This window comes from Micromonospora sp. NPDC049049 (genome assembly GCF_040649115.1).
Classification (GTDB): Bacteria; Actinomycetota; Actinomycetes; order Mycobacteriales; family Micromonosporaceae; genus Micromonospora.
Genome location: NZ_JBEZEX010000001.1, coordinates 1 through 115,343, shown reverse-complemented (window position 1 = coordinate 115,343; position 115,343 = coordinate 1). Strand labels below are relative to the sequence as shown.

Below are 115,343 nucleotides of genomic sequence, written 5' to 3'. Positions count from 1 at the left end.
GAGCCCGGAGTCGACGATGTCCTCGACGACGATCACGTGCCGACCGGCGATGTCCCGGTCCAGATCCTTGAGGATGCGGACCACCCCGGAGGAGGTGGTGCCCTGGCCGTAGGACGAGATGGCCATGAAGTCGAGCTCCGCCGGCGGGCCGTTGCGGCCCAGCGCCCGGGCGAAGTCCGCCATGAACATCACCGCGCCCTTGAGTACGCACACCAGCAGCAGCCCGTCGCCCACGTGGGAGTAGTCGGCGGAGACCTGCTTGGCCAGCTCCGCCGTCTTCTCGCGGATCTGCGCCTCGGAGATGATCACGTGGTCGATGTCGGCGTCGTACCAGGAGCCGTCAGCCATGACTCCTAGCCTGCCGTACGTCGGATGGCCTCCGTCGGCGGGGCCGCACCTTTTGGCGCGGTCCCGCCGAGGATTTTCTGCGCAAACAACGCTAATCACATCAGTTGGTGCGTGACCGCCAGCGGCGGCCATCGTCGCTCGGCTTCCAGTCGGCCGAATCGTGGCTGTCGACGGTGAGGCCGGCCGCCGAGGCGGTGGCGAGGAGGACGAGGAACAGGAGGATGAACAGGAACTCCATGGCGGCGCTCGCTTTCGCATGATTGCTGTCGGTTTCGCCGCCGGTGCGCACCGGACTGAGACAAGTCTGCGACCTCGCGAAGCGATCGGACAGTGGCAGGAATGCCAGTGGTCATCGATTTACTGCCACCTGTCGGGTTACCCTCGTCACATGCTGCGGTCCGTTGCCGTCCTCGCCCTCGACCAGGTCGCTCCCTTCGAGCTCGGCGTGCTCGCCGAGGTGTTCGGCACCGACCGGACAGCCGACGGTTTCCCCGCCTACCGCTTCCAGGTGTGCAGCCCGGACGGCGCTGCCGTGCGTACCTCGTCCGGCTTCCACCTCACCCCACACGCCGACCTCGGCCCGGTCGATGAGGCCGACCTGGTGGCCATCCCCGCGCACAGCCAGGGCACCACGGTCCCCGGCCCGGTGCTCGACGCGCTCCGCCGGGCCGATGCCCGCGGAGCGCACCTGTTCAGCGTCTGCTCCGGAGCCTTCCTGCTCGGCGAGGCCGGGCTGCTCGACGACCGCGAGTGCACCACCCACTGGGGGTACGTCGACGAGCTGCAACGCCGGCACCCGCGCGCCCGGGTGCGGTGCAACTCGCTCTACGTCCAGGACGGTCGGTTGCTCACCAGCGCAGGCACGGCGGCCGGAATCGACGCCTGCCTGCACCTGATCCGCCAGGAGCACGGCTCGGCCACCGCGACCCGGCTGGCCCGGCGGATGGTGGTCCCGCCGCACCGCGACGGCGGCCAGTCCCAGTACGTCGAGGCGCCCATCCCGAAGGCGCCCGAAGCACCCACCCTCGAACCGGTGCTGGAGTGGCTGATGGGCCACCTGGACCGGACGATCACAGTGGAGGAGTTGGCCGCCCGCGCCGGCATGGCACCCCGCACGTTCGCCCGCCGGTTCCGCGCCGAGACCGGCACCACCCCGCACGACTGGCTCACCAACCAGCGCGTGCTGCTCGCCCGGCGGCTGCTGGAGGAGACCCCGTTGAGCGTGGAGGCGGTCGCCGACCAGTCCGGCTTCGGCGACGCGGCCGCGTTGCGCCACCACTTCAGTCGCCGGGTCGGTGCCACCCCACACAGTTACCGGACCACCTTCCGGGACCGGGCACACAGCGGCTGAGACCGGCCGGTCAGGTCAGGCGGGGCGCACCGATGCCAGCCGGCCGTCGCGGCGGACCACCCGTACACCGCCGGGCAGGTCGGTCGGGCCCTGACCGTGCCAATCGGTCACCAGGGCGTCCAGAGCGGCCACGTGCCGCTGCGACAGGGCGCCGGGCAGCGCGCCCAACTCGCGGGCCCAGGAGTGCAGCACCCGGCCGCGTACGGCGGGAACCAGGCCGAGCAGCGCCGGTACGGACAGCCCTCCGTCGGGGCACCGGGCCGCCGCCAGAGCCGTCCCCGCCAACTCGTCGAGCGCGGCGTTGTCGGCGGCCACCAGCCGGGCGGTACGCGCCAGGTTGTCCACCACACCTGGCCCGAGCGCCCGCACCAGCGCCGGCAGCAGGTCGCCCCGCACCCTCGACCGGGCGTACGACGGGTCGCTGTTGTGCGGGTCCTGCCACGGGCTCAGCCCGAGGACGGCGCAGGCGGCGCGGGTCTGGTCCCGACCGATCTCCAGCAGCGGACGCAGCAGTGGCACCCCGCCCAGGTCGCGGCGGGCGGGCATTCCGGCCAGCCCGCGTGGGCCGGCGCCCCGGGCGAGCGCGAGGAGCACCGTCTCCGCCTGGTCGTCACGGGTGTGCCCGGTGAGCACCGCGACGGCGTTCTGTTGCCGGGCCGCCTCGGTCAGCGCCTGGTAGCGGGCCTCGCGGGCGGCCGCCTCCGGCCCGCCGGGACGCCCGGCCACCTCCACCCGGGCCACAGTCGTCGACACGAACCCGACCCCTCGCCCCCAGATGGCCACCGCCTCGGCACGCTCCGCGGAGCCGTCCTGCAAGCCGTGGTCGACGGTGACGAGCCCCGCGGCGCGGCCCAGCCGTGGCGCCACGAAGGCGGTGGCCGCCGCGAGCGCGAGCGAGTCGGCACCACCGGAGCAGGCGACCAGCACCGGCCCGCCGGACGGCAGACCCGTCAGTGCGCGGCGGACCGCCACCCGGATCGCGGCCACCGGCGGAGCGAGCGCGGCCACCGGCGGGTGGTCAGCCAGCGGCCGGGATGGTGCCGGCCGGGCCGTGCACCCGGGCAACCCAGGCGTCCGGGTCACCCAACTCCGACAGCCGAGGCAGAGTCAGCGGCGAGTTGAAGATCGAGTTGAAGCCGTCCATGCCGACGCGTTCCACCACCCCGTGCACAAACTTGCGCCCCTCGGCGTACTGGCGCATCTTGACGTCCACGCCGAGCAGCCGGCGGATCGCCTTCTCCAGCGGGTTGCCCGCCTCCCGGCGTCGGTTGAACGACGCCCGGATCCGCTCCACGCTCGGGATCACCTGCGGGCCGACGCCGTCCATCACGAACTCGGCGTGCCCCTCCAGCAGGGTCATCAACGCGGTGAGCCGGTCCAGTACGGCCCGCTGCGCCGGGGTCTGCACGATGTCCAGCACGCTGGTGCGGCTCTCCGGATTACGGACCGCGTCGGACAACGTGGCCACCCCGCGCCGCAACCGCTCGACCAGGTGCTCGCTTCCGCTGGACGAGGCGTCGACGAACGCCTGCACCTCGCTGAGGAAATAGGCCCGCATCCACGGCACGGCCGTGAACTGGGTGCGGTGGGTGACCTCGTGCAGACACACCCAGAGCCGGAAGTCCCGAGGGTCGGCGCCGAGCTTGCGCTCCACCTCGACGATGTTCGGCGCGACCAGCAGCAGCTGGCCCGGGTCGGCCGAGAAGACCTCGTACTGGCCGAGCACCCGGCCGGAGAGGTAGGCCAGCACCGTCCCGGCCTGTACCCCGGTGAGCCGGGAACCGATCGCCTCGGTCAACGCGCCCGGTTGCTTGTCGCCGGAGAGCCGACTCACCAGCGGTGTGATCACCTCGCGGAGACCGGCGATGTTGGTCGCGGCCCAGTCGCGGCGGTCGACCACCCGGACCGGCGGATGCGACACCTGCGCCCGCAACCCCGTGTAGTCGGCCACGTGCCCGGCCGCCTCGTCGGTCAGCCGACGCAGGTCGCCGACCACGTCGGTGGCTTCCGCGTACGACACGCGGGGGCCAGACTTGCTCAACGCCCCCGCGGTGGCGGCGGCCAGATCCCAGTCCACGAACTGCGCCATGAACCCACCGTACCCGCGCCGCGACACCCCGGCCCGGGCTCGCGCCCTCGATCGACGCCGATGGCGACCGCGTCGCCCCCGAACCGGCGACGGTCAGCCGCAGCCGCAACCGGCCAACGCGGCGGCGATCCGGTCCAGTGCCGGCTGGGCGGTGTCCCGGTCCCCCGGCACCTTGTCGGTGAGCACCGCGAAGGTCAACAGCCGACCGTCGGCGGTGGTGACCAGGCCCGCGACGGAGTGCACGCCGGTCAGGGTGCCGGTCTTGGCCCGGACGCTGCCCGCGCCCGCAGCGGTGCCGGCGGCGGTGCGGTAGCGCTCGTTCAGGGTCCCGGACCAGCCGCCAACCGGCAGACCACCGAAGACGCCGGCCAGCTCCGGATGGTCCGGACTGGCGGCCAGGCGGATCAGATCGGTCAGCAGCGACGGGCTGATCCGGTTGAGCCGGGACAGGCCGCTGCCGTCGGAGACGCTGATCTCGTCAGCGGGCAGGCCAAGCTCCGCCACCTCGGCGTCCATGGCGGCGGCGCCGCCGTCGAACGAGGCGGGTTGACCGCGGGCCAACGCGACCTGCCGGGCGAGAGCCTCGGCCACCAGGTTGTCACTCTCGCTGATCATGACGTCGACCAGCCTGATCAGCGGCGGGGACTGCACCACGCCCAGTTCGGTGCCCGGTGCCGGGCTGGCACCGGCCGCCGCCTGGGGCGGGGCCGCGCCCCGCTTCACGGAGTCGGTCGGCACCCCGAGCAACCGGGCGAACGCCCTGCCGGCGGCCAGGTCCGGCTCGGCGAACCGCGGGGCGGACCCGTGCTCGACGCCCGGGTCGGTACGCGCACCGTCGGTCATCAGCGCGGTCACCGCACCCCCCGAACCGCCGGTGGGGATGTCGTCGTCCCAGCCGGGGCCGTAGACCGGGCCGGAGTAGACCGAACCGTCGACCGTGACACTGGTCGGGGGCGTGCCGCCGAGCGCGGTACGCACCTGGGCGGCCAGATCGTCGAGGCGGGCCGCGCCCGGGTAGTAACCCTTCTTGTTGATCGCGAGGGTCGGGTCACCACCCCCGATGATCACCACCTCGCCGGCCTTCGCGCCGGCCACGGCACGGGTAGGAATCCGGTAGCCGGGCCCCCGGGCCGCCAGCACCGTCACCGCGGTCGCCAGCTTCGTCACCGAGGCGGGCACTGTGCCGTCGTCCGCCCCCTTGGCGAACAACGTCTGACCGGTGATCACGTCGGCGACCGAGACGTTCACCCGGTCGCCCAGGGCGGCGACGCCGACCAGTGGATCGAGCACGGCCCGAACCCCGTCCGGGGTGGGCACCGGGGCGTTCGAATCCGGGCCGCTCAGCACGTCCGACGGGGCGGGTTCCGGAGTCACGCCGACCGCGTTCGGCCCGGACCCGGCATCGTCGCCCAGCCACCCGGCGACCGGGCCGGGACGGGTGATCACGACTCCGACGCTGGCGAGCACCAGCAGGAGCACGGCGGCCAGCACCACCGGCAGCCGTCTCCGGCGGCGCGGCGCGGCGGGTGCGGGCGCTGGCGCTGGCGCGGCGTCGGCGGGTGCCGGCAACGCGGAGATCGGCGGCCCCACCGGGGGGACCTCACCTGGGTCGGGGGCGGTCGGCCCGGGACCGAACGACGGGCTGACCGGCGCAGGGCTCACCGGGACCGTGGCACTGCCGCGTGGCGGGCCGCTCACCGGTTGGTCTCCGCCGGCTACCGGGAAGCGACCCGCGTTCGGAGCGGGCGATGCCGGCCCCACCGGTGGGCTCCAGGGCAGCGGCGGGGGCCGCTCAGGCACCGTCTCCGGTGCCGGGGTCGTTACTTCGGGAGCCCGTGGGAGGTGCGCCTCCGGCACCGGGACCCGCCCCTTGGCACTGCCGGAGCCGGATCGTCCGGTACCGTGCGCGGAGCCCCCATCCGGGCGGTAGTGTGAATCTTCCCTCCCCACGACCCCCTCCTCCCCCAGCGAAAATCGGCTTGGGTGACACTACTTCGGTCCGAAGACTATGCGGCGGCCGGAGTCGGCGGGTGGGCATTCACCTGTCCGGAGGGCCGCCAGTGGTTCCGTTAGCCAGCGTGGGCAGACGAGGGAGCGTGCAGATGGATTTCGACGTGACGGTTGAGATCCCCAAAGGTCACCGGAACAAGTACGAGGTGGACCACAAGACCGGCCGGATCCGGTTGGACCGCACCCTCTTCACCTCCACCCAGTACCCGGCCGACTACGGGTTCATCGAGGGCACCCTGGGTGAGGACGGCGACCCGCTGGACGCCCTCGTGCTGGTCCCCGAGCCGACCTTCCCGGGCTGCCTGATCCGCTGCCGCACCATCGGCATGTTCCGGATGACCGACGAGAAGGGCGGGGACGACAAGGTCCTCTGCGTGCCCTACGAGGACCCTCGCCAGGAGCACCTGCGCGACATCCACCACCTGGGCGAGTTCGACCGCCTGGAGATCCAGCACTTCTTCGAGGTTTACAAGGACCTGGAGCCCGGCAAGTCGGTGGAGGGCGCGACCTGGGTCGGCCGTACCGAGGCCGAGGCCGAGATCCACGCCTCCTACAAGCGGGCCCGCGACGCCGAGGCGCGCGGCGAATCCATGCACTGACGAACGCTGACGCACAGGGCCCGAGGGTCGCTCAACCGAGCAACCCTCGGGCCCTGTCGTACAGGTCGAGCACCGCGCAGGCGATCGGCACCACGGCGACCACCAGGGCCGTGTCGGTGAGGTCCGCGACCCTCCCGAGGTACGGCGAGACCGGCCGGCGGGCGTACCCGGTGCCGCTGGCGACCGCCACCAGGGCCAGCGCCGCCCCGCCCAGAACCAACACCAGTCGCCCGGTCTCGTCGGCCCGACCGACCAGCACGGCACCCAGCGCCGCGTAGCCGGCCAGCCCGGCGAGCACCGTCGGCACCCGGTGTCGCAGCGCCACGAACAGCCGCGACCGCAGCAGCAGCACAGCCGAGGTGACCGCCACCAGCACCCGGCCCGCCGTGCCACCGGCGACCACGAGGACGACCGCTGTGGCCACCACCAGCAGCGCGTGGCCGATGAGCATCCCGGTGAGCATCTCCTCGGTGCGGATCACCGCCGCGAGCACCCGGCCCCGGTCCGGCAGATCCCGGACCCGCTCCGGCTCCTCGGCGGGGGTGGCGGCCGGCAGGGTGATCGGCGGCAGCGGCAGCTTGCCCAGCCGGATGGCCAGCAGCGGGATGACGCCGACGGCGAAGACCAGTGCGCTGAGCAGCACCGCCGCCGTACCGGCAGTGGTCGTCAGCAGCCCACCGAGCGCGGCCCCCGCGCCGATCAGGCCGACAGTGACGCCGGCCACGAAGACCCGTAGCCGACTGGCCACTCCGAGGAGACCGATCAACGCCACCAGCAGCAGCGCGACCGAGCCGGCCAGCAGTTCGGGAGCGCCCACCCAGCGGGCCGGCCCGATCGGCCCGACCGGATCACCGGAGCCGACGGCCAGGGCACCGGCCGTGAACGCGTAGGGCAGCGCGTAGCCGCCGAGCGTCGCCCCGGCGGTGCCGTCGCCGTTGGCGCGGGAGGCCACAGTGCCGGCCACGGTGAGCACCAGCGCCACCGCGGCGGCCGCCAGCCAGCCGGCCCGGTGCGTCGGACCGCCGGCGAGCAGCGCGAGCAGTCCGACCGCGAGCGGTACGGCGGCACCCGCCAGACCGGCTGCCCGGGTGGCGGTCGGCGACCAGGCGCCGCCGCGGCGGCGAGCACCGTCGGCGATGGCCTCGATGACGTCGTCGTACTCCAACTCGGGCCAGTGCGCGCGGGCCGGCACGAGGTGCAGCACCTCACCGTCGCGGACCCCCTGCGGCAGCAGCGCCTGTGCGGTCACCAGCAGCGCCCCGTCGGTGCGGCGGAGGACCCAACCGCCGTGCTGCTCGCCGTCGTCGGCGAGCCCGACACCGGCGTGCCGGAGCACGTCGGGCAGCAGCTCAGCCAGGGGCACCTGCTCCGGCAGGGCGACGTCCACCCGTCGTTGCGGCGCGCTGATGGTGACGCGTGCCAGCCCGGTAGTCATCGACTGGTCTCCATATCGACTGGGATCGGAGGCTGCGCGGACGACAGGACTTTACCTACCATGAGCCAGGCTCGGGTTACCCAGCGCTGTCAGGAGGCCGAGTGTCCACCGTCGTCATCAAGCGCCCACCGCGCCGACCAGCGCCGGAGATTCCCGCCGGTGAGCTGTCGGTCGACGCGCCACCGGAGATCCCCGTGGTGACCGGCGGGCGGTGGCAGCAGATGCTCATGCTGCTGCCCATGCTCGGCGGCACCGTGGCGATGGCGATGATGTTCGGCCGGGGCGGCGGGGCCTACTCGTACGTGGTGGGCGGCATGTTCGGGCTCTCCTCGTTGGCGATGCTGGTGACGTCCTGGGGCAGCGCCTCCGGCACCCCGAAGAAGTCCGAGATGATGGCCGCCCGCAGGGAGTACCTGCGCCACCTGGCCACACTGCGGCGACGGGTACGGCGCACCGCGGGCCAGCAACGGGCCGGGCTCTACTACCGGCACCCGGATCCGGGCCGGCTGTGGTCGACGGTGGACAGCCACCGGGTCTGGGAACGTCGCCCCGCCGACCCCGATTTCGCTGTGGTGCGGGTCGCTGTCGGGCCGCAGACCCTGGCCACCCCACTGGTCCCACCGGTCACCCGGCCGCTGGAGGAGCTCGAGCCGATGACCGCCGGCGCGCTGCGCCGCTTCCTGGACGCGTACTCAGTGGTGCCTGACCTGCCGGTGGCGCTGTCGCTGCGCAGCTTCGCCCGGGTGCACGTGCGTTCCGCCGCCCGTGGCCGGACCGCGACCGCCCCGACCACCGGCGGGCCACCCACCGGCGACCCGGCGGCGCAGGCGCTGGTCCGGGCCGTGCTGACCCAGCTGGCCGTCTTCCACGCCCCCGACGAGCTGCTCGTCGCGGTCTGTGCCGGGCCGGAGCGCCGCGCCTGCTGGGAGTGGGTGAAGTGGCTTCCGCACGCCCACCATCCCGGCCGCGCCGACGCGCTCGGCCCGGTACGCCTGGTCACCAGCTCGGCCGCCGAGTTGGAGTCGCTGCTGGCAGACGTCCTGGCCACCCGGTCCCGGTTCAGCCCGGCCGGCCCGGCCACCGACGGCCAGCACGTGGTGGTGGTCCTCGACGGCGGCGACCTGACCGGTGCCAGTGACCTGACCGGCGACGGCGGCATCGACGCGGTCACCGTGCTGGACCTGGACACCCCGCCGCCCCGACTGCTGGACCGGTACGCGCTGCTGCTGGAGTTGCACGGCCGGCGGCTGCACTCGCGGTCGTCCGACGGGCACGCCGAGGTGGGCACCGCCGACCAGCTGGACCTGGCCGACGCCGAGGCGGTCGCCCGACGGTTGGCACCGCTGCGGCTCGCCGGCGCGGCCCGCGGGCCGGACTCCCCACTCCAGGCCGACCTGGGCCTCCCCGAGCTGCTCGGCCTCGGTGACCCGGAGAGCTTCAGCGCGGAACAGGGCTGGTTGCCGCGCTCGGCACGGGACCGGTTGCGGGTGCCGATCGGTGTGGGCGCGGACGGCGGCGCCATCGAGCTGGACCTCAAGGAGTCCGCCCAGGACGGCATGGGCCCGCACGGCCTGCTCATCGGGGCGACCGGCTCCGGCAAGTCCGAGCTGCTCCGCACGCTGGTGCTGGGGCTCGCCGCCACGCACAGCTCCGAGCAGCTCAACTTCGTGCTCGTCGACTTCAAGGGTGGCGCCACCTTCACCTCGTTCGACCGGCTGCCGCACACCGCGGCCGTGATCACCAACCTGGCCGACGCGTTGCCCCTTGTCGATCGCATGGTGGACGCGATCAACGGGGAGTTGGTCCGCCGCCAGGAGCTGCTGCGGAGGGCGGGCAACTTCGCCAGCGTGCGCGACTACGAGCGGGCCCGGGCGGCCGGCAGTCCCCTCGCCCCGCTGCCGTCGTTGCTGCTGATCTGCGACGAATTCTCGGAGCTGCTCTCCGCCAAGCCCGACTTCATCGACCTCTTCGTGCAGATCGGACGGCTGGGTCGGTCGCTCGGCGTGCACCTGCTGCTCGCCAGCCAGCGCCTGGAGGAGGGCCGGCTCCGTGGGTTGGACACCCACCTCTCGTACCGGATCGGGTTGCGCACCTTCTCGGCGCTGGAGTCCCGGACGGTGCTCGGCGTGGCGGACGCGCACGAGCTGCCCCGCTCACCGGGCCACGGCTACCTGCGTGCCGGCACCGACCCGCTGGCCCGCTTCAAGGCCGCGTACGTCTCCGGTGCCGTCCGCCGTCGGGCCGCGCCGGGCGGCGTCGCCACCGAGGGAGGCGCGCGGCTGCTCACCTTCACCACCCACGTCGTACCGGTACCCGAGCCGGCGACCCCGGCCCTGCCCGTCGTGGCGGAGGAGGAGGGCACCAGGACGCTGCTCGACCTGCTGGTGGACCGGCTCGTCGGGCAGGGCCCGCCGGCGCACCAGGTCTGGCTTCCGCCGCTCGGCCAGCCGCCCGCCCTGGACGAGCTGCTCGGTCCGGTGGAGGTGCACCCGAAACGCGGGCTGACAGTGGGCAACCCTGAGCTGCACGGGGCACTCGGTGTGCCGATGGCGGTGGTGGACAAACCATTGGAGCAGCGCCGGGACCTGCTCTGGCTGGCGCTGGACGGCGCTGCAGGCCACGTCGCGGTGGTCGGCGCGCCGCAGAGCGGCAAGTCCACCGCCCTGCGCACGCTGATCTGCGCGCTGGCGCTCACCCACACACCGGCCGAGGTGCAGGTCTACTGTCTCGACTTCGGCGGCGGCGGGTTGGCCGCGCTGCGCGACCTTCCGCACGTCGGCGGGGTGACCGGCCGCGCCGACCCGACCGCCGTACGACGCACCGTCGGCGAGATGACCACCCTGCTGGTCGACCGGGAACGCCGCTTCGCCGAGCTGGGCGTGGAGTCGATGGCCGCGTACCGGCAGCGTCGAGCGGCAGCGGGGACCGGGGGCCAGCCGGGCACCGACCCGTACGGCGACGTGTTCCTGGTGATCGACGGGTGGACCACCATCCGCGGCGAGTACGACGACCTGGAGCCACTCGTCACCGACCTGGCCACCCGGGGCCTGTCGTACGGGCTGCACGTGGTCGCCACCGGGCTGCGCTGGCTGGATTTCCGCCCGGCGATCCGGGACCTGTTCGGCTCCCGGCTGGAGCTGCGCCTCGGTGACCCGGCCGACTCGTTGGTGGCCCGGCGTGCGGCCGCCAACGTGCCGGAGCGCTCCGGCCGAGGGGTGACCGCTGAGGGCCTGCACTTCCTCACCGCGCTGCCGCAGCTCGGCACCGACGGCGGAGACACCGCCGACCTGGTCAAGAGGGCCGCCGACGGGTGGGCGGGTGCTCGGGCGCCCCGGGTGCGGCTGCTCCCGCCGGTGCTGCCGTACGCCGATCTGGGCCTCACCTCGACGACCGGGCTGCGGTTGCCGATCGGGATCGCGGAGGCGGACCTGCGCCCGGTGTCGATCGACTTCGCCACCGAGCCGCACTTCGTGGTCTTCGGGGACTCGGAGTGCGGCAAGTCGTCGTTCCTGCGCGCGCTGGCCACGTCGATCATCACCCGGTTCACTCCCGAGCAGGCCCGGGTGATCCTCGTCGACTACCGGCGCAGCCTGCTCGGTGCCATCGAGACGCCACACCTGATCGGGTACGGCACCGCGGCGGCTCACACCGCCGACCTGGTCGAGTCGGCCGCCGGGTACCTGGAGCGGCGGGCTCCCGGGCCGGAGGTCACCCCGCAGCAGTTGCGGGACCGGTCCTGGTGGTCCGGGCCGGAGCTGTTCGTGCTGGTGGACGACTACGACCTGGTGGCGGCGGGGCCGGCGAACCCGTTACGCGCACTGGAGGAGCATCTGCCGCACGCCCGGGACATCGGGCTGCACCTGGTGCTGGCCCGCCGGTCCGGTGGGGCGAGCCGGGCCCAGTACGAGCCGATCGTGCAGCGCCTGCGGGAGCTGTCCACGGCCGGCCTGGTGATGGCGGGCAGCCCCGAGGAGGGCGCACTCGTCGGGTCGGTGCGACCCGGACCGCTGCCGCCGGGGCGTGGTCGGCTGGTCACCCGACGGGAGGGCGTACGCCTTGTTCAGCTGGCACAACTGCCGCCGCAATGACCTGACTCGCCGGTTCTTCCCGTGACGGGTGGGGAAACCGGTAATCTCCGATCGTCATGGTTCCGTCGGGATGAATGGCTGGGTATGTGACTGGGGTGCGGCACAGCGGTCCGTCGGCGGCCCGACGAGCGACCAGCAGGGCGCTGCTCGGCGTGGCCGCGGCGCTTGCCGTCGTGGCTCCGACCGCGGCAGTCGTGCCGGTCGCCGCGCCCACGAACGGTGGACAGCTCGCCGGCGCGCCGATGGCGTTCGCCCCCGGTGACGCCGTCGCCCGCACCGATCAGGTCCGCGACGAGCAGTGGCAGCTCGACGAGTTGCAGGCCGAAACGGCGTGGCGCAGCTCGACCGGCCGGGGCGTGACAGTGGCGGTGGTCGACTCCGGAGTGGACGGCAACCACCCCGACCTGGTTGGTCAGGTGCTTCCTGGCAAGGACCTGGTCGGCCCCGGTGGTGCGCCAGGCCCGGATCCGGTGGGTCACGGCACCACCGTCGCCGGCCTGATCGCCGGGCGCAACGACGACAAGCGGGGCGTGGTCGGCCTCGCACCTGACGCCCGGATCCTGCCGGTCCGCGTGCTGGATGAGGAGAACCGTTACGACGACGCGCTGATCGTCGCCCAGGGGGTCCGCTGGGCGGTCGACAACGGCGCCCGTGTGATCAACCTGTCGCTGGGCGGCAGCGGTGACAGCCCGGCCCTGGCCGCCGCTCTGGACTACGCGTTCGTCCGGGACGTGGTCGTGATCGCCTGCACCGGCAACCTGGCCACCTCCACCAGCACCAAGGTCTGGTACCCGGCCCGGGAGCCGGGTGTGATCGCCGTGTCCGGTCTCGAACGCAGCAGCGACAACCTGTGGTCCGGCTCGATCACCGGCCGGGCGACGGTGCTCACTGCTCCCGCCAGCGGCCTGGTCGGTGCCAAGCCTCCGGGCGGGTACTGGCGGGTGCAGGGCACCAGCTTCGCCGCGCCACTGGTGGCGGCGACCGCCGCGCTGGTCCGGTCCCGCTATCCGCAGATGCCCGCCGGTGAGGTGGTCAACCGGTTGTTGGCCACCGCCCGGGACCTGGGCCCGACCGGGCGGGACGACCGCTTCGGGTACGGGGTGGTCGACCCGGTCGCCGCGTTGACCGCTCAGGTGCCGCCGGTGACCGCCAACCCGTTGGACGACCAGACGTCGCCGGGCGTGACCGGTTTCGGTCCGGCGCCCGGCTCGGTCGATGACGATCCGGTGGCCGGCGCGGGCGCCGATCCACTCGGTCTCGCCGCATCCGGTCAGCAGAGCCGGTGGACGGCTCGGGCGGCGGGCGGTCAGGACACGTCAGCGCCGGAGCAGATGTGGGTCGTTGTCGTGCTCCTCGTCGCTCTGGTCGGCGGTGCGGCCCTGATGGTGCGCCGGTTGCGTCAGCGGACCCGTTGATCGCGACCGGCCGGCAGGCCTGAGCGGCTGCCCGGCCGGGTAGAACGGACCCATGAGTACGCACCGGCCGCCCACCCTCGCTCCCACCGGCCAGCCGTCCTGGCGGCGCCGCCGATTCGACCCGGACCATGCGCTGGGTCTGCGGCTCACTCTCGCCGCGACCGCGGCGTTCCTGGTGCTGGTGCCGTTCGCGCTGCTCACCCTGCTGGTGCTCGGTGCCTGGGCGCCGCTGCACCGGCTGGACGCGGCGGTCACCGACGCGCTGCACGGCTACGCCCAGGATCACCCGGCCTGGGTCGCGCTGATGCGAGGCTGGACCGAGGTGTTCGCACCGATGCCACTGCGCGCCGTGGTCCTGCTCCTGGTGATCTGGTTGCTGCGCCGGGGAGCCCGCCGGCTGGCCCTCTGGGCGGCCACCACAATGGTCGTCGGCGGGTTGGTCGGTCCGCTGCTCAAGTTGCTGGTCGGCCGGGACCGGCCGGAGTTGCTGGACCCGGTGGCCCGGGCCGCCGGCTACTCGTTCCCCTCCGGGCACGCGCTGAACGCCACCCTGGCCGCCGGGGTGCTGCTGCTGGTGCTCCTGCCCTACGCCCGGCGCGGGGTGGCGCGGGCCGCGCTCTGGGTGGCGGCGGTCCTGCTCACAGTGGTGACCGGGCTGAGCAGGGTGACGTTGGGCGTGCACTTCACCAGTGACGTGGTGGGTGGATGGTTGCTCGGTGTGGCGGTGGTCGCTGCCACCACCGCCGCGTTCACCAGTTGGCGGGCACACACCGGTCTTCGGCCGGTCCGGCCGACCCGCGACGGCGTTGCTCCCGAGGTCGAGCGGCACCCGGGAGCGGCCTGAGGAGTGACGACGAGCTCGGCCGGGTACTGGGCGACCCATGTCCGAGACCGTGGTCCAGATCCTCCGGCGGGTGCTGCTGCCGGTGTCCCTCCTGCTGGGGCTCATGGTGCTGCTCGGGGTGCTGGTCACCCGGGTGTTCGCCCGTACCTGGCCGTTCACCGTCGAGGACGCGGTGAACCGAGAGTTGGCCGCCGACCGCACCGGCGAATGGAACAACGTCTCGCTGGTGTTCAGCACGCTGGCCAGCACCCAGATGATCGTCGTGGTCACGGTGCTGGTGGCGTTGGCGCTGCGGCTCTGGCTGAAGCGCTGGCGCGAGCCGCTGTTCCTGTGCGCGGCGGTGACCGCCCAGGCACTGGTGTTCCTTCTGACCACGCTGGCGATCGACCGACGGCGGCCGGCGGTGGAGCACATGGACGTCTCGCCACCCACGTCGAGCTTCCCGTCCGGGCACACCTCGGCGGCGGTGGCGCTCTACGTCGGAATCGCCGTGCTGCTGGCGCTGCGGGCACGGAGCACCGGCGCGAAGGTCGCCTGGTGGACGCTGCTGCTGATGGTGCCGCTGGGCGTGGCGCTGACCCGGATGTACCGGGGCATGCACCACCCGAGCGACGTGGTGGCATCCTTCCTCAACGGCGGCACGTGCGTCGCGATCATGGCCCGTGCCGTGCTGGACCGGGGGCTGCGGTGGGGCCGGGCGAAGCTACCGACCGTCAGGCGTCCCGCCCCGGCTCAAGGCTGAGCCGACCTCGCGGCGACGCTCAGGTGCACTCGCCGGTGCCGACCTGCCTGTTGCGTTCGGCACCGGCCAACGCCACCGGGCGGGCCTCGGCCGCCGTCACGGCGAAGCCGGTGTTCGGGTCGTCGGACGCCGCCGCGAAGATCACACCGAGCACCAGGCCGTTGGCGGAGAGCAGCGGGCCCCCCGAGTTGCCGCTGCGGACCAGCGCCCGGATCGTGTAGATCTCCCGGGTCACCTCGTTGGACGAGTAGATGTCCGGCCCCTTGATCCGGTCGACGTCCCGGACCCGCGCCGACTGCGCGTTGTACGGGCCGTCGAGCGGGAAGCCGAGCACTATCGCGTCGGAGCCACTGCCCGCGTTGCCGGCGGCGAACCGCAGGGACGGCCCGGGCAGCCCAGGCACGAGCAGCACCGCCAGATCCCGGCTCGGGTCGTAGACCACAACCTTGCCGTCGTACCGCTCGCCGCCCAGCTCCACGGCGACCGAACGGGTGCCGGCCACCACGTGCGCGTTGGTCATCACCCGGTCGTCCGCGTACACGAAGCCGGAACCCTCGATCCGGCGTGAGCAGCTGGGCGCGGAGCCGAGCACCTTGACGACCGACTGCCGACCGCTGACCACCACCTGCGAGCCGGCCAGTGCCGGGTCCGGTGGGTCGACCTGCCGGGCCCGGGTGGGCGCGAGGTCACCGAAGACGTCCGGGAACCCGTCGGTGTCGACGGTGTCCTCCAGCGCCGTGGACAGCTGGTGGGCCTGCTCCGGCAGGACCTGGTTGACCACCGTGATCAACGCGCTGTTGCGGACCGAGGCGGCGAGCCAGGGCACCGAGGACGACCCGAGCGGCACGGCGACCAGCCAGGCGAGCAGGAGCACCGCGAACAGCGAGACGAGCGCCCCACCGACGTCGTCGGCCCGTTTGCCCACGTCGCTGGTGATCGTCTTGCGCAGGTGCGAGCCGAGCCAACCGGCGAGTGCCTGCCCGACCACTGCCAGCCCGAAGATGGCCACCAGCGAGATCAGCACACGGGTGCCGGCGTCCACGAACTGTCTGGCGAACAGCGGGCCGAGCTGGAGACCCAGCAGCAGGCCCAGGAAGAAGCCGGACAACGACGTGACGCCGATGACGAAACCCTGGCGGTATCCGCTGATCGCGAACACGAGCATGAGCAGCAGCAGGACGAGATCCACGACGGACACGGGTCAAGCGTACGGGCAGTGTGCCCGCCGGATGACCATCGCTCGCGGATGGTGACCGCGCGGTCAGCGCAGGGCGTTCTCGTCGGCCTCGTCGGTGCCGGCGGACGGGGCCGGTGTCGCCCGGGTCGGTGGAAGCTCCACCACCCGGTCGAGCGACCACGGGCGGGCCCAGCCGCCCATCTCGAGCAGGGTGGCGAGCACTCCGGCGGTGAAGCCCCAGACGAGCATTCCGCGGGCCGAGAACGCCGGCCCGATCCAGCCGCTCGGGTGCCGGACCCGCAGTCGGTTGGCCGGGTCGACCAGTTCGCTGACCGGCAGGCGGGCGACGTGTGCCACCTCGGCCGGCTCCCGTGGGTGCACCGGGTGCGGGTCGTGCCACCAGGCCAGCACCGGCGTGACCACGAAGTCGCTGACCGGGATCCACAGTTTCGGCAGCTCGGCCAGCACTGTCACGCTGGCCGGGTCGAGGCCGACCTCCTCGTTCGCCTCGCGCAGGGCGGTGGCGCGGACGTCGGCGTCCTCCGGGTCGGCCGCACCCCCGGGAAAGGCGGGCTGGCCGGCGTGGTTGCGCAGGGTGGCGGCGCGTTGCAGGACCAGCACGTCGGGACCCGCGCCGGGCTGCTCGCCGAGCAGCACCAGCACGGCGCTCTCCCGACCGCCCTCGGTCGGCGTGGTCAGCCGGGTGAAGTCCTCGGCGCGGGCGGTGCCCAGCCGGGTCAGCAACGGATCGATCCATCCGGGTGGCCGACGGGTCACGCCGGCACCGCCAGGCCGAGGTGCTGGCGGACCAGCTCGGCGAGCTTGGTGTCGTCGAGAGCGCCGCTGGCGTCGATGTGCCGGACCTGACCGTCGCGGTCGACGAAGAGGGTCAGCGGAATGGCGTTGCGCTTCAGCTCGCGCTGTAGCGCCTCGCCCTGGTCCACCAGGATCGGGAACCGGACGCCGAAGTCCTCACCGATGGACTGGGCGCCGCCCCGGCTGTCCCGACTGTTGACCCCGATCACCTGGAGCTGACCGGTGGCCCGCTCGCTGAGGCGTTGGAAGGCGGGCAGCTCCTTGCGGCACGGCGGGCACCAGGAGGCCCACACGTTGATCACCGCCGGCCCGGCCACCTCCCGCAGCACGACGGGGGCACCGCCGGTGAAGCAGGAGAGCGTCAGCTCCGGCAACGCCGACCCTCCAGCGGCGGGGGCCGTCGTGCCAGGCGTACCGGAGGCCGTCGCACCCGCGCCGGGCGACGGCGGATTCGCCGTTGCCGGGGCCGCCGTGCCGGAGCCGGGCGACGGCGCCGTGGGCGCCGTGCTCAGCGTCGAACAGTCCCGGAACGGCGATGGTCGCTCAGCGGCGGCCGGGCGGGGAGCTGGCTCGTCGTCGGCAGTGCCGCTGGTGCAACCGGTGACCGCCAGCAGCAGCGGCAGGACGGCGAGGGCGAGGCGGCGGTTCACGGCACCTCCGCAGCAACCGCCTGCGCGGGCACCAGATCCGGGTCGACCCCGGCAGCCACCGCGAGGTCGCGCGCCCGAGGGCCCTTGAGCAGCTTCGCGGCGGCGGCCGGCTCGGTCGGGCCGGTGCCGTACGAAGGGCAGAGCTTCGCGAGCGTGCAGGCGCCGCAGGCCGGCTTGCGGGCGTGGCAGACCCGTCGCCCGTGGAAGATGATCCGGTGCGAGAGCATGGTCCAGTCGCGCTTGTCGTACAGCGCGCCGATCGCGTGCTCGATCTTGACCGGGTCGGTCTCGGTGGTCAGCCGCCACCGGTGGACCAGCCGCTGAAAGTGCGTGTCGACGGTGATGCCCGGGACGTCGAAGGCGTTGCCCAGGATCACGTTGGCGGTCTTGCGGCCGATGCCGGGGAGCGTCACCAGGTCGACGAGCCGCCCCGGGACCCTGCCGTCGTACCGGTCGAGAAGGGCCTGACCGAGCTTGAGCAGTGAGTCGGTCTTGTTGCGGTAGAAGCCGGTGGGCCGGATCAACTCCTCCATCTCGCCCCGGTCGGCGCCGGCGTACGCGGCAGCGCTCGGGTAGCGGGCGAAGAGCTTCGGGGTGACCTCGTTGACCTTCTTGTCCGTGCACTGGGCGGACAGGATCGTAGCGACGGCCAACTCCAGGGCGTTGGAGTGGTCCAGCTCACAATGCGCGTCGGGATGCGTCTCGGCCAGCACCCGGCCGATCTTGCGAGCACGGCGTTTGCGCCCGAGATCGGTCTCGCTGGCACCGGGAGGGCTACTGGTCACGACGGTCAGCCTACGTCGCACCCCGGACGTTCCCCGTCGGGTCAGCCGGCGGTCGGCGCCGTGATCTTCCCCTGCCCGTCGAGGCGAGCGCCGCCCTTCGGGAAGTCGGCGCGACTCAACTCGGTGACCAGGCCCAGGCCCCGGTCGTCCGGGTCCAGGGTCGGCTTGCCGGCGGAGTTCATGTACGTGGAGGTGAACGAGCCGCCGGCCCAGCTGCCGTCCGGCTTGAGCGACACCTTCAGCACACCGCCCCAGCCGAGGCGACCGTCGTTGCTCAGCGAGTTGCCGCCGCCGGCGAAGTTGCCCAGGCTGTACGCGATCAGGCGCCCCTTGTAGAACTCCATCCCGCGCAACACGTGCGGGCCGTGCCCGACGATCAGGTCGGCGCCAGCGTCGATCATCGCGTGCGAGAACTTCACCGGGTCGCCCCGGTTCTCGCCCAGGAACATCTCGGTGCCCGGCTTCACCCGGGTCTTGTCGACACCCTCGCCACCCATGTGCACCTGCACCACGACCAGGTCGGCCATGGTGGCGGCCTTGGCGACCACCGCCTTGGCCTTGTCGATGTCGACGAGGCTGTTGGACCAGACGTACGACGAGAAGCCGGCGACGGCGACCTTGACGCCCTTGACGTCGACCACGGTGATCTCGTTCGGCGCGCCGGTGTGCTCCAGGTCGTACTTCTTCAGCGCCTTCTGGGTGTTCTCGTAGCCCTTGGGCCCGTAGTCGTAGCCATGGTTGTTGGCCTGGTTGAGCACGTCGAAGCCGGCGTCACGCAGGTGGGCGGCGTACTCCGGCGGAGCGCGGAACTGGAAGCAGCGGGTGGAGTTCGCCCCGCACTTGCCGGTGCCCGTGTCGACGGTCAGCGGCTCCTCCAGGTTGCCCATCACCAGGTCGGCCTTCAGCGCGTCGGTGACCGAGTTGAAGAAGCCCTTACCGCCGGCGGCGGGCAGCCGACTGGGGGCGTTGCCCATGATGATGTCGCCGGTGGCGGAGAGCGAGATCGCGCCACCCTGACCGGACGATGCGGGCCCGGTGGCCTTCGGGCCGGTCGTGGAGACCGGCGCGCCGGTCCCACCACCTCCCGCTCCGGGCTGCCAGACGGGTGCCTCACCACCGGGGTCGGCACAGCCGGCCACGAGGAGGGCGGCCAGCAGCGCGGCGAGGCCGAGGGCGACGCGGCGGCGCGGGCGGGACGCGAGGGGGGCGGGAGCATACATCGCCCGCGACCCTACCGGTCGTTAAACGCGCCAACGACAGCCAATCGGTTGGACTTTGCGCCCCTGAGCTGGTCGGACCACGGCACGACCGGCCGGGAACCACCGGCGAGCACCGCCGCGTGCACCGCTCGGGCGAGCGGGGCGCCCCAGGTGGAGCGCGGCCCGCCGTACGCGGCCTCCGACCCGTCCACCGGGCAGAGCACCGTGACCGCGTCGGTGGGCGTGCCGGTCCCCGGCAACCCCAGCTCGGCGATCGCCTGGGTCTTCGCCTCGGTCGCTGTGGACACCGCGTTGACCAGCGCGGAGTCGGCGAGCCGCGCCGGTACGTACACCACGATGTTGACAGTGCCTACGCGTGGGCCGAGCGCGGCCGGCGTCGGCGCGGCAGCGGGCACCGGTGTGCCGAGCCCGACCGTCGCCCAGGCCCGCACCCCGGCGTCGCTACGCGCCACCACCTCGGCCACATCGACGCCGGTCAGCAGACCGATCCCGGGCCCGTCGAGGGCCAGCTCGGCGGCGAGCGAGGCCAGGTGCGCCGCTGGGTCCTCCCGGTCGTACGACATCGGGACCGTCGCGTTCAACACCCACCGCCGGACCCCGATGCCACCGCCCAGCGGGGCACTGCTGGCAGCCCGCAGGGGCACGTCCGCACGCCAGACAAGCAGTGGTACGTGCCGCCCGTCCTCGGCGCGGCTGGTCAGAGTCGGCTCGCTCAGCACGTCCGGCAGGTTACGCCCACCGATCAAGATTCCAGGGGCGACCTCTGATTCGTGCTCACGTGCGCCTAGACTTGGCGGCGCGCGAGGGGATCAGCGGACGGCGGCCCCGGCCGACGGACGGCACGCGCAACCGGAGGTGCGCAATGGACGAGGTACTGGCCCGCAGCGGGATCTTCCAGGGTGTTGACCCGGAAGCTGCCGAGGCGCTTGCCAAGGAGATGGAGACGATCGAGGTCCGCAAGGGCGAGATCGTCTTCAATGAGGGCGAGCCCGGTGACAGCCTCTACATCCTGCTGTCCGGGAAGATCAAGGTTGGTCGCCGCGCAGCGGACGGCCGGCAGAACCTCATCGCGGTGATGGGGCCGTCGGACATGGTCGGTGAGCTGTCGCTCTTCGACCCGGGTCCGCGTACGGCGACCGCCACCGCGGTGACCGACACCCGGCTGGTGCGGCTGCGTAAGCAGGCGCTGCGGCCGTGGCTCAACAACCGCCCGGAGATCGCCGAGCAGTTGCTGCGGGTGCTCGCCCGGCGGCTGCGTCGGACCAACGACTCGCTCGCCGACCTGATCTTCACGGACGTGCCGGGTCGGGTCGCCAAGAACCTGCTCCAGATGGCGGGCCGCTTCGGCACCCGCGACGGCGGCGTTCTGCGGGTGACCCACGACCTCACCCAGGAGGAGATCGCCCAGCTCGTCGGCGCCTCCCGGGAGACCGTCAACAAGGCGCTGGCCGACTTCGCCTCGCGCGGCTGGCTGCGGTTGGACGGCAAGAGCATCATCATCCTGGACCCGGAGCGCCTGGCCCGCCGCGCCCGCGTCTGAGCAGTACAACGCGTCCCCGCCTGCCGTCACCGGCCGCAGGCGGGGACGTCTGCCGTCTGCCTGGCGCAGAATCGCTGGCCTCGATGGATGTCAGCGGTGAGGGTGGGGCCATGGTGAATCGTGTTGCGGTGCTCTCCGACATCCACGGCGCCCTGCCGGCGCTGGAGGCCGTCCTGGCCGAGCCGGACGTGGCCGCCGCCGATCTGATAGTGCTCACCGGTGACATCGCCACCGGGCCGCAACCGGTCGAGGTGCTGGACGTGCTCGCCGGGCTGGGCGAGCGGGTGTGCTGGGTCGGCGGCAACTGCGAGCGCGAACTGGTCGAGGCCCGGGCCGGTCGCCCGTCGTCGATCGAGGTGTCGAACTGGGCCGCCGAGCAGCTACGCGACGACCAGGTGGCCCGGCTCGCCGCACTGCCGACGACGGCGACGCTGGACATCGACGGCCTCGGGCGGACGCTGTTCTGCCACGCGACGCCCCGCGACGACGAGGAGGTCGTGCTCGTCGACTCCCGGATGGCGCGCTGGGCGGAGGTGTTCGACGGTCTTCCCGCCGAGGTTTCCACGGTGGTCTGCGGCCACACGCACATGCCCTTCACCCGGCTGGTCGATCGGCGCCTGGTGGTCAATCCGGGCAGCATCGGCATGCCGTACGGGGGCGCGGGCGCGTGGTGGGCGCTGCTCGGGCCGGGCGTCCAGCTGCGCCGCACCGCCTTCGACGTGGACGCGGCCTGCGCCCGGGTGGCGGCCGAGTCGGCCTTCCCCGACGCTGCCGCCTGGGCCGACGAGTACCTGCGCTCCCAGCACAGCGACGCGGACGCGCTGACCGTCTTCGGCCCCCGCGACGGCCGCTGAGCCGACAACCCCGGGTGGCAGGCGGGGCGGCAGCCCGGGGGGGTGGCAGCCCGGGGGGTGGCAAGCGAGGGTGGCAGGCGGGGACCGTGGGTCAGGGTCCCTTTGGAGCTGAATCGTTTGCGACATCAGCAGGACCCGATCGACTGATCAGGTCGACGGGTGATTCGTTTACAGCATCAGCTCCATAGCGAGCCTTCAACGCGTGCCGCGGGTGCCGCGTGCCGCGCGCACCGCGAATGCCGCCCGCACCGCGAATCCACCGGGCGACGCGAATCCACCGGGCGACGCGGGTCTGGGGCGCGTGTCGGGGTCAGCGAGCGGGGGCCGGGTTCAGGCGAGGGCGCGCACGGACCTCGACGGGATCACAAAAAAGTCAGGCTTGACTGTTTGTTTCGGAGGCAGCAGGCTGTTCCCGTGCCCACCGCATCGACGCGTGTCCCCCAGCAGGAACGCAGCCGCGCCACCCAGGCCCGGCTGCTGGAGGCGACCGTCGACTGCCTCATCGAGCACGGCTGGTCCGGCACCACGACCACAGTCGTCGCGGCGCGGGCCGGTGTTTCGCGTGGGGCGCAGCTGCACCACTACCCGACGAAGGCGGCGCTGGTGACGGCCGCTGTGGCCCATCTGGCCGAGCGCCGGGCCGACGAGTTGCGCACCGAGGCCGAGGCGCTGCCGGCTGGCCCGCAGCGGTTGGACCGGGTCGTCGACCTGCTCGCCGTGGCGTTCACCGGGCCGCTGTTCGTGGCCGCGCTTGAGCTCTGGGTCGCCGCCCGCACCGATCGGGAGCTGCGGGACGCCCTGGTGCCGCTGGAAGCGAGGGTGGGGCGGGAAATGCACCGGCTCACCGTCGCCCTGCTCGGTGTCGACGAGCGTCGACCGGGTGTCCGCGAAGCGGTGCAGGCCACGCTCGACCTGCTCCGTGGGCTCGGGGTGGCCAACCTGCTCAGCGACGATTCCGCCCGCCGGGCCGCCCTGCTGACCACCTGGAAGCGCCAGCTCGCCACCCTGCTCACGCCCTGACCGCCGGCCGCACCGGCCACCACCGACCGGAGGCACCATGGTCGACCTCAGTGACCTGCTAACGGACCTGGCCGACGAGTCCGCCCAACTGGACGCCCTGGTGGCACCCCTACCCGTGGCCGACTGGGCGAGGCCGACCCCCGCGCCGGGCTGGAGCATCGGGCATCAGATCGCCCACCTCGCCTGGACCGACCACGTCGCGCTGTTGGCCGCGACCGATCCCGAGGCGTTCTACGCGACGGTCACCACCGCGCCGGACGTGACCCGACTCGTCGACGTCGGCGCCGAGGAATTCCTCGCCCCGCCGGCCGAACTGCTGGCCCGTTGGCGGGCCGGGCGGGCCGCGCTCGTCGACGCACTGGCCGCCGTCCCGGCCGGTGGCAAACTGCCCTGGTACGGCACCCGGATGTCGGCCACCTCGATGGCTACCGCCCGGATCATGGAGACCTGGGCGCACGGCGCGGACGTGGCCGACGCGCTCGGCGTGGTCCGCCCCGACAGCGACCGACTCCGGCACGTGGCGCACCTGGGCGTGCGTACCCTCGGGCACGGTTTCGCCGCGCACGGCCGGGAGGCACCGGCGGCGCCGGTCCGGGTCGAGCTGGTCGGGCCCGGCGGCGACACCTGGAGCTGGGGTCCGGCGGACGCCGCCGACCGGGTCACCGGCCCGGCTCGGGACTTCTGCCTGCTGGTCACCCAACGCCGGCACCGCGCGGACCTCGCTCTGGTCGCCACCGGGCCGGTCGCCGACGAATGGCTCGACGTGGCTCAGGCCTTCGCCGGGCCGCCGGGTGACGGCCGGCAGCCGGCCGGCGGGATCGGGGTACGGGCATGATCCGCATCGGCAACGCCTCCGGCTTCTACGGTGACCGGTTCACCGCCTGGCGGGAGATGCTCGACGGCGGTGACCTGGACGTGCTGACCGGCGACTACCTCGCTGAGTTGACGATGCTGATCCTGGCCCGGGACCGTATGCGCGACCCCGACCTGGGCTACGCGAAGACGTTCCTGCGGCAACTGGAGACCTGCCTCGGCACCGCCCTCGACCGTGGGGTGCGGATCGTGACGAACGCCGGCGGGCTGAACCCGGCCGGCCTGGCCGCCGCCATCGGGAAGCTCGCCGACCGGCTCGGGCTACCGACCCAGGTCGGGTACGTCGAGGGCGACACGATCCAGCGACCGGACGCGTTGAGCGCGAACGCCTACCTCGGCGCGTTCGGGATCGCCGCGTGTCTCGACGCGGGCGCGGACGTGGTGGTCACCGGCCGGGTCACCGACGCGTCGCTGGTGGTCGGCCCGGCCATCGCCCGGTACGGGTGGGGCCGCGACGACCTCGACGAGCTGGCCGGGGCAACCGTCGCGGGGCACCTCGTCGAGTGCGGCGCGCAGGTCACCGGCGGCAACTTCAGCTTCTTCACCGAGCTGCCCGACGGCGGCCACCGGCCCGGGTTCCCGATCGCCGAGGTGCACCCCGACGGCTCGTCGGTGCTCACCAAGCATCCGGGCACCGGCGGCGCGGTCACTGTGGAAACTGTCACCGCCCAACTGCTCTACGAGATCGGCGGGCCGTCGTACCTCGGGCCGGACGTGGTCACCCGACTGGACACTGTGACGCTGCACCCCGACGGGGCGGACCGGGTCCGGGTCTCCGGGGTGCGGGGCACCCCGCCCCCGCCCACGCTGAAGGTGGGCGTCAACAACCTCGGCGGGTTCCGCAACTCGATGACGTTCGTCCTGTGCGGTCTGCAGATCGAGGAGAAGGCGGCACTGGTCCGGGGGCAGGTCGAGGAGGCGGTGGGCAAGGACGGGCTGGAGTTCACCCTCGCTCGGACCGACCATCCGGACGCCGTCGACACCGAGGCGGCCAGCGCTCTGCTGCACGTACACCTGCGCGACGGCGACAAGGCGCGGGCCGGGCGGGCGTTCTCGGCCGCCGCCGTGGAGTTGGCCCTGGCCTCGTACCCGGGCTGCACGCTGACCACACTGCCCGGCGACGCGACACCGTACGGCGTCTTCACCGCCGACGCGGTGCCGCAGGACGCGGTGGCGCACGTCGCTGTGCTGCCCGGTGGCGAGCGGGTGCCGATCGCCCCACCGACCCGCACTTCCCCCACCTCGCCGGACGGATCGGCCCCGGGTGGCGAGGCGGCCATCGACGGCCCGACCCGACGCGGGGCGCTCGGCGAGGTGGTGGGCGCACGCTCCGGGGACAAGGCTGGAGACGCCAACCTCGGTGTCTGGGCGCGTTCCGACGCCGGGTACGCCTGGTTGCGGACCTGGTTGACAGTCGACCGGCTGGCCGAACTGGTGCCGGAGACCGCCCCGCTGTCGGTGCGGCGCTACGAGCTGTCGAACCTGCGGGCTGTCAACTTCGTGATCGAGGGCCTGCTCGGTGCCGGGGTGGCCGCGTCCACCCGGTTCGACCCGCAGGCCAAGGCGCTCGGCGAGCTGCTGCGCGCCCGGCTTGTCGACCTGCCGGCCGACCTTCCGACGGGGGCATCCCGATGAGCATCGTGGACACGCCGGAGCGCCGGCAACTACGCGAGCTGACCCGGGCGTTCGTGACCCGGGAGGTGTTGCCGCACCTGGACGACTGGGAGCGGGCCGGTGAGGTGCCTAGGGCGCTGCACGCAACCGCAGCGAAGCTCGGCCTGCTCGGCATCGGCTTTCCGGAGTCGGTGGGTGGCAGCGGCGGGGACCTGCTCGACTCGATCATCGTGACCGAGGAGCTGATCCGCTCCGGTGGCTCGTCGGGGCTGGTGGCGGCCCTGTTCACGCACGGGATCGCGTTGCCGCACATGGTCGCGGCGGCCGGTGCCCGCACCGGTGGCTCGCTCGGCGGTCGGCTCGGTGGCGTCTCGTCCCCGGGCGACGACAGTCTGATCGAGCGGTACGTGCGGCCCACCCTGGCCGGCACGATGATCGGCGCGCTGGCCATCACCGAGCCGGACGGCGGTTCGGACGTGGCCGGCATCCGCACGACCGCCCGCCGCGACGGCGACCACTACGTGGTGAACGGGTCGAAGACGTACATCACCAGCGGGCACCGGGCCGACTTCGTGACCACCGCGGTGTGTACCGACTTCCCCGGCAGCGGCTCGCTCACCCTGCTGGTCATCGACAAGGGGTCGCCCGGGTTCACAGTGGGACGCCGGTTGGAGAAGCTGGGCTGGCACTGCTCGGACACTGCCGAGCTGTCCTTCGCTGACGTGCGGGTGCCGGTCGCCAACCGGATCGGCGCGGAGGACACCGGCTTCCTGGCGATCATGCAGAACTTCGCGGCGGAACGGCTGTCGCTGGCGACCCAGGCGTACGCGACAGCGCAGCGCTGCGTCGAGTTGGCGGTGCGCTGGTGCCGGGACCGGGAGACCTTCGGGCGTCCGCTGGCAAGCCGGCAGCTGATCCGGCACCGGTTGGCCGAGATGCACACCCGGGCCGAGGCCGCCCGGTCGTACGTGCACTGGGTCGCGGGTCGGGTCGCGGCCGGCGAGCCGGTGGTGACCGAGGTGGCGATGGCGAAGAACGTGGCGGTGGCCGCCTGCGACCACGTCGTCGACCAGGCGTTGCAGCTGCACGGCGGGTTCGGCTACCTGCGCGACGCCGAGGTGGAGCGGCACTACCGCGACGCGCGGATCCTCGGCATCGGCGGCGGCACCACCGAGATCATGAACGAGATCATCGCGAAAGGCATGGGCCTATGACCACATTGGACAGCACGGTCGACCCGTCCGCGCCCTCGTACCTGGCGAACCGGGCGGCGTTGCTGGAGCGGTTGACCGAGTTGGACGCCGCGCTGGACCAGGCGCGAGCGGGTGGCGGCGAGAAGTACGTGACCCGGCACCACGCCCGCGGCAAACTGCTCCCTCGGGAGCGGATCGAGCTGCTGGTGGACGCCGACAGCCCGTTCCTGGAGTTGTCGCCGGTCGCCGCGTACGGCTCGGACTTCCCGGTCGGGGCCAGCGTGGTCACCGGCATCGGGGTCGTCGAGGGCGTGGAGTGCCTGATCGTCGCCAACGACCCGACGGTACGCGGCGGCGCTGTCAACCCGTGGTCGCTGGCGAAGACCCGGCGGGCCGGTGAGATCGCCCTGGCCAACCGGCTGCCCATGGTCAATCTGGTGGAGTCGGCCGGGGCGGACCTGCCCACCCAGGCAGAGATCTTCATTCCCGGCGGTCGGGTGTTCCGTGACCTCACCCGGCTCTCGGCGGCCGGCATCCCCACTGTCAGCGTGGTCTTCGGCAACGCCACGGCCGGTGGAGCGTACGTGCCGGGGATGTCCGACCACGTGATCATGATTCGGGAGCGGTCACAGGTCTACCTGGCCGGTCCGCCGCTGGTGAAGATGGCGACCGGCGAGGTCACCGATGACGAGTCGCTGGGTGGCGCGGCGATGCACGCGGGTACGTCCGGGCTCGCCGACTACCTGGCCGTCGACGAGCGGGACGGCATCCGGCTGGCCCGGCAGTGCGTCCGCCGGTTGAACTGGTGCAAGCGGGGCCCGTCGCCGCGGACGGCGGTGCCACAGCCGCCGAAGTACGACCCGGAGGAGCTGCTCGGCATCACCAGCGCCGACCTGAAGGTGCCGTTCGACCCCCGCGAGGTGCTGGCCCGGATCCTGGACGGCAGCGACTTCGACGAGTTCAAGCCGGCGTACGGGGACGCGCTGGTCACCGGTTGGGGCGAGCTGCACGGATATCCGGTGGGGGTGCTGGCGAACGCCCGGGGGGTGCTGTTCAGCGCGGAGGCGCAGAAGGCGGCCCAGTTCATCCAGCTCGCGAACGCCTCGGACACCCCGTTGATCTTCTTGCAGAACACCACCGGCTACATGGTCGGCACCGAGTACGAGCAGCGCGGCATCATCAAGCACGGCGCGTTGATGGTCAACGCGGTGTCGAACTCGACGGTGCCGCACCTGACGGTGAACATGGGCGCCTCCTACGGCGCCGGCAACTACGGCATGTGCGGCCGCGCGTACGAGCCGAGGTTCCTGTTCACCTGGCCGAACGCGAAGTCGGCGGTGATGGGCCCGGCGCAGCTCGCGGGGGTGCTGTCGATCGTGGCCCGGCAGGCGGCTGCCGCACGAGGGCGCGACTACGACGAGGACTCCGACGCCGCGATGCGAATGATGGTCGAGCAGCAGATCGAGTCGCAGTCCGGCGCGCTCTTCCTCTCCGGCCGGCTCTACGACGACGGGGTGATCGACCCCCGGGACACCCGGACCGTCCTCGGGCTCTGCCTCTCGGCGATCCACAACGGACCGGTGAAGGGCGCCGACGGTTTCGGCGTCTTCCGGATGTAGGCCGTGAGCGCGAGGAACGCAGCGAAGCGGAGTCCCGCAGTCGCGAATAAAAGGCAGGCACCGTGAGCGCGAGGAACGCAGCGAAGCGGAGTCCCGCAGTCGCGAACGAAAGGCAGGCTCAGGCCATCATGATCAACAGACTGCTCGTGGCCAACCGGGGCGAGATCGCCCGTCGGGTCTTCGCCACCTGCCGCGCAGTGGGCGTGCAGACCGTTGCCGTGCACTCGGACGCGGACGCCGACGCGCCGTTCGTGGCCGAGGCCGACCAGGCCGTACGCCTGCCAGGGAGAACGCCTGCCGAGACGTACCTGCGGGTCGATCTGATCCTGGACGCGGCCCGGCGCAGCGGCGCGGACGCCGTCCACCCCGGTTACGGGTTCCTCGCCGAGAACGCCGAGTTCGCGGCGGCGGTGACCGACGCCGGTCTGACCTGGGTCGGCCCGCCGGCCAAGGTGATCGCTGCGATGGGCGACAAGCTGGCGGCGAAGGCGCTGCTCGCCGAGGCGGGCGTGCCGATGCTGCCGAGCTGGACCGATACCGACCGGATCACCGACTTTCCGGTGCTGGTGAAGGCCTCCGCCGGCGGTGGTGGCCGGGGCATGCGGATCGTCCGGACCGCCGACGAACTGGCCGAGGCCGTGGCCTCCGCGCGCCGCGAGGCGGCTGCCGCATTCGGCGACGGCACTGTCTTCATCGAGCGGTACGTCGAGCGCGGCCGGCACGTCGAGGTGCAGATCTTCGGTGACGCCCACGGTCGGGTGGTGGCGCTCGGCGACCGGGAGTGCTCGATCCAGCGGCGACACCAGAAGATCGTCGAGGAGGCGCCGGCGGTGGTGCCGGACCGGGTGCGGACGGCGTTGCACGAGGCGGCGGTGGCCGCCGGGCGTGCTGTCGACTACCTGGGCGCGGGCACTGTGGAGTTCCTGCTCGCCCCGGGCGGTGAGTTCTTCTTCCTGGAGATGAACACCCGCCTTCAGGTCGAGCACCCGGTCACCGAGTTGTGCACCGGTCTGGACTTGGTGGGTCTGCAACTGCTCGTCGCCGAGGGTGAGCCGTTGCCGGCGGCCCTGCCGGCGAGCGCCGGGCACGCGATCGAGGTGCGCCTCTGCGCCGAGGACGCGGCGGCGGGTTGGCGGCCGGCCACCGGGACCCTGCACCGGTTCAGCGTCGGCGATGTGGCGACCGAGTTCGGTGGGCTGGCCGGGCCGGGCCTGCGGCTCGACTCGGGTGTGCTGGCCGGCTCGGTGGTCGGGGTGCACTACGACTCGATGCTTGCGAAGTTGGTCGCCTGGGGTCGTACCCGCGCGGAGGCGACCCGGCTGCTGGCCAGCGCGTTGGCCCGGGCCGAGCTGCATGGGGTGACCACCAACCGGGATCTGCTGGTCCGGGTGCTGCGCAGCCCCGCGTTCGCCGCCGTGGAGATCGACACGGGTTTCCTGGACCGGCACCCGGAGGTCTTCACTCCGCTGCTGCCCGCCGACCGGCTGCCGGTCACCGCCCTCGCCGCGGCGCTGGCCACGGCCGCCCAGCGCCGGGCGACCGCACCGGTGCTCTCCGGGCTCCCCTCCGGCTGGCGCAACGTGCCCGCCGTTCCCCAGACCACCCGCTTTCTCGGGCCGGACGGCGACGAGATCGAGATCCGCTACCGGCTGGACCGGGTCGGCCGGCTCGCCGACTGGTCCAGCACGTCGGCGGCGCAGGAGTCGGCCGAGCGACCGACGGTGGCGCTGGTCGAGGCCACAGCCGACCGGGCGGTGCTCGACGTCGACGGGGTCCGCCGCGCGTACCGCGTACACCGGGTGGGGTCGGCTGTCTTCGTGGACGGCCCGGACGGGGCGGCGAGCCTGGCCGAGCTACCGCGTCTCCCGCTGCCCACCACGGCGGTGGCGGCCGGGTCGCTGCTCGCGCCGCTGCCCGGCGTGGTGACCCGGGTGCACGTCGAGGTCGGCCAGCGGGTCTCGGCCGGCGATCCGCTGCTCACGCTGGAAGCGATGAAGCTGGAACATCCCGTGCTCGCCCCGATCGACGGGGTGGTCGCCGAGTTGCCGGTGCCAACCGGCGGTCAGGTGAAGACGGGCGCCGTGTTGGCCGTTGTCGACGAAAAGGACCCCCGATGACCTTCGACCTCACCCCCGAGCAGGACCAGTTGCGCGACGCCGTGCGGGCGCTCGGCCGTCGGTACGGCCACTCCTACTTCGTCGAGAAGGCGAGGGCCGGCGAACACACCACCGAACTCTGGGCGGAGGCCGGACGGCTCGGCTACCTGGGGGTAAACATCCCCACCGAGTACGGCGGTGGAGGCGGCGGCATCACCGAGCTGGCCATCGTCTGCGAGGAGTTGGCGGCTGCGGGTTGCCCGCTGCTACTGCTGGTCGTCTCCCCCGCCATCGCGGCGACGGTGCTCAGTCGGCACGGCACCGAGGAGCAGCGCAAGCGGCACCTGCCGGGCCTCGCCGACGGCTCCCAGAAGATCGTCTTCGCGATCACCGAGCCGGAGGCCGGTTCCAACTTCCACCGGCTCGGCACCGTGGCTCGCCGCGACGGCGACGGTTGGCTGCTCAACGGCCGCAAGTGCTACATCTCCGGAGTCGACGAGGCCGGTCACGTGCTGGTGGTGGCCCGCACCGAGGATTCCTCCACCGGCAAGTTGAAGCCGGCGCTGTTCCTGGTGCCGACCGACGCGGCTGGGCTGACACGGTCCAAGTTGGACATGGAGATCGTGTCTCCGGAGAACCAGTTCCTGCTCTACCTGGACGACGTGCGGGTGCCCGCCGACGCGCTGCTGGGTGAGTCGTTGGACGCCGGGCTGCCGGCGCTCTTCGCCGGGCTCAACCCGGAGCGGATCACGGTGGCCGCGATGGGTGCCGGCACCGGTCGGTACGCCATCGAGCGGGCCAGTGAGTACACCGCCACCCGCAAGGTCTGGGGTGGCCGGAGCATCGGCTCGCACCAGGGGGTGTCGCATCCGCTGGCCCACGCGGCTGTGCAGGTGGAGCTGGCCCGCCTCATGATCCAGAAGGCGGCCACCCTGTACGACGCCGGCCGCGACCTGGAGGCCGGGGTGTCCGGCAACATGGCCAAGTACGCGGCCGGGGAGGCCGCCGCGCTGGCCGTGGACACCGCCGTACAGGTGCTCGGCGGGGCCGGAATGACCACCGAGTACGGGGTGGCGACCCTGCTCGGCGCGGTCCGGGCCGGCCGGATCGCCCCGGTCAGCCGCGAGATGATCCTCAACTTCGTGGCCCAACACGTCCTCGGCCAGGACAAGTCCTACTGACGGCGCGCTGGGCGGGCGGGGCGGGGTTCAGGCCGGGGTACGGCAGGCGGCGTCGATGCGGTGGACCGGGCGAACCCGCCGACCCATGCCCTCCAACAGCGAATCCTCGACGTGGAAGTCGTGGATGCGCAGTTGGTGGCGAGGCAACTCCTCCTCGCTCGGGCAGAGCACCTGGGCGCGGACCAGACCGACCGGAACGTACCGGACCCCGCCCCGTTCCTGAAGGATCACCATGTTGACGTCGTCGGTGGTGACCACGTGCCCGCGAACGTCCTCGGTGGGTCCACTCTCCGCGCCCACCGTGGTGACGGTCAGCGGCAGCACCGGTGTGGTGATCACCGGCACCGCAGCCCAGACCAGGGTGGCGAGCACCGCCACCTCGGTCACCGACGCCAGCGGCCGGATCACCAGGCCCGGCAGCGGCCCCGCGACGAAGAGCGCGAGCAGCGGGGGCACCACGATGAGCGCCAGCACCAGCCACTCGTCGCCCTGCCGCATCGCGTCGCGCATCGTGGGCAGCATCAGCCAGCCGTACCCGGCGAGCAGCGCGCCGATCAGCAGCAACCGGGGCGCGACCCGCTCGTGCAGCCGCGCCGGGCTCAGTTGGAACGCGGCCACGAACGCCGGCAGCAGCAACGGCAGATAGAGCAACGGCCAGGTGATCAGGGCGAGCAGGAAGCTGGCCAGCACGACCCAGGCCGGGGTGATGTCGGCCCAGCGGGCGAAGAGCGGGCGGCGACGGGTGCCGGGCGGAAGCCGGTCCGCGCTGACGGCCAGTACCGCGCCGAGCGCGAAGACGGCGACCAACCCGGTGGAGAGCAGCCGCGCCGCCGTGGTCAGGAAACCGGCGAGCAGGTTCACCGGCCCGACGTTGGCCACCAGCAGCAGCGTGGTCTGGAGCTCCCCGCCGGCCTCCACGCCGAGGCGGAGCACCGAGAAGATCGCCGGCACGCCCACCACCGCCGTCCAGAACGACTGGCTGGCGCGGGCACGCCGCTCGGCTGGATCCCAGCGGACCCGCCCAGGCTCAACCGCGGCGACGACCGGTTCGGCCGGTTCGGCGACCGGCACCGCGGCCGGCCAGGCAACGTCACCTTCCGCGCCGACCGGACGATCGACGGCCGGCGGCGCTGCGGCCGTACCGTCGATCGGCGACGCGTCGCCGCCGGGCACTGACGTGCGGGGCGGCGGGACCGGCCCGTCGCCGCCGGTGGCGGTCGGCGCCGCGCTCACTTCGCGGGCGCCTTGTCGTCGAAGTCGACCAGCTTCGGCACCTCCAGCGGCTGCGGCTGGCGCTTCTCGGCCTTCAGCCAGGGGCCCAGGGTCCGGTTGTACGCGGTCTGCCAGGGGCTGGCATCTCCGTCGCGGCCCTGTACGTAGCTCTTCTGTAGGAAGAACGCGACCAGGTCGCGCAGTGCGGGATCACCGATCGGCACGCCGATGCCCAGCAACTCGCTGGTGCCGAACGGCATGTCCACGAGCTCGAACTCCTTCGGGAAGCTGGCCAGGAAACCGGCGAGGATCGACTCGTCGGAGCTGACCGCGTCGTACCGCCCCTTCCGGATGCCGTCGACGCAGTCGCCGACGTCCTTGACTACGAATGTCCTGACCTGGTGCTTCTCCAACTCGGCCTCGGTGGTGGAGCCGCCGCTCGTGCAGACCTTGTACGCCGGGTCGCGCAGATCCTCGATGGTGCGGATCCTGTCCTTGAGTCGGATCGGCACCATCACCTCCTGCGTGGTGACGAAGTACGGTCCGGCGAAGCTGACCAGCTGCTTACGGTCCTCCGTCATGGAGAAGCTGGACACCACCAGGTCGACGGTGCCACCTTGCAGCGACGGGATACGGTCCTCGGTCGCGACCGAGACGAACTCCAGCCGCTGGTCCCCCTCGTAGCCGAGGGAGGCCGCGATGTACCGGGCGATCTCGACGTCGAACCCGACGTGCTGGCCGTTTCGCAACTCACCCATCAGCGGCTCGTTGGTGGCGACACCGATCCGCAGCTTCGACTGACCGTAGATGTGCGTCTCGCGCATCTTCTCCTGCACGGAGGGCAGGTCCGGCTCCTTGCGGCTGTCGCAACCGGCCGCGGCGGCGAGCACGAGGGTGAGAGCGACCGCCAGCGTCGACGCGATCGAGCGGAGCCGGGACTGCGAACTGCCTGAGTTCATGGGCGACCTCGCTACCGGAAGGGCCTGCGGAACACCGAGAGTAGCGGTTCTTGTCCAATCCGTGTGCACGCGGTGGACCCTGTCGAATGGACGGCTCGGATCGACGTCGATCGGCGCGGCGGTCGGCTCTGCGGTTGACAGCCGGCCAGGTCGCGACATGCTGGACACGTGAGCCGATTGTCCAGACCCGATGCGCGCACGGTGGCGGTGCTCGCGGCGCTGGGAGCCCTTGCGCCGCTGGTCATGCTGGTCGTGTGGCGCCGACAGGACCTCCTCGGCGTGGTTCTCGCGCTGCTCTGCGTGCTAATGACCATGGTCGCCGGGGTCGCGGTCTCGGCCGCCCGTCAGGTCGACGATCCGGAGCCGGCGGACCGGTCGGCAGCTTTCGGGCCGCCCGAGCTGATGCCGTACGGGATCGACGCGGACACCCTCGATGCCCTCGACCCCAGGGACGCGTTGCGTGCGGTGCGTGACCGCCGACGCGGGTCGGACGGGCTCAGCGGCCGGTGAGCGTGGGCGCGGTGAGCGCGTCCACGCCGCGCCCCGCCAGACACCGGTAGGTCCGGTCAATGCTGCCGTCGATCGGCGGTAGCACCTCCAGGTGCCAGCCGGTCGCCTCACCGATCCCGGTGGTCAACCGGAACGTCGTGGCGCTGCACACCTGCCGCACCGGCTCGGCGGCGGTCACCTCGTCGTAGTCGGCGCCGACCAGCGACACCGGCAGGATGCCCTCGGCGTACGTCTCCCAGGTGTGTCGGCCGGCGCAGGACAGCCGAGCCGCCTCGGCGCGGCTGCCGCGGATCCGCATCGGGCCGAAACACTCCAGCTCGGGCAGGCACCGGGCCCCCTCGGGCAGGGCGGTGGGCGCACCGGTGCCGGTGGAGCAGCCGGGCAGCGGCCCGGTCGCCGGTGCGGCGATCTGGGTGGCCGACGGGTACGGGGTGGTTGGCGGTGCCCGGTCGGCGACCCAGGCACCGGCGGTCGCGGAGGCGGCGAGCGCGAGCACCCCGGCACCGCCGAAGAGCCAGCGCCGCCAACGCCGACCGGTGGGGTCCGCCCGCTGAGTGTCCTCGATGGGCGATCGGGGCACCGGCTGGCTGGCCGCGTACGGGCCGGAGAGCGTCGCGGCACCGCTGACCGGAGCGCCGCTGACGGGTGCCGCCGGCGAGCCGAGTGGCAGGTTGTTGAGCAGGTCGTGCAACTCCAGGGCAGAGGGACGCTCGCCCGGATCGTTGGCCATGCCGACACGCAGCACGTCGATCAGCTCGTCCGGCACCCCGGGCAGCGAGGGGAGCGGCTGGTTGAACATCTCCAGCACGGTGACCAGGCTCGGGTTGCGCTCGGACTGCCAGCGCGGCGGCCGGCCGTGCATCACCGCGTAGAGGGTGGCGCAGAGCGCGTACACGTCGACGGCCGGGGACGGCGGGCTGTGGCTGAACATCTCCGGCGGCGCGTACGCCGGGGTGAGCACCTCCAGGGTGACCGAGGCGTCCCGGTGCTCGGCGAGGACGGCGAGCCCGAAGTCGGCGAGCACCGCCGAGTTGAAGTGCGAGTGGAGGATGTTCGCCGGTTTCACGTCCCGATGCAGCACCCCGGCGGCGTGCGAGTGGGCCAGCGCGTCCGCGATCTTGATGCCGAGGTCGCGGGCCTCCACCGGGCCGAGCGGTGAGGTGCGCATCCGTTCGGCGTACGAGCCGTCGCAGAGCTCCATGATCAGGTAGGGGTGCTGATCGACTGTGACCCCGACGTCGAAGAGGTCCACCACGTGCGGGTGGGACGACATCCGACCGGCCGCCCGCGCCTCGCGCAGGAAGCGGGCCTGATCGCGCTCGCTGTCCAGCGTCCGGTTCTCCACTTTGACGGCGACCTCGCGACCCACGGAGATCTGGGTGGCCCGGTAGACGGTCGCGTACCCGCCCCGGGCAAAGACCCGCAAATCAGTCAGGCCGGGCACGATCGGCACTGGCACGCCGCCGGTCGGGGTGTCGGTCACCGCTCGAAAATACCCAACCCGACCGATGGCTCAGCGCACCGCGTCCGCCGGAGCCGCACCGGCGGGACCGGTACCCTCCTCGGCGACCGCAGTCGTCCCGGCACCCTCGGACGATCCGACCCCGCCGGCCGGGGTTCCCCGCCGGGCGTCCAGACGCAGGCCGACGGCGGTGGCCACGGCGCCCAGCCCTTCCCACGCCGCCACCCCGAAGAACCGGTCGGGAGCTATGTCGGCCAGCACCGCGATGGTGAACACGGTGAACGTGACCAGCCGGAAGACCACCGTGAACCGGTAGAACGCCCGCCACTCGGTCACCGTGGCGAGCAGGTAGTAGACGCCCATGTTGAAGGCCGCCATCGAGGACGCCAGCAGGAACGTCCCGGTGTGATCACCGACGGCCCGCGTCGCCGGCACCTCGAACCCGAGCATGCGCAGCTGCGCCTCCGGCCAGAGCAGCCCGACCGCGCCCATCACCAGCGCCAACACGCCGAAGACCGCGATGGTCCAGCCCGCGATGGATCGCGGCAGCTTCATGAAGGGCCTCCCCAGGCACGGCGAGGGTCACCACTGTGGACCCGTACGCGGTGGTGACACGCTAGCCGCTCCCCCCGACCACCACATCCCCAGAACCGGCAGAACCGGCACCCCCCGGGGTCGCGTTGATCAAGAGCTTTCGGTCACCGGCGGGCCGGAATCTGACCGAAACCTCTTGATCAACAGCAGTGGGCGGAGGTCAGACCAGGGCGGACAGGCGGGTTTGCAGGGCGTCGGCTGCCGCTCGTTCGCTGCGCTGCTCGGTGGCGTACGCCAGGCGAACGGCCTCCTGCGCGCAGGACAGCGCCTCCGCCGGACGACCGCAGGCAGCCAACGCCTCGGCCAGCACACTCGCCGCGATCACCTGGCTGCGCACGTCCTCGGCCGGCGCGGTGACCGCCCGACGAGCCCAGTCCAACGCCTGCTCCCGCTGACCGTGAGCGAGCAGCGCCGCAGCGTACTGAGCCATCGTCTGACGACGGGAGAACAACAGCGAGGGTGCGTTCGCGGCGGCAGTGGCCACCGGGGCGAGCAGCCCGACCGCTGTCGCCGAGTCGCCGGCGGCGAGACGGGCCGTCGCCAGCAACACCCGGGGCGCCACCTGCGCCGGGGCCTGCGGGTTGTGCGGCTCCACGGCGGTCAGCACCGCGCGGGCCACCCGCTCGGCCGTCTCGCAGTCGCCCATGTCCAACGCGACGAAGCCGCGCAGCGTGCCGGCCATTCCGGTGAGCAGCGGGTGCGAGGTGCGCTCCGCGTACGCCAGGGCGTCGGTGAGCAGGTCCGCAGCGTGCTCCGGCTCGCCCAGGCCGCGCGCCACCACCGCCCGGACCACCAGGGCGAACCCGCGCCCCCAGTCGTCGGACGCGGCGGCGAACTCCCGGTACGCCCGCCGGGCCTCCCGGTCCGCCTCGGCCAGGTCCCCCAGCTCGGCAGTGGCGAACGCCGCCACCGCCCGCAGCGTGCCCACGGCCCACGCCTCACCGACCCGCTCGCCGAACGGCAGGAACACCTGCGCCATCCGACACGCCTCGCGCAGCCGGCCGGCGAGCAGCCGGGCGAACGCCGTGGTGCCGCGCAGCCAGGCCCGCCCGTACGGGTCCTTCAATTCGGCGAAGAGTCGGGCGGCCCGGCCGAGCACCGCGTCGGTCCCGGCGAAGTCACCCCGGGTGGTGGTCACCCAGGCCAGGTTCTGCAGGGACCACGCCTGCCCGCGTCGATCCTGCGCACCGAGGCTGACCTGGTACGCGGCCGCCAACCGGCTGCTCGCCTGACTCAGCCGCCCCGCCACGAAGTCGGCCATGCCGAGCCGGCGCATCGCCGTGGCACGCTGCGTGGGCAGTCGGCCTTCGGTGGCCACCTGCAACGCCTCCTGCCAGGCGGTCACCGCCCGGCCCTGATCGCCGAGGGTCTCCTGGGCCTGCCCCGCCAGCAGGAGAGCACTGACCCGGGTGACCTCGTCCCCCGCGTTCGCGGCGATCTTCTCGGCGTACGCCAACGCGTCGGCGACCCGGCCGACCTGGAGCAACGCCCGCGCGTGCACCACCCGGTCGGCTGCCGGCACCCCGTCGCGGGCCAGTTCGGTGGCGCGCTCGGCGTACTCGACGGCCATGGCCGGCTCACCGGCGGAGAGCGACCGGCGGGCGGCCCGTCCGAGCGCGGCCACGCCGAGCGGAACCACCGCACGGGCCGGCGCGTCCGGGCGCAGCTTCACCGCGTCGGCGAGCGTGGCGGCCCGCTCGACGTGCATCGCCACGAAGTCGTCCCGGGCCTCGTCGGTGAACCCGCCGACAGTGCTGACGGTGGCCTCGTCGGCCGGCGCCGCCCACCGGGCCAGCGCGGCGTGCCGCTCGGCCAACTCGGCCTTGCTCACCCCGGCGTACGCGGCCTCCCGCATGAGCGGCGTCGCGAACGAGTAGCCGGTACGAGAACGGTGCAGCATGCGGCGTTGCAGCAACTCCTCGACCGCCCGGTCGAGCTCGACGGCGACCACTGCCGACGGCCTGCCGTCGCGGCCACCGCGCAGCTCCCGCATCGCCTCCAGCGCGCCGGTCGGCACCGTGTCACCGGTGACCGCCGCGTCGCGCAGCACCGACCGGGCGTCCGGCGGCAACGCGTCGATTCGGGCCGCGAGCACGGCGGCGAGGTCCCGGGAGAGCAGCCGGCTGCCCAGCGACCCCGGCACCAACCGCCAGCCGTTCGCCCCACTCTGGTCCCGATCGCCGGAGCCTGGCCGGTCAGCGGCGGCACGGACAGATTCCGTGGTCAGCGCGCCCCGTTCGATAAGCAGGGTGACCAGCTCAGCCAGGTAGAACGGATTGCCCTGCGCGGTGGCGAGCAACCGGTCGGTGTCGGCCTGCGGCAGCTTGCCGCCGCCGAGGTAAGTCGTGAGCAGCCGGGCCGCGTCGGCACCGCGCAGCGGCGGCAGCGAGTGCACCTCGGCGTCCGCGACCCGGGTCAGCGCCCCAGCGGTACGCACCAACTCGGGGCGGCCGAGCAGCAGCACCAGCACCGGGCCGGTGAGCTTGGACAGGGTCAACCCGAGGACCTTGATCGTCTCGGCGGTGGCATCGTGCAGGTCGTCCACCACGATCACCAGCGGCGCCTCCGAGGCGAGCCCACTGAGCAGATCGGCGACCGCGTTCGGCACCACCTCGGCGTCTGCGGCCGGAGTGCCCGAGCCGCCCCACTCGCCGCTGTCGCCGCCGGTGTGCGCCGGGAGTTCGGCGTAGCCGAGCAGGGCCAGCAGCTGCTCCGTGGCGATCGGCGGTGTCTCCGCACCGGAGCGGGCGAGCCGCTGCCCGAGCCGGCGCAGCCGCTCCTCGACCGCCGGGCGGGTCAACGCGGTGGACGCGTCGCTGGGCAGACCGACGGCGGCCCGCACCAGATCGGCCAGGGGCGCGAGCCGTCGCCGCTCCCCGAACGCGGCACAGCGCACCGAGAGCACCCGGGCCCCGGTGTGCGCCGCGTACCGGCCGGCACCGACGTCGTAACCGGCGGCGAGGCGTTCCACCTCGGCGGCGAACCGGGACTTGCCGATGCCCGCCTCGGCGGTCATCAACAGCACCCGCGGGTCGCCCTGGTCGATCACCTCGGCGAGCCGGCCGGCGACCCGGCCGATCTCCGTCTCCCGGCCGACGTACGGCGCCTCGTCGCCGAGCCCCGAGCGGGTGCCCGGCGCGTCCAGCAGACCCAGCAGCTCGTACGCCTCGACCGGCTCACGCTTGCCCTTGAGCCGCAGCGGGCGCAGCGCCCGCCAGGAGGAGACGTGCCTGGTGGCCGCAGCGGTGCGTCCACCGGCGTAGACGGCCCCGACGGCGGCGGCGTCGGCGAGCCGGGCCGCTGTGTTCACAGTGTCGCCGATGACCGTGTATTCGATTGCGGCCTGGATGCCCGCGATGACGTCGCCGGTGTTCAGCCCGACCCGCAGCCCGAGCGGCGCGCCGCCGCCCCGCTCGTCGTCGAGCACCCGGCGGACGGCCCGTTGCATGGACAGAGCGGCCCGGACGGCGCGTTCGGCGTCGTCCTCGTGCGCCACCGGGGCACCGAAGACCGCCATGATGCCGTCACCGGTCAGCTTGTCGACGTGCCCGCCGAACGTCTTCACGGCACCGGCGAGGGCGGCGAGCACCCGGTCGGTGACGGCGCCGACGCGCTCCGGGTCGAGATCCTCCGACCAGGAGGTGAACTCGGAGAGGTCGCCGAAGAGCACCGTCACCACCCGGCGCTCGGCTGCCGGCAACGTGGCGGCGGCCGGCAGCGCGGCGCCACAGTTGTGGCAGAACCGCGCACCGGGAACGGCAACGGTTCCACACACGGGGCAGGTCACATGTGCTCCAACCCACTGACCCCGGGCGCGGATTCCCCGGTGTCGACGCCCAGATACTCCAACTGGGCCCGGACCGACCATTCGGCCGCCCACCAGAGTGAGCGGTCGACGTCCGCGTAGACCGTCGCCACCACGTCGGCGGGGGTGTGGGCGCCGGCGGCGACCGCCGCCCGGACCTGGTCGAGCCGGGCCCGGCGGTGGGCGAGGTAGAAGTCGGCGGCGGCGGCGCAGTCGGCCAGCGCCGGGCCGTGTCCCGGCAGCGCCGGGATTCCCCGGTACGCGGACAGCAGCTCCAGGCTGCTCAGATAGTCACCGAGGTGACCGTCGGGATGGGCGACCACGGTGGTGCCCCGGCCGAGGATGGTGTCACCGGTGAGCACCACCCGCTCGTCGCCGTGCTCGACCAGGAAGCAGACCGAGTCGGCGGTGTGCCCTGGCGTCTGCAACAGCCTGATGTGCAGACCGAAGCCGCCGAAGTGCTCGCCCGGCTCGGTCAGCGGCTCACCACCGATGGTGTGCGCCGGGTCGGCGGCGAGCACGTGCACGCCGCCGAGCAGCTCACTCAGCCGGGCCGCGCCCTCGGTGTGGTCGGGGTGGCCGTGGGTGATCAGGATCAGCCCGACCGGGCCGTGCTCGGCGATCCGGGTCAGGTGCCCCTCGTCCGCCGGCCCCGGGTCGACAACGATGCCGGACTCGGCCGCCGGGGCGCGCAGCACCCAGGTGTTGGTGCCGTCGAGGGTCATCGGCCCCGGGTTCGGCGCACGCAGCAGTGAAACCCAGCGGGGCAACTCGTCGGCAAGCGCCGCCACCGCCCCCGTCACGTGCCCGCTCATGGCTGCGATCGTACGACCCCGCTCGCCACACCCCACGATCTTGCACTTGCGGCCCCTGATTCATCCCCGTTCAGGGCTTTCGTCCGGGCAGAAAGTGCAAGATCGGGGGGCGATGGGGACGCGTCAGGCGACCTCGACGATCAGCTCGATCTCCACCGGGGCGTCCAGGGGCAACTCGGCCACGCCCACCGCGCTGCGCGCGTGCCGGCCGGCCTCCCCGAAGACGGTGCCGAACAGATCCGAGGCACCGTTGATCACGGCGGGCTGACCGGTGAAGCCGGGCGCGGAGGCCACGAACCCGGTCACCTTGACCACCTTGACCACGTTCTCCAGGCCGACCAGCGAGTCGACAGCGGCCAGCGCGTTGAGCCCGCACCGCTGGGCCAGATCCTTCGCCTGCTCGGCGGAGATCCCGGCGCCGACCTTGCCGGTCGCCAGCAACTTGCCCTCGGCCATCGGCAACTGGCCGGAAACGTACACGTGCTGCCCGGACTGCACGGCCGGGACGTAACTGGCTACCGGCGGCACGACCTCGGGCAGTTCGAGACCCAGCTCGGCGAGCTTCGCGTGCGGACCGTTGCTCACGCCTTGGGCCGCTTCAGGTAGGCGACCAGCTGGTCCGGGTTCGGGCCGGGGACCACGGCGACGAGCTCCCACCCGTCCTCGCCCCAGTTGTCGAGGATCTGCTTGGTCGCGTGGACCAGCAGCGGGACCGTGGAGTATTCCCACTTCTGCATCGCTGAAGGGCTCCCTCTCGGTGCGGAATTGTTCGAGGGACAGCCTACGGTCCGCTGGCCGGACGAGGTACGGGACGCTGCTCCGGCGCGGCCGGCAGCTCCCCGCAGCACCCTTCGTGCTCGTACCCCTGGGGGCAGCGGGACCGATCGGGCAGCAGCAGGTCACAGAAGACCCGGTGCCGGTTGTTCTGATCGTCGGCGTTGGAGACGGTGGTCTCGCCGGCGTCCAACTCGGGCAGGAAGCCAAGGGACACCGCGACCCGGCCAGCCAGCACTGTCGCCGCCGCCAGATTCGGCACCCGGATCGGCAGGTGGATGACGAAGCCCGGCTCGTCGTCCTCGCGGGTCCGCTCGGCGGACTGGCTCGGCACCCGGGCCGTCTCCGCCTGCTCCGGCATCCGGCGGTACGACCGTTCGTTGATCGGCTGGTTGGTGACCTGCCCGCCGGCCTCGACCACGGACCCGAGCCGGCGGGGCCGCTCGTTCGTCGGGAACTGGGTGCGAGGGATGTTGTCCGCGTCGCGCATGCACTGCCTCCGGTCGTACCTCTCGGACCATGCTTCCGGCCCGGACCCATTCGTCCGTTCCGGCCCCCGCACGGGGACGAAGGTAGGTCTGTGGCCGCGGTCCCGCCAACAGGACGCGCACAAGAGGTCATCAACAGTCACATATGCGACACACCGCAGGTCGGAGGCCCGACACCGAAACCGGCGCGGGTACCGCTCACCGGATCGCCGGCCCGCTCGACAGGCAGGGGCGACACCGATCCGGTCATCGACCGCTACCCTTCCGGTCGGACGGTCGCGCAGCGCCCGGCCGCCCGCTCGATCACGCTCGGCGCCAGGGGTGGCGGCGGGCGCCGCACCCCTGGGGGAACGACATGACCCACCCGCCCAGCGGCGACCAGGCCGGCACACCCGCCCACCCGCCGGCCCACCCGGATCCCGCCGGTCAGCCCGGCGCACCGACCATCCCCAGCCAGCCGACCCCCGCGCCGCCGCCCGGGCAGGTCGCTCTCCCCGCCTCGCCCGCTCAGCCGGCACTCCCCGCCGCCCCCACCTCACCGGCCTTCCCCGGGCAGCCGGCCCTCCCCGGGCAGATCGGCGGCCCCAGCCAGCCGGTCTTCCCCGGGCAACTGGGCGGCGCCGGGCAGCCGGAAGGGCCTGGCGGCCCCTCCTCGGCGGCCGCACCGACGCAGCCGGGTGCCCCGAACTCCTCGTCGATCCCTCCGGCCCCGCCGGCCTATCCGCCCTACCAGGGCACGCCCGCGCCGAAGAAGAAGCGCGGTCTGCTGATCGCGGCGATCGCCCTGGTCGTGATCATGGTGCTCTGCGTCGGGGGTGGCGTGGTGGCCTTCCTGACCCTGCGCGATGCCGAGACCGGCGAGGGTGCCAAGGAGCCGGCGGTCGCCGTCGACGAGTTCCTCACCGCGGTCTACAAGGATCGCGACGCGACCAAGGCGGCCGGTCACGTCTGCGCCGCTTCCCGCGACGACGACAAGATCGCCGCGAAGGTGGCCGAGGTGGAGAAGTACGCCTCCACCTATCAGAACCCGCGTTTCCGGTGGACCACCCCGAAGGTGGACAACCAGACCGGGGAACGGGCCACCGTCTCCACCCGGCTCACCATGACCACCGCCGACGAGAAGGTGGCCGACCAGGAGTTGCGCTTCACTGTGGTGCAGAAGACGGGTTGGTGGGTCTGCGAGGTCGCCTGACCGCCCAGCCTGGATAGGCTCGACGGGTGTGTGCAGCTGAGCGTCCGATCGACCCGGCCGGTACCGGGTGGCCCGCCCGTCTCCATGTGGTGACCGGCAAGGGCGGCACCGGTAAGACCAGCGTGGCGGCGGCGCTGGCCATGGCGCTCGCCGCCGGCGGCCGGCGCACCCTGCTGGTCGAGGTCGAGGGGCGGCAGGGCATCGCCCAACTGTTCGGCATCGAGCCGCTGCCCTACGAGGAACGTCACCTCGCCGACGCGCCGGACGGCGGTGAGGTGCGCGCGCTCGCCGTGGACGCCGAGGAGGCGTTGCTCGAGTACCTGGACATGTTCTACAAACTGGGCGCGGCGGGCCGGGCACTGCGCAAGCTCGGCGCCATCGACTTCGCCACCACCATCGCGCCCGGCCTGCGGGACGTCCTGCTCACCGGCAAGGTGAAGGAGGCCACCACCCGCAAGACCGGGCAGCGGCGCGCGTACGACGCGGTGGTGCTGGACGCCCCGCCGACCGGGCGGATCGGCCGGTTCCTCAACGTGACGGCGGAGACGGCCCGGCTGGCCAAGGTGGGCCCGATCAAGACCCAGAGCGAGGGGGTCGCCGCGCTGCTGCGGTCCCCGATGACAGCGGTGCACGTGGTCACGCTGCTGGAGGAGATGCCGATCCAGGAGACGGTCGACGCGATCGCCGACCTGACCGCCCTCGGCTTCGGCGTCGGAAAGGTACTCGTCAACGGAGTCCGACCGCCGCTGCCCGTCGGAGCGGCGGTCACCGCCGCCGAGTTGAAGCGCGGGCTGGTCGCCGCCGGGCTGCCGGCCGATCGGGACACCGTGGCCGGGTTGCACGATGAGGCGCGCGACCAGCTCATCCGGCGCGAACTGGAAGATTCGCTCCGCGCCGACCTGGTGGAGTTGGGGCTGCCGATGATCGAGCTGCCGTTGCTGCCCGACGGGGTGGATCGGGCGGGGCTCGCAACGCTGGCCCAGGCCCTCATCCGCGCCGAATGACTCACACCTGAGCGCAGCACGGGCGCGCGGACCCACCGGCCCGATACGCTCGATTGGTGCCTTCCGAAGACGCGGCGCCGCAGCTGGACGTCGACCAGATCCTCGCCGACCCAGGCGTGCGGATCGTCGTGTGCTGCGGTGCCGGCGGAGTGGGAAAGACGACCACGGCCGCGGCGCTGGCGCTGCGGGCCGCCGAGCACCACGGCCGACGCACTGTGGTGCTCACCATCGACCCGGCCCGCCGGCTGGCCCAGTCGCTGGGCCTGACCGAGCTGGACAACACCCCTCGCCAGGTCAAGGGGATCGACGTCGAGAGCAGCGGCGGCGAGTTGCACGCCATGATGCTGGACATGAAGCGCACCTTCGACGACGTGGTGTTGCAGCACACCGACCCGACGAAGGCCGCGGAGATCTTCGCGAACCCGTTCTACCAGGCGATGAGCTCGACCTTCGCCGGCACGCAGGAATACATGGCGATGGAGAAGCTGGGTCAGTTGCACGCCCGGGGCGAGTGGGACCTGATCGTGGTGGACACCCCACCGTCCCGCTCGGCACTGGACTTCCTGGATGCGCCGGCTCGGCTCTCCCGTTTCCTCGACGGCCGGATGCTGCGACTGCTGCTGGCTCCGGCGCGCAGCGGCGGGCGGAGCATGTTCAGCCTGGTCACGGCCTCGTTCGGGATGTTCTCGAAGGTGGTGCAGAAGGTGCTCGGCGCGCAGCTGCTCACCGACCTGTCCGGCTTCGTGGCGGCACTTGATTCGATGTTCGGTGGTTTCCGGCAGCGCGCCGAGCAGACGTACCGCATCCTCCAGGCTGGGGAGACGGCCTTTCTGCTGGTCGCGACGCCGGAGCCGGACGCGGTCCGGGAGGCCGCCTACTTCGCGGGCCGGCTGCGCGACGAGCGGATGCCGCTGGCCGGCCTGGTGCTCAACCGGGTGCACCGCCCGGCGGTCCCGGCGCTGGACGCCGAGCAGAGCCAGGTCGCCGCCGAGCGGCTGACCCAGCTGGGTGGGCATGAGGCCACCGCCGAGGTGTTGCGGGCGCACGCGGCGTTGGCTCGTCAGGCGGTACGCGAGCAGCAGGTCGCCGCGCGCTTCACGGAGGCCTTCCCGACTGTGCCGGCGGTTTCGGTCACGGCGCAGCCCGCCGACGTGCACGACGTCGACGGGCTACGGACGATCGGCGCGGCGATCAGCCGGTCGTGACCGGCGTCAGTTGGCCGCGCTGACGAGAATCTTGTCCTTGCCGGCCTTGTCCTTGCTGTTCTTCTTCATCGCGGCCTCGAACATCTTGCGCCAGCTCGTCACCTGGGGGTGACGACGCAGCAGCGCCCGCCGTTCGCGTTCGGTCATGCCGCCCCACACACCGAACTCGATCCGGTTGTCCAACGCGTCGGCCAGGCACTCGTACCGAACAGGGCAGCTCCGGCAGATCCGCTTCGCCACGTTCTGTTCGGCGCCCTGTACGAACAACGCGTCCGGGTCCCCGTTCTGACATGCCGCCAGTGACGGCCAGTCAGTGATCATGCCCATGTGTACACGTCCCCCCTTGCAGTACCTACCGACCTCGTCGATGCACGTCAGCCGGCAATTCCCCCCGATCGCCCGGCCTGCCTTCCCCAAGGCGGCGCGGACGACATCTGGCGCTGTCGCCGCCCCCATCATGCTCTGTAGTCGACTGATTACGCAACGTTGTCGGCGAAATCCATCATTTCGGACAGTCCCGGCTTCCCGGGCCTTCGACCGCCGGTTACCCCGCCGAGGTCAGCGATAACGCTGCGCCGCCTCACTGAATCGGAGGAGACTCACGCCAGGTCACACGCAACCAAGTAGCGGGGGTCGTGCGTTTAGCACAACGAGGGCAGCGCGCGCAGGAAATGGGGAAAGAACGCCCCAGCGCCCCTCGTTCCCTACTCGCGTACCCTGTCGAGGTGACCTGGATGCGGAAACGTGACCACAATGTGCTGACCAACGCCGCATCGCTACTCGTGTGTGGCCTGCTGGCCGGCGTGGTGGTCGCTGCGGCGGCCTTCCCCGCGGTAGCGATGTCCGGCCTGGCCGCGAAGGCCGGCGCCGAGACGTTCGGTGCCCTGCCCACGGAGCTGACGGTGGCCCGCGCGCCACAGATCAGCTACCTGATGGCATCGGACGGCAAGACCCCGCTCGCGACGATGTACGACGAGAACCGGCGGGACGTCAAGCTCGCCGACATCTCGCCGTTCATGCAGAAGGCCATCATCGCGGCCGAAGACCATGACTTCTACAAGCACAACGGCGTCGACATCAACGGTGTCGCCCGTGCGTTCGTCAACAACCAGAGCGAAGGCTCCGGCCGACAGGGCGCCTCGACGCTGACCATGCAGTACGTCCGGCTGGCCATCGCGTACTCGGCCACCCACCCGGCGGACGTCGTCGCGGCAACCGAGGACACCAGCGCCCGCAAGCTGCGCGAGATGCGGTTGGCCCTCCAGGTCGACAAGGAATTCTCCAAGGACGAGATCCTCACCCGCTACCTCAACCTCGCCTCGTTCGGCAACGGCGCGTACGGCATCTACGCCGCCAGCCAGGTCTACTTCGGTAAGCCGCCGAGCAAGCTGAAGATCGAGGAAGCGGCGTTGCTGGCCGGCATGGTCAAGGCGCCCACGACGAACGACCCGACCACCGAACTCGGCTACCCGCTCGCGCTGGATCGCCGCGACTACGTCATCCAGAACATGGTCGACATCAAGGCCATCACCCAGCAGGAGGCGGACGCCGCCAAGGCGACCAAGCTGGTGGTGAAGGACAAGCGCACCCCGAACGGCTGCGTCGCCGCCAACGTCAACAGCTGGGGCTTCTTCTGCGACTACTTCTACCGCTGGTGGATGGATCAGGAGACGTTCGGTTCGTCCAGGTACGACCGGGAGCGCCGGCTCAAGAGCGGTGGCTACACCGTCGTGACCTCGATCGACGTCCAGGCGCAGCGCGCCGCGGACAAGGCGGTCCGTAAGGCCAAGAGCGAGAACAGCAAGGAAGCCGCGATGGTCGCGGTCGTCGAGCCGGGCACCGGCCGGGTGCGGGCGCTCGCGGTCAACCGGCAGTTCAAGCTCGACGACCCGAAGAACCCGAAGAACAAGATCTCCAGCGATCCGGCGAAGAGCAAGAAGAAGATTCGGGGCAACTACCCGGCGACTGTCAACCCGCTGCTCACCGGTGGTGACGGCATCACCGGCTACCAGGCCGGGTCGACGTTCAAGATGTTCACCATCGTCGCGGCGCTGGAAAAGGGCATCCCGCTCAGCTACTCGATGAACGCGCCGAAGCAGTTCAAGTCGGAATACATCATCCGCCCTGGTCCGGCAGCCTGCCCGGGGACCAGTTTCTACTGCCCCACCAACTCGACCGAGAGCATGGCCGGCCCACACAACATGTGGACCGCGTTCGGTCGGTCGGTGAACACCTACTTCGTGCCGCTCCAACAGCAGGTTGGCGCCGAGAACGTGGTCAAGGCCGCCAAGCGGCTGGGCATCAACTTCCGGTCCGAGGAAGATCTGACTCTGGAGAAGGGCGCGCACCAGTGGGGCGCGTTCACCCTGGGCGTCTCGCAGACCACCCCGCTGGACCTGGCCAACGCCTACGCCACCCTGGCCGCGGACGGCAAGTACTGCGAACCGATCCCGGTGCAGGAGATCCGCGACCCGGAGGGCAACAAGCTGGACATCGCCAACCCGCGCTGCGAGAAGCGGTTCAGCACCGAGGTGGCCCGCGCCGCCGTGGACGCGGCCCGGTGCCCGGTCGGTGACAAGTCGTCGTCGTCCCGGTGCGCGGGAGCGACCGCCGGAAACGTGCGCGGCGACGTCGGTTACCCGGTGGCCGGCAAGTCCGGAACCACCGACTCGGAGAAGACCGCCGCGCTGGTCGCGATGACCAAGCAGTACGCGGTCGCCGGCATCATGGCCGACCCGGACTGGCCGCAGACCAACGTGCAGATGAAGCACGCGGAGAAGGACGGCATCAACCCGCCGGTCTGGGAGACGCTGCGGGACGCGATGAAGGGCAAGCCGAAGGTTGACTTCGACGCGCCGGGTCAGAAGATCTCCCAGGGTGACCAGCGCAGCATCCCCGACGTCAAGTGCGTTTCAGTGGACACCGCGAAGTCCCGGCTGAAGGGCGCCGGCTTCGAACCGGTCGTCTCCAGCGCCAAGGTGCCGTCCTCCTGCAAGGCGGGCGAAGCGGCCGGCACCAGCCCGGACGGACGCACGATCAAGGGTGGCGTGGTCACCATCGAGGTCAGCAGCGGTGGCGGCACGCCGGGCAACACCGGCGGCACTCCGGGCGGTCAGCCCGGCGGTCAGCCCGGGGGCCGACCCGGTGGTCGCCCCGGCGGCTGAACCGACGGGTAGGACACAACGGGCGGGCACCCTTCAGGGGTGCCCGCCCGTTTCGTCTGTCCGGACCGGCGGGCGGCTACGAAACGTCCTGCCGCCCGCTGACCCTGCCGGAAGTCAGAGACCGAGCTGTCGGCGTACCTCGGCGGCCACCCGACCACCCTCGGCCTGGCCGGCCACCGCGGCCTGGGCCGCCTTCATCGCCGGGCCCATCTGGGACTTGCCGGTGAAGCCGCCCGCGGCGAGCGCCCCCGACACCAGCTCGGTCAGCTCGGCGTCCGAGAGCTGCTTGGGCAGGTAGCGGTCCAACACCTCGCCCTCGGCGCTCTCCTTCGCGGCCTGCTCGGCGCGCCCGGCGTCGGCGAAGGCGGTGGCCGCCTCCCGACGCTTCTTGGCTTCCTTGGTCAACACCGCGAGCACCTCGTCATCGGTGAGCTCGCGCTTGGCCTTACCGGCGACCTCGGCGGTGCCGACGGCGGCCAGGGCCATCCGCAGCGTGGAGGTGGTCAGCTCGTCGCGCGCCTTGAGCGCGGTACGCATGTCGGCAGTGAGGCGGTCCTTCAGCGTGCTCATGGACGGTCAAACTACCCTGAACGCCATGCGAAAGCGCACACTATTCCGGCTCGCCGCCGGAACCGCCACGATCGGCGCGGCCACCCTCGCGTACGCGTCGCTCGTCGAGCGCAACATGTTCACCCTGCGGCGGTACGACGTGCCGGTGCTCCCGGCCGACGCGGAGCCGCTGCGCGTGCTGCACCTGTCGGACCTGCACATGATGCCCGACCAGGCGCGCAAGCAGCGCTGGGTGGCATCGCTGGCCGCCCTCGACCCCGACCTGGTGGTGGTCACCGGCGACAACATGGCGCACCCTGGCGCGGTGCCCGGGGTGCTGCGGGCCCTGCAACCACTGCTGGACTACCCGGGCGCGTTCGTGTTCGGCTCCAACGACTACACCGGGCCGGTGCTGAAGAACCCCTTCACCTACTTCCTGCCCAACCGGGAGTACACCGAGGGCGTCGAGCTGCCGTACGAGGAGTTGCGTCAGGTCTTCACCGGCGCCGGCTGGGCGGACCTCAACAACGCCCGGACCATGCTGAAGGCCGGCGGTCGACAGCTCGACCTGGTCGGCGTCGACGACCCGCACATCGACCGGGACGACTACCCCTCCGTTGCCGGCGCGGTGTCGTCCTCGGCGGACCTCTCCATCGCGGTGACGCACTCACCCGAGCCACGGGTGCTCGACCAGATGGCGGCGGACGGCTTCGGGCTGCTGCTGGCCGGGCACACCCACGGCGGTCAGGTCTGCGTACCGGGCTACGGGGCGCTCGTGACCAACTGCGGCCTGCCCCGCTCGATGGCGCGCGGCCTGCACCGGTGGCCGGGCTCGGACTCCTGGCTGCACGTCTCCGCCGGCCTCGGCACCCACCCGACCGCCCCGATCCGCTTCGCCTGCCCCCCGGAGGCCAGCATCCTGACCCTCATCCCCCGCTAACCGCCGCGCCGCGCTGCCGCCGCGCCGCGCTGCCGCCCGGCCGCGCTGCCGCCGCGCCGCGCTGCCGCCGCGCCGCGCTGCCGCCCGGCCGCGCTGCCGCCCGGCGGCTCGGCCGCTTCGCCTCTTCGCGGCTTCAAGATTCGCGCACCATCAGGGATGTTGCTGGCTCGGCGCGTCGTGAGGCAGCAACATCCCGGAAGTTGTGCGGATCTTGGCCTCTCCGGGCAGGGTCAGGGCGGCGGGGGTACCGAGTTTGACCATCGGGGCGGGTGGGCTACTATTTGTCGGCACGCCTCGGGGTGTGGCGCAGCTTGGTAGCGCGCTTCGTTCGGGACGAAGAGGTCGTCGGTTCGAATCCGGCCACCCCGACCAGAGGTAAAAGGCCAGGTGAGATCTTCTCTCACCTGGCCTTTTTGTGTGCCCCGGCAAGCCCTCTCGACCGATTCCCGCGCTACGGCCGCTTGGCTAGCGTCCGCGTATGACCCACCCTCAGACGCCTGCGCCGTGGATCCAGCCCGACGGCACGGCAGGGGCGGCCCTGGCGGCCGGTGTGGTCGCGGTCACCGGGGTCGTCGCGACGATCGTGTTCCTGGTCTGGGTTTCAACGACCGGGAGTACCAACCCGTAGCGACAGGTAACCGGGCTCTCGCCTTCAACCTTTCGACCCTCGTCGGAGTCGTGAGAGGTAACCAATCAAGGCGGGGGCTCATGGCAGTTGACGACGAGCATTTTCGAGAGTTCGTCGAGACGCGCTACGTGGATCTCTTGCGCATGGCGTACCACCTCACCGGCTCGGCCCAGGATGCCGAGGACCTGGTGCAGGCTGCGCTGGTGAAGGTGATGCGTCGGTGGCGGCGGATCGACGATCCGATGGCCTACCTGCGGCGAGTCATGATCAACCAGCACATCAGCGTCTGGCGCCGCCACCGGATGCACGAGGTGGTGACGGCCTTCTTTCCCGAGCGGCCCACCCGGGACATGACCGAGACGGTTGCCGAACGGCGCGCTCTCTACCAGGCGATGCGGGAGCTGACACCTCGTACCCGTGCGGTGATCGTGCTTCGGTACGTGGTCGACCTGCCGGAGGCGGAGGTCGCGGCCGCTCTCGGCTGCTCTGTCGGGTCGGTCAAGAGTCGCGCATCACGAGGCTTGGCTCGCCTGCGTCTGACGCTGGCAGCGGATCCAGCACCGACCGGGACGACGAAGATGACGGGGGTGGCACCATGACTGTCGACGATGAGCTGAGCCGGGCCCTCGCCGAGTTGAGCAGGACGCTGACCCCGCAGCCGGACCCGTACGGCCGAGCGAGAGCGCGATTCCGACGGAGCCGGCAGCGACGCCTCGGCGGGCTGGGTCTGGCCCTCGTGGTCTCCGTGGGGAGCACGGCCTTCGCCATCGCCAGCCCGGGCCGGACCACGCAGCCACCACCGGCGCACCCGTCCGAGTCCATCGCACCCGTCCTTGCGTGGTCGGACCGACTCCTCCAGTCGCCGCCGCGCGGTGCCGTCGCCGGGGACGACAGCTACGTCCGTCAGCTCTCTGAACAGTTGATGGCCGCCCAACGCCGGGGCGAATTCTCCCGCTTGAAGGTGCCGGTGAGCGGGGTGAGGGTCCTCTTCGCCGACGACGTGGACGACCACCGGATCGCGCTCGCCGCCTTCGTCCGGAACCAACCCGATCCGGTCACCGGCTGGCCGAGCGCCGCTGTGTGGCTGGTCGCCGACAAAGGTGCCAGCGCCCGGGAACTGGCCGGCACCGCCGCCATCCGGTCGGTCAGCGACGCCCTGGAACCCTACGAGAGCCTGGCCGTGGACGGTCCGGAGGCGGCACACGTGGCGATCGCCCCGGCCGGATGTGTCTTCCTCAGCTCACCGTTGCCCGACGGCGACACCTTCCGGTGGGCCCTGGAGCCGACCGGGTCCTACCTGGTCCGTACGGCGAAGACCCACCGGCCCGAGTGGTGGCGGGTCGACTGCGGCGCGGTGACCCGCCAGATTGCGCCCGGACCAGGTTCGTTGGCCCCCAAGCCGATCACCGACGCTCAGCTCTCAACGGCGATGTCCCGCGTACGCGGCAGTGTGGAGCAGCAACGCGCCCGGGAGTTGACGTACCAGTGGGCCCAGTCAGAGGGTTACCGCCTGACCGCCCTTCCGAGCGTGGTGTGGGGCGGGCACGTTGCTGGCCTCCCTACCGGTCCGGCCGACACGTCGCCGGCCGCCGGAGAGCCGTCGGTGCAGGACGGCCAGGTGACGGTCCTGGCTGCGCCCAATGTGGGCGGCGGCTGGGTCGGTGAGGTGTCGATCGCCCCCGATCAGCCACGGGCCGACGGCGTGCTCAGCACTGGCACCTCGTTCACCGCTACGGCCGACCCGACCGATCCCGACAGCGTGCTGGCCGTGTCCATCGACGATGACGACGGCGGTGGCGAGGGTCAGCAGTTCCTGCTCGTGGTGACGCCGGCAGCCGCCACCACGGTGCGCGTCCTGCGCGACGGGCAGGAGGTGGCGAGGAGCGCCGTCAGCGGCTCCGGGACGGCCATGCAGGTGCCCCGCCCCACCGCGGGCCTTGTCGTGGAGGCGCTCGACGCGTCCGGCGGGACGATTGCCAGCGGTCAGGTGTCCAAGCAGGGCACCCGGCGGACAGCCGAGACCGACACCTGGAACCAGGAGTGACGCGTCCGAGTCGACCGCCGGCACGGTGACGCCTACCGGACACCTCGCCAACAGCCTCCATCGGTGCGCTCAGTCCTGCCGTGCGGTGCGCCTAGTCCTGCCGTTCGGTGCGCTCGATCTCTGCGAACGCGGCGGCCAGGTAGTCGTCCAACGGCACGCTGGTCGCCGTCAACAAGTCGGCCACCAGCAGCGGAGCGTGTCGGGCCAGCGCCGCCGCGTCCGGCGGTGACTCGTCGCTGTCGGGGTCGTACACGCCCAACGCGCCGGCCAGCAGGACGAGCACCACGTGCGGGTCGACGTCCGTTCGCCACCGCGTCGACTCCTGCACGCAGCGGGTCAACACCTGGCGGATGTCGTCGCCGGTCAACCCGTCCGGATGGCTCTCCTCCAGCAGCAAACGGACCACGGCACCGAGCACCAGGCCGGAACGCTCGTCCGCGGCGAGACCGCCGACCGCTTCGTCGTACGCCTGACCGTCGCGTGCCTGGACGGCGGCGACGGCCGTCGACGCGGTCAACGCGATGGCGCGGGCGGTAGCGGGCAGATGTCGCCAGGTGCCGGTCATCGCGCCAGCATCGCAGACCCGACGGACACCGACCGACCGCGATCACAGCGAGTGGATCAACGTGGGATTGGTCACCGAGTGGTCCCGGTGACCACGAGTCGTGGCCAAAACGGTTCGCGCGGCGTCAGACCCACCGAACAGAATGCCGGCATGCTGCGTCGTGCCCTGCCCCGCCGTTCGGAAGCTCGCCGGATCCTCCTCGGCACACTGCTGTCGGCGATCGGGCGGGGTCTGACCCTGCCGTTCCTGTTCATCTACCTGACCGACGTACGCGGGCTCACCGACACCCGCGCCGGGCTCGTCATCGGCTGGTACGGCGTGGTCACCCTGGCCCTGTCGCCGCTGGGCGGGACGCTGATCGACCGGATCGGCGCCCGCCGGGTGGTGGTGCCCTGCCTGGTGATCGAGGCAATCGGCACCGGCTCGTTGGCGCTGGTCCACTCGACCGGCTCGGCCCTGCTGGTGATGACGGTGGTCGCCATCGGCAGCTCGGCGATCTGGTCCGGGCAGAACACCATCCTCGCGTCGCTGACCGACGACGATGAACGGCAACGCGTCTTCGGGTTGAACTTCGCCCTGCTCAACCTCGGCATCGGCATCGGGGGCATGACCTCCGGCGCGATCGTCGACACCGCCCGGCCCGGCACCTTCCAGGCGCTCTACCTGCTGGACGCGGTGACGTACCTGATGCCGGCGCTGATCCTGCTCACCCTGCCCGGTGTGGGCCACCGACTCGGCAAACGTCGAGGCGTCGACGAACCGTCGCCCGGCGGCTACCTGACGGTGCTCCGCGACCGCCCGTTCCGACGGCTGGTGATCTTCGGGCTGATCCTCACCACCTGCGGCTACGCGCAGGTGGAGGTGGGCTTCGCCGCGTACGCGGTGCGCGTGGCGGAGGTGAACCCCCGGGTCGTGGCCTGGGCACTCGCGGCCAACACGGTGATGATCGTGCTCGCGCAGCTGGTGGTCATCCGCCGGATCGAGGGGCGCAGCCGCACCCGGGCGTTGGCCGTGGTGGGTGCGGTGTTCGCCGCCGCCTGGTTGGCCCTCGGCGTGGCCGGCCTGGTCAGTGCCGAGAACGCCGTGCTGGCCGCCCTGTGCGTGGTGCTCTGCTCGGCGATCTTCGGCTTCGGCGAGACGATGCTGTCCCCGGTGATGCCCGCACTGACCAACGCGCTGGCCACCGACGAGCTGCGCGGCCGGTACAACGCCATGAGTTCGATGATCTTCGGAATCAGCGGTGTGATCGGCCCAGTGACCGCCGGACCACTCATCGGCGCCGCCAACGGCATGGTCTGGGTGGCGACGGTGGTCGGCGGCTGCCTGGTCGCCTCGCTGGTCGCGCTCTCCCTGCGCCGGCTGCTCACCGCGGAGCAGGACGGTCTGGCGACGACCACCCCGGTAACCCCCACCCCCACGCCCGCCTCCGCCTGACCCCCAACGCCCCCTCCTCCGACGCCGTCGCGCCGCCCGCGACAAACCCCGCTCTGACCTCACCAAGCACGCCGCTCCGCCCCGCCGTGCGCTGAGCACCCCGCACCCTGCTCCGCCCCGCCGAGCGCCGCCCCGCCGTGCACCAAGATCCGCACAACTTCCCGGAAGTTGGCGCCTCGGGCGCGCCGGAGACAGCAACTTCGGAGAAGTTGCGCGGATCTACCTGATTGAACCCGCCAAATGATCTTGTCGCAGACCAAGATCGCGCTCAATCCTGGATGTGGTGGTATCCCGCCGCACCGATGCCACTACATCCATGTTCGAGCGCGATCTTGCCTCAAAGGGCGTGCGCGAGCAGCGCGGCGAAGGCAGCCCGGGGGCAGCCCGGGGGCGGCGCGGGGGCGGCGCGGGCAGCGCGGGCGGGCAGACGGGCGGGCAGACGGGCGGGCAACCACAAGCGCGGCCTCGCGGGGGCTGGGACGGGTCGGGCCCCGGAGCTGGTGCTCCGGGGCCCGATGTCGCGGAAGTCGGCCGTCAGGCGGCGGGGACCTCGGCGGTGGTGCGGATGCGGTCCAGCGTCGGCGCGGAGACCGGCGACTGGGCGGTCAAATAGTCGACGAAGGCGTCCAGGTCGATCTGGCCGGTGACCAGGTTCGTGCCGCCGGTGAGGGCGCTGAAGCCGTCGCCTCCGCCGGCCAGGAAGTTGTTCACCGTCACCCGGTAGGTGGCGGCGGTGTCGACGGCGGTGCCGCCGAGGGTGAGGCTGCCCCGGACCACACGGGTGCCGGCGCACGGGTCGGCGACCGTGCCGGTGGTGCCGTTCGGGTCGACCACGTAGCCCACTGTGGCCGACGGGTACAGGGTCCGACCGGTGACGAACTGCTGCTCCAGTACGCAGTAGAGCTGCTGACCGGTGAGGTCCAGTGTCACCAGGTTGTTGGCGAACGGCTGCACCGTGAACGCCTCCTCGTAGGTGACCGGGCCGGCGTCGAGGTCGGCTCGGACCCCGCCCGGGTTCATGAAGGCGGCGACGGCGTTCTGTTCGTCGTCGGTGGCGGCGAGCTGCGCGTCGGCGATCAGGTTGCCCAGTGGCGATTCGCCTAGACTCGTACCGAAGAGGGTTTCCTGGCTCCGGGTGATCGCCTGGCTGGTCACGCCGACCTGGCGTCCGGCGACCGGGCCGAGCACTGTCTTGTACCGGTTGATCAGCGCGGTCTGCCTCGGGTCCTTGGCGACGTCGCGGGTGACCACGACGTTGTTCGCGGCGGCGGAGACCACGTCTCCGCTCCGGCGATCGATCTTCAGGTCGATGTCGGTGACCAGGCGACCGAACGAGCTGGCGCTGGTGACCAGCTTGCCGTTGATGTCGCAGTTGTACGCCTGGTGGGTGTGCCCGCTGACCACTACGTCGATCGACGGGTCCATCCGGTTGGTGATGTCCACGATGGGGCCGGTCATGCCGACGCAGTCGTTGATCCCGCCGGTCGCGGCCTGAGTGCCGCCCTCGTGCAGCAGGACGACGATCGCCTGTACGCCCTTGCGGCGCAGCTCGCGTGCGTACCGGTTGGCGGTGTCCGCCTCGTCGGCGAAGCTGAGGCCGGCGACGCCCTGCTGGCTGACGATCTGCGGGGTGCCTTCCAGGGTCATCCCGATGAAGCCGACCTTGACGCCCTGCACCTTGTGGATCGCGTACGGCGCCATCAGCGGCTTGCCGGTGGCGGTCTTGAAGGCGTTCGCGGACAGGTACTGGAAGCCGGCTCCCCGGTAGGGGGTGCCGTCGATGCAGCCGTCCACCGGGTGGCAGCCGCCGTTCTGGATCCGCAGGAGCTCGGCGGCTCCCTCGTCGAACTCGTGGTTGCCGACGCTGGCGTAGTCCAGCCCGGCCATGCTCAGCGCCTCGATGGTCGGCTCGTCGTGGAACGCGGCCGAGAGCAGCGGGGACGCACCGATCAGGTCGCCGGCGGCGACGGTGATGGTGTTCTTCTTCTTGGCTGCGGCGCGCAGCTCGGCAAGGTGGGTGGCCAGGAACTCGACGCCACCAGCGGTCTGCCCGGCGATGGTGCCGCTGGACCCGCTCGGCGGTTCGAGGTTGCCGTGGAAGTCGTTGAGGGCTAGCAGGGTGACGTCGACCGGCTTCGGCCGCGCGTCGGCTTGTTCAGGGCTGGTGGCGACCGCGCCGAAAGCGGCCACCGCGAGCGCGGTCAGGCCGACAGCGGCCCGACGCATCCCGGGTATGAACATGGGTCTCCTCGTGAGAATCGGCGCGTACGGTGCCTGGCCTCTGGGTCGACCGGGGCCGCCGACGGACGCCGTCGAAGGGGTCGCGGATGACGGTGGTTGAGCATGGCCCCCGCCCCGACAGCCTCTCATCCGGACGCCCACCGGTCGACCCGGGCAGCGCATCGGAGCAGCGCGTACGCGGAGGCCGTTATCGATCATCGTTTAACGCGGTCTGCCGGACAACGTCAGACCCAGGGTCTAGAAAGGACAGGGCAGCCTACGAGGAATGGGGACGGCATCGTGAGCGGAACGACACCCGTGGCGGAGCAGGTGCGATCGGTCGACGGCACGCCCATCGCGTTCGAGCGGTCCGGTGCCGGGCCGGCGGTCGTCCTCGTCGGGGGCGCGTTCAGCGATCGCGGCGCGACCCGCGACCTGGGTGCCGCGTTGGCACCGGATTTCACCGTCTTCAGCTATGACCGTCGCGGTCGGGGCTACAGCGGTGACACCGCGCCGTACGAGGTCGGCCGCGAGATCGACGACCTGGCCGCCCTGATCGCGGCGGCGGGTGGTTCCGCCGCCGTCTACGGCATCTCCTCCGGAGCCGTCCTGGCCGCCCTCGCCACCGCACAGGGTCTACCGGTGACCAGGTTGGTCATGTTCGAGCCACCGTTCCGGGTCGGTCCGCACGTGGGCGTCGGCAAGGACATCACACCGCAGCTCATCGAGCTGATCGCCGCCGACGACCGGGACGGCGCGGTGGAGATCTTCCTCAGCGCCTCGGTGGGGCTGCCGGCCGAGCAGATCAGCGGGATGCGGTCGCAACCGATGTGGGGTGGGCTGACGGCGATCGCGCACACCCTGGTGTACGACGCGATCGTCACGGCTGGCGGGCGACTCCCCGCCGACCGGCTGGCGACCATCACCGCGCCGACCCTCGCAGTGGACAGCACCGGCAGTCCACAGTGGTTGCGGGACGCGAGTCGGGCGGCGGCCGAGGCCGTGCCGGGCGGCCGGTCAGTGAGCCTCGACGGCGGTTACCACGACGTGCCCCCGACGACGCTGGCACCCGCGCTGCGCGAGTTCCTGCTTGGTTGACCGGCGCCCGCGGAGGCGCGAGCCGACGGGTCAGCCGTCGGCCAGCGCCTTGTCGACCACTGAAGTGACGGCGTCCGCTGGCCAGGCGCCCGCCACGCCCGGCCGGGCGGCCAGGTAGGTGGCGATCCGCTCGGGGGGCCAGCCGTGCGACTCGCGCAGCCCTCGGGCGATCATGCCGAGGTAGATCGGCGCGGGAGGTCGGCACGGCACGGCTGACGCCCCCTCGGGGGCGGTGAAGGTGAGCATCGGAACACCGTCGCGGCTGCCCGGGCAGATCAGCGTCTCGTACCGCCCCGGGCCGAGCGTGGCCCGTCCGTTGGCGACGGCGGCGTCGATGGCCGCGCCGGTCGCCGGGATCAGCTCGGTCGTGTCGCCCGGCGGGCGGTACATCTCCTGGGCCGCGATGTCGGTGAACTGCTCCAGGGTGACCAGGTAGGCGCGGGCCGCGGCCTCGCCCGGCAGGTGCGGGTCGTAGAAGGCCATGCCGCCGGTCCAGGCACCGGACTCGCCGGCGAAGTAGATGCCGCCGGGCAGCGACACGGGCGTCGACCGGCTGGGTGGGCGCCGGTCGCGGCAGCCCGGGTACGTCCGCTTTCCGCCGGGCGGGCAGCCGCCACCGATGTACCAGGCCAGCCGGGCGGCGTGCATGTTCGAGCCGTACGAGACGTACCAGGCCAGCACGACGTAGCCCCTTCAGAAGCCGCAGGTCTGCCCGGTGGAGTGGCTGACCTGCACGGTGTGGGTCACGCAGCCGCCAGACTCGACCGAGTGCAGCAGGAAGGCGGTGGGCTCGTGGACCCAACCGATCTGCTCGTCGGCGCTCATGGTGAGCGTGCTCTGCTTCCAGGTGCTGGGGGCCACGGTGAGGACCGTGCCCGCGTACGCCGTGGTGACCGGGCGGTGCAGGTGGCCGGCGGCGACCCGGACGACGTGCCGGTGCCGGCCGATGACCTCGGCGAGGGCATCACCGTCGGCGAGCCGGATGGTGTCCGCCACCGGGATGCCGACCGCGACCGGTGGATGGTGCAGGAAGAGCACGGCGGGCACCTCGGGCCGCCCGGCCAGCACCCCGTCGAGCCAGCTGAGCTGCTCCTCGCCGAGTTGGCCGCCGTCGCTGCCGGGGACGAGCGAGTCGAGCACCACGACCGACACCGCTTCGTGGTCGACGTGGTAGTAGGCCGAGAAGCCGCCGCCGAGCCACGGCGTGCCCCCGAACGCGTCGAGCAGCGACTCCCGGTCGTCATGGTTACCGGTGGCCAGGTGCACCGGCAGCGGGAATGCGCCGATCACCTCGCGCAGCGCCGCGTACTCCTCGGGTTTCCCGTGGTCGGCCAGGTCGCCGGTGATCACCACGCATTCCGGGCGGGGTCGCAACGCCAGCACCCGACCGAGCGCCCGGTGCAGCCCGGCGGCGGGTTCCGCGGCGAGCAGGCCGGTGGTCAGGTGCGGGTCACTGAGCTGGGCGATGAGCACGGGCTCGCCTCCTCGACGCCGGGGTGCTTCAGGCTATCGCCGGGCGCGGCATCCCGGGGGCAGCCGTCCACAGGCCGCGTCCACAGCCTGTGGATAGCACGTGTGTACGAAGGTCGCTGGCCCGCCACCGTGAGTACGCTTGATCGAGCGGTTCGGCGTCAGCCGGACCCCTCCCCTACCTGGAACGACGTGCGAGTGGATCATCAGCGAGTCATCCGTGACGTCACCGTCCGCCTGCCGATGGCGTCGAGCACACCGGAGGCGTGTCGGTGGACGGTCACCGCACTGTCCCGCCACACCCCGGCGACCATCTCCGTACTCCTCGCGGCCCACGACCGTCTGCGCTGCGTAGCGGCGACCGGGGCCTGGCAGGTCTTCGCCACGGTTCCGGCACGGACCGGCATCGTCGGCCGGGTGTACGCGACCGGCGTCCCCGCCGTCGTCCCGGACGTCACAGTCGACCCGGACTACCTCCCGGTCCGCCCGGACGTGATCGCCGAGCTGTGCGTACCGGTGCTGGACCCGACGGGCCGGGCGATCGGCGTACTCGACCTTCAGTGGAGCGAACCGACGGACCTGGAGCCGTGGCGGGAGACCGCGCAGCGGCTGGCCGACGGGCTCGGTGCGCGGATCGCCGCCCTCGGTGGCCCACCGGTGGAGAGCCGCAGCGAGAAGCTGCTCCGGCACGCGTCCGCGCTCTCCTCCGCGCCGACCGAGGGAGAGGTGATGGGGGCGGCGGCCCGCGCCGCCCGGGAGGTCTCCACGCTCTCCACCGCACTGCTGTTGATCGGCGGCCAGCTCGGCCCGTCCCCGGCGACGCCGAGCGACCTGGAGACCCGGATCCGCGCCGAACTGGCCGCGGCGGGTCCTGCCGCCCTGGACCGGATGGTCGAGCGGGCGCACCGGTACGGCGCCGGCTACACGCTGGGCGAGGCCGGGCATCCGCCGACCGAGGACTACCGCCCGCTGACCCGGGCGGGGGTACGCACACTGGTCGCCGTGCCGGTCGGGCCCACGGACGCCGGTGGGGTGCTGCTGGTCGCCGACGAACGCGCACTGCGCCCGGACCCGACCACGGTCAGCCTGATGGAGTTGCTCGCCGGGCAGGCCTGGACGAGCGTGGACCGGCTGCGCACGCTGTCCCAGCTGCGGGAGCAGGCAAGCTCCGACCCGCTGACCGGGTTGCAGCACACCGGCCCGTTCGGGCAGCGGATCGCTGCGGCCACCCCCGGGCGCACGGCCCTGCTGGCGATCGACGTGGACGGCTTCAAGACCGTGAACGACACGTACGGCCACCAGGCCGGTGACCGGGTGCTGGTCGGGTTGGCCCGGGCGCTGGAGGGGGCGCTGCGGCACGGCGACGAGTTGTACCGGATCGGCGGCGACGAGTTCGTCGCGGTGATCGAGGTGAGCCGCCCGGAGGAGGCGGTCCGGATCGCCGAACGGCTCACCGAGGCGGCCCGCCGCATCGGCCGCACGATCAGCGTGGGCGTCGCACTACCCCGCCCCGGCGAAACCCCCGACCGCACCTTGAAGCGAGCCGACCAGGCCCTCTACGCGGTCAAACGCCAAGGCCGAGACGGCGTCCTCCTCTCCGCCGCCTAACCCCAAGCCCACGCCCACGCGCCGGCGATCTTGCACTTTTGGTTGTCGTTTTGTCGCTCTAGTCTGATATGCCGCCACAGAAACTGCAAGATCGCCGCAGCGGAGGACACCCCGAGCCTCAAGACCAGATCGATCATGGACTTGGGGTGGGCGCTTTAGCCCCAGAAGGGGTGAACGCCCCCACCACAAGTCCATGATCGACGCGGGTCAGAGGGCAGGGCCGCGGGAGGGGGCAACCGCGCTGCGGTGCAGGACCGGCGCAGGGAGCCAGCGGGGCGGGGCAGGGAGGCAGCGGGGGTTAGAGGGTGCGGAGTTCTTTGGCCAGGAGTTCGGCGATCTGGGCCGTGTTGAGGGCCGCACCCTTGCGGAGGTTGTCGCCGGTGACGAAGAAGTCGAGGGCGCGGGGGTCGTCCAGGGCGCGGCGGATCCGGCCGACCCAGGACGGGTCGGTGCCGACGGCGTCGATCGGCATCGGGAACTCCCCGGCCGCGGGGTCGTCGACCAGGATCACCCCGGGTGCGTTGCGCAGTGCCTCGCGGGCACCCTCGGCGTCGACCTCGGTGGCGAAGACCGCGTGCACCGCTACCGAGTGGGCGGTGACCACCGGCACCCGGACGCAGGTGGCGGAGACCTTGAGGTCGGGGAGGCCGAGGATCTTCCGCGACTCGTTGCGGATCTTCATCTCTTCCGATGACCAGCCGCTGTCCGCCGGGGAGCCGGCCCACGGGACCACGTTGAGCGCCATGGGTGCCGGGAATGGGCCCAGGTCGTCGCCGACCGCCTGGCGTACGTCGCCGGTGCGCGAGCCGAGCGCCCGGTCGCCGGCGACCTTGGTGAGTTGGTCGTGCAGGATGTCGACGCCGGACTGACCGGCTCCGGAGACCGCCTGGTAGGAGGCGAGCACCAGCTCGCGGAGGCCGTACTCGCGGTGCAGCGGCGCGACGGCGACGATCATCGCGAGGGTGGTGCAGTTGGCGTTGGCGATGATGCCCCGGGGCCGGTTGCGGACCTGCTCGGGGTTGATCTCCGGAACGACCAGCGGGACGTCGCGGTCCATCCGGAACGCGCCGGAGTTGTCGACAGCGATCGCGCCGCGGGCGACGGCGATCGGTGCCCACTCGGCGGAGACCTCGTCGGGCACGTCGAACATGGCCACCTGGACCCCGTCGAACGCTTCGGGGGTCAGCGCCTGGACGACGAGTTCCTCGCCCCGGCAGCGCACCCGGCGGCCGACGGAGCGCTCGGAGGCGAGCAGCCGGATCTCGCCCCAGACGTTGCGTCGCCCGGTGAGCAGCTCACACATCACCGTGCCGACGGCACCTGTCGCTCCGACCACGGCGAGGGTGGGCAGCGCCGTCATCGGCGCTACCTACCCGTCCCCGCGTAGACCACGGCTTCGGTGTCGCCGCCCAGCTCGAACGCGTCGTGGATGGCGCGGACGGCGGCGTCGAGGTCGGTGTCCCGGCAGACCACGGAGACCCGGATCTCGGAGGTGGAGATCATCTCGATGTTGACCCCGGCCGCGCCGAGGGCGGCGAAGAAGCCGGCGGCCACCCCGGGGTGCGAGCGCATGCCCGCGCCGATCAGCGAGACCTTGCCGACGTGGTCGTCGTAGAGCAGGCCCTTGAACTTGACCGGCTCCTGGATCTTGCTGAGCGCGGCCATCGCGGTGGGGCCGTCGGCCTTGGGCAGGGTGAACGAGATGTCCGTCCGGCCGGTGCCCTCGGTGGAGACGTTCTGCACGATCATGTCGATGTTGATCTCGGCGCCGGCGACGGTGTCGAAGATCCGCGCGGCGGCACCCGGCTCGTCGGGCACCCCGACGATCGTGATCTTGGCCTCGCTGCGGTCGTGCGCGACCCCGGTGATCAGTGCCTGCTCCACGGAAAGGTCCTCCATCGATCCGGTGACCATCGTGCCGGTGTTGGTCGAGTATGACGAACGGACGTGGATCGGCAACCCCGCCCGCCGGGCGTACTCCACGCTACGCAGGTGCAGCACCTTCGCGCCGCACGCGGCCAGCTCCAACATCTCCTCGTAGGTGATGTGCTGGATGTGTCGGGCGTTGGGCACGATCCGAGGGTCGGCGGTGAAGATGCCGTCCACGTCGGTGTAGATCTCGCAGACGTCGGCGTGCAGGGCGGCGGCGAGCGCCACGGCGGTGGTGTCCGAACCACCGCGACCCAGCGTGGTGACGTCCTTGGTGTCCTGCGAGACGCCCTGGAAGCCGGCCACGATGACCACCGAACCCTCGTCGAGGGCTCCCTTGAGCCGCCCGGGGGTGACGTCGATGATCCGGGCGCGGCCGTGCACCGAGGTGGTGATCACGCCGGCCTGCGAACCGGTGAACGAGCGGGCTTCGTACCCCAGGTTGTGGATGGCCATGGCCAGCAGGGCCATGGAGATCCGCTCCCCGGCGGTGAGCAGCATGTCCAGCTCGCGGCCCGGCGGCAGCGGGCTGACCTGGTTGGCCAGGTCGAGCAGCTCGTCGGTGGTGTCACCCATCGCGGAGACCACCACCACCACGTCGTCGCCGGCCTTGCGGGCGGCGACGATGCGCTCGGCCACCCGCTTGATCCGCTCGGCGTTGGCGACGGAGGACCCGCCGTACTTCTGCACCACGAGTGCCACGACGGTGCACTCCCTCCCAGCGACCCTGAGCGTGCCGACGCCGCCGGAACCGGGGCCGGCGGCGCGTGTCAGACCTCATGAGGGTATCCGGCGGATAACGAAGCCGGGTCAGGTGATCCCACCATCCGGCCCGGCCGGGACCGGCCGGGGCGGTCCCACCAGGTCGGATGGGTACGCCGGGCCGCCCCGCCCGACACGCCGGGACGGGCCAGGTACGCGCCGGCACCCGCCAACCGCCCGCACCCACCAGAATGGGCCGGTGCCCGTCCTCATCCGCTCGGCCGGCCGCGTGATCGGGCCGCTCGTCCTCGCCCTGCCAGCCCTCCTGGTCGCCTGCACCAGCGAGCAGCCTCCGCCTCCGCCGCCAGCCGACCCGGGGCCGGTCGAGGTGGACGCAGCACGGGACGAGCTGGCCGCGCTGGCCGCGGCGGCTCAGGACCGTCACCTGGTGGCCCAGTACGTCTACAGCCAGACGGGTCAATCGGATCGCACCATCGTGTTCACCAGCGCGAACGACGGCAGCTGGCGGGTGGACGTGCCGGGTGGCGCCCTGGGCGGCACCGCCGACGTCTCGATGGCCAGCACGGCCGACGGGCTGTTCCAGTGCGCCCTGCCGTCGGCCGGTCGGGCCGAGTCGGCGAGTTGCGTACGCCTGGGTGATCGCGACGACGCGGTTCCACGCCGGTCGGACCCCCGGGTCCAGCACCTGCTCACCGACTGGCTGGACGTGCTCACCGACCGACGCGCGCCCCTGGCCGTTGCCCCAGCCAGGACGCCCGACGGCCTCACCGGCACCTGCTACTCGGTGGATTCCACCTCGGCGTCGCTGAACGCCCCGCTGGATGTGGGCATCTACTGCTACGACCAGGACGGCACACCCACCGGCGTCCAGACCGGGGCCGGGACGCTGAGGCTGGCCGCCGCACCCGGCCCGGCACCGGCCACCGTGCAGCTGGCCGGCCCGGTGGTGATCGACCGGGAGCCGCTCGACACCGCCGCGCCGCCGACCCCGGACCCGCCGGAGAGCCCGGGCCCGGGAACGCCTTGATCTTCGTCCCGTTACGGGTGCTCTTGCCCACATTCAGCCACCCCATCCTGATGGGCGAATCACCCATAAGGGACGATCCGGTGTATGGCCGATCTCACCCCGCTGCTCGCCTACCGCTGGAGTCCACGAGCCTTCGACCCGAGCGCCGAGCTGACCCCGGAGGAGTCCGCCTCGCTGCTTGAGGCCGCGCGCTGGGCCCCGTCGGCGGAGAACGGGCAGCCCTGGCGGTTCGCCCTCGGCCACCGCGACGACGAGACCTGGAAACGGATCCTGATCAGCCTCCCGGTCGACGACCAGATCTGGATCCGGCACGCCGCGACCCTGGTGGTCGGCGCCCACACCGGCCTGAACACCGAGCAGGCGGCGTACGACCTGGGGCAGGCGATCGCCCACCTGACAGTGCAGGCCACAGCGCTCGGCCTGCACGTACACCAGCTCACCCGGTTCGACCGGGCCGGCCTCGCCACCGAACTCGACCTGCCCGGCGATGTCCGCCCGTTGGTGGTCGCCGCCGTCGGACGACTCGGCAACCCGTTCGACCTCCCGGCCGACCTGCACGCCCGGGAGACCGGCCTGCGGCACCGCCACCCGGTCGCCGAGCTGCTGCTGCGTTGATCGGGCGCTGGGCTCACTCGCCCCGGCTGGCCCGGAGCAGGACCGCCGCGGCATCGGTGTTGCGATAGCGCACGTGCCGGCCCTCGCGGAACCGGGACACCAGGCCGGCGCCGTGCAACGCGGCCAGGTGCTGGGAGACGTTTCCGGCGGACATCCCGGTGAGTCGGGCCAGGTCGGTGGTGGTCAGCGCCGTCTCGAGCAGGCACAGCAGCGTGGTCCGGCCCGGCCCGATCACCCGTGCCAGCGGGTCGCCGGGCGGCGACGCGGTCGCCTCCCAGAGCGTCCCGACGGCACGGACCGGGTACGCGCCGGCCGGCAGCGAATCCTCGAGCAGGTTCCACAGCACGTGCTGCTCGGTGAACACCGTCGGGTTCAGCGCCAGCCCACGACCGCGGAGGTCGAAGTCCCGCTCGAACGTGTCGTCGCTGATCACCCGGTCGCCGTGCCAGCGCAGGCTCGGGTGGAGGTGCTCGAAGAACTGGCCGGCGCCGCTCTCGGCGAGCTGGGCGGCCCGATACGCCACGTCGGCGTCGAGCAGCGCCCGCATCCGCGGCCAGTCCGGGGCGATCGCCTCGTCGTACCAGACCCGCACCGCGTCGACGACCTGCGGCAGCAGCCCGCCGGGGTCGGCGAGCAGCGCCCGCCCGAACGGGCTCAGCGGCTTCTGCCAGGTGGTCGCCAGCAGGTCCTGGACCACCACGGCCGGCGGCGTCGCGGCGATCTGGTCGAGCTGCTCGGCCATCTCCACGTTCGGTCGGGCCGCCGGGGTGAGGAAGTCGGGCAGCCAGCGACCCGGCACGACCAACCCCACCAGAGGCCGGACCCGGTCGGCCACTTCGGGACGATGCAACGTCACCCGGGCCCGGTCGATCCAGGGCAGGTGCACCGCGTAGCGGACCGGGTTGGCCAGCGCCCACATGCTCATGACCGTCTCGTTGACCGGTGACACGGCGAGCCGCACTCCCGCCACGTCGGCCAGGCTGAACCGCAACTCGGACACACGCCCCCCAGGAGCAGGATTCGGTCCAGCCTAAAAGATTCGACCGAGGTCATGGGACCCGCTTCACTCCCCGGACATGGGGACCAGAGAAACCATCCGTACCGCCGTTCGAGACGTCGTACCGCCAGCCGGGCTGACCCGCGCCCTGGCCGTGCAGGCCATGGTCTACGCCGTCGGGAGCGGCCTGTTCCACGCCGGCAGCGCCGTCTTCTTCACCCGGGCGCTCGGGCTCAGCGCCGCCCAGGTGGGGTTGGGGCTCTCCATCGCCGCGGGGGTGACGCTGCTGGGCACGGTGTCGCTGGGTGGGCTCACCGACCGGTACGGACCGCAGCGGGTCTGGGTGGTGGGGCTGGTGCTGAACGCGGCGCTGTTCGCGACCTACCCCTTCGTGGGTGGCTTCGCGGGGTTTCTCGCCGTGGTGGTGGCGCTGGCAGCCGTGGACGGCGCTGTCGGCGTGGCCCGGCAGGTCTACTCGATCAACGCGCTCGCGCCGGCCGAACGGGTCACGGCGATGGCGTACCAGCGCTCGTCGCTGAACGTCGGCTTCGGGCTCGGCGCGGTGATCAGCGGCCTGGTGCTGGCGGTGGACACGATCGAGGCGTACCGCGGGATGGTCTGGTTCATCTCGACGGTCTTCCTGGTGACGGCTCTCTTCGTGCGCCGACTGCCTCGACTGCCGCAGGTGCGGAGGTCGGTGGAGCCGACGAGTCGGCTCGCCGTGCTGCGGGACCGCCCGTTCATGACGGTGTCCCTGCTCTCCGGGCTGCTCACCGCACACCAGGCGCTCTACCTCACGGTCATGCCGCTCTGGATCCTCACCCACACCGACGCCCCGAAGACGGTCATCGCCGCTCTGGTGCTGCTCAATACGGTCCTGGTCGTGCTGCTCCAGGTACGTGTGAGCCGGGGCGCGGACACTGCGGCGGGCGCGGCCCGGGCCTCCCGTCGGGGTGGACTGCTGATCGCCCTGTTCTGTCTGGTCCTGCCGATTTCCGGGTTCACCCGGGGCTGGCTCACCATCGTGGTGCTGGTGACCGCGGCGACGGTACTCATCCTGGCCGAGCTGATCGAGTCGGCCGGCACCTGGGGGCTCACCGCCACCCTGCCACCGGCCAACCAGCGCGGCGCGTACGTGGGGGCGCTCGAACTCGGCGTGCAGGTGCAGTACCTGATCGCGCCGGCCGGACTGACCGCGCTCGGCGTGACCACCGGCGGGTGGGGTTGGTTACCGACGGCAGCGATCTTCGTGCTGGTCGGGCTGGTGATCGTGCCTGCGGTGGCCTGGGCCGGACGCACGCCGCGGCTGGGCGCCGAGGCCGCAGCGCCGGCCATGACCCCGGTCCCATAGTCCGGACCTGTCTTTCCACCCACCGTTCCATCACGTAGGGTGACTTGGTCATGTGGCAGGCGCTGCTCCTCCTTAGCCGCCGCGACGAGGCCTGACCGGCCGGCACCTCGTCGCGGAGTTGCATCGCGCCGTCCAGCACATCCGATTTTCTTCTCGGCACCGCCGCGCACCGTCGCCCGGCATCTCGCCGACACCTTCCGATCTGCTGACGCCACATGTTCCAGGGAGCACTCCGAGATGGCTCAACCTGTCACCGACGCTGAAACCGATCCGATCGCCCGGCAACGCCCGAGCCGGATGCCGTACCACCGCTACCAGCCGTACGGGGAGCAGTTCCGGGTCGAACTCCCGGACCGCACCTGGCCCACCCGCACCGTCGAGGCCGCCCCCCGCTGGTGCGCCGTGGATCTCCGCGACGGCAACCAGGCACTGATCGACCCGATGTCGCCCGAGCGCAAGCGCCGGATGTTCCAGCTGCTGGTGCAGATGGGCTACAAGGAGATCGAAGTCGGTTTCCCGTCGGCCAGCCAGACCGACTTCGACTTCGTCCGGCAGCTCATCGAAGACGACATGATCCCGGACGACGTCACCATCCAGGTGCTCACGCAGTGCCGGGAGCACCTGATCGACCGGACGTTCGAGTCGCTGCGCGGCGCGAAGCGGGCCATCGTGCACTTCTACAACTCGACCTCCACCCTCCAGCGGCGGGTGGTCTTCGGCCTGGACAGGGACGGCATCGCCGACATCGCCACCACCGGGGCGCGGCTCTGCCAGAAGTACGCCGAGATCCACACCCCGGACACGGAGATCTTCTACGAGTACTCGCCGGAGTCGTACACGGGCACCGAGCTGGAGTACGCGCTGGAAGTCTGCTCCCGGGTGATCGACGTGATCGACCCGACCCCGGACCGACCGCTGATCATCAACCTGCCGGCCACCGTCGAGATGGCCACCCCCAACGTGTACGCCGACTCGATCGAGTGGATGCACAGGCACCTGCCGCGCCGGGACAGCGTGGTGTTGAGCCTGCACCCGCACAACGACCGGGGCACCGGTGTGGCCGCCGCCGAGCTGGGCCTGCTCGCCGGCGCGGACCGCATCGAGGGCTGCCTGTTCGGCAACGGTGAGCGCACCGGCAACGTCGACCTGGTGACCCTGGGGCTCAACATCTTCTCCCAGGGCATCGACCCGATGATCGACTTCTCGAACATCGACGAGGTGCGGCGAGCGGTTGAATACTGCAACCAACTGCCGGTGCACGAGCGCCACCCGTACGCGGGCGACCTGGTCTACACCGCCTTCTCCGGTTCCCACCAGGACGCGATCAAGAAGGGCTTCGACGCCCTCGCCGCCGACGCGAAGGCGGCCGGTGTGCCGGTGGACGAGCACACCTGGGCGGTGCCGTACCTGCCGATCGACCCGAAGGACCTGGGCCGCACCTACGAGGCGGTCATCCGGGTCAACTCGCAGTCCGGCAAGGGCGGCGTCGCGTACATCATGAAGAGCGAGCACCAACTGGACCTGCCGCGCCGGCTCCAGATCGAGTTCTCCGGGGTGGTGCAGCAGGTCACCGACCACGACGGCGGCGAGGTCGACCCGGCCGCCATGTGGGAGATCTTCGCGACGCACTACCTGCTCGACCACCAGCCCGACCCGGCGGTTCGGCTGGCCGGCTACACGATCGGCACGGTGGACGGCAAGGTCGAGATCGAGGCCCAGGTCGGTGTGGGCGGCGAGCAGCGCTCGCTCGCCGCGGTCGGCAACGGCCCGATCGACGCGTACGTCAACGCGCTCCAGTCGGTCGGGGTGGGCGTACGGGTGCTCGACTACCACGAGCACGCGCTCTCCTCCGGTGGTGACGCGCAGGCCGCCGCGTACGTGGAGTGTGAGGTGGACGGCACGACGGTCTGGGGTGTCGGCACCGACGCCAACATCGTCACCGCGTCGATCAAGGCGGTCACCAGCGCCGTCAACCGCGCCCGCCGCTGACCTAGGCGCGCGACACCCCCGAAGTGGCTTCCTACTTCGGGGGTGTCGCGGCGGGCATTGAGTGGCAGGGCTGGGACGGCGGGGCTTTCCGGGGCGGTCGGTGGACCAGCACGAGGGCCAGCAGCGCGCCGGCCACGAGCAGCCCCGCACACCACTCCATCGCGCCCCGGAACGCGTCGGTCAGCTCGGCCTTCTGCTCGTACCCGCCGCCGGAGAGCCCGACCAGCAGCGGTAGCGCCGCCACCGCGAGCAGGCCGCCGGCGCGGGATGCGGCGTTGTTGAACCCGCTGGCCACCCCGGAGAACCGGTCCTGCACGGCGGCCAGCACCGACGCGGTGAGCGGTGCCACCACCAGGGTCAGCCCGATGCCGAAGAGCAGCACCCCGGGCAGCACGTCCCGCCAGTACGACGCGCCCGGTCCGACGCCGCGCAGCAGCAGCAGGCCGACCGCGGCGACCACCGGTCCGATGGCCAGCGGCAGTCGTGGGCCGATCCGGGCGGACAGCGCACCGGCGCGCGCGGAGCCGACCAGCAGCAGCAGGGTCATCGGCAGCAACGCGATGCCGGTGCGGAAGGCCGACCAGCCGACCACGTTCTGAAGGTAGACGGCGAAGAAGAAGGTGAAGCCGCCGAGCGCCGCGTAGACGATGACGGTGAAGATGTTCAGCACCGAGAAGAGTCGGCTGCTGAACAGGCCGGTGGGCAGCATCGCGGTGTCGCCACGCCGCCGTTCCAGCAGGACGAAGGCCACTGCGGAGAGCACCCCGACCAGGGCGGCGATCAGCACCTCGGCGGAGTCGAACCCGCGGGCCGGCGCGTCGATCAGGGCGTAGGTGACGCCGGCGAGCGCGAGCGCTCCGAGAAGGGCTCCGGCGACGTCGAACCGTCGTCGGGTCCGACCCCGCTCCTCGGTGCGGGAGGCACTCTCGTCCCGGCTCTCCGGCACCCAGCGCAGGGCGGCCAGCAGCACGAGCACGGCGATCGGCAGGTTGAGGAAGAAGATCCAGCGCCAGGAGAGCGCGTCGATCAGCCAGCCCCCGATGAACGGCCCCAGCGCGGTGGAGACCCCGGACAGCCCGGCCCAGGCACCGATCGCCCGACCCCGGTCGTCGGGATGGAAGCTCGCCTGGAGCACCGACAGCGACCCGGGCGTGAGCAGCGCGCCACCGGCGCCCTGGAGGAACCGGGCGGCGATCAGCATGCCGGTGTCCTGGGCCAGCCCACAGAGCACGGAGGCGGCGGTGAACCAGACCACGCCGATGAGGAATATGCGTCGCCGGCCGAAGCGGTCGCCCAGCGCGCCGCCGAGCAGCACGAACGCCGCCAGCATCAGCAGGTAGCCGTTGATGGTCCACTGGAGATCGGCCACGTTCGCGCCGAGGTCCTGCCCAAGTTTCGGCAGTGCCACGTTGACGACGGTGCTGTCGAGGAAGACCATTCCAGAGGCGAGTACGGCGGCGAGCAGCGTGCCCCGGCCGGCGGTGGTGCCCATCCGGAGGGCGGTCGCCGGTACGGGTGCGGTCATCCCACCAATCTGCCTTGCATCATGTGGGAGACGCCACGAAACGCCGAAACCGTGCCCGGGTACTGTGCGCAATCGCCGGGAGCCCCCAAGCTGGAGAGGTGTCGTCTGTGCGTACCAGATCAGGACCGCGAGCGGCGGTGGCCGTGCTCACCGCGGCGCTGGCGCTCGGCGTGGCCGGTTGCGTCCCGCAGGATGAACCGACCACACCGCCGTCGAGCGACGGCGGCAACGCCGCTGAGCAGCTGAGTCAGCTGACCGTCGCTACCGCCGGCTCGATGAAGGGCTACAGCCGGGAGCGTTTCCCGCATTGGCGGGACACCGGCAAGAACTGCGATATCCGGGACAGCATCCTCCAGCGCGACGGCAAGGATGTGAAGCTCTCGGGCTGCAACGTGGTCGGTGGGCGCTGGGAGAGCGTGTACGACGGTCGCAGCTTCTCGGATCCCTCCGACGTGGACATCGACCACATGGTGCCGTTGGCCAACGCGTGGCGCTCGGGCGCTGACGAGTGGGACAACGCGAAGCGCGGCGATTTCGCCAACGACACCACCCGTCCGCAGCTTTTCGCGGTTTCCGCCTCGTCCAACCGGGCAAAGGGTGACCAGGACCCGTCGCAGTGGAAACCGGCAGACCGGTCTTACTGGTGCAAATACGCCCAGGACTGGGTGACGGTCAAGCACTACTGGAAGCTGACGGTGACCAGCGCCGAGAAGGCCGCCCTGACCGACATGTTGGAGGGCTGTTGAGTGGGGAGCGATTCGTGACCGCCGCCGAGGAGAGCGGCCCGTCCGCCGCCGGCATGACCGCGGACGGCGCCGCCGAGACTCCCGCTGCCGTGCCGGGTGCCGGCATGGTCGCGGATTCGAGCGGGGTGGCCGGCCCGCAGAGCCGCACCACCGACATCGTGCCCGGCCCCGGCGGCGTGATGACCGACGAGGTCGGCGTCGTCACCGGGGACCTGACGCTGCGCACCGAGTACGCGGACGGCAAGGTGACCCTGCGGGTGCAGTACAAGGACGCGGACGAGTGGTATGCGGTGACCGGCACGTCGGTCACGCTTGCCGACCCGGCTGGGCTGGACGCGGTGCACGGCGTCGCGGTGGGGCTGCTGAACCGCCCCGAGGGCTGACGACCGCCGGCACCGCGTCCAGTCTCAGACGTACGAGCCGGGCTCGGTGGGCGCGGAGACCACGCTCGGCGCGTCCCCCTCGCCCTCGGGTCGGACGATCTGCGCGCTGACCCCGTGCGGGCGCAGTTCGCCGCTGGCGATCTGCTCCGCGAAGTGGCAGGCCACCCGGCTGGCGCCGATGTCCCGCAGCACCGGTCGCTCGTCGGCGCAGCGGGTGGGCTGCGCCCACGGGCAGCGGGTGTGGAAGCGGCAGCCGGTCGGCGGGTTGGCCGGCGACGGCAGGTCACCGGCGAGCAGGATCCGCTCCCGGCGGTCCTCCACGTCCGGGTCCGGCACCGGCACCGCCGACATCAGCGCCCGGGTGTACGGGTGCAGCGGCTCGGTGTAGAGCCGGTCGCTCGGCGCCTCCTCCACCAGCGCGCCCAGATACATCACGCCGACAGTGTCGGAGATGTGCCGGACCACAGCGAGGTCGTGCGCGATCACCAGGTAGGTCAGCCCCAGGCTGTCCTGGAGCTCGTCCAGCAGGTTGACCACCTGGGCCTGGATCGACACGTCGAGCGCCGAGACCGGCTCGTCGGCGACGATCAGCTCCGGCCCGAGCACCAGCGCGCGGGCGATGCCGATGCGCTGCCGCTGCCCGCCAGAGAACTCGTGCGGGTAGCGGGAGAGCGCCCAGCGCGGCAGCCCGACCGCGTCAAGGGTCTCGCCGATGATCCGTCGACGGTCGGTGCGGTCGGTGCCGATCCCGTGGGTCTGGAGGCCCTCGGTCAGGATCGACTCGACGTTCTGTCGGGGGTCGAGGCTGGACATCGGATCCTGGAAGATCATCTGCATCCGGCGACGCATGCTGCGCAGCTTGCCGGACGGTAGCGTCGTCAACTCGACGCCGTCGAAGCTGACCTCACCGGCGGTCGGCGGGGTGAGCTGGAGCAGCGCCCTGCCCAACGTGGACTTGCCGCAGCCGGACTCACCCACCAGGCCGTACGTCTTGCCGCGCGCGATGCTCAGGTCGACCCCGTCGACGGCCTTCACCTGGCCGACCACCCGGTCGAAGAGCACCCCCCGCTTGATCGGGAAGTGCACCTTCAGGTCGCGCACCTCGACGAGGATGTCGTTGTCACTCACGCCAGCACTCCGCTTCGCTCCGCGCCGGCGTGAGACGCCACGCTGCTGTGCCTGATGGTTCGCTCGCTACGCTCGCTCACGCTTCCTCCTCGCGCGGGGCGGGCACCAGGCCCGGCAGCGGCTCCGGGTTGACGCACCGGTAGCTCCGTCCGTCGTGCGCGTGCACCAGCTCCGGCGGCTCACCCACACACTCGTCGATCCGGCGGGCGCAGCGCGGGGCGAAGGCGCATCCGTCCGGCCACGGCAGCAGGTCGCGGACCGAACCGGGAATCGGGTTGAGCTTCTCGCCCCGCCCGGCATCCAGGCGCGGCACCGAGCCGAGCAGACCCACTGTGTACGGGTGACGCGGCTGGCGGAACAGCGGACGACGGCGGGCCGTCTCCACCACCCGGCCCCCGTAGAGCACGTTGACGGTGTCGACCATGCCGGCCACCACGCCGAGATCGTGCGTGATCATCAGCAGTGCGGTGCCGGAGTCGCGGACCAGTTCCTTGAGCAGCTCCAGGATCTGGGCCTGGATGGTGACGTCCAGCGCGGTGGTCGGCTCGTCGGCGATCAGCAGCCGAGGCTGGCACGCCACCGCCATCGCGATGAGCGCCCGCTGGCGCATCCCACCGGAGAGCTGGTGCGGGTACTCCTTGAGCCGCCGCTTCGGGTCGGGGATGCCGACCCGGTCCAGCAGTGCCGCCGCTTCCTTCGCCGCAGCCTCGCCCTTCATCCCCCGGTGCCGGGTGAGCACCTCGGTCACCTGCAACCCGATCGGGATCACCGGGTTCAGGGAGGAGAGCGGGTCCTGGAAGATCATCGCGATGTCCCGACCCCGGATGTCCCGCCGCGACCGGTCGTCGAGCTGGAGCAGGTCGGTGCCGTCAAAGACGGCCTTGCCGCCGACCCGGAGGCCGGGCTGCTTGGGCAGCAGACCCATGATCGCGAGCGAGGTGACGCTCTTGCCACAGCCGGACTCGCCGACCAGGCCGACCACCTCACCGGCGTCGACCGAGAAGGACACCCCGTCGACCGCGTGCACGGCCCGCTGGCCGCGCCGGGCGAACGTGACGGAGAGATCTTCAACTTCGAGCAGTGCCATTGCGGGCCTACTTCCGCAGCTTCGGGTCGAGGGCCTCGCGCATCGCCTCACCCAGCAGGGTGAAGCCGAGCGCGGTGATGATGATCGCGACGGCCGGGTAGATCGCCAGTGACGGCCGGATGCCGAGGTACTGCTGCGCGTCGGCGAGCATGACCCCCCACTCCGGTACGGCGGTGTCCGGGTTGCCGAGGCCGAGGAAGGAGAGCGCTGCGGCCTCGATGATCGCGGTGGCCAGGGTCAGCGTTGCCTGCACGATCACCGGGGCGAGCGAGTTCGGCACCACGTGGGTCAGGGCGATCTTCGACTTCTTGACGCCGAGCGAGGTCGCCGCCAGCACGTAGTCGCTGTTGGCCTGGGAGATCATCGAGCCGCGCAGCAGCCGGGCGAACACCGGCACCGAGACCACGCCGACCGCGATCATGACAGTGGTCAGGCTGGCCCCGAGCAGGGCGGCGATGCTCACCGCCAGCAGCAGGCTCGGCATCGCCAGCAGCATGTCGATGAAGCGCATGAGGGTGGTGTCGATCCACCGCCCCCATCGGCCACCGAGGCCGGCCGCGGCACCGGAGATGCCACCGATCAGCGCGCCGATCGCCAGACCGATCAGGGTGGAGACCACGCCGACCAGCAGGGTCTGACGGGCGCCCACGATCATCCGACTGAACTCGTCCCGGCCCTGGTGGTCGTAGCCGAACCAGTGGTCGCCGTTCGGGCCAGGGATGACACCCGGCTTGATCAGCCCCTCCCGGATGCCGATCGTGTCCGTCGCCGCATACGGCACGAGGAACGGGCCGACCACCGCGACCAGCACGAAGAGCGCCAGGATGACGGCGCCGACGATCGCGGCCGGGTTGCCGCGCAGCCGACGGAACGCCTCCTGCCAGAGGCTGACGCCCCGCTCGTCGTCACGGGCGGCCAGTTCGGAGAGCCGGTCGATCTTTTCGCGCTTCTTGCCTGGGCTGAGTGTCATCGCACCCTCACCCTCGGGTCGATGAAGCTGTAGGAGAGATCGACCAGGAGGTTCACCAGCACGTACACCACCGCGATGATCAGGATGAAGCCCATCAGCACCGGATAGTCGCGTTGGCCGATGGCCTCGGCGACGAACGCTCCGATGCCACTGAAGGCGAAGACGGTCTCGGTCAGCACGGCGCCGGAGAGCAGGCCGCCAGCGAGCAGACCGATCGAGGTGGCCACCGGCAGCATCGCGTTGCGCAGGACGTGCCGGCGACGGACCGTCTGCTCGGTCAGGCCCTTCGCCTCGGCGGTGCGCACGAAGTCCTCGTTGAGCACCTCCAGCACGCTCGCCCGGGTGATTCGGACGATGATCGCCAGCGGGATGCTCGCCAGCGCAATGGCGGGCAGCACGAGATGCCAGAGCGCGTCGGCGGCGGCGTCCCACTCGCGGGTCATCAACCCGTCGAGGACGAAGAAGTTGGTGACCCGGGTCGCCTCGAGCGTCGGGTCCTGTCGGCCGCTGGACGGGAACCAGTGCAGGTTCTCCGAGAAGATCGCCTTGAGCATGTAGCCCAGGAAGAACACCGGGATGCAGATGCCGATCAGTGAACCGCCCACTGACGCGTGGTCCAGGAAACGGCCGCGACGGCGGGCGGCCAGGTAGCCCAGCGGGATACCGATGCCGATCGCGATGATCATCGCGGTGATGGTCAGCTCGACAGTGCCGGGGAAGCGCTCGATGAACTCCGTGGTGACCGCCCGCTTGGTGGAGGTCGAGGTGCCCAGGTCGAGCTTGATCATCCGCCGGACGAAACGGCCGTACTGCACCAGGATGGGCTCGTCGAGCCCCATGTTGCGGCGGATCGCGGCCCGCATCTCGGGGGTGCCGCGCTCGCCGAGGATGGCGGTCTCGGGGCCGCCGGGAAGTCGGCGGAGCCAGATGAAGAGCAGGAGGGAGAGCCCGAACAGCGTGGGTATCAGCTGAAGCAGGCGCCTGACGATGAACCGGAACACGGCGGCCTCGAAGGGGTGCGGAGGGTTGCGGGCGGGCGCTGTGCGACAGCGCCCGCCCGCGTTCCTTGCTGCGTCAGATCAGGACTTACTTGAACTCGGCGGTGGAGAACCGCTCGTCGGTGAGCGGGCTCGCCTTGACGCCGGTCACGTCCTTGCCGAACACGATCGCCGGCGGCGAGTGCGAGATCGGCACACCCGGCAGGAAGTCCATCACGGACTTGTTCAGGGCCTTGTACTTCTCGGTCCGGGCCGCGATGTCGGCGGTGGTGTCCGCGTCCTTGAACTGGTCGAACAGGGCCTTGTTGTTGAAGCCCCACTCGTCCTTCGGCCGGTCGAAGAAGGTGCCGATGAAGTTGTAGGCGTCGCCGTAGTCGCCGGTCCAGCCCAGGAAGTGGATGTCGTGCTTGCTACCCGAGGTGGTGGCGTTCAGGTAGTCCGGGCTCCACTTCAGCGGGATCCCCTCGACGGTGATGCCAACGGCCTTCAGGTCCGCCGAGAGCAACTCGAAGATGTCCTTCGGGTTCGGCATGTACGGCCGGGTGACCTCGGTCGGGTAGTGGAACTTCAGCGTCAGGTTCGACGCGCCGGCCTCGGCCAGCAGCGCCTTCGCCTTGGCCGGGTCGTAGGTGTACTTCGTGACGTCACCGTTCCAGCCCTCGACGGTGTCCGGCATGAAGTTGTCGGCGACCTTGGCACCCGGCGGCAGCTTGGAGGTGACCAGCTGCTGACGGTTCAGGGCGTACGCGATGGCCTGCCGGACACGGATGTCGGCGAGCTTCGGGTTGCCCTTCTGGTTCATCGCCAGGTAGAGCACGTTGAACGCCGGGCGCGTGAGCATGTTGAAGCCCTCGCTCTTCAGCGGCTCGACGTCGGCCGGGCCAACCAGGTCGTAGCCCTGGATGTCGCCGGAGCGCAGCGCCTGCTTGCGGGCGTTCTCGTCCGAGATCGTCTTGAAGATCAGGGTCTTCAGCTTGGCCTTGGCGCCGGAGTAGTCCTCGTTGCGCTCCAGGGTCAGCGTCTTGTTGGCGACGTCCCAGGCCTTGAACTTGAACGGGCCGGTGCCGGTCGGGTGCGCCGTGGCGTACGCCGGGTACTTGATGTCCTCGGCGGTGCCCGCAACGTTGCTCGCGTCGAACTCCTGCAGCGCCTTCGGGCTGTGGATGGAGAACGAGGGGAGCATCAGCGCGGCTGGGATCTTGCTGGAGACCCGGGTGAAGGCCAGGTCCACAGTGGTGGCGTCCTTGGCGGCGCAGGACTTGAAGAGGCTCGGCGGAAGCTCCGCGTCCTCGTTCTTGGCGAAGCCGCCCATGACGTCCTGCCAGTACGCGGTCACGTCGGGGCTCTGCATGAGGCCCTTGGCGTTGTACCAGCGGTTGAAGTTGACGCAGACGGCCTCGGCGTTGAAGTCGGTGCCGTCGTGGAACTTCACGCCCGAGCGGAGCTTGAAGGTCCAGGTGGTGCCGGCGGCGTCCGGGGTCCAGGACTCGGCCAGGCCGGGGGTGACCTTGGTGCCACCCTCCTCCGGTCGGACCAGGGTCTCGAAGACCTGACGCGCCACACGCAGCGACTCACCGTCGCTGGCGAAGCTCGGGTCGAGCACCTTCGGGTCTCCGGCGACGCCGAAGACGAGGGTGTCCTTCTTGCTACCACCGGATTTGTCGTCGTCGCGGTTGCTCTCGGCGCAGCCTGCTACCGCGAGGGCCGCGACCGCGATGGCCGCGATCGCGACCTTCGGCCTGGGTGCACGCATGTGTGCTTCACCTCGTCCTTGGGGGTACGGACAACGTGGTGACAGGGGTCACCGATGGCGGTGACCATAGCTCCCGATGCGTCCACCCGGAAACCGCTGAGTGGACGGTTGGTATCGGATCGTGCCTCAACCGCCGCTTGACATTCGATTCTTAGGTAAACAGCGGCAAAAACCGATCAATCTGCACCCGCGATGCCAAACTGTTACGTCGAACAGCCCCGATGAGGGCACAGGTGTCAGATCATTTCCGGGCAGAGACGCAGCGGTGGCCGGCACCCGCACGGGTGCCGGCCACCGGCCGTACGTCAGGCGATCAGACCGCGCGCCGCCCTTCGAAGGCCCGACCGAGGGTGATCTCGTCGGCGTACTCCAGATCGCCGCCGACCGGCAGCCCACTGGCAAGTCGGCTCACCGCGATGCCCATCGGCTTCACCATCAACGCCAGGTAGGTGGCTGTCGCCTCGCCCTCGGTGTTCGGGTCCGTGGCCAGGATCAACTCCCGCACCCCGCCACCACCGAGCCGGATCAGCAGCTCCCGGATGCGCAGGTTGTCCGGCCCGATCCCCTCCAGCGGATTGATCGCGCCGCCCAGCACGTGATAGCGACCGCGGAACTCACCCGTCCGCTCGACGGCCACCACGTCCTTGGGCTCCTCCACCACGCACAGCACCTCGTCGGTGCGGCGCGGGTCGCGGCAGATCCGGCACTGCTCGGACTCGGCCACGTTGTAGCAGGTGGTGCAGAACCGCACCAGCTCCTTGACCTTGCGCAGCGCGCCGGCCAGCCGGTTGACGTCGGCCGGATCCGCCGAGAGGACGTAAAACGCGATCCGCTGAGCGCTCTTCGGACCCACGCCCGGCAGCCGACCCAGCTCGTCGATCAGATCCTGGATGGCACCTTCGTACATCTGCCGGCTCAGAAACCGGGCAGGCCGAGGCCGCCCATGCCGCCGGCGACCGGGCCCATCTTGCGCTCGGTCAGCTCCCGGGCCGCCTCGGCGGCGTTGTGCACGGCCGCGACGACCAGATCCTCCAGCGTCTCCACGTCGTCCGGGTCGACGGCCTTCGGGTCGATCTTGATGGCCTTGAGCTCACCGGAGCCGGAGACCGTCGCGGTGACCAGCCCGCCGCCGGCGGTGCCGGTCAGCTCGGCCTCGGCCAGCTCGGCCTGGGCGGCGGCGATCTGCTGCTGCATCTTCTGCGCCTGCTTCAGCATCTGCTGCATGTTCGGCTGTCCACCTGGGCGCACGGGATGGCTCCTTCTCGCACTCGTCTGCTCGACCGCCGCTCAGCCTATCCGCTGGGACCGACCTCGCCCCGCCCGGTGCGTCCGCCCACGCCGAGGCTTCGGGTACGGCTACCCCTACCCCGAACCGGCCATCTGCTGGTAGTGCGCCCATACCCGTCGCACTGGTCTGCTCAAGGCATGAACCTCAACCGCACCGGCCGGGTCGGCGCACTGTGCTGGCTCGCGGCCTCGCCCGTCTTCCTCGTCGCCAGCCTGATCACCGGTCTGCGGTGGCGCGAGCCCACCTACAGCTGGGCCACCCACAACATCAGCGACCTCGGCAACGCCCACTGCGGCGTCTGGGACACCACCCGCCCCCGCTACGTCTGCTCACCGTGGCACCCGTTGATGAACACCGCGACACTGGCCACCGCCGTCCTGCTCGCCGGCGGGCTCCTGCTGACCTGGCGGGTTCTCGGCCGCGGCCCGGTGGTGCGCACTGCCCAGACACTCCTGCTGCTGGCCACCGGCGGATACGCCCTCGTGGCCCTCTACCCGGCCGACATTGACGAGAACCTGCACGTCCTCGGCGCAGTCCTGATCATGGGGATGGGCAACGTCGGCCTCCTCCTCGCCGGCTTCGCGCCACGCCGCACGACGCTCGGCAGGTGGCGCCGACTCACCCTCACCGCCGGGCTCATCGCGCTGGCCGGAACGACACTGTTCGCCGCCCAACAGGGCCTGGGGCTCGGGGTTGGCGGCATGGAACGAGTAGCGGTGCTCCCGTTCCCCCTCTGGGCCTGCGCCCTGGGAGTCCTGCTAGCCGAAACCCCCCAACCGCGCACCCCCGTCGGCGTCGATCATGGAGTTGTGGTGCCCAAGAAGAGCACTGGTGGGCGATTTGCCACCCACCACAACTCCATGATCGACGGCGTTAGCGGGCGTCGATCTCGTTGATCTTTTCGGCGCCGAAGGTCTCTCTGAGGAGGCGCACCGCCTGCTCCTCGCTGGACTCCCGGGCGGTCTTCTCGTCGATGATCTCGTCCAACGGCTCGTCGCCCGGGTCGAACCCCTCGAAGGCCGGGGTCGCCGCCGGTGCCGCGCCGCCAGGCCGGCCGCCGGCCCTCGTCGGGCCGTCGAAGTCCGGGTCGTAGGGGGGCTCGCCGGCCCATTCGGCGTCCGCGACGGGCCGGGCTGCCGCTCCGGTACGCGCACCGCGCCCCGCCGCCGCCGCGCGAGCCGCGGCGATGGCGCTGCTCACCGGCGCACCACCGGCTGTCGCCGGCTGCCGGGCCGCCGGTGTCGGGTTACCCCGCCCACCCGGCTTACCGCCACCGGCCGCCGCCCCGGGCCCACCCGAACCACCGGGTCCGCTGCCGTTCGCGCCACCGCCGTTCGCGCCACCGCCGTTCGGGCCGCTGCCGTTGGTGCCGCTGCCATTCCCGGCGTTCCCGTACCCGGTGCTGCCGTTCGCGCCGGTCGACGCCGGTGCGGAGTGAGGGCTCGACTCGTTTCCAGCGGACGCGCCGCCAGGTCGGGCGGCCTCCGGCCAGTCCTCGTCATCAGTAGCCTCGGCGGCGAGGCCACCACCACCTGGGCGGGCCGCCTCCGGCCAGTCGCCGTCGTCGTCCGCCGCCGGGGCGGACGACGCTGCGCCCCGCCCACCAGCACCGTGACCACCAGCACCGTGACCAGTGGAACCCGCACCGACACCGGCACGCGAGGCCGAGCCGGCAGCGCCGCTCGGGTTCGCGGCGGTCGGCGAGTCGTTCGTCGGCCCGGCGGTCGGGGCGTTGGGTGGCCCACTTCCAGGCCCGGCGGGATTCGCACCTGGCGCTGCGTTCGAGCCTGACCCAGCGGTCGAGCCAGGCGCGTCATTCGAGCCGGGCGCGGCGCTGAAGCCATGCGCCGCGCTCGAACTTGGCGCAGCGGTCGAGCCAGATGTGTTCGACCCTGACGCTGCATTCGAGCCGAGCGCGGCATTCGAGCCAGGCGCAGTGTTCGAGCCGGGGTTCGAGCCGGGCGCGGGGTTCGAGCCAGGCGGGGGGTTCGAGCCATACGCGGGGTTCGAACCAGGCGCGGCGTTCACGCCAGGGGCAGCAGGCGAGCCAGGCGCGGCGCTCGAACCAGGCGCGGCATTCGAGCCGGGTGCGTCATTCAAGCCAGGCGCGCTCGTCGGGCCTGCGGCAGTCGGGTTCGCGGCGGCGGGCGCGTCGGACGGGGTTGGCGGCGCGGCGGGTCGGGGCGGTGCGGTCTGCGGTGCGCGCGACGAGCCGGACAGCGACACGCCACCGCGCTCGCCGGCCACCTCGCACCGGATCTGCCAGCGCCCGCCCAACTCCTCGTAGAGCGCGTCGGTGAGCACCGCCGCGTGGTCGGCCATCATCTTGGCCAGCACTGTGGACTTCACCGTCAGCACCAGCGTGTCGCCGTCGAGTTCGCGGACCACCGCGTCGCGCATCAGGGCGGCGATCCGCTTGTTGGTCCGGTTGACCTTGCCGACCACGTCGGGCCAGACGCGGCGGACCGCTACCGCGTCCAGCGCGGCGGCCGGTGCTCCGGGTCGGGGCGGCGCGGGCGTGGCCGGGTCGGGAAGCACCGCCGACGGTGGCACCACGCGACGCGGGGCCGGGCCGGCGGGCGAGACGGGTACGGCCTGGTCAGCGGTTGCCGGACCGGTCGACGCGCCGGGCGAGGCCGGGATCGGCGAGTCGGCCGGCGAGACGTACGAGGCCGGTGTGCCGGAGGTCGGAGCGGGTGCCTCGGTGACCGGAGCAGCCGGGGCGGGAGCGCTCTGGGCCGGGGACGCCGCCGGGTCGACGTCCCACGGCGGTGCCGAGGTGGGGGCGTTCGCGGGTGCCGGGGCGGCGGCAGCCGGGACCGGGGTGGCTGGCTGTGGGCGTACCCCTGGGTGGTTGGTTGGCGCGGAGCCGGCGGCGGCCGACGGCGCGTCGCCGCCGCCCACTGTGAGCCGGCGTTCCATCCGTTCCAGGCGCTGGAGCAGGCCGCCGGTGGAGTCGTCCGCGCCGGGCAGCAACATCCGGGCGCAGATCAGCTCCAGCAGCAGGCGGGGCGCTGTGGTGCCGCGCATCTCGACCAGGCCGTTGTGCACGATGTCGGCGCAGCGGGAGAGCGTTGCCGAGCCGAGCTGCGAGGCCTGGGCTGCCATCCGCTCGATCTGGTCGGCCGGGCCGTCGATCAGACCCTTCGCGGCGGCGTCCGGCACCTGCTGGATCACGATCAGGTCGCGCAGCCGTTCCAGCAGGTCGGAGGCGAACCGGCGCATGTCGTGCCCGGCCTCGGCGACCCGGTCGACGGTGGCGTACGCGGCCGCGCCGTCACCGGCGGCCAGCGCGTCGCACATCTCGTCGATCAGCGCCGAGTCGGTGACGCCGAGCAGCGCGACGGCCCGGGCGTAGCTGACTCCCTCCGCGCCGGCGCCGGCGATGAGCTGGTCGAGTACGGAGAGGCTGTCCCGCATGCTGCCGCCACCGGCGCGGACCACCAGCGGAAAGACCGCCGGCTCGACGGCGACGCCCTCGGCCTGGGTGAGCTGTTCCAGGTACGGGCGGACCACCTTCGGCGGAAACAGCCGGAACGGGTAGTGGTGGGTACGCGACCGGATCGTGCCGAGGACCTTCTCCGGCTCGGTGGTGGCGAAGATGAACTTGACGTACTCCGGGGGCTCCTCGACCAGCTTGAGCAGGGCGTTGAAGCCCTGGGTCGAGACCATGTGCGCCTCGTCGATGATGTAGATCTTGAAGCGGCTGCTGGCCGGCGCGAAGAAGGCGCGCTCGCGCAGCTCGCGGGCGTCGTCGACACCGCCGTGGCTGGCCGCGTCGATCTCGATCACGTCGATCGAGCCGGCGCCGTCGGCGGCCAACGAGCGGCAGGAGTCACACTTGCCGCACGGCTCGGGCGTGGGGCCCTGCTCACAGTTGAGCGAGCGGGCCATGATCCGGGCGCTGGTGGTCTTGCCGCAGCCTCGGGGGCCGGAGAAGAGGTAGGCGTGGTTGAGCCGTCCGCTGCGCAGCGCCTGCGACAGCGGCTCGGTCACGTGCTCCTGACCGATGACCTCAGCGAAGGTACGCGGCCGGTACTTGCGGTAGAGCGCCAGCGTCACTCGTCCCGCCTCCTCTCGACCGAGCCATTCTGCGCCGGTCGGGCGCGGGTGACCACCCACCACCCCGGGCGCCTGGGGCTTCAGCCTTGATCGACCGGGCCACCAGGGCTTGATCGACTCGGCTTCCTGGAAACCGCGGTGTCCGCATGGCCGGGACACCGCGACATCAGGGATGCCGAGTGGATCAACCGGCCCACAGACAAAAAGGCCTCCCGTGCACCCGGCAGAGCTCGCTTATCCTTGCTGCCTTCCGGCCCTGGGGAGGTTCACGAGATACCGCCGCACGGGAGGTGACGCCCAGCCTACCCGACCGCCTGTCGATCTTCAGGGGGTGGTGGGGTGGCCCGGCCGACACGGGCCTGTATCCTGGCTCGCGGAGGATTCGCCTAGAGGCCTAGGGCGCACGCTTGGAAAGCGTGTTGGGTTTACACCCTCACGAGTTCGAATCTCGTATCCTCCGCTCGCGTGAGCAGCACCAACGACAGGGCCGGCCCTAACGGGACCGGCCCTGAATCGTCAGGAGCCGTCGCGGAGATCCCCCAGACGATCTGCCCGGAACGTGATCTCGTCGAAGGTCACGCTGCACCCCTGACCGGTCGGAGACTGGCCCGCGAAGCCGATCCGGTCGCGAGACGCGTCGGGGTCGAGGAGGAAGACGCGGATCAGCTGCCAGGTCTCACCGTCGACCGAGGCGTGGTACGCGTAGACCCCGTCGACCCGGGAGACCCGCAGCCACACCGACCGGTCGGGTACGACGAAGGCGTTCGCGTCGTCGGCGACGCCTCGGCAGATGACCGACACGATCATCGGGTCGCCCGCCGGGGAGAACTCGAAGCACAGCTTGGCCCAGCGCCGCTCGTCGAGCCACAGCAGGAGCACACCGGCATCGAAGGTGGCGGCGAAGTCCACGCTGACCCGGGCGCTGAACTGGAAGTCCCCCGTCGGCAGGTCCCCGAGCAGCGTCGCGGCGTTGAGCGTCGACTCGGCGCTGACCGTGGTGGTTCCGGCCGCGTCGGCGGCACCGGTGCTGGGGTCGATGAAGATGTCCGTGAGCGGCTGCGCCTCGACCGCCACGGTGCCGGCCGCCTCGTCGACCCGCCACAGCTCGGCCGACGAGGGCACGAGCGGGAACGGCACACCGGGAACGCTCAGTTGACTGACCATGGCCAGGACCGTACAACGGTCGCCCTGCTCGCCGATGCCCACTGATCGAGCAGGGCCCGGCACGTCCACCCTCCGGCCGGTACCGTCCCAGGCACCGACGGCGGGGAGCCCCGTCGTACACATGTTCTATCCACAGGCTGTGGACGACCGGAGGTTCCATGGCTTACCAGCTCAGCGCGGTGGTCGCGGACGTTGAGCTGCTCCGCGAGCAGACCGCCGAGCTGGATCACGCGGTCCTCGGCGGGCTGCGCCAGGACTTCGCGTTGCTGCCGGTCACCCCGCAGTTGGTGATCGAGCTGACCGGGTCGTTGCCGGATTTCGCCACTGACGACCGGAGCGCCGCGCGTCCGTTCGGCCTGGTGTTGTCGACGGCGCTGGTCGAGGTGCTGACCCGCTGGTCACAGTCGGGGCCGGTGGCCTATCTGGAGGCGGAGTTCGGTGGTGGGGTCGGCTACCAGTCGGCAGCGGTGTGGTTGGGCGGGGCACTGTCCTGGGGCCCGTGCTTCGACGACGAGTTGAGCGCGCCGCGCGAGCAGTGGCCGATCAACGGCGCGCTCAGCCAGCTCGGCGTGGAGCCCGGCACCTGGATCGACAGGTTCGCCGAACTGGGGTTGCACCTGGAGCGGAGCACCGAGGGCTGGCTGGCGCACGGGCGGCGTCGACTCAGCGCCGACTACTGGGACGAGCTGGTCGAACAGTGGGAAAACCAGTAATCCGGCGTTCGGCAGCAACCTGAACGCTCCCGTTCCGTTGGGGGACTGGGGGATTCCATGAAATTGCGACAATTTGCGTTTATCGCCGCACTGATGACGGCTGCCTCGATCGCGGGCAGCGGCGTACCGCCTACCAAGTCGATTCCGAACGGCCGGCCCGCCGGCAACGTGGAGATCATCGACCTGAACGGCCTCAGCAACATCGAGTTCGGTGCCACCGAGGACGAGCTGACCCGACGCGGCATCCTGCGTACCAGCCTGGACGCCTGCGGGCCGATGCTCGCTGGCCACGACACGGTCAGCCCGGTCTTCGTGGAAGACAAACTCGTGCTGCTCTGGGTCGGCGACCCGATGCGGACACCGGAGGGCATAACGGCGGGCTCGCCCGTCGACGAGGTCTGGGACCGCTACCCGGAGGTCAGCCGGCTACGCGCTCCACAGGGGACACACCGACTCGACGGGTTACTCGCCCGCAGCGGCGACCGCGCGTACCTGTTCCTGCACGACGGGCGCACTGTCCGAAAAACCATAGCCGGGTACGCGGACTGGGCCCGCCGCCTCTTCAACGAGGGGGCCGGCCCGTGCTGAACAGCTCATCTCCCCTTCTTGGCACATCCTACCGGCGATAAAAGACCGATCGGTACAGAAATTTGTGGACCCCGTCGGCGGTTGCTACGGTCGGATACGTACCGCTCGGTACAGAACCACAGGAGGCCCGGCCGGCCGCACAACACCACACCCCGACAGAGGAGATCCATCGTGGGACAGCTCGACGGCAAGACCGCCCTCGTCACCGGGGGCACCACGGGCATCGGCCTGGCCGCCGCCCGCCGCTTCGCCGCCGAAGGCGCGTACGTCTTCGTCACCGGCCGCCGCAAGGGCCCGGTGGACGAGGCCGTCGCCAGCATCGGCGCGAACGTCACCGGCATCGCCAGCGATGTCAGCAAGCTCGACGACCTGGACCGGGTGATGCGGGCGATCGAGGAACGGGGCGCCGGGCTGGACGTGGTGTTCGCCAACGCCGGCGGCGGAGAGTTCCGGTCGCTCGAATCGATCACGGTCGAGCACGTGGCCAGCACCTTCGACACCAACATCTACGGCACCATCTTCACCGTGCAGAAGGCCCTGCCCCTGCTCAACGAGGGCGCGTCGATCGTGCTCACCGGCTCGACAGCCGCGAGCAACGGCACGCCCGCGTTCAGCGTCTACGCGGCGTCCAAGGCGGCCATCCGCTCGTTCGGCCGCACCTGGGCCGCCGAGCTGATCGGCCGGAAGATCCGGGTCAACACCCTGGTGCCCGGCTCGACCGAGACCCCCGGGCTCGCCGGCCTCGCATCCAGCCCCGCCGAGGCCCCCGGGCTGCTGAAGACCATCGCCTCGGGCGTACCCATGCAGCGCATGGCACACCCGGACGAGATCGCCAACGCCGCGCTCTTCCTCGCCTCCGACCAGAGCAGCTTCATGACCGGCGGCGAGTTGTTCGTCGACGGCGGCGAGCAGCAGCTCTGACGCGAGAACGCCCGGTCGATCCTCGCGGATCAACCGGGCGTTCCTGCACTACAGAGCGGTGGCGGAGGGATTTGAACCCTCGGAGGGCGTTAACCCTCACACGCTTTCGAGGCGTGCTCCTTAGGCCGCTCGGACACGCCACCGCCGACGAGGGTACAGGACCGCCGGTTCCGACGCCGAACCGGTATCGCCCGGGCCGGCCTGGCAGGATCTTTGCCATGAGTACGCACATCGGCGCGAAGCCGGGCGAGATCGCCGAGCGGGTCCTGATGCCGGGTGACCCCCTGCGGGCCAAGTGGATCGCGGAGACCTACCTCGAGGGCGCTACCTGCTACTCGACGGTTCGGGGCATGCTGGGTTTCACCGGCCGCTGGAACGGCGTCGAGGTTTCCGTCCAGGGCTCCGGCATGGGCATGCCGTCAGCCTCCATCTACGCCCACGAGCTGATCAACGAGTACGGCGTGAAGACGCTGATCCGGGTCGGCTCCTGTGGTGCCCTCAGCACCGACCTGCAACTGCGGGACGTGGTGGCCGCGATCGGGTCGTCCACCGACTCGAACATGAACCGGATGCGCTTCGACGGGCTGATCGACTACGCCCCGGTGGCCGACTTCGGGCTGCTGCGTACGTCGGTCGAGGTGGCCGAGCGGCGTGGCATCACCATGCACGTGGGGCCGATCCTGGCGGCGGACGCCTTCTACACCGACCGGCCGGACCTGTACGACACCCTCGCCGACTACGGCGTGCTGGCGGTGGAGATGGAGTCGGCGGCGCTCTACACGATCGCCGCCCGGTTCAAGGCCCGCGCGCTGACCGTGTTGACCGTCAGCGACCACATCAAGACCGGTGAGAAGACCACCTCGGAAGAGCGCGAGCAGACCTTCAGCCAGATGGTCGAGATCGCCCTCGACACGATCATCGCCTGACCTGTTCGGGCGGCAATGCCGCGAAGAGCGTGATGACTGTGAGGCATCAAGATGACTCACAGTCATCACGCTCTTTCGCATCAGACCGCCGGGGCGCAGAACGTCAGACGGCGGCCAGTGCCTTCAGACGGCTGCCAGCGCCTCTCAGCGGAAGAACGCGCGCAGGACGCTGGCGGTCTCGGCCTCCAGCACCCCGCCGTAGACCTCGGGTCTGTGGTTGAGCCGGCGGTCCCGCAGCACGTCCCAGAGCGATCCGGCCGCGCCGGTCTTGGGCTCCCAGGCACCGAACACGACTGTGGAGACCCGGGCCAGTACCAGCGCCCCGGCGCACATGGTGCACGGTTCGAGGGTGACCACCAGGGTGCAGCCGTCCAGCCGCCACCGACCGGTGCGCTCGGCGCCCCGGCGCAGGGCCAGCACCTCGGCGTGGGCGGTGGGGTCACCGGTCAGCTCGCGCTCGTTGCGTCCGGTGGCCAATTCGGCGCCGTCCGGCCCGTAGAGCACCGCCCCCACCGGCACGTCGTCGACGTCGGTGCTGACCGTGTCGTCGACGGGTGGACCGGCGACGGCCACCTCCAGGGCACGGCGCATCCACAGCTCGTGCCGCTGTCGTCGGCCGACCTCGCCCAGGTCGGCCAGGCCCTCGTGCGCGCCGGGCCCGGCGCGGCGCACCGCGCCGGGGGTCGGCTGGCCCGGTCGGATCGACTCCAGCGACGGATCGGTGGCGTCGGCCGGCTCAGACCTCACGCAGCTCCTCGACCTCGTCGGCGCAGCCGAGCACCTGGCAGATCTCGACTGTGACGTCCGCCGGCATCATCCCCTCGTGGGTGCAGAGGGTCAGCAGCTTCTGCGCGGAGATGCCCAGGTTGGCCAGCAGGTCGGCGTCGCCGACCGGATCGGCCTCCGGGTCGACGACGGGCTGCTCGGTCTCCTCGTCACCGGTGCTCACCGGGCGTGGCTCGTCGTCGCCGTCGAGCCCCGTGACCGAGGTCTTCAGGTCACCGACCAGCAGCGACCCGAGCTGCGACTCCTCCGCGTACGCGGAGTCCGAACCGAAGACCCGCAGGTCCTCGCCCTCGTCGAGGCGCAGGATCACCAGGTAGGCGTCGTCGGCCTCGACGAAGAGCAGCGACACGTCGGCCTCCAGGTCGACGTCACGCAGCCGGTCGGCAACCTCGTCGATGTCGGTGGCGCCACGCAGGCTGACCTCGGCGGCGGTCCAGCCACTGTCGTCGCGCACCACGGCCGCAGCGAAGTACGACACGGTCCCCCCAATAGCCTCGACACAGCGTCGACTCGTTACGCGTGCACGTTAGCCGGTCGGGTCGGCGGGCGACCCGTCAACGCCCCGAAGGGCGGGTCATTCCTGACAAAGTCGGATCAGCCGACGACTCGACGGCGGGTGGCGATGAGCTGGCGCAGACGCTCGGTGCGCTGCCGCTGCGGTCGGCTGCGCTGGCGGACCGCCCGGGCGCCCGCCAACTCGGCCAGCAACTGCAGTCGACGGCGATTGCGATCGGGATCCTGCCGGGGAGTGGTCCAGGCCATAGTTGCGAGCGTGCCGAGTCTCGGCGGCCACGTCAAGACGGCGTTCGCTACGCAGCCAACCGGGCACACGGTGCAGTCACCGAGCACCGTTTCGGGGCCCGTCCGCGCCGGTCACCACAGCGGCCAGTCACCACTGGTGGCCCAGCGGACCGCCACCACCGCGGCGGCGATGCTCCACCCACCCGCCGTGACGATGGCGACCCCGGTGGCCACCCCTCGGTCGCCAAAGCGCACCAGCACCAGGGCGGTGGCCCAGGCCAGCAGGCCGGCGAACACCGTCCACCACGCGTAGCTGGCCACGTCGGTACCGAGCAGGCCGAACAGCAGCAGCCAACCGGCCGCCACGCCGCCTCCGGCGGCGACACCAGCGCCGGTGACCGGGTGCGGCTCGCGGTAGGTGGGCCGTGGCGGTGGCCCGGAGGGGAAGAGACCCGACGGGGTACGCGGAACCGGGCGGGCGGCGCCGAAATCCGGGCCAGGTTCGGGTCGGGCAATGGTCACCGTCGCTGCCCTCCCTCACGCGTGCCGCTCGTGCCCACGGTACCGGCTCTGCCAGGATGACCGGATGTCCTCGCCGACGATCAGCCGCCGCGCTCGTCCGGCGTACCCGATCCTGCTGTTGCTCGCCCCGGTGCTGGCTGCCGGCTGCGCGACCACCCGGCCGGGGGTGCCCGACGGTGCCGCGCCGACGCCACAGTCGGTCTGGGCGACCGCCGACCAGCCGGCGTCGCAGCCGCCCACGCCGGCGGCGACCGACCCGGGCTCCCCGGCGCCGTCGGCGGCCAGGCCGTCGGCGGCGGCACCCCGCGCAGGGCTGAAGCATGTCTTTCCGGTACGCGCCGACAACGTCGACTACCACCCGACGCACGGGGCGTACCCGGCGACGGACCTCTTCGCCGACTGCGGCGAGCCGTTCGTGGCGGTGACCGACGGGACGGTGCTGGAGGTGAGCCGAGTGGACCGGTACCGCAAGCGTGGGCCGCAGGGCCCGGACAACGGCGGCCTGTCGGTCGCCCTGCTCGGGGACGACGGGGTGCGCTACTACGGCTCGCACCTGAGCGTCGTGACCGGCGGCATCGACGCCGGGGTGCGGGTCCGCGCCGGGCAGCAGCTCGGCAAGGTGGGCCGCACGGGCAACGCGAACAACGTGTGTCATGTGCACTTCGGCATCTCGCCGGCGTGCGCGGGCAAGGACGGCTGGTGGATCCGGCGCGGGGTGATCTGGCCGGCGCGTTACCTGGACTCCTGGCGGCGCGGCGGCAACCGGGAGCCGGCCACCGAGGTCACCGCGTGGCAACGCAAGCGCGGTTGCCCGAAGGCGCCCTGACATGGCTCGCGCGAGAGATCCCATCGCCGACCTGCGCCGGATCGCCTTCCTGTTGGAACGGGCGAACGAGGCCACCTACCGGGTGCGCGCGTTCCGATCGGCGGCGAAGGCGCTGGCCGGCATGCCTGCGGCCGAGCTGACCGAACGGGCCGGCAACGGCACGCTCACCGAACTGGCCGGGGTCGGTGACGTCACGGCCCGTTGCGTGGCGGAGTCCCTCGCCGGTGAGGAACCGGTCTACCTCCGCCGTCTGGTGGCGACCGAGGGCAGCGACCTGGACGCCGAGGCCACGGCGCTCCGCGCCGCCCTGCGCGGCGACTGTCACACCCACTCGGACTGGTCCGACGGCGGCTCACCCATCGAGGAGATGGCGTTGGCCGCTGTGGAGTTGGGCCACGAGTACCTGGTGCTGACCGACCACTCGCCCCGGCTGACGGTGGCCCGGGGGCTGACCGCGGAGCGGCTGCGCCGGCAGCTCGACCATGTGGCGCAGGTGAACGCGGCGCTGCCCGAGGGATTCCGGATCCTCACCGGGATCGAGGTGGACATCCTCGCCGACGGTTCCCTGGACCAGGACGACGACCTGTTGGCGCGGCTCGACGTGGTGGTCGGGTCGGTGCACAGCGGCCTGAAGGACGAGCGGTCGAAGATGACCCGGCGCATGCTGAAGGCGGTCGCCAATCCGCACCTGGACATCCTCGGGCACGTCACCGGCCGGATGGTGTCGTCCCGCCCGGCCGGCGTGACCGGTCCGGGCGATCGGGGGCACCGCGCGCGGACCAGAGCGGAGAGCGACTTCGACGCGGACGCCGTCTTCGCCGCCTGCGCCGAGCACGACACCGCCGTCGAGATCAACTCTCGGCCGGAGCGGCAGGACCCGCCGAAGCGCCTGATCCGTCGGGCCCTGGAGGCCGGCTGCCGGTTCGCCATCAACACCGACGCGCACGCGCCCGGTCAACTCGACTGGCAACGGTTCGGCTGTGAACGCGCCGCCCTCTGCGGCGTCCCCGCCGACCGCGTGATCAACACCTGGTCGGCGGAGCAACTGGTGGCCTGGACGCACACCCGCACCTGACCCCCGGCGCTGATCGAAACTGTGGTCAGTCAGCTGCGGACGGGTTCGGCGGCGGGTGTGGCGGGAGCGCCGACGCCGACGACCGGGCTGCTCCGGCGACGACTGAACATCCCCTGCGAGACCGCGACCCCGAGCAGCACGATCAGCGCGCCGACCGGCTGGTGCCAGTTGAGTCGTTCGTCGAGCGCCAGCGCACCGATCAGCACCGCGAAGATCGGGACCAGGTACGTGACAGTGGACGCGGTGCTCGCGCCGGCCAGCCGGATGTTACGCATGTTGATCACGAACGCGAGCCCGGTGCCGAGCGCGCCGAGGGTCAGCACACTTGCCACCACCCCCGCGGACAGCTCCGTGGGCAGCGGCGGCAGGCCGGCGACGAAGGGGGCGACGATGGCCAGCTGCGCGGCCGCGAGCAGCAGTTGCGCGGTGGAGAGCGACAAGCCTGAGTACGCGCTGTCGGCGACGAACCGCTTCTGGTACGGGATGGCCACGCCGTAGCAGGCCGCCGCACCGAAGCACATCAGCTGCCCCGTGAAGTGCGCCCCGCCGATGCCCTCCCAGACCCCGAGCACCACCAGCACCCCGACGAAGCCCAACCCGAGCCCGACCGCACGGCGCACTGTGAGCCGCTCGGTGCGGAAGACCAGCACCGCCAGCGGCAGCACGATCAGCGGCGTGGTGGCGTTCCAGATGCCGGCCAGCATCGACTCGACCCGCTGCTCGCCGTAGCCGAAGAGGGTGAACGGCACGGCCACGCCAAAGGCGGCGACGACGGTCAGGTGCGCCCAGACCCGAGGCTCGTGGGGCAGCCGGTCGCGCAGCACTGCGAGGACCACCAGCAGGGTCAACGCGCCGGCGACGACCCGGTAGAGGGTGAGTTGGACCGGGTGCAGCTCGGCCACCCCGACCTTGATGAAAAGAAAGCTGGAACCCCAGATCGCGGCGAGGGCGACAAAGCCGGGCAGCCAGGCGCGGGCCGGCGCTTTGTCAGGAGTGGTATCGGTGTTCACCCCTGACACTCTGCCGCAACCGTACGACAAAGTCGCGCGCCTTTCGGCAGTCACGCCGTGCCTGAACCCGCAGCTCCAACACGACAAACGTCAGCGACACGGGGGTGGGGTGGTCACGTAGGGTCGCAGCGTGGGACGAATTGATGAACTCGCCAACCGCTACGTGGCCGAGTGGGCGCCGTTGAGCCCCACCGGCGCGACCTTCGTCGGCATCGCCGGCCATGACGACCAGCTCGACGACCTCTCGCCCGACGGCTACGGTGCGCGCGCGGACCTCACCCGCCGGACCCTGGCCGAGCTGGAGGTGACCGAGCCGGAAAACGAATCGGAACGGACCGCCAAGGAGGCCATGCAGGAGCGGCTCGGCCTGGACCTTGCCCGGTACGACGCCGGTGAGGTGACCAGCGAGGTCAGCGTGATCACCAGCGGGCTGCACGAGATCCGCATGGTGTTCGACCTGATGCCCACCGCGACCAGCGACGAGAAGGCCAACATCGCCGCCCGGCTCAACGGCTTCGGTGCCGCGCTGGAGGGCTACAAGACCACGCTGCGCGAGGCGCTCGCCGCCGGTGAGGTCAGCTCGAAGGTGCAGTTGGTCGAGGTGGCCAAGCAGTGCGACATCTGGGTCGACCCGACCGGTGACAACTTCTTCCACGGGCTGGTCGAGCGGCTCGGGGCGGAGGGCACGCTCGGGGCGGAACTGCGCCGGGGTGCGGCGGCGGCGACCGCCGCGACCGCCGAGTTCGGCCAGTTCCTGCGTACCGAGATGGCCCCGCACGGGCGGGACAAGCAGGCCGCCGGTCGGGAGCGCTACGAGCTCGCCTCGCAGTACTTTCTCGGCGCCAAGGTCGACCTGGACGAGACGTACGCCTGGGGCTTCGCCGAGCTGGCCCGCCTGGAGGCGGAGATGCGGGTCGTGGCGGGGCGCATCGCCGGCTCCGGTGCCACCGTCGACGAGGCCGTGACCACGTTGGACGCCGACCCGGCCCGGACCATCCAGGGCAAGGAGGCATTCCGGGACTGGATGCAGGCGCTGGCCGACAAGGCGATCAGCGAACTGCACGGCACCCACTTCGACATCCCCGAGCAGGTCCGCCGCATCGAGTGCTGCCTCGCCCCGACCAGCGACGGTGCCATCTACTACACCGGCCCGAGCGAGGACTTCTCCCGCCCGGGTCGGATGTGGTGGGCGGTGCCGCAGGGCATCAGCGACTTCTCCACCTGGCGAGAGGTGACGACGGTCTACCACGAGGGCGTGCCGGGTCACCACCTCCAGGTGGCGCAGACCGCCGTCCGGGCCGACCTGCTCAACCGCTGGCAGCGGCTGCTCTGCTGGGTCTCCGGGCACGGTGAGGGCTGGGCGCTCTACTCGGAGCGGCTGATGGACGAGTTGGGCTACCTGGAGGATCCGGGCGACAAGCTGGGCATGCTCGACGGCCAGGCGATGCGCGCGGCACGGGTCATCGTGGACATCGGCATGCACCTGGAGCTGGAGATCCCGAAGGACAATCCGTTCGGTTTCCACCCGGGCGAGCGGTGGACGCCCGAGCTGGGCTGGGAGTTCATGCGGGCGCACTGCCGGGTTCCGGACGAGAACCTGCGCTTCGAGCTGAACCGCTACCTGGGTTGGCCGGGGCAGGCGCCGTCGTACAAGGTGGGTGAGCGGATCTGGCTCCAGGCCCGCGAGGACGCCAAGGCCCGCAAGGGCGCCGATTTCGACCTGCGGGAGTTCCACCGGCAGGCGTTGGACCTGGGCGCCCTGGGTCTCGACCCGCTGCGCCGGGCGCTGGCCCGACTCTGAGTCGCTGATGGCTCCCGGTGCTGGCGGCTCGTCCTACCGCCACACCGGGAGCCATCGGAGCGGGTGTCGTTCAACCGAGGGCCAGTGCCAACGACGGCCGGGCGGTCAGCGTGTCGCTGGTGACGTACGCCAGATCCATCACCGGGTCGGTGAACGTGATCGAGATCGGCAGGGTGACCGGGATTCCGTCCGGCAACGGCAGGTCCGGGGTCAAGGTGAGCTTGATGCCGAGCAGCTTGCCGACGAACCGGGTGGAGTAGAAGGCCACGTCACCGCGGACGGTCAGCCGGTCGGTCTTGTATCGCTGGGTGCGCCCGTCGGGGCCGTCGGCGACCAGCAGGAAGTCGTCGGTCACCGCCTCCCGCATGCTGAACTTCAGCACCTTGAGGCTGCCCTTCTCGGTCCGCAGTTCGGTGGTCCCGTCGAACCGCAGCCCGGTCATGGTGACCTTGGAGCCGGTGAGCTTGGACGGCATCTGGCCCACCATTGGCAGATTCGGGTCGGCCGCGATGCGGGGCAGCAGCTTGCCCGGCTCCGCTTTGTCTGGCTTGTCGGGTGTCGTGGCCCCGGGCTTTTCTGACCCGCCCGGGTTCGGTGACGGGCAGGCCGTGGACCCGGGACGGTCCGTCGGCCTGACTGTCGGCTTCGCCGACGGGCTGGCGGTCGGGGTAGCCGACGGCGTCGCGGTCTTCTCGTTGCGTCCACCGGTGAGCAGGTCCCCGATCTCGTCCAGGATGTCGGTGATGATGTTGCCGTCCCGCTCCGGGCTGGCGCTCGGTGTCGGGGTCGGCGTCCTGGTGATGGGAGTGGTGGCGCTGGGCGACGGCGCGCCGGACCGGGACGGGGTCGGGCAGGCGGTCGCGGCGGGTCGGGTCGGTGCGGCCTGCACCGCTCTGGGCTGGGTGGCCAGGCCGGTCGCGGCGAGGCCCAGCACCAGCAGTGCGACTCCGAACACCCGAGGATCAGCAGAACGTCCCGGCCACTCGGGGGGTGCGCCCGCGTCGGTCGCGTCGCCCGCCGGGCGGTCCACCGGTTCGCCGGCCGCGTCGGCCTGCACGACTCCGATCCGCTCCGTGTCGAGCCGTTCGACTCTGCGCTGCTCGGCGTGGGGCTGATCCGCGTCCGCCTGATCCGTGCCGTGCTGATCCGCCTCCGCCTGATCCGCATCGACCCGTTCGGCGACGGGCAGTTCGGTGTCGGACAGTTCAGCAACGGTTGGCGCGGGTCGGATCGGGGTCCAGGCGAAGGCGAGCGCGCTGCCGACGATGCCGAGCAGCAGACCGACGAAGAAGCCGCCGAGGTTGAGTCCGATCAGCGAGTAGACCGATGTGACCGCCGCGACGACCGAGTAGAACAGCCGCTGCGCCGGGCTCAACCAGAGCAGCAGGGCGCAGGTCACCAGGATGACCGGGATCAGGAGCGAGAGCAGACCGGTGGCTCCGCTGTGGAAGCTCAGGCCGTTGATCGTCATCCGGGTGGAGGCGAACATCGCCACCCCAGCCAGGGCGATGAAGAGACCACCCCAGAACGGTCGGCTCCGCTGCCAGCGGCGGAAGGTATGCCACGCCTGGGCCGCACCGCCGGGCCGGGCGTGGGACGCGTTCGCGGTTGTCACGTACTCCTCCTGGCGGAGCGGGACGGGGACAGGGCCGGGGCCCGCGGTGGTCGGCCAGCGCGGACCCAGTCACCTCAGAAGCACTCCTTGCCCTTGGCGTCATCGCCCACGTTGACCTTCAACCGGAGGCCGACCAGGTTGAAGGTGGCCGCCGTGGTGTAGCGGGACACCTGCTGCAGGTTCGTGATGGTGACGTGGTCGGAATTCTGGCCGAACGAACCCTTCTGCGCCGTCGCGTTCAGGTCCGTCGCGTCCCGGCCAATCTTGATGTTGGTGAACGTCGCGTTGCCGTCGAGCGAGTCCATGGCGATCAGCAGGTCCTTGGCCCGGGCAGGCTCCTTGCCCTCACCGGCGTTGATGGTGAGCACCACCGGCAGGCCGGGCAGGTCGGAGCGGACGGACTGGCAGAGGTTGTAGAGCTCTGCGCTGCTGATCTCGGCGACGGCGATCGGGTGGGTCTTGCCGTTCTCACCCTTCTCGCGGACGACGCCGCCGTACTGCTTGAAGCCGTCGCCCTCGAGACGGGCCGCGCCGATCTTGAACGTCTGTCCGGACACGGTGACGTCGGACGCGATGGCGCCGGTCGACATGCCGAACAGGATGGCGCCGACGGCGGCGGTGGCGGGGACCGCCATGGCGGCGAACCGCCGCCACCGGGTACGACCCTGATCCTCAAACCGATCCTGCACGGGTTCCTCCTCAGGTGGCCGGTCCCGGACTGGCGGCCTCGCACCGGGCCCGTCATGTGTTACCGGCGGGTAACGATCGAGCCTGATCGTGCACCCGTTGCGGCGCGGCTCACAACCCCCTGGCCATCCGGCGGTAACACGAGGGCGACCCAACAGCAGCTCGACGTCACGAATCGTGGAATTACCCGTGTGGATAGAAGCCTCTCCGTATGGCAAATACGGCAAAACCCTGCACCCCGACAGCGGAGAGTGGCAGCGCATCGACGAATTACAATTCGATAACGGATGTAAAGTACGCAGGTCGCGGAGAGCCGTTCGGCTCGTCCTCTCGTCCGAACATCCAGGCGATCCCGGAGACAGCAGGACCCCACCGAACGGCCCGAGGTCCTAGGGTTTCGGCGTGCATCTGAACGACGTGCGACGCCACTGGACCAAGCTCGGAGCCGAAGATCCACTCTGGGCCGTACTCGTTGAGCCCGGCAAACGCGGCGGACGGTGGGACGTCGGGGAGTTCCTGGCCACCGGCCGCACCGACGTCGAGGAGACGGCCGGCCAACTTCGCCAACTCGGTCTGCCCACCCGCTGGGAGCGGGTGCTCGACTTCGGCTGCGGCGTCGGGCGACTGTCGCAGGCACTCGCCCCACACGCGGACGAGGTCGTCGGTGTGGACATCGCTCCGACCATGCTGGAGGCCGCCCGGCGACTGAACAGCGCCGAGAACATCCGGTTCGTCCTCAACGACGCACCGGACCTGAGCCAGTTTCCCGATGGTCACTTCGACCTGGTCTACAGCGCCCTGGTGTTGCAACATCTGCCGCGCCCCGCGATCGATCACTATTTGGCCGAGTTCCTGCGCGTGTTGCGGCCAGGCGGCACCGCCGTCGTCGGGTTGCCGACCGAGCGGGGACGTACGGCCAAGGGCATCGTCTGGCATCTGGCGCCGTCCCGCCTGATCAGCTGGGCACAGTGCCACCTGCTCAACTATCCGGCGCCGATGAAGATGACGGTCGTCCCGCACACCGACATGGTGCGACTCATGGCCGCACACGGCGGGGACATCGTCGGGCAGTGGCGCGATCTGCTGTACAGCGAGGACTGGGTCTGCACGCGGTACGCCGTGCGCCGCGCAGGGCATTAGAGGCAGGTGCCGCTCCACGACTGAGGGGTGGACCGCATCGCGGCCCACCCCCCGGTCGTGCTTCCTGTCGTACCCGTCAGCGCTGCTCCACCTCGCCGTGCGCCGCGCGCTGGGTCGGCACCGTCGGGTCCTCGGACTTCCAGTTCGTCGACGCCGGCGGGATCTCGTCGGTCAGTGGACCGCCTGCGGGCTCGGTCCTGGGCTGCTCGGCGGTCTCCGCGTCGCGTACCGGTTCCTGGTCCACCCGGGTCCGAGTCGGGTCGGTGCCGGGTGCCACAGCCGGGTCGGCGCGGTGCCGGGCAGCACCGTCGTTGGTCCGCGTCACCAGCCATACGCCGACGACGAGGGCGATCAGACCAAGGACGCCGGCGGCGATCGGGCCCCAGAAACTGATCAGGCCGATCTTGAAGCGGTTGTCCTTGACCGTGTCGACACTGCGAGTGACAGTGTCGTCGTTGTAGTTGAAGTCCGCGTCCAACAGCACCGTGGCGGTGCCGGTGTCGGGGCGCAACTCCTTGTTCTGCTGTTCCCGGACGTTCACGTAGGAGCCCGTCACCGGGTCGATCCAGAGCGTACGGGTGTTGCTGTAGACGATCTGACCGCTGGTGGCGCCGGGGGCGAACCTGCCGAGCAGCGGCTTGAGGCTCGCCTCCGGGGTGTTCAACACCTCGTTCTCGATTCGCTGCTCGAAGCGGTACGCCTCGATGCCCTTGATCTTTTCCGTGCCGACGAACTTGGCCGGGACGGCCCGCTTCAGGTCACGGTCGAAAACCTGGTAGGCCCGCTTGTCGGTGCCGAACGGGAACTTGTAGATCTGGCCGGAGTAACTCACGTTGCCGACCGGAGTCTGCTCCGCGCCGCTCTCGTTGAGCCACTGCTCCTTCCACGGGGCGGCCGCGCCGGAGATCCGGTCGAGGGCCAGCTCGGTGCTGTACTGGCTGACCACATCCGAGGTGTCGGAACGCCTGACCGTCTGGTAGACGTCCCAGATCACCGCGTCGCCCTTGAGTTCCTCGGGTAGCCGGTCCCTCGTGTCGTCCGGCTGAGGAATGACCTCGACGCTGGAGACGAGGTCACCTTGCAGGACCTCGATGCTCACCGACTCGCCGACACGAGTGATCTTCAGGAACTTGGCGTTCTTCGCCTCCGCGACGGACGTCGTTGGTTCAAGATCATAAGGGAGCTTGGTCACGGAGGGGGCCACGTAGAACGGCAGCCCAGCCGCGAAGACCAGCAACAAAACACCGAGCCCGAAGAGCGCGGCGCCCACGCGAAGCTTCACTCATCCTCCTGTAGCCTGCCGCCCTACGACCTGTTGTCCGGGGCACCCGATCCTTAACATGGCGGGAGGTTACTCCCCGGTCACCTTCAAAGCGACCCCCTGGATGTCCAGATGTCCACAGCCGCCGCGCCAACAGTTCCGCAGACTTCGGTAACCGACCGACTCCCCGCCCTCGACGCGCTGCGAGCAATTGGCGCTGTGGCGGTCGTCGGTCACCACGTCGGGTTTCAGACCGCCGCCACCATGAACACCACGTGGGGCGGATGGCTGGCCCGGCTCGACGTCGGCGTTGCCATCTTCTTCGTGCTCTCCGGATTCCTGCTGTTCCGACCGTGGGCACTGAGCGCCGCAACGGGACAGGCCCGACCGCGCGCCGGGCGGTACCTCTGGCGGCGGGCCCTACGAATCCTGCCGGCCTACTGGCTGGCGGTGCTGGTCTGCCTGATCGTCCTGCCGCAGAATCAGCCGGCGTCCGCTGGTGACTGGATTCGCCACCTCACCTTCACCCAGATCTACGGGCCGGGCCAGTTGCGCTCCGGGCTCACCCAGACCTGGAGCCTCGCCACCGAGGTCGCGTTCTACCTGATCCTGCCGCTGGTAGCCGTGCTCGCTGTTGGTCGGTCATGGCGTCCCGTCCGAACCGTCGTGATCGTCGGCGGGGGTTTGTTGATTACTGCGGGATGGCTCGCCCTCTTGGGGTTCGGCTGGCTCAGCAACGGCCTGCACACCATGTGGCTCCCCTCGTACGCCGCCTGGTTCGGCGCAGGGATGGCCCTGGCGGCGGCGCACGTCGCCCTGCGCACCGGGACCGCGCCCGTCGCCTTCCGCGTACTGGACGACCTCGCTTCCGCACCGATTGCCTGCTGGGCAGCGGCGGTCGGCCTGATGGCGATCGCGACGACGCCCATCGCCGGCCCCCGCGACCTCGCCGGCCCGACAGCCTCCGAGTTCGCCGTCAAGCTGGCCCTCTACCTCGCGATCGCGACACTGATCCTGATCCCGGTGGCCTTCGGTGGGCGGACGCGGGTCAAGGAGGTCTTCGGCGCCGAGTCCGCCCGATGGCTCGGCACCGTCTCGTACGGACTGTTCCTCTGGCACCCGCTGGTCATCGAATTGATCTACCTGATCGACGACCGACCGCTCTTCACCGGCGGGCTGTTCAACACCTTCGCGCTCACCATGGTCTTCGGTCTGGTGTACGCCACCGTCAGCTACTACGGCGTCGAGCGGCCCCTGCAGGTGCTCGGATCGCAGCGTCGAAAGCGACCGGCCAGGCGCGGGCAGGCGTCCGGCACACCCGCCGTCGACGTGGCCGCACCGGCAGTCGCGGCGCCGACGGTCACGCCGGCACCCACGGTCAACGCGTAGCGCCAGTCGATCAGCGCTGCCCCATAGGGGCATTGCCGGCCGGCATCCCAGCCCCTAGTGTGACGCGCGTCCCTAAATTACTTGAGAGTAGGGTTCGCGTGGAGCGTCGCTTCGGCATGCCCGGACACGTGCTGTTCCTCAACTGGCGAGACACCCGTAACCCCGAGGGTGGCGGTTCCGAGGTGTACGTGGAACGGATCGCCGCCGAGTTGGTGTCGCGCGGTTTCCGCGCCACCCTCTTCTGCGCCGCCCACAGCGAGGCACCCGGCGACGAGGTCAACGAGGCAGGCGTCCGGCTGGTGCGGCGCGGCGGCAGACACACCGTCTACCTCTGGGCGGCGCTCTGCTACCTGGCCGGCGCAGTGGGCGTAGGCCCAATGTCGAGCCGCCGGGGCGGCCGGCCCGACATCCTGGTCGACGTCTGCAACGGGTTGCCGTTCCTCTCCCCGCTGTGGACACGGCGCCCGGTGGTCAAGCTGATCCACCACGTGCATCGCGAGCAGTGGCCGGTGGTCCTTCCGCAGTGGGCCGCCCGGTTCGGCTGGTGGGTCGAGTCGTCGCTCGCCGTGCGCGTCTACCGGCGGTGCCGATACGTCACCGTCTCCGAGGCCACCCGTAGAGAACTGGCCGTGCTGGGAGTACCGCCGGAGCAGGTCGCCGTGGTGCACAACGGCACCCCGGCGCTGCCCCGCACCGACGCCGAGCGGGCGCCGTTCCCGCTGCTCGTGACGCTGAATCGGCTGGTGCCACACAAGCGGGTCGAGGTGGCGTTGCGGGCGGTCGCGGCCCTCGCCGACGAGTTGCCTCAGCTGCGGCTGGTCGTCGCCGGCCAGGGCTGGTGGGAGTCGCACCTGCGCGAGCTCGCCGCGGAGCTGGACATCACCGAGCGGGTGGATTTCCGGGGCTTCGTGACGGAGGAGGAAAAAGCCGCTCTGCTCGCCTCGGCCTGGGTCGCCCTGACCCCGTCACTCAAGGAGGGCTGGGGCCTGACGATTGTCGAGGCGGGTTCCGCGGGCACGCCAACGGTCGCGTTCCGGGAAGCGGGCGGGGTCGCCGAAGCTGTCGTGGACGGGCGTACCGGCCTGCTGGCCGATGACATCGACGATTACCTGGCGAAGGTGCGCACACTTCTGCACGAGGACGAAATGCGGCGGGAGATGGGGGCGCAGGCCCGGGAGCACGCGGCGAGCTTCACCTGGCAGGCCGCGGGTAGGCACTTCGCGGACCTGCTGGACGGTGTGGAGTCGCCCCGCCCAGTGCAGCAGCGGGGCGAGCCGTCCTACCTGTCGCCGTAGACCACGGGGGCGTACGGGTCCTTCTTTCCGGCACGCTTGGCCGCTTCCGAAACACTCTTGGCCTCGTTGGCCGCCTCTTTGTCGGTGGCGGTCGCGGCGGCCGAGAGCCCGCCGAGGGCCAGGATCCCCAGCAACGCCGCCACCATGCCGGAGACGACCAGGGTCAGAGCTCTACGCATGCCAATCCTCCAATGGCGAGACGTGCGAGCGGACGTTACCACGCAGTAGGGCGCCGGTGTAGTGCCGAAATGGCGGCAGCCATGACCACCAGAAGGGCAGCGCCGAGCGCCATCACGACTGCCCACGCACCTCGTCCAGGGGGGTTCGATTCCGGAGGAACAGCGGGATTTCGGTAGAGGGTGAGAGACGGTCCCTCGTGAACGGCTTCGAGATCACGAAGGGTCGCAGGGTCGACCTCGCTGGGCAGTTGGTGATGCACCACCACCCAGCGCACGCCGGTGGCCGAGACGGGCCGCCCTTCGGCCAACACCCGGCGCACCTCGCGGAGCCGTGGATTCTCCCCGGCCACCGCGACATCGCCGACCCGCAGTGTGTCGTCGGTCAGCACCGTCCCCGGCAGATAGCGCGGCAACGGATCCAGGACGACACGTCCCGGGTTCCACGGGTAGGCCCGGTAGGCGGACAGCGGCAGCGCGAGGATCTCCCCCGGCTCGCCGGCCACCCGCTCGGCGACCACCTGCCAGTCCGCCGGATAGCTCACCGGACGAAGCCGGCCGGCACCGCCGAAGGCGAGGTCCGGCATGACGGCCACCGGCAGGAGCAGCAGGCCGACCAGAACCACCCCCGCCACCTCCCGGTCGATCCTGGACACCAGCCGCTCGGCTCCCAACGCGGCACACACCACCAGCAGCAGGGCGTACGGGGCCAGGAACTTCTGGCCGTCTCGAAGCAGCCCCGCACCCGGCAGATGCACCACCGCCCAGCGCAACGCGGCGGCCCCGCCGGGGAGCACCCCGAGGGCAGCGAGAATGCAGGCGATCCCAGCGAGCACCGCCAGCCGCACCGCCGCACCCGGGGGCAGCCGACGCCGCAGCAGGCCGCCACCGACACCGGCCAGGATCAGCAGGAGCAGGGTCGCCAGCGGCACCAGCGGTGCCGCGCGACTGGAGGGGGTCGCCTGTGCGCTCCAGACGCCACCCGTACCCGCGAGCGCCACCAGCGGACCGGCCCAGTTCTCCGAACGCGCCGCGAACGCCGCCACCCCCGCCGGATCGGATGACCCGCCGGCACCGGTGACCAGGGCCGCGGTCACCCAGGGGGCGTTGAGTAACGCGATGCCGCCCACCACGAGCGCCGACCGGCGAAGGCGCGTCCGGTCCCACACCAGCAGGACCACCGTGCCCAACGCGATCAACCCGCCGGTCGGGGTGATCGCGGCGGGAGCGGCGGCGAGCACCACCCGAGCGAGCGCGCCGTCACGACCCGCTCGCAGGTCCAGCGCCGCCCGGACCAACCAGGGCAGCGCGGCGTACGCGAGCAGCAGCCCCCACTGTCCGATCAGCAGCCGCTCGGCAAGGTAGGGCGTCCACGCGTACGCCACCGCGGCGAGCAACCGGACCGCGAGCCGTTCGGTCGGCACCAGACGGCCGGCGCCGACCGCGGCCAGGAGAACCGCCCCACCGAGCGCCACCCGCTGCACCGCCCAGCCGGGCACGAGCTGGGTGACCAGGGACATCAGTGCGTCCATCGGCACCGCCCGGGGCAGAGTCTGCGCCGGGGCGACGAGATCCCAACTCAACGGCTGCCGGGGTACGAACACCATGTCGTACAGCAGCGCGTAGCCGGGTGCCGCGAGCGGGGCCAGCACCAGCACCGTGACAGCCGCCGCAACGGCGTACAGCGGCAGCGCGTCCCGCACCCGCCGCACCGGTGAAGCCCCGACGCCGGTGGTCTGCTCAACCATTCACGGTGCCGGCACCGCGCGGCCGACGGTGATCAGTTGGGTGCACACCCTGACCCCCGAGGTGCTCACGGTGACCTCGACGGCGTCCCCAGCCCCCTCCAGCAGGAAGAACACGTCGTTCAGCCCCCGCTTCAGGGTGATCACCCGGACGCTGTCCCCGAGACGGAAGATTGCCGTCGAGTCGCCCGAACTGACATAGCCGAAATGGATCGCGTACGGCCACTCCTCCAGGTACCCGTCCAACGGGATCCGGGCGGGCTGACCACCCTCTGCCAGGTGCCCACAGTCGGGCACCGTGCCGGGCACGACCTTCCGCCCCTGAACCACGACCGGACGAATCCGGCCGAAGTCGTCGAACATGAACGGTTTCTCGGCCTCCTCCACGAAGGTGGGTCGACGCTCGGCCGGGCGGAAGAAGTGCGACTGGAGATTGTCCGGCCAGAAGTAGCCGGCGATGACGCGGTCCGGGACGGTGGTTTCCAGGAAAACGGTGCCCGGCGCCGCGGCGGCAAGCTCGATCTGCGTCGTCGCGAGGTAGTCCCGTCCGTACTTGGTGCTCCAGTTGTCCCCGAAACGGGCCGTGCTCCACAGCGTGCCCACCCCGATGGTGGCCAGGACGACGATTATCGAGACCAGGCCGACCGCGAAGGCACCCGGCTCCCGCAGAACGGTCGGCACCGGCCACGCGGACACGTCCTCCTCATCGGCGTCCTTCGTCCCCAACAGGGCCGCGCCGACACAGATCGCGGCGACCAGCACCACGTCGGCGACGTACCGGGGAATGATGCCCACGAACGAGCCGAGCGGCCCACCGAGGCGGGTCACGGCGAAGAGCGCGGCGACCAGCCCGAGGTAGCACGCGAGCAGCAGCCAGGCCCGCCGGGCCGACGGGCGCCGCCGCGCGGTGACCACGATGAGAGCCCCCAGCACCGCCCAGGACAGCCACTTGGCGATGTCGTACGGGTTCACGGCCGGAGGACCGTCACCGGCGTACGCCCAACGCCAGGGGCCACCGAGCAGACCCGGAACGACGGTTTCGCCGACCAGATCACCGAGGAATTTGAGGACCTGACCGACGGATGTGGGCTCGTCCAACTCGCGGGCGGGACGGGTCAGATAGAACGCCAGGTACGCCCCCGAGAGCGCACCGAGCACCAGCCACGCCGGCCAGTGTCGGCGGACCGTCGTCACCAGGCTGCGCCAGGCGCCGCCCGACGTGAAGAGGAAGACGGTCAGCAGGAACAGCAGCGGCACGATCAGCAGGGACTTGGTGTCGAAGAGCAGGCCGAACACCACCCACAGGACGACCGCCACGAGGTGCCGCAGCCGGCCGGTCCGCACGTACCAGACCTGGGCCGTCGCCGCCATGACCAGGGCCAACTGCATCGGCATCACGAGCAGCCCGACCAGCCACAGCGAGGAAACCTCGAGCGTCAGCGGGCTGAACACGAACAGGCACAGCGGGATGAGCAGCCCCCAGCCCGGCCGGAGCAGATGGCGCAGCAAGCGGTAGACGGCGAACCCGATCGCCGCCTGGCCGACCGCCAGCAGCACCACCCAGGGCCAGGTGACAAAGCCCGCCACCCGCACCATCGCCCACGCCACCAGCAGGCCGCCGGGCATGAGGTGGTTGTTGAAGGTACGCAGGAGGAAGTCCGCGTCCAACCGGGTGTCGAGGACCTGGGCAGCGATGACGAACTCGTCCTGCGAGAACCAGCCACGGGTGGCAAGGCCGGCGCGCCACGCGACGGACACGACGATGAGGGCGATCGCTACCGCGCGGACGCGGTCGGCGCGGAACCATCGGCCGACCGGCCCCGGCCGGTCGCCATCGGACGCGACGCGTTCCGGACGCGTCTCGGCCTCAGCTTCTGGCATTGACATGGTCGGCAGCCTGCCACACGCTTACACGCCGTGGGGACGGCCGTTCTCCCGATAACGCCACCGCAGCGCCCCTGGTCGCCCGTCCGTGCCCGGTCCGGATAACGTCGCGCGACAGTCGTCGGCTGCAGGTGCGCGTCCGGCCGGTGAAGACAGGAGCCGAAATGCGTGCAGAGGTGACCAGTGGCGCCGCCCCGGGGTCCAGTCGAAGCCGGCACACGGCCCGACGGTTCCGGCACCTGGTCATCTGCATCGCGCTGACCGCCCTCGCATTCCAGCAGGCCCCGGGTCAGGTCGTTCCCGACACCAAGGTCGACCTGAGCGTCAACCCGGCCGGCTGGCTGCTCCGCTCGCTGCACCTCTGGGACCCCACCGGCACGTTCGGTCAGCTACAGAACCAGGCATACGGATATCTCTGGCCGATGGGCCCGTTCTTCCTGCTCGGATCGGAACTCGGCCTCGCGCCGTGGGTGGTCCAGCGGCTGTGGTGGGCGCTGATCTTCTGTGTCGCCTACCTGGGAGTGGTACGGCTGGCGGGCAGGCTCGGCATCGGCACGCCCGCCGGACGCATGATCGCCGGTGTCGCCTTCGCGCTGTCACCCCGCATCCTCACCCAGCTCGGCTACGCCTCGGTGGAGTCCTGGCCCAGCGCCATCGCCCCCTGGGTGCTCATCCCGCTGGTGGGCCTCGCCCGCGGCACCCCCCTGCGGCGCGCCGTCGCCGGGTCGGCCGTCGCCGTCGCCTGCGCCGGTGGAGTCAACGCCACAGCCGTGGCCGCGGTAGTGCCACTAGCCCTGCTCTGGCTCGCCACCCTCCAACCCGTACGCCGCCGCGTCACCGCCATCGCCGCCTGGTGTGGCGCGGTGGCGCTGGCCACGGCGTGGTGGTTGATTCCGCTGCTCGTTCTGGGGCGGTACAGCCCACCCTTCCTGGACTACATCGAGACCGCCCGGAACACGACCAGCGTCACTGACGCGGTGACGACGCTCCGCGGCGCCTCCTACTGGCTCGCCTACCTGGCCTCCCCGTTCGGGTCGATCCTTCCGGCCGGCGCACGGCTCGCCAACGAGGTGCTACTGGTCGCCGCCACCCTGGTGGTCGCCGCCCTCGGTGTGCTCGGGCTGTCCCGACGGGGGATGCCGCACCGCCGGTTCCTCATCACCGGTCTGGTGCTCGGCGTCGCGCTCGTCGGTCTCGGGCACGTCGGTGACCTGCCGAACATCCTCGCCGGGCCGCAGCGGGAGTTCCTCGACGGCGTCGGCGCACCCCTGCGCAACGTGCACAAGTTCGACGTCCTGCTCCGCCTGCCCCTGGCCCTGGGCATGGCGCACCTGATCGGCCTGGCCGTCCGCGCGGCACGCACCGCGCCCGAGCAGCATCGCCCACGAACGGTCGCGCGCGCCTGGCTCACGGCCGGGGTGGCCATGGTCGCCGTCACGGCGGTTGCCACGCCCGCACTTGCCGGCGGTCTCGCCACGCCAACCGGCGTCAAGGCGGTGCCCGGCTACTGGCATGAGGCCACCGACTGGCTCGACGCGAACACCGGGCGCGGGCGGGTGCTCGTCGTACCCGGGGCACGCTTCCCCTCGTACGACTGGGGCAACACCACCGATGAGATCGCCCAGCCGCTGCTGAACAGCAGGTGGGCGGTACGCAACGCCATCCCCTTCACCCCACCGACCACGATCCGGCTGCTGGACGCGATCGAGTCGACACTCGCCACCGGCTCCGGCTCGACCGGGCTGGCCGACCTGCTCGCCCGGTCCGGGATCAGCCACGTCCTGTTCCGCGCCGACCTTGACCACGGCCGCTCCGACACGGCCCGCCCGGCAGTGGTCCGGCAGGCGCTGGAGCGCTCACCCGGGTTGACCCGCGTCACCTCCTTCGGCCCCCTGCGCGGCGGGCCCTCGTCCCCGGACGAGTTCCGCGACCAGGGGCTCGACGTGCCCGTCCGGGCGTTGGAGGTCTACCGGGTCGACCGGCAAGTCGAGCCGGTCGTCGCATACGACAGCGACGCCGTGACCACCGTGGTGGGCGGCCCCGAATCGCTCCTCGACCTCGCCGCGGCAGGGCAGCTCGGCGCGGCGCCAACGGTCCTGGCGGGCGATGCGGCGGCTGCCGGCGTTGCCGGTCCGGTCGCGATGACCGACGGGCTGCGCAGGCGGGACGTGTCATTCGGCCGAGCGCGCGACAACGCCTCACAGACCCTCACCGCCGACGACACCTTCGAGGTGACGGCACCCGCCCACGACTACCTGCCCGAGTGGGGAGCGCAGCAGTCCACCGTCGCTCGTTTCGAGGGCATCAGCGCGATCCGCGCGTCGACCGCCCGCTCGCAGGTGGACTCCCCCGGCGGCGCCCGCCCCGAGCACCAGCCGTACGCGGCGATGGACGGCAATCCCGAAACCTCCTGGCAGTCCGCGCCGTACTCGCCCAGCGACCGCCAGTGGGTCGAGGTGGACCTCGCCAACCCGACACGGGTCACCCGGGTCGAGGTCTGGTTCGACGTGAAAGCCGACGCCCTGCCCACGAAGGTGACCGTCACCGCCGGGTACGAGAGCCGCACCGTCGAACAGTTCAGCGACCACATGGTCTTCGAACTACCCGGCGTCCACGCCACCCGCGCGGTCCAGATCACGATCGACGACGCGTACGACCTCCGCTCGCTCGGCAACAGGTCGGTCGGCATCGCCGAGATCAAGATTCCCGGCATCCAGACCAGCCGGACCCTCGTCCTTCCCGCCGCACCGGCCACCGACCGGCCGGCGACCGTCGTCGTGGCGGCGGCGCCCACCACACCGGCCTGCTTCTCCGTCGACGGCCACCCTCGCTGCTCCACCGACGCCGTCCGCGGTTCCGAGGACGCCTCCACCATCGACCGGACCCTCACCCTGCCCGCCGCCGGCGCGTATGACGCCAAGCTGTGGGCGCGGCCGACGGCCGGCCCGGACCTGGACAACACTCTCGACAAGCTGGTGGCCGACGCACAGCCGCTGCGCCTCGCCGCGCAGGTCAGCGCCTCCTCAACGGCCGTTGCCGACCCGACCGGTCGGGCCGGCGCGGCGCTCGACGGGGACCCGACCACCAGTTGGTCACCGGCGGTCAGCGACGAGGCACCGATCCTGCGCCTCACGTGGCTCAAGCCGCAGACCATCACCGGGCTCAGGTTCTCCGTCGCCGACGGCGCAGCCGCCACCCGCCTCGGCAGTGTGCGGGTGGTCGGCGACGACGGTTTCCGAAGCAGCTTGCTCGGCGACGACGGGTTCCTTCGCCTGGACCCGCCGATGCGGACCGACGAAATCACCATCCAGTTCCTCGACAAGCCGTCCGCCACGAGCACGGACCCGTACAAGCTGCGGTTGCCGGAGAAGCTGCCCGTCGCGGTCGGCGAGGTGACCGTGCTGCCCGGAGCGACCATCGTCAAACCGCGCCTCGACGCACCCCTGACGCTGGCCTGCGGGTCGGGCCCGACGCTGCAGATCGGCGCGTCCCGGGTTACCACCACGCTCCGCGGCACACTCCGCGACCTGCTGGAACTGCGCGAGATGCCGGTGACGCCGTGCGGGCGGGTCACGCCCCGACAGCTTGACCTGGGCCGCGGGGAGCATCGCCTCGTGACCACACCGAGCAAGCTCGCGTCGCCGACTCGGGTCGCCCTGGTGCCGCGGACGCCCACGCCGACCCCGGCGGCGGTCGCCGGCACCATTGAGGTGGGCTCCTGGGGAGCCACCGAACGACGGGTACGGGTGGTCGATCACCCCGTCGACCGCGTACTCGCCGTGCGGGAGAACACCAACACCGGCTGGGAGGCGACCATCGGCGGGCGGACGCTGAAGCCGCTGGTGGTGGACGGATGGCAGCAGGGCTGGATCCTTCCCGCTGGCACCTCCGGGGAGGTGGTACTCCGCTTCGCCCCGGACACGACGTACCGGGCGGGCCTTCTGCTCGGCGGCATCCTGCTGGCGGTGGTGGTCCTCCTCGCGGTGCTGCCCGCCCGGCAGCCCACCGGGCGCACGTCGTCGACCGCCGTACCGCGGGGCCGTCGTCGGGTCACCCGATCCCTGCCGTTGTTGGCCGTCGGTGCCGCCGCGCTGGTGTTGTGGAGCGGTTTCATCGGCGGACTGCTGGTCGCGGCGGGGTTCATGCTGGCGGTACCCGGCCCACGCCGCCTGCCCTGGCCAGCCGACCCACGTCGGGCCAGGACGATCAGCCGGGCCGTCGAGACGTGGCTCCCCGGCGTGCTCGTCCTGCTCGCCGGGTGGCTCTATCTCAATTCGACGCAACGCAACACCGACGCCCTGTTGCAACTCATGATCGTCGTCGCCCTGGGCGCTCTCTGGCTCTCCACCACCGCCCGACGGCGGCCCGTACGCCGGGCCAGGCCGACCGCCGTGACCTCGGCCGTTGCGGCGACTGCGCTGGTCGGGGAGGAGTCAAACCCGGACCCGACCGAACCTGACCCGACCAAGCCGGACCCGGCGGGGCCGGCCGACGGGCAGCTTCCGACCTTCTCGGAGGTCACGTGAGCCCTCGGCGACCCGTCCGTCCGACGGCAATGGAGCGGACGGCGGAGACGGAGCGGACGGCGGAGACGGAGCGGACGGCAGAGGCGGAGGATCCGGGCCGACGGAACAACGGTCTGGGCGCCGCAGGGATCAGCATCACCCTGGCCGGGGTGCTGGTCAACGGCCTGGCCTACCTGGTGCCGGTCCTGGCCGCCCGGCGGCTCGACCCGGCCGACCTCAGCGTGCTCGCCGCCGCCCTCGGTCTGGTGGCCATCGTCGGTGTGCCCGGGCTCGGCCTGCAACTGGCCGTCGCCGTGCACCGCGCCCGGCACGGCGCATCCGACACTCGGCGGCTCACCGCGGTCACCGCCGCAGTGTGCGCGGGAACCCTCGTCGCGGCGACACCCCTGCTGGTCATCGCCCTGGATCTCCCGGTCGAGATGCCCGCGCTGCTGGCGGTCACCACCGCGGCGATCGTGCTCTCCTCGCGCTCCCTCGGAGAGTTGCAGGGAAGCCAACGCTTCGTACGACTCGCCATCGGGATGGCGGTGCTCGCCGCCGGCCGCTACGGCGGCGTGATCGCCGGGTTGCTGCTCGGCACGGGCCCGACCGGCGCGCTGGCGGTCGGCGCGTTGACCGCCGCCCTCACCCCTGCGGTGCTGGCCCGACTCGCCCGCGAGCCGCAACGGTCATCCACCGCCCCACGGCTGACCGTCGCTCAGGTCGTTGCCGGCTGCGGTGCGACACTGGCGATGCTCGTCGTCTCCTACGCCGACCTGCTGCTGTCCCGGCAACTGCTGCCCCCGTCGGATTCCGGGGCGTACTCGGTCGGCACCGTCCTGAGCAAGGGCGCGCTCTGGGCACCGCAGGTAGCCGCCGTCCTCGCCCTACCGAGGCTGGCCCGCGGTGACCGGCGCAGCCGAACTGTCGCGCTCGCGGTGACAGGCGGGTGCGGCGTGGTGCTCGTTCTCGCCTCGACGCTCGCCGGGGGGCTCGCCTTCCGTCTCGCCGGTGGGCCCGGCTACGACCACCTGGGCCGGTACGCGCCCCTCTTCGCGGCGGTCGGTGCGCTCTACGCGGTGACGTTCGTGCTGCTCAACGACCGCCTCGCGGCCGGCGCGCGCTGGGCGGCGGCACCGCTGTGGCTGGGCGTGGCCGGCCTGGTGGCCGTCACCGCGACCCTCCGGCCCCACACCGTCCCCGGTCTCCTCCTCGCGGCCCTGGGCACGGCCATCGGCACCACCGCGCTGATGGCGGTGACGGCGCGTCGGCCCGCCCCGGTTCCGGCGGCCGACCCGACTAGCCCTCCGCCAGCCAGTCCGTCAGCAGTCGGTGGTCGATCGAGTCCACCCGACCGAGCGGGCGACCCGAGGCCACCCGGTCCCGCAGCTCCGCCCGGGTGAACCAGCGCGCCTCCAGCAACTCCTCGCCGTCCACGCGTACCTCGTCGGAGGTGGCGGTGGCCCGGAAGCCCACCATCAGGCCGGCGGGGAACGGCCACGCCTGTGACCCCTGGTAGGTCACATCGGTGACGGTCACGCCCGCCTCCTCGCCCATCTCCCGACGGACCGCGTCCTCCAGGCTCTCGCCGATCTCGACGAAGCCGGCCAGCGTCGAGTACGCGTCCTCGGCCCCGCCCGCGTGCCGGGCCAGCAGACAGCGCCCCGACCGACCGGGTGCCTCGACCAACACGATGATGGCCGGCTCGATCCGGGGGAACAGCAGACGTCCGCACCCCGTGCCGGTGCAGGTTCGCAGGTGCCCGCCACCGCCGGCGACGGCCGGCGCGCCACACGTCCCGCAGAATTGCTGCTGCCGGTGCCAGTGCAACAAACCCCTGGCGTACGCCAGGACGGCCGCCTCGCCGTGTTCGAGCCGCCCGACCAGTGCCCGCACGTCGACGGACCGCACCGCACCGGCCATCTCGACGGCGGACTGCTCGGGTAGCGCCGAGAGGTCCGCTGCGAACACGGCGGCCTCCCCGTCGAGCCCCAGGAAGACGGTCTCGCCGGCGGCGGACCGGACCAGTGCCGCGCGTTCCGCGCTGAGCCGGACCGGCCCGTGCCCGTCGACGAGACAACGGTCCCGCCACATCGGCAACAGCACGGCGGTCGACCCGGTGAGCAGCGCGTCCAACCGCGTCGGATCGGTGCGCAACGGTCCCGCCCGGTCCAGCGATCCGCCCCCGTACGCCAACACCCGCTCCGCAGTGCCCACCCGGTCACCGTGCCACGTCGATGATCGGCCGTCGGCACCGCCCCCGGGCCGATGCGACACGCCGAACGACACGCGGTAGCAGCGCTGGCTGGGCGCAGCCGACGAGGACGGCCGGGCATTCGTTACCGTAGGTGGCTCCGGGAGGGAGGACCTCCCGCGGCACCCTGGCGATCGAGGTTGCAGTGACGCTGTACGGCGAAAACAGTCCACCCGCCGACGACCGGCCCACCGTGCAGGTCACCGCGGTCACCTGGCCGGACGGACCTGAGCCGGTCACCACAGCCGCCCCCGGCGAGCCGGACGGCGGCCCGCGCCGGCCGCGTCGGGTGCGCATGCTGCTCGCCGCGGGCATCACCGGTGGCGTCCTCGCCGCCGTGGCGGGTGCCGGCGCCTGGGCGTACGCCGGTGATGTTCCCCGTGGCACCAGCGTGCTCGGCACCGAACTGGGCGGCCGGAGCCGCGCGGACGCCGACCGGGAGTTGCGGGCGGAGCTGGACCGGCGGGCGGCAACGCTGGCCACACCGCTGAAGGTCACCGTCGACGGGCGCACCGCCGAGATCAACCCCGCCGACGTGGGGCTGACCGTCGACGTGCCGGCGACCGTCGCGGCAGCCGCCGAGGCCGACGCACACCCGGTCAGCCGGTTGGTCGGCTCCCGCACCGTCGAGCCCGTGGTGACCGTCGACGTGGACCGGTTGGACGACGCCCTCCGTAAGGTGCTCGGCGACCAGGCCCAGGGCATGACGATGCCGGCGATCACCTATCAGGGCACCACGCCGAAGGTCGTCCAGCCCAAGCCCGGGTTGGCTCTGAACCCGGAGCGTTCCGCCGAGGTGGTCCGCACCGGCTGGTTGGCCGGCGCCCCGGTCACCGTTCCCCTTGTGGAAACCCACCCGGCGACCACCGCCGAGGAGTTGGACCGGATGGTCAGCGAGCTGGCGAAGCCGGCGGTCGCCGCACCGGTCACCCTGCGGACGAACAAGGGCCAGGTGACGATCCCGCCCGCCGCCATCGCGAAGAGCCTCCGGTTCGGTGCCGACAAGACCGGCAAGCTCACCCCCTCGGTGGACGTCAAGCGGCTGCGGGCGGCGCTCGGCGACAAGCTGACCGCCATCGAGGTGCCGCCGAAGGACGCCACGATGACCATCTCCGGTGGCCGGCCGACCGCCAAGGAGGGGAAAGCCGGGCAGCAGCTGGACACGGCAGCCCTCGGTCGAGACCTGCTGGCCGCGCTGCCGAAGGTGGACGGCCGCGAGGTGACCGGCGAGTTGAAGCCGACGCCGCCGCAACTCACCGGGGAGAAGCTCGCCGGGCTGGGCATCAAGGAGCGGGTGTCGACCTTCACCACCCGGTTCACCGGCGGCATGGCCTCGTCGCGCAGCCAGAACATCGCGACCATCGCGAGGAAGGTCGACGGCACTGTCGTACTGCCGGGGAAGACGTTCTCGCTCAACGGGCACACCGGCGAACGCGGCTACGCCCAGGGCTACCGGGACGCACCCGTCATCCTCGACGGCAAGCTGGTGCCGGGCGTCGGCGGCGGCACCTCGCAGTTCACCACCACCCTGTTCAACGCCACCTACTACGCGGGCCTGGAGGACGTCGAGCACAAGCCGCACTCGTACTGGTTCGACAGGTACCCGGCGGTCATCGAGTCGACAATCTTCTGGCCGAATCTGGACTTCAAGTTCCGCAACAACACCGAGTACGGCGTGCTCATCGACACGTCGTACACGTCGAGCACGATCACCGTGTCGATCTGGAGCACGAAGATCTACGACAGCGTGAAGACCGAGTACGGGCCGCGCCGCAACATCACCACGCCGAAGCAGATCCACCTGACTCCCGGCCCCTCGTGCATCGAGACCAACGGCATCAACGGCTTCACCCAGGACGCCTTCCGGGTCATCAAGAAGGGCGGCGCGGTGGTCAAGCGGGAGAAGTTCACCTGGCGCTACGACGCGGAGCCCCGCTACGTCTGCGGACCGAAGACGTCCTGAAGCCCGAGTCCGGCTGGAGTCTGGGGTCAGCTCAGGTCTCGGGTCAGCTCGGCGGCGTTGTCGCCGAGCTCATTGCGCTTGCCACCCTGTGGTGGCATCGGTACAGCGCGACTCTCCTGCACCCGGATCTCGGCCCGGAACCGGTGCGCCGCGGGGTGCCACATCTCCTCGAACGGACCCATGACCTCGCCACCGATACCCCGGCGACGAACCCGGGACGCGAGCCACCAGAGGGTGCCCAGGACCGCCGCCAGGCAGCCCACGAACACCACCATTATCAGGACCTCATCCACAGGCCGAGCCTAGCCCTGGGCGCCAGGCCCAGCGCCGAACCACAAACCCCAGGACGTCGGCCCTTGCCCTCTATCCCCTGACCTGACCCCCTCACCCGCAAGATCGTGCAACATCCTGGATGTAGTGGTCTCCACACACCACGAAACGACTACAACCAGGATCGAGCGTGACCTTGACGGGTCTCCGGGTTCA

General features: G+C 71.4%; 100 protein-coding genes, 3 tRNA genes and 1 other RNA gene (1 of these 104 running past the window's edge). 49 read left to right on the top strand and 55 right to left on the bottom strand.

What is annotated here, in order from left to right:
- Positions 1-348 carry the 5' portion of a hypoxanthine phosphoribosyltransferase gene (gene hpt / locus AB0B68_RS00520; protein ID WP_091403272.1) on the bottom strand. It extends 228 nt beyond the left edge of the window, so the window shows 348 of its 576 coding nt (coding positions 1-348); it begins with the start codon at positions 346-348; the stop codon falls past the left edge of the window.
- Positions 349-448: 100 nt separating this feature from the next.
- A complete protein-coding gene (locus tag AB0B68_RS00515) occupies positions 449-637 on the bottom strand; it encodes a hypothetical protein (protein ID WP_355006099.1) in 189 nt (62 codons plus the stop codon).
- A 99-nt stretch (positions 638-736) separates the two neighbouring features.
- Here AB0B68_RS00515 and AB0B68_RS00510 point away from each other — a divergent pair, with 99 nt between their 5' ends.
- Entirely contained in the window at positions 737-1,699 is a 963-nt protein-coding gene (locus AB0B68_RS00510) for a helix-turn-helix domain-containing protein (RefSeq protein ID WP_357257134.1), read from the top strand.
- A 15-nt stretch (positions 1,700-1,714) separates the two neighbouring features.
- On the opposite strand, the gene tilS is transcribed toward AB0B68_RS00510, so the two are convergent.
- The 3 genes from tilS to dacB all read right to left on the bottom strand — a co-directional run bounded on the left by tilS (position 1,715) and on the right by dacB (position 5,357).
- A complete protein-coding gene (tilS, locus tag AB0B68_RS00505) occupies positions 1,715-2,707 on the bottom strand; it encodes a tRNA lysidine(34) synthetase TilS (RefSeq protein WP_357257131.1) in 993 nt (330 codons plus the stop codon).
- A gap of 10 nt (positions 2,708-2,717) precedes the next feature.
- Positions 2,718-3,788, bottom strand: a complete 1,071-nt coding sequence (locus AB0B68_RS00500; RefSeq protein ID WP_357257128.1) for a zinc-dependent metalloprotease — start codon at positions 3,786-3,788, stop codon at positions 2,718-2,720.
- 93 nt (positions 3,789-3,881) lie between these two features.
- Positions 3,882-5,357 carry a D-alanyl-D-alanine carboxypeptidase/D-alanyl-D-alanine-endopeptidase gene (dacB, locus tag AB0B68_RS00495; RefSeq protein ID WP_357257506.1) on the bottom strand — a complete coding sequence of 492 codons (1,476 nt, stop codon included), beginning with the start codon at positions 5,355-5,357 and terminating at the stop codon, positions 3,882-3,884.
- A gap of 533 nt (positions 5,358-5,890) precedes the next feature.
- Here dacB and AB0B68_RS00490 point away from each other — a divergent pair.
- The gene (locus tag AB0B68_RS00490) at positions 5,891-6,397 is read left to right on the top strand and encodes an inorganic diphosphatase (RefSeq protein ID WP_099849144.1); all 507 of its coding nucleotides are present in this window, start codon (positions 5,891-5,893) and stop codon (positions 6,395-6,397) included.
- A gap of 31 nt (positions 6,398-6,428) precedes the next feature.
- On the opposite strand, the gene eccD is transcribed toward AB0B68_RS00490, so the two are convergent.
- Positions 6,429-7,832, bottom strand: coding sequence for a type VII secretion integral membrane protein EccD (eccD, locus tag AB0B68_RS00485; RefSeq protein WP_357257125.1), 1,404 nt, complete (start codon positions 7,830-7,832; stop codon positions 6,429-6,431).
- Between the two features lie 101 nt (positions 7,833-7,933).
- Between eccD and eccCa the strand changes: the two genes are divergently transcribed.
- The 4 genes from eccCa (at position 7,934) to AB0B68_RS00465 (ending at position 14,921) form a co-directional block, all read left to right on the top strand.
- Positions 7,934-11,920 (top strand): type VII secretion protein EccCa, encoded by a 3,987-nt coding sequence (eccCa, locus tag AB0B68_RS00480; RefSeq protein ID WP_357199136.1) that lies wholly within the window; start codon positions 7,934-7,936, stop codon positions 11,918-11,920.
- Positions 11,921-11,994: 74 nt separating this feature from the next.
- Positions 11,995-13,335, top strand: coding sequence for a type VII secretion-associated serine protease mycosin (mycP, locus tag AB0B68_RS00475; protein ID WP_357199139.1), 1,341 nt, complete (start codon positions 11,995-11,997; stop codon positions 13,333-13,335).
- 52 nt (positions 13,336-13,387) lie between these two features.
- On the top strand, positions 13,388-14,179 hold the full coding sequence (locus AB0B68_RS00470; protein ID WP_357257122.1) for a phosphatase PAP2 family protein: 792 nt from the start codon (positions 13,388-13,390) through the stop codon (positions 14,177-14,179).
- Between the two features lie 37 nt (positions 14,180-14,216).
- Positions 14,217-14,921, top strand: a complete 705-nt coding sequence (locus tag AB0B68_RS00465) for a phosphatase PAP2 family protein (RefSeq protein WP_357257119.1) — start codon at positions 14,217-14,219, stop codon at positions 14,919-14,921.
- Between the two features lie 19 nt (positions 14,922-14,940).
- Here the strand turns inward: AB0B68_RS00465 and AB0B68_RS00460 are convergent, their stop codons facing one another.
- From AB0B68_RS00460 to AB0B68_RS00435, 6 genes are all read right to left on the bottom strand, one after another.
- Positions 14,941-16,119 carry a MarP family serine protease gene (locus AB0B68_RS00460; protein WP_355005978.1) on the bottom strand — a complete coding sequence of 393 codons (1,179 nt, stop codon included), beginning with the start codon at positions 16,117-16,119 and terminating at the stop codon, positions 14,941-14,943.
- A gap of 63 nt (positions 16,120-16,182) precedes the next feature.
- Positions 16,183-16,875, bottom strand: a complete 693-nt coding sequence (locus AB0B68_RS00455; RefSeq protein ID WP_355005979.1) for a CoA pyrophosphatase — start codon at positions 16,873-16,875, stop codon at positions 16,183-16,185.
- The gene (locus AB0B68_RS00450) at positions 16,872-17,564 is read right to left on the bottom strand and encodes a redoxin family protein (RefSeq protein WP_357257115.1); all 693 of its coding nucleotides are present in this window, start codon (positions 17,562-17,564) and stop codon (positions 16,872-16,874) included. The genes AB0B68_RS00455 and AB0B68_RS00450 overlap by 4 nt, the downstream gene beginning before the upstream one ends.
- Positions 17,561-18,349: an endonuclease III gene (gene nth / locus AB0B68_RS00445; protein WP_357199155.1), complete on the bottom strand. Its 789-nt coding sequence runs from the start codon at positions 18,347-18,349 to the stop codon at positions 17,561-17,563. Before nth ends, AB0B68_RS00450 begins: the two co-directional genes overlap by 4 nt.
- A gap of 41 nt (positions 18,350-18,390) precedes the next feature.
- Complete coding sequence (locus tag AB0B68_RS00440) at positions 18,391-19,569, bottom strand: CapA family protein (RefSeq protein WP_357257112.1); 1,179 nt, start codon at positions 19,567-19,569, stop codon at positions 18,391-18,393.
- An 11-nt stretch (positions 19,570-19,580) separates the two neighbouring features.
- A complete protein-coding gene (locus tag AB0B68_RS00435; RefSeq protein WP_357257109.1) occupies positions 19,581-20,288 on the bottom strand; it encodes an adenosylcobinamide amidohydrolase in 708 nt (235 codons plus the stop codon).
- 143 nt (positions 20,289-20,431) lie between these two features.
- Here AB0B68_RS00435 and AB0B68_RS00430 point away from each other — a divergent pair, with 143 nt between their 5' ends.
- The 9 genes from AB0B68_RS00430 to AB0B68_RS00390 all read left to right on the top strand — a co-directional run bounded on the left by AB0B68_RS00430 (position 20,432) and on the right by AB0B68_RS00390 (position 31,559).
- Positions 20,432-21,109, top strand: coding sequence for a Crp/Fnr family transcriptional regulator (locus tag AB0B68_RS00430; RefSeq protein ID WP_007466162.1), 678 nt, complete (start codon positions 20,432-20,434; stop codon positions 21,107-21,109).
- Positions 21,110-21,219: 110 nt separating this feature from the next.
- Complete coding sequence (locus AB0B68_RS00425; RefSeq protein WP_357199164.1) at positions 21,220-21,963, top strand: metallophosphoesterase family protein; 744 nt, start codon at positions 21,220-21,222, stop codon at positions 21,961-21,963.
- 414 nt (positions 21,964-22,377) lie between these two features.
- Positions 22,378-22,983, top strand: coding sequence for a TetR/AcrR family transcriptional regulator (locus AB0B68_RS00420; RefSeq protein WP_355005986.1), 606 nt, complete (start codon positions 22,378-22,380; stop codon positions 22,981-22,983).
- Positions 22,984-23,020: 37 nt separating this feature from the next.
- Complete coding sequence (locus tag AB0B68_RS00415; protein ID WP_357199167.1) at positions 23,021-23,818, top strand: TIGR03084 family metal-binding protein; 798 nt, start codon at positions 23,021-23,023, stop codon at positions 23,816-23,818.
- Positions 23,815-25,491 carry an acyclic terpene utilization AtuA family protein gene (locus AB0B68_RS00410; protein ID WP_357199170.1) on the top strand — a complete coding sequence of 559 codons (1,677 nt, stop codon included), beginning with the start codon at positions 23,815-23,817 and terminating at the stop codon, positions 25,489-25,491. Before AB0B68_RS00415 ends, AB0B68_RS00410 begins: the two co-directional genes overlap by 4 nt.
- Positions 25,488-26,684, top strand: a complete 1,197-nt coding sequence (locus AB0B68_RS00405; protein WP_357199173.1) for an acyl-CoA dehydrogenase family protein — start codon at positions 25,488-25,490, stop codon at positions 26,682-26,684. The genes AB0B68_RS00410 and AB0B68_RS00405 overlap by 4 nt, the downstream gene beginning before the upstream one ends.
- Positions 26,681-28,282, top strand: coding sequence for a carboxyl transferase domain-containing protein (locus AB0B68_RS00400; protein WP_357257106.1), 1,602 nt, complete (start codon positions 26,681-26,683; stop codon positions 28,280-28,282). Before AB0B68_RS00405 ends, AB0B68_RS00400 begins: the two co-directional genes overlap by 4 nt.
- Before the next feature lie 128 nt (positions 28,283-28,410).
- On the top strand, positions 28,411-30,399 hold the full coding sequence (locus AB0B68_RS00395; protein WP_357257103.1) for a biotin carboxylase N-terminal domain-containing protein: 1,989 nt from the start codon (positions 28,411-28,413) through the stop codon (positions 30,397-30,399).
- Positions 30,396-31,559, top strand: coding sequence for an acyl-CoA dehydrogenase (locus AB0B68_RS00390; RefSeq protein ID WP_357199182.1), 1,164 nt, complete (start codon positions 30,396-30,398; stop codon positions 31,557-31,559). The genes AB0B68_RS00395 and AB0B68_RS00390 overlap by 4 nt, the downstream gene beginning before the upstream one ends.
- Before the next feature lie 27 nt (positions 31,560-31,586).
- On the opposite strand, the gene AB0B68_RS00385 is transcribed toward AB0B68_RS00390, so the two are convergent.
- Together AB0B68_RS00385 and AB0B68_RS00380 are read right to left on the bottom strand one after the other, a co-directional pair.
- A complete protein-coding gene (locus tag AB0B68_RS00385; protein WP_357257100.1) occupies positions 31,587-32,792 on the bottom strand; it encodes a hypothetical protein in 1,206 nt (401 codons plus the stop codon).
- Positions 32,789-33,730: a transporter substrate-binding domain-containing protein gene (locus tag AB0B68_RS00380; protein ID WP_357201211.1), complete on the bottom strand. Its 942-nt coding sequence runs from the start codon at positions 33,728-33,730 to the stop codon at positions 32,789-32,791. The genes AB0B68_RS00385 and AB0B68_RS00380 overlap by 4 nt, the downstream gene beginning before the upstream one ends.
- Positions 33,731-33,898: 168 nt before the next feature.
- Between AB0B68_RS00380 and AB0B68_RS00375 the strand changes: the two genes are divergently transcribed.
- A complete protein-coding gene (locus tag AB0B68_RS00375) occupies positions 33,899-34,240 on the top strand; it encodes a hypothetical protein (RefSeq protein ID WP_357201214.1) in 342 nt (113 codons plus the stop codon).
- On the opposite strand, the gene AB0B68_RS00370 is transcribed toward AB0B68_RS00375, so the two are convergent.
- From AB0B68_RS00370 to AB0B68_RS00340, 7 genes are all read right to left on the bottom strand, one after another.
- Entirely contained in the window at positions 34,227-35,723 is a 1,497-nt protein-coding gene (locus tag AB0B68_RS00370; protein WP_357201217.1) for a serine/threonine-protein kinase, read from the bottom strand. The two genes, AB0B68_RS00375 and AB0B68_RS00370, sit on opposite strands and share 14 nt — an antisense overlap.
- Before the next feature lie 30 nt (positions 35,724-35,753).
- Positions 35,754-36,257 (bottom strand): hypothetical protein, encoded by a 504-nt coding sequence (locus AB0B68_RS00365; protein WP_357201220.1) that lies wholly within the window; start codon positions 36,255-36,257, stop codon positions 35,754-35,756.
- A 199-nt stretch (positions 36,258-36,456) separates the two neighbouring features.
- Positions 36,457-40,083: an adenylate/guanylate cyclase domain-containing protein gene (locus tag AB0B68_RS00360; protein ID WP_357201223.1), complete on the bottom strand. Its 3,627-nt coding sequence runs from the start codon at positions 40,081-40,083 to the stop codon at positions 36,457-36,459.
- Complete coding sequence (locus tag AB0B68_RS00355) at positions 40,080-40,916, bottom strand: MBL fold metallo-hydrolase (protein ID WP_357257097.1); 837 nt, start codon at positions 40,914-40,916, stop codon at positions 40,080-40,082. The genes AB0B68_RS00360 and AB0B68_RS00355 overlap by 4 nt, the downstream gene beginning before the upstream one ends.
- Before the next feature lie 123 nt (positions 40,917-41,039).
- On the bottom strand, positions 41,040-41,501 hold the full coding sequence (locus AB0B68_RS00350) for a RidA family protein (RefSeq protein ID WP_355006000.1): 462 nt from the start codon (positions 41,499-41,501) through the stop codon (positions 41,040-41,042).
- A complete protein-coding gene (locus AB0B68_RS00345) occupies positions 41,498-41,653 on the bottom strand; it encodes a DUF4177 domain-containing protein (protein WP_007466198.1) in 156 nt (51 codons plus the stop codon). Before AB0B68_RS00345 ends, AB0B68_RS00350 begins: the two co-directional genes overlap by 4 nt.
- 44 nt (positions 41,654-41,697) lie before the next feature.
- Positions 41,698-42,180: a hypothetical protein gene (locus AB0B68_RS00340; RefSeq protein WP_357257093.1), complete on the bottom strand. Its 483-nt coding sequence runs from the start codon at positions 42,178-42,180 to the stop codon at positions 41,698-41,700.
- 608 nt (positions 42,181-42,788) lie between these two features.
- On the opposite strand from AB0B68_RS00340, the gene AB0B68_RS00335 reads away from it, so the two are divergent.
- The 3 genes from AB0B68_RS00335 to AB0B68_RS00325 are packed head-to-tail and all read left to right on the top strand — an operon-like array spanning position 42,789 to position 45,579.
- Positions 42,789-43,370 (top strand): hypothetical protein, encoded by a 582-nt coding sequence (locus AB0B68_RS00335; protein WP_357257504.1) that lies wholly within the window; start codon positions 42,789-42,791, stop codon positions 43,368-43,370.
- A gap of 26 nt (positions 43,371-43,396) precedes the next feature.
- Complete coding sequence (locus AB0B68_RS00330) at positions 43,397-44,374, top strand: ArsA-related P-loop ATPase (RefSeq protein ID WP_357257090.1); 978 nt, start codon at positions 43,397-43,399, stop codon at positions 44,372-44,374.
- Positions 44,375-44,427: 53 nt separating this feature from the next.
- Complete coding sequence (locus tag AB0B68_RS00325; protein WP_357201234.1) at positions 44,428-45,579, top strand: ArsA-related P-loop ATPase; 1,152 nt, start codon at positions 44,428-44,430, stop codon at positions 45,577-45,579.
- Between the two features lie 6 nt (positions 45,580-45,585).
- Here the strand turns inward: AB0B68_RS00325 and AB0B68_RS00320 are convergent, their stop codons facing one another.
- Entirely contained in the window at positions 45,586-45,906 is a 321-nt protein-coding gene (locus tag AB0B68_RS00320; protein WP_030328078.1) for a WhiB family transcriptional regulator, read from the bottom strand.
- Positions 45,907-46,313: 407 nt separating this feature from the next.
- On the opposite strand from AB0B68_RS00320, the gene AB0B68_RS00315 reads away from it, so the two are divergent.
- The gene (locus AB0B68_RS00315; protein WP_357201237.1) at positions 46,314-48,743 is read left to right on the top strand and encodes a transglycosylase domain-containing protein; all 2,430 of its coding nucleotides are present in this window, start codon (positions 46,314-46,316) and stop codon (positions 48,741-48,743) included.
- Between the two features lie 114 nt (positions 48,744-48,857).
- Here the strand turns inward: AB0B68_RS00315 and AB0B68_RS00310 are convergent, their stop codons facing one another.
- Positions 48,858-49,313, bottom strand: a complete 456-nt coding sequence (locus AB0B68_RS00310; RefSeq protein ID WP_355006005.1) for a GatB/YqeY domain-containing protein — start codon at positions 49,311-49,313, stop codon at positions 48,858-48,860.
- Between the two features lie 25 nt (positions 49,314-49,338).
- On the opposite strand from AB0B68_RS00310, the gene AB0B68_RS00305 reads away from it, so the two are divergent.
- From AB0B68_RS00305 to AB0B68_RS00285, 5 genes are all read left to right on the top strand, one after another.
- The gene (locus AB0B68_RS00305) at positions 49,339-50,232 is read left to right on the top strand and encodes a metallophosphoesterase (RefSeq protein WP_357201240.1); all 894 of its coding nucleotides are present in this window, start codon (positions 49,339-49,341) and stop codon (positions 50,230-50,232) included.
- Between the two features lie 295 nt (positions 50,233-50,527).
- Positions 50,528-50,604, top strand: a tRNA-Pro gene (locus AB0B68_RS00300).
- A gap of 106 nt (positions 50,605-50,710) precedes the next feature.
- Positions 50,711-50,860, top strand: coding sequence for a hypothetical protein (locus tag AB0B68_RS00295; protein WP_357201243.1), 150 nt, complete (start codon positions 50,711-50,713; stop codon positions 50,858-50,860).
- An 80-nt stretch (positions 50,861-50,940) separates the two neighbouring features.
- On the top strand, positions 50,941-51,459 hold the full coding sequence (locus AB0B68_RS00290; RefSeq protein ID WP_357201246.1) for a SigE family RNA polymerase sigma factor: 519 nt from the start codon (positions 50,941-50,943) through the stop codon (positions 51,457-51,459).
- The gene (locus tag AB0B68_RS00285) at positions 51,456-52,904 is read left to right on the top strand and encodes a hypothetical protein (RefSeq protein WP_357201249.1); all 1,449 of its coding nucleotides are present in this window, start codon (positions 51,456-51,458) and stop codon (positions 52,902-52,904) included. Before AB0B68_RS00290 ends, AB0B68_RS00285 begins: the two co-directional genes overlap by 4 nt.
- A gap of 91 nt (positions 52,905-52,995) precedes the next feature.
- Here AB0B68_RS00285 and AB0B68_RS00280 read toward each other — a convergent pair whose 3' ends face one another.
- On the bottom strand, positions 52,996-53,469 hold the full coding sequence (locus AB0B68_RS00280; RefSeq protein WP_357201252.1) for a hypothetical protein: 474 nt from the start codon (positions 53,467-53,469) through the stop codon (positions 52,996-52,998).
- Positions 53,470-53,619: 150 nt separating this feature from the next.
- On the opposite strand from AB0B68_RS00280, the gene AB0B68_RS00275 reads away from it, so the two are divergent.
- The gene (locus AB0B68_RS00275) at positions 53,620-54,903 is read left to right on the top strand and encodes an MFS transporter (protein ID WP_357257087.1); all 1,284 of its coding nucleotides are present in this window, start codon (positions 53,620-53,622) and stop codon (positions 54,901-54,903) included.
- 534 nt (positions 54,904-55,437) lie between these two features.
- Here AB0B68_RS00275 and AB0B68_RS00270 read toward each other — a convergent pair.
- On the bottom strand, positions 55,438-57,144 hold the full coding sequence (locus AB0B68_RS00270; RefSeq protein WP_357257084.1) for a bifunctional metallophosphatase/5'-nucleotidase: 1,707 nt from the start codon (positions 57,142-57,144) through the stop codon (positions 55,438-55,440).
- 279 nt (positions 57,145-57,423) lie between these two features.
- On the opposite strand from AB0B68_RS00270, the gene AB0B68_RS00265 reads away from it, so the two are divergent.
- A complete protein-coding gene (locus AB0B68_RS00265; RefSeq protein ID WP_357201261.1) occupies positions 57,424-58,221 on the top strand; it encodes an alpha/beta hydrolase in 798 nt (265 codons plus the stop codon).
- A 30-nt stretch (positions 58,222-58,251) separates the two neighbouring features.
- Here AB0B68_RS00265 and AB0B68_RS00260 read toward each other — a convergent pair whose 3' ends face one another.
- Complete coding sequence (locus tag AB0B68_RS00260; protein WP_357257082.1) at positions 58,252-58,902, bottom strand: histone deacetylase; 651 nt, start codon at positions 58,900-58,902, stop codon at positions 58,252-58,254.
- A gap of 12 nt (positions 58,903-58,914) precedes the next feature.
- Positions 58,915-59,694, bottom strand: a complete 780-nt coding sequence (locus AB0B68_RS00255) for a phosphodiesterase (protein WP_355006016.1) — start codon at positions 59,692-59,694, stop codon at positions 58,915-58,917.
- Between the two features lie 195 nt (positions 59,695-59,889).
- Here AB0B68_RS00255 and AB0B68_RS00250 point away from each other — a divergent pair, with 195 nt between their 5' ends.
- On the top strand, positions 59,890-61,299 hold the full coding sequence (locus tag AB0B68_RS00250) for a sensor domain-containing diguanylate cyclase (RefSeq protein WP_357257079.1): 1,410 nt from the start codon (positions 59,890-59,892) through the stop codon (positions 61,297-61,299).
- Positions 61,300-61,597: 298 nt separating this feature from the next.
- Here AB0B68_RS00250 and AB0B68_RS00245 read toward each other — a convergent pair whose 3' ends face one another.
- Both AB0B68_RS00245 and AB0B68_RS00240 read right to left on the bottom strand, forming a co-directional pair.
- Entirely contained in the window at positions 61,598-62,659 is a 1,062-nt protein-coding gene (locus AB0B68_RS00245) for an aspartate-semialdehyde dehydrogenase (protein ID WP_357257076.1), read from the bottom strand.
- 5 nt (positions 62,660-62,664) lie between these two features.
- Positions 62,665-63,930, bottom strand: a complete 1,266-nt coding sequence (locus tag AB0B68_RS00240) for an aspartate kinase (protein WP_030489892.1) — start codon at positions 63,928-63,930, stop codon at positions 62,665-62,667.
- A 259-nt stretch (positions 63,931-64,189) separates the two neighbouring features.
- On the opposite strand from AB0B68_RS00240, the gene AB0B68_RS00235 reads away from it, so the two are divergent.
- The gene (locus AB0B68_RS00235; RefSeq protein ID WP_357257073.1) at positions 64,190-64,978 is read left to right on the top strand and encodes a hypothetical protein; all 789 of its coding nucleotides are present in this window, start codon (positions 64,190-64,192) and stop codon (positions 64,976-64,978) included.
- An 84-nt stretch (positions 64,979-65,062) separates the two neighbouring features.
- Positions 65,063-65,593, top strand: a complete 531-nt coding sequence (locus AB0B68_RS00230; RefSeq protein WP_357257070.1) for a nitroreductase family protein — start codon at positions 65,063-65,065, stop codon at positions 65,591-65,593.
- A gap of 13 nt (positions 65,594-65,606) precedes the next feature.
- Here AB0B68_RS00230 and AB0B68_RS00225 read toward each other — a convergent pair whose 3' ends face one another.
- Entirely contained in the window at positions 65,607-66,593 is a 987-nt protein-coding gene (locus tag AB0B68_RS00225; RefSeq protein WP_357257067.1) for an ArsR family transcriptional regulator, read from the bottom strand.
- A 76-nt stretch (positions 66,594-66,669) separates the two neighbouring features.
- On the opposite strand from AB0B68_RS00225, the gene AB0B68_RS00220 reads away from it, so the two are divergent.
- Both AB0B68_RS00220 and leuA read left to right on the top strand, forming a co-directional pair.
- Positions 66,670-67,941 (top strand): MFS transporter, encoded by a 1,272-nt coding sequence (locus AB0B68_RS00220; RefSeq protein ID WP_357204473.1) that lies wholly within the window; start codon positions 66,670-66,672, stop codon positions 67,939-67,941.
- Positions 67,942-68,178: 237 nt separating this feature from the next.
- The gene (leuA, locus tag AB0B68_RS00215) at positions 68,179-69,930 is read left to right on the top strand and encodes a 2-isopropylmalate synthase (protein WP_357204475.1); all 1,752 of its coding nucleotides are present in this window, start codon (positions 68,179-68,181) and stop codon (positions 69,928-69,930) included.
- 31 nt (positions 69,931-69,961) lie between these two features.
- Here leuA and AB0B68_RS00210 read toward each other — a convergent pair whose 3' ends face one another.
- Positions 69,962-71,455, bottom strand: a complete 1,494-nt coding sequence (locus AB0B68_RS00210; protein ID WP_357204477.1) for an MFS transporter — start codon at positions 71,453-71,455, stop codon at positions 69,962-69,964.
- A 107-nt stretch (positions 71,456-71,562) separates the two neighbouring features.
- On the opposite strand from AB0B68_RS00210, the gene AB0B68_RS00205 reads away from it, so the two are divergent.
- A complete protein-coding gene (locus tag AB0B68_RS00205; protein ID WP_357204478.1) occupies positions 71,563-72,201 on the top strand; it encodes an HNH endonuclease family protein in 639 nt (212 codons plus the stop codon).
- A 14-nt stretch (positions 72,202-72,215) separates the two neighbouring features.
- Positions 72,216-72,584 (top strand): hypothetical protein, encoded by a 369-nt coding sequence (locus tag AB0B68_RS00200; protein ID WP_357257064.1) that lies wholly within the window; start codon positions 72,216-72,218, stop codon positions 72,582-72,584.
- A 24-nt stretch (positions 72,585-72,608) separates the two neighbouring features.
- On the opposite strand, the gene AB0B68_RS00195 is transcribed toward AB0B68_RS00200, so the two are convergent.
- The 7 genes from AB0B68_RS00195 to AB0B68_RS00165 all read right to left on the bottom strand — a co-directional run bounded on the left by AB0B68_RS00195 (position 72,609) and on the right by AB0B68_RS00165 (position 79,744).
- A complete protein-coding gene (locus AB0B68_RS00195; RefSeq protein ID WP_357257061.1) occupies positions 72,609-73,712 on the bottom strand; it encodes an oligopeptide/dipeptide ABC transporter ATP-binding protein in 1,104 nt (367 codons plus the stop codon).
- Positions 73,713-73,788: 76 nt separating this feature from the next.
- Complete coding sequence (locus AB0B68_RS00190; protein ID WP_357204482.1) at positions 73,789-74,799, bottom strand: ABC transporter ATP-binding protein; 1,011 nt, start codon at positions 74,797-74,799, stop codon at positions 73,789-73,791.
- 7 nt (positions 74,800-74,806) lie between these two features.
- On the bottom strand, positions 74,807-75,769 hold the full coding sequence (locus AB0B68_RS00185; RefSeq protein ID WP_357204484.1) for an ABC transporter permease: 963 nt from the start codon (positions 75,767-75,769) through the stop codon (positions 74,807-74,809).
- On the bottom strand, positions 75,766-76,770 hold the full coding sequence (locus AB0B68_RS00180; protein ID WP_357204486.1) for an ABC transporter permease: 1,005 nt from the start codon (positions 76,768-76,770) through the stop codon (positions 75,766-75,768). Before AB0B68_RS00180 ends, AB0B68_RS00185 begins: the two co-directional genes overlap by 4 nt.
- Positions 76,771-76,855: 85 nt before the next feature.
- Positions 76,856-78,520 (bottom strand): ABC transporter substrate-binding protein, encoded by a 1,665-nt coding sequence (locus AB0B68_RS00175; RefSeq protein WP_357257057.1) that lies wholly within the window; start codon positions 78,518-78,520, stop codon positions 76,856-76,858.
- A gap of 313 nt (positions 78,521-78,833) precedes the next feature.
- Positions 78,834-79,427: a recombination mediator RecR gene (gene recR, locus AB0B68_RS00170; RefSeq protein WP_357204491.1), complete on the bottom strand. Its 594-nt coding sequence runs from the start codon at positions 79,425-79,427 to the stop codon at positions 78,834-78,836.
- 8 nt (positions 79,428-79,435) lie between these two features.
- Positions 79,436-79,744 (bottom strand): YbaB/EbfC family nucleoid-associated protein, encoded by a 309-nt coding sequence (locus tag AB0B68_RS00165; protein ID WP_007466279.1) that lies wholly within the window; start codon positions 79,742-79,744, stop codon positions 79,436-79,438.
- 201 nt (positions 79,745-79,945) lie between these two features.
- On the opposite strand from AB0B68_RS00165, the gene AB0B68_RS00160 reads away from it, so the two are divergent.
- Positions 79,946-80,704, top strand: coding sequence for a DUF998 domain-containing protein (locus tag AB0B68_RS00160; RefSeq protein WP_357257053.1), 759 nt, complete (start codon positions 79,946-79,948; stop codon positions 80,702-80,704).
- Here AB0B68_RS00160 and AB0B68_RS00155 read toward each other — a convergent pair.
- Both AB0B68_RS00155 and ffs read right to left on the bottom strand, forming a co-directional pair.
- On the bottom strand, positions 80,682-83,870 hold the full coding sequence (locus AB0B68_RS00155; RefSeq protein ID WP_357257050.1) for a DNA polymerase III subunit gamma and tau: 3,189 nt from the start codon (positions 83,868-83,870) through the stop codon (positions 80,682-80,684). The two genes, AB0B68_RS00160 and AB0B68_RS00155, sit on opposite strands and share 23 nt — an antisense overlap.
- A gap of 203 nt (positions 83,871-84,073) precedes the next feature.
- Positions 84,074-84,163, bottom strand: an RNA gene (gene ffs, locus AB0B68_RS00150) — signal recognition particle sRNA small type.
- Positions 84,164-84,245: 82 nt separating this feature from the next.
- Here ffs and AB0B68_RS00145 point away from each other — a divergent pair.
- A tRNA-Ser gene (locus AB0B68_RS00145) sits at positions 84,246-84,330 on the top strand.
- A gap of 56 nt (positions 84,331-84,386) precedes the next feature.
- Here the strand turns inward: AB0B68_RS00145 and AB0B68_RS00140 are convergent.
- Positions 84,387-85,034 (bottom strand): DUF1349 domain-containing protein, encoded by a 648-nt coding sequence (locus tag AB0B68_RS00140; RefSeq protein ID WP_357257047.1) that lies wholly within the window; start codon positions 85,032-85,034, stop codon positions 84,387-84,389.
- 158 nt (positions 85,035-85,192) lie between these two features.
- Between AB0B68_RS00140 and AB0B68_RS00135 the strand changes: the two genes are divergently transcribed.
- The 3 genes from AB0B68_RS00135 to AB0B68_RS00125 all read left to right on the top strand — a co-directional run bounded on the left by AB0B68_RS00135 (position 85,193) and on the right by AB0B68_RS00125 (position 87,256).
- Entirely contained in the window at positions 85,193-85,747 is a 555-nt protein-coding gene (locus AB0B68_RS00135; protein ID WP_357257044.1) for a hypothetical protein, read from the top strand.
- Between the two features lie 93 nt (positions 85,748-85,840).
- Positions 85,841-86,335: a hypothetical protein gene (locus AB0B68_RS00130; RefSeq protein ID WP_357257041.1), complete on the top strand. Its 495-nt coding sequence runs from the start codon at positions 85,841-85,843 to the stop codon at positions 86,333-86,335.
- 171 nt (positions 86,336-86,506) lie between these two features.
- Positions 86,507-87,256 (top strand): SDR family oxidoreductase, encoded by a 750-nt coding sequence (locus AB0B68_RS00125; RefSeq protein WP_357257038.1) that lies wholly within the window; start codon positions 86,507-86,509, stop codon positions 87,254-87,256.
- 56 nt (positions 87,257-87,312) lie between these two features.
- On the opposite strand, the gene AB0B68_RS00120 is transcribed toward AB0B68_RS00125, so the two are convergent.
- Positions 87,313-87,399: transfer RNA gene (locus AB0B68_RS00120), tRNA-Ser, on the bottom strand.
- Positions 87,400-87,474: 75 nt separating this feature from the next.
- On the opposite strand from AB0B68_RS00120, the gene deoD reads away from it, so the two are divergent.
- Positions 87,475-88,182, top strand: a complete 708-nt coding sequence (gene deoD, locus AB0B68_RS00115) for a purine-nucleoside phosphorylase (protein WP_074315244.1) — start codon at positions 87,475-87,477, stop codon at positions 88,180-88,182.
- 144 nt (positions 88,183-88,326) lie between these two features.
- On the opposite strand, the gene AB0B68_RS00110 is transcribed toward deoD, so the two are convergent.
- The 4 genes from AB0B68_RS00110 to AB0B68_RS00095 all read right to left on the bottom strand — a co-directional run bounded on the left by AB0B68_RS00110 (position 88,327) and on the right by AB0B68_RS00095 (position 90,231).
- Positions 88,327-88,773 carry a nucleoside deaminase gene (locus AB0B68_RS00110; protein WP_357206104.1) on the bottom strand — a complete coding sequence of 149 codons (447 nt, stop codon included), beginning with the start codon at positions 88,771-88,773 and terminating at the stop codon, positions 88,327-88,329.
- Between the two features lie 145 nt (positions 88,774-88,918).
- A complete protein-coding gene (locus AB0B68_RS00105; RefSeq protein WP_355006056.1) occupies positions 88,919-89,446 on the bottom strand; it encodes a tRNA adenosine deaminase-associated protein in 528 nt (175 codons plus the stop codon).
- A gap of 116 nt (positions 89,447-89,562) precedes the next feature.
- The gene (locus AB0B68_RS00100) at positions 89,563-89,730 is read right to left on the bottom strand and encodes a hypothetical protein (protein ID WP_167362451.1); all 168 of its coding nucleotides are present in this window, start codon (positions 89,728-89,730) and stop codon (positions 89,563-89,565) included.
- Between the two features lie 111 nt (positions 89,731-89,841).
- Positions 89,842-90,231: a hypothetical protein gene (locus AB0B68_RS00095; RefSeq protein WP_357206092.1), complete on the bottom strand. Its 390-nt coding sequence runs from the start codon at positions 90,229-90,231 to the stop codon at positions 89,842-89,844.
- Positions 90,232-90,295: 64 nt separating this feature from the next.
- Between AB0B68_RS00095 and AB0B68_RS00090 the strand changes: the two genes are divergently transcribed.
- Positions 90,296-91,057, top strand: coding sequence for a M23 family metallopeptidase (locus AB0B68_RS00090; RefSeq protein ID WP_357257035.1), 762 nt, complete (start codon positions 90,296-90,298; stop codon positions 91,055-91,057).
- 1 nt (position 91,058) lies between these two features.
- On the top strand, positions 91,059-92,132 hold the full coding sequence (locus tag AB0B68_RS00085) for a PHP domain-containing protein (RefSeq protein ID WP_357206097.1): 1,074 nt from the start codon (positions 91,059-91,061) through the stop codon (positions 92,130-92,132).
- Between the two features lie 29 nt (positions 92,133-92,161).
- On the opposite strand, the gene AB0B68_RS00080 is transcribed toward AB0B68_RS00085, so the two are convergent.
- Positions 92,162-93,142: a DMT family transporter gene (locus AB0B68_RS00080; RefSeq protein ID WP_357257032.1), complete on the bottom strand. Its 981-nt coding sequence runs from the start codon at positions 93,140-93,142 to the stop codon at positions 92,162-92,164.
- Between the two features lie 130 nt (positions 93,143-93,272).
- On the opposite strand from AB0B68_RS00080, the gene AB0B68_RS00075 reads away from it, so the two are divergent.
- Positions 93,273-94,943 carry a DUF885 domain-containing protein gene (locus AB0B68_RS00075; protein ID WP_357206101.1) on the top strand — a complete coding sequence of 557 codons (1,671 nt, stop codon included), beginning with the start codon at positions 93,273-93,275 and terminating at the stop codon, positions 94,941-94,943.
- 70 nt (positions 94,944-95,013) lie between these two features.
- Here AB0B68_RS00075 and AB0B68_RS00070 read toward each other — a convergent pair whose 3' ends face one another.
- Positions 95,014-96,558, bottom strand: a complete 1,545-nt coding sequence (locus AB0B68_RS00070) for a DUF6114 domain-containing protein (protein WP_357257029.1) — start codon at positions 96,556-96,558, stop codon at positions 95,014-95,016.
- 74 nt (positions 96,559-96,632) lie between these two features.
- Complete coding sequence (locus AB0B68_RS00065; protein ID WP_357204048.1) at positions 96,633-97,247, bottom strand: DUF6230 family protein; 615 nt, start codon at positions 97,245-97,247, stop codon at positions 96,633-96,635.
- Positions 97,248-97,647: 400 nt separating this feature from the next.
- Here AB0B68_RS00065 and AB0B68_RS00060 point away from each other — a divergent pair, with 400 nt between their 5' ends.
- Positions 97,648-98,385, top strand: coding sequence for a class I SAM-dependent methyltransferase (locus AB0B68_RS00060; RefSeq protein ID WP_357257026.1), 738 nt, complete (start codon positions 97,648-97,650; stop codon positions 98,383-98,385).
- 76 nt (positions 98,386-98,461) lie between these two features.
- Here the strand turns inward: AB0B68_RS00060 and AB0B68_RS00055 are convergent, their stop codons facing one another.
- A complete protein-coding gene (locus AB0B68_RS00055; RefSeq protein WP_357204044.1) occupies positions 98,462-99,667 on the bottom strand; it encodes a DUF3068 domain-containing protein in 1,206 nt (401 codons plus the stop codon).
- A gap of 111 nt (positions 99,668-99,778) precedes the next feature.
- Between AB0B68_RS00055 and AB0B68_RS00050 the strand changes: the two genes are divergently transcribed.
- Positions 99,779-101,035, top strand: coding sequence for an acyltransferase (locus AB0B68_RS00050; RefSeq protein ID WP_357257022.1), 1,257 nt, complete (start codon positions 99,779-99,781; stop codon positions 101,033-101,035).
- A 116-nt stretch (positions 101,036-101,151) separates the two neighbouring features.
- Positions 101,152-102,330 (top strand): glycosyltransferase family 4 protein, encoded by a 1,179-nt coding sequence (locus tag AB0B68_RS00045; protein ID WP_357204052.1) that lies wholly within the window; start codon positions 101,152-101,154, stop codon positions 102,328-102,330.
- Here the strand turns inward: AB0B68_RS00045 and AB0B68_RS00040 are convergent.
- From AB0B68_RS00040 to AB0B68_RS00030, 3 genes are read right to left on the bottom strand one after another with little or no spacing between them, the layout of a single operon-like run.
- Positions 102,315-102,509, bottom strand: coding sequence for a hypothetical protein (locus tag AB0B68_RS00040; protein WP_124858362.1), 195 nt, complete (start codon positions 102,507-102,509; stop codon positions 102,315-102,317). The two genes, AB0B68_RS00045 and AB0B68_RS00040, sit on opposite strands and share 16 nt — an antisense overlap.
- Positions 102,510-102,544: 35 nt before the next feature.
- Positions 102,545-104,254, bottom strand: coding sequence for a hypothetical protein (locus AB0B68_RS00035; protein ID WP_357257019.1), 1,710 nt, complete (start codon positions 104,252-104,254; stop codon positions 102,545-102,547).
- Complete coding sequence (locus AB0B68_RS00030) at positions 104,255-106,138, bottom strand: hypothetical protein (protein ID WP_357204037.1); 1,884 nt, start codon at positions 106,136-106,138, stop codon at positions 104,255-104,257. It abuts the gene before it with no gap.
- A gap of 161 nt (positions 106,139-106,299) precedes the next feature.
- On the opposite strand from AB0B68_RS00030, the gene AB0B68_RS00025 reads away from it, so the two are divergent.
- Together AB0B68_RS00025 and AB0B68_RS00020 are read left to right on the top strand one after the other, a co-directional pair.
- Complete coding sequence (locus tag AB0B68_RS00025; RefSeq protein ID WP_357257016.1) at positions 106,300-110,661, top strand: alpha-(1->3)-arabinofuranosyltransferase; 4,362 nt, start codon at positions 106,300-106,302, stop codon at positions 110,659-110,661.
- The gene (locus tag AB0B68_RS00020) at positions 110,658-112,043 is read left to right on the top strand and encodes a polysaccharide biosynthesis protein (RefSeq protein WP_357257013.1); all 1,386 of its coding nucleotides are present in this window, start codon (positions 110,658-110,660) and stop codon (positions 112,041-112,043) included. Before AB0B68_RS00025 ends, AB0B68_RS00020 begins: the two co-directional genes overlap by 4 nt.
- Here AB0B68_RS00020 and nudC read toward each other — a convergent pair.
- Positions 111,940-112,857, bottom strand: a complete 918-nt coding sequence (gene nudC, locus AB0B68_RS00015) for an NAD(+) diphosphatase (RefSeq protein ID WP_357257010.1) — start codon at positions 112,855-112,857, stop codon at positions 111,940-111,942. The two genes, AB0B68_RS00020 and nudC, sit on opposite strands and share 104 nt — an antisense overlap.
- Positions 112,858-113,039: 182 nt before the next feature.
- On the opposite strand from nudC, the gene AB0B68_RS00010 reads away from it, so the two are divergent.
- Positions 113,040-114,857 carry a VanW family protein gene (locus AB0B68_RS00010; RefSeq protein ID WP_357204029.1) on the top strand — a complete coding sequence of 606 codons (1,818 nt, stop codon included), beginning with the start codon at positions 113,040-113,042 and terminating at the stop codon, positions 114,855-114,857.
- Between the two features lie 26 nt (positions 114,858-114,883).
- Here AB0B68_RS00010 and AB0B68_RS00005 read toward each other — a convergent pair whose 3' ends face one another.
- Positions 114,884-115,150: a hypothetical protein gene (locus AB0B68_RS00005; protein ID WP_357204027.1), complete on the bottom strand. Its 267-nt coding sequence runs from the start codon at positions 115,148-115,150 to the stop codon at positions 114,884-114,886.
- Positions 115,151-115,343 lie beyond the last annotated feature (193 nt).

What these genes read in the sequence shown, in the direction of transcription:
- AB0B68_RS00050 (WP_357257022.1), top strand. Translation starts at nt 99,779, where the DNA reads ATGTCCACAGCCGCCGCGCCAACAGTTCCGCAGACTTCGGTAACCGAC.
- AB0B68_RS00085 (WP_357206097.1), top strand. Translation starts at nt 91,059, where the DNA reads ATGGCTCGCGCGAGAGATCCCATCGCCGACCTGCGCCGGATCGCCTTC.
- AB0B68_RS00220 (WP_357204473.1), top strand. Translation starts at nt 66,670, where the DNA reads ATGGGGACCAGAGAAACCATCCGTACCGCCGTTCGAGACGTCGTACCG.
- AB0B68_RS00130 (WP_357257041.1), top strand. Translation starts at nt 85,841, where the DNA reads ATGACGGCTGCCTCGATCGCGGGCAGCGGCGTACCGCCTACCAAGTCG.
- AB0B68_RS00365 (WP_357201220.1), bottom strand. Translation starts at nt 36,257, where the DNA reads ATGAAGCTGCCGCGATCCATCGCGGGCTGGACCATCGCGGTCTTCGGC.
- AB0B68_RS00295 (WP_357201243.1), top strand. Translation starts at nt 50,711, where the DNA reads ATGACCCACCCTCAGACGCCTGCGCCGTGGATCCAGCCCGACGGCACG.
- AB0B68_RS00315 (WP_357201237.1), top strand. Translation starts at nt 46,314, where the DNA reads ATGCGGAAACGTGACCACAATGTGCTGACCAACGCCGCATCGCTACTC.
- AB0B68_RS00305 (WP_357201240.1), top strand. Translation starts at nt 49,339, where the DNA reads ATGCGAAAGCGCACACTATTCCGGCTCGCCGCCGGAACCGCCACGATC.
- AB0B68_RS00510 (WP_357257134.1), top strand. Translation starts at nt 737, where the DNA reads ATGCTGCGGTCCGTTGCCGTCCTCGCCCTCGACCAGGTCGCTCCCTTC.
- deoD (WP_074315244.1), top strand. Translation starts at nt 87,475, where the DNA reads ATGAGTACGCACATCGGCGCGAAGCCGGGCGAGATCGCCGAGCGGGTC.
- leuA (WP_357204475.1), top strand. Translation starts at nt 68,179, where the DNA reads ATGGCTCAACCTGTCACCGACGCTGAAACCGATCCGATCGCCCGGCAA.
- AB0B68_RS00320 (WP_030328078.1), bottom strand. Translation starts at nt 45,906, where the DNA reads ATGGGCATGATCACTGACTGGCCGTCACTGGCGGCATGTCAGAACGGG.
- AB0B68_RS00165 (WP_007466279.1), bottom strand. Translation starts at nt 79,744, where the DNA reads ATGCAGCAGATGCTGAAGCAGGCGCAGAAGATGCAGCAGCAGATCGCC.
- AB0B68_RS00185 (WP_357204484.1), bottom strand. Translation starts at nt 75,769, where the DNA reads ATGACACTCAGCCCAGGCAAGAAGCGCGAAAAGATCGACCGGCTCTCC.
- AB0B68_RS00175 (WP_357257057.1), bottom strand. Translation starts at nt 78,520, where the DNA reads ATGCGTGCACCCAGGCCGAAGGTCGCGATCGCGGCCATCGCGGTCGCG.
- AB0B68_RS00355 (WP_357257097.1), bottom strand. Translation starts at nt 40,916, where the DNA reads ATGAGCGGGCACGTGACGGGGGCGGTGGCGGCGCTTGCCGACGAGTTG.
- AB0B68_RS00405 (WP_357199173.1), top strand. Translation starts at nt 25,488, where the DNA reads ATGAGCATCGTGGACACGCCGGAGCGCCGGCAACTACGCGAGCTGACC.
- AB0B68_RS00465 (WP_357257119.1), top strand. Translation starts at nt 14,217, where the DNA reads ATGTCCGAGACCGTGGTCCAGATCCTCCGGCGGGTGCTGCTGCCGGTG.
- eccD (WP_357257125.1), bottom strand. Translation starts at nt 7,832, where the DNA reads ATGACTACCGGGCTGGCACGCGTCACCATCAGCGCGCCGCAACGACGG.
- AB0B68_RS00190 (WP_357204482.1), bottom strand. Translation starts at nt 74,799, where the DNA reads ATGGCACTGCTCGAAGTTGAAGATCTCTCCGTCACGTTCGCCCGGCGC.
- AB0B68_RS00135 (WP_357257044.1), top strand. Translation starts at nt 85,193, where the DNA reads ATGGCTTACCAGCTCAGCGCGGTGGTCGCGGACGTTGAGCTGCTCCGC.
- AB0B68_RS00035 (WP_357257019.1), bottom strand. Translation starts at nt 104,254, where the DNA reads ATGGTTGAGCAGACCACCGGCGTCGGGGCTTCACCGGTGCGGCGGGTG.
- AB0B68_RS00310 (WP_355006005.1), bottom strand. Translation starts at nt 49,313, where the DNA reads ATGAGCACGCTGAAGGACCGCCTCACTGCCGACATGCGTACCGCGCTC.
- AB0B68_RS00230 (WP_357257070.1), top strand. Translation starts at nt 65,063, where the DNA reads ATGGCCGATCTCACCCCGCTGCTCGCCTACCGCTGGAGTCCACGAGCC.
- AB0B68_RS00100 (WP_167362451.1), bottom strand. Translation starts at nt 89,730, where the DNA reads ATGGCCTGGACCACTCCCCGGCAGGATCCCGATCGCAATCGCCGTCGA.
- AB0B68_RS00395 (WP_357257103.1), top strand. Translation starts at nt 28,411, where the DNA reads ATGATCAACAGACTGCTCGTGGCCAACCGGGGCGAGATCGCCCGTCGG.
- AB0B68_RS00500 (WP_357257128.1), bottom strand. Translation starts at nt 3,788, where the DNA reads ATGGCGCAGTTCGTGGACTGGGATCTGGCCGCCGCCACCGCGGGGGCG.
- AB0B68_RS00430 (WP_007466162.1), top strand. Translation starts at nt 20,432, where the DNA reads ATGGACGAGGTACTGGCCCGCAGCGGGATCTTCCAGGGTGTTGACCCG.
- AB0B68_RS00025 (WP_357257016.1), top strand. Translation starts at nt 106,300, where the DNA reads ATGCGTGCAGAGGTGACCAGTGGCGCCGCCCCGGGGTCCAGTCGAAGC.
- AB0B68_RS00030 (WP_357204037.1), bottom strand. Translation starts at nt 106,138, where the DNA reads ATGTCAATGCCAGAAGCTGAGGCCGAGACGCGTCCGGAACGCGTCGCG.
- AB0B68_RS00345 (WP_007466198.1), bottom strand. Translation starts at nt 41,653, where the DNA reads ATGCAGAAGTGGGAATACTCCACGGTCCCGCTGCTGGTCCACGCGACC.
- AB0B68_RS00040 (WP_124858362.1), bottom strand. Translation starts at nt 102,509, where the DNA reads ATGCGTAGAGCTCTGACCCTGGTCGTCTCCGGCATGGTGGCGGCGTTG.
- mycP (WP_357199139.1), top strand. Translation starts at nt 11,995, where the DNA reads ATGGCTGGGTATGTGACTGGGGTGCGGCACAGCGGTCCGTCGGCGGCC.
- AB0B68_RS00290 (WP_357201246.1), top strand. Translation starts at nt 50,941, where the DNA reads ATGGCAGTTGACGACGAGCATTTTCGAGAGTTCGTCGAGACGCGCTAC.
- AB0B68_RS00160 (WP_357257053.1), top strand. Translation starts at nt 79,946, where the DNA reads ATGAACCTCAACCGCACCGGCCGGGTCGGCGCACTGTGCTGGCTCGCG.
- AB0B68_RS00415 (WP_357199167.1), top strand. Translation starts at nt 23,021, where the DNA reads ATGGTCGACCTCAGTGACCTGCTAACGGACCTGGCCGACGAGTCCGCC.
- AB0B68_RS00110 (WP_357206104.1), bottom strand. Translation starts at nt 88,773, where the DNA reads ATGCGCCGTGCCCTGGAGGTGGCCGTCGCCGGTCCACCCGTCGACGAC.
- AB0B68_RS00490 (WP_099849144.1), top strand. Translation starts at nt 5,891, where the DNA reads ATGGATTTCGACGTGACGGTTGAGATCCCCAAAGGTCACCGGAACAAG.
- AB0B68_RS00210 (WP_357204477.1), bottom strand. Translation starts at nt 71,455, where the DNA reads ATGACCGCACCCGTACCGGCGACCGCCCTCCGGATGGGCACCACCGCC.
- AB0B68_RS00470 (WP_357257122.1), top strand. Translation starts at nt 13,388, where the DNA reads ATGAGTACGCACCGGCCGCCCACCCTCGCTCCCACCGGCCAGCCGTCC.
- AB0B68_RS00140 (WP_357257047.1), bottom strand. Translation starts at nt 85,034, where the DNA reads ATGGTCAGTCAACTGAGCGTTCCCGGTGTGCCGTTCCCGCTCGTGCCC.
- AB0B68_RS00245 (WP_357257076.1), bottom strand. Translation starts at nt 62,659, where the DNA reads ATGACGGCGCTGCCCACCCTCGCCGTGGTCGGAGCGACAGGTGCCGTC.
- AB0B68_RS00440 (WP_357257112.1), bottom strand. Translation starts at nt 19,569, where the DNA reads ATGTATGCTCCCGCCCCCCTCGCGTCCCGCCCGCGCCGCCGCGTCGCC.
- AB0B68_RS00090 (WP_357257035.1), top strand. Translation starts at nt 90,296, where the DNA reads ATGTCCTCGCCGACGATCAGCCGCCGCGCTCGTCCGGCGTACCCGATC.
- AB0B68_RS00340 (WP_357257093.1), bottom strand. Translation starts at nt 42,180, where the DNA reads ATGCGCGACGCGGACAACATCCCTCGCACCCAGTTCCCGACGAACGAG.
- AB0B68_RS00275 (WP_357257087.1), top strand. Translation starts at nt 53,620, where the DNA reads ATGCTGCGTCGTGCCCTGCCCCGCCGTTCGGAAGCTCGCCGGATCCTC.
- AB0B68_RS00280 (WP_357201252.1), bottom strand. Translation starts at nt 53,469, where the DNA reads ATGACCGGCACCTGGCGACATCTGCCCGCTACCGCCCGCGCCATCGCG.
- AB0B68_RS00045 (WP_357204052.1), top strand. Translation starts at nt 101,152, where the DNA reads ATGCCCGGACACGTGCTGTTCCTCAACTGGCGAGACACCCGTAACCCC.
- AB0B68_RS00285 (WP_357201249.1), top strand. Translation starts at nt 51,456, where the DNA reads ATGACTGTCGACGATGAGCTGAGCCGGGCCCTCGCCGAGTTGAGCAGG.
- AB0B68_RS00270 (WP_357257084.1), bottom strand. Translation starts at nt 57,144, where the DNA reads ATGTTCATACCCGGGATGCGTCGGGCCGCTGTCGGCCTGACCGCGCTC.
- AB0B68_RS00425 (WP_357199164.1), top strand. Translation starts at nt 21,220, where the DNA reads ATGGTGAATCGTGTTGCGGTGCTCTCCGACATCCACGGCGCCCTGCCG.
- AB0B68_RS00390 (WP_357199182.1), top strand. Translation starts at nt 30,396, where the DNA reads ATGACCTTCGACCTCACCCCCGAGCAGGACCAGTTGCGCGACGCCGTG.
- AB0B68_RS00380 (WP_357201211.1), bottom strand. Translation starts at nt 33,730, where the DNA reads ATGAACTCAGGCAGTTCGCAGTCCCGGCTCCGCTCGATCGCGTCGACG.
- AB0B68_RS00400 (WP_357257106.1), top strand. Translation starts at nt 26,681, where the DNA reads ATGACCACATTGGACAGCACGGTCGACCCGTCCGCGCCCTCGTACCTG.
- AB0B68_RS00410 (WP_357199170.1), top strand. Translation starts at nt 23,815, where the DNA reads ATGATCCGCATCGGCAACGCCTCCGGCTTCTACGGTGACCGGTTCACC.
- recR (WP_357204491.1), bottom strand. Translation starts at nt 79,427, where the DNA reads ATGTACGAAGGTGCCATCCAGGATCTGATCGACGAGCTGGGTCGGCTG.